Source organism: Streptomyces sp. MS06, assembly GCF_047200655.1.
GTDB lineage: Bacteria > Actinomycetota > Actinomycetes > Streptomycetales > Streptomycetaceae > Streptomyces.
Genome location: NZ_JBJZOJ010000018.1, coordinates 1 through 113,143 on the forward strand (window position 1 = coordinate 1; position 113,143 = coordinate 113,143).

The 113,143-nt window shown below is 72.7% G+C and carries 105 protein-coding genes, 3 pseudogenes and 1 riboswitch (1 of these 109 cut by a window edge); of the genes and pseudogenes, 46 read left to right on the top strand and 62 right to left on the bottom strand.

All coding sequences use genetic code 11. The features are described 5' to 3' along the window. From fxsA to ACL02U_RS12170, 4 genes are all read right to left on the bottom strand, one after another. Positions 1-561, bottom strand: a 561-nt coding sequence (gene fxsA / locus ACL02U_RS12155; protein WP_412790757.1) for an FxsA family membrane protein, incomplete at its 3' end; no start/stop codon positions are given. A gap of 160 nt (positions 562-721) precedes the next feature. Then, a complete protein-coding gene (locus ACL02U_RS12160) occupies positions 722-1,600 on the bottom strand; it encodes a polyprenol monophosphomannose synthase (RefSeq protein WP_412790758.1) in 879 nt (292 codons plus the stop codon). A gap of 595 nt (positions 1,601-2,195) precedes the next feature. Continuing rightward, complete coding sequence (locus tag ACL02U_RS12165; RefSeq protein WP_412790759.1) at positions 2,196-3,812, bottom strand: amidohydrolase; 1,617 nt, start codon at positions 3,810-3,812, stop codon at positions 2,196-2,198. 47 nt (positions 3,813-3,859) lie between these two features. Beyond that, complete coding sequence (locus tag ACL02U_RS12170) at positions 3,860-4,300, bottom strand: Lrp/AsnC family transcriptional regulator (protein ID WP_412790760.1); 441 nt, start codon at positions 4,298-4,300, stop codon at positions 3,860-3,862. 264 nt (positions 4,301-4,564) lie between these two features. Here ACL02U_RS12170 and ACL02U_RS12175 point away from each other — a divergent pair, with 264 nt between their 5' ends. After that, the gene (locus ACL02U_RS12175; protein ID WP_412790761.1) at positions 4,565-4,999 is read left to right on the top strand and encodes a hypothetical protein; all 435 of its coding nucleotides are present in this window, start codon (positions 4,565-4,567) and stop codon (positions 4,997-4,999) included. Between the two features lie 487 nt (positions 5,000-5,486). On the opposite strand, the gene ACL02U_RS12180 is transcribed toward ACL02U_RS12175, so the two are convergent. Both ACL02U_RS12180 and ACL02U_RS12185 read right to left on the bottom strand, forming a co-directional pair. Beyond that, complete coding sequence (locus tag ACL02U_RS12180; protein ID WP_412790762.1) at positions 5,487-6,146, bottom strand: TetR/AcrR family transcriptional regulator; 660 nt, start codon at positions 6,144-6,146, stop codon at positions 5,487-5,489. 405 nt (positions 6,147-6,551) lie between these two features. Beyond that, positions 6,552-7,916: a peptidase C39 family protein gene (locus ACL02U_RS12185; protein ID WP_412790763.1), complete on the bottom strand. Its 1,365-nt coding sequence runs from the start codon at positions 7,914-7,916 to the stop codon at positions 6,552-6,554. 285 nt (positions 7,917-8,201) lie between these two features. Between ACL02U_RS12185 and ACL02U_RS12190 the strand changes: the two genes are divergently transcribed. Together ACL02U_RS12190 and ACL02U_RS12195 are read left to right on the top strand one after the other, a co-directional pair. Beyond that, positions 8,202-8,840, top strand: coding sequence for a uridine kinase (locus tag ACL02U_RS12190; protein WP_412790855.1), 639 nt, complete (start codon positions 8,202-8,204; stop codon positions 8,838-8,840). 428 nt (positions 8,841-9,268) lie between these two features. After that, positions 9,269-11,143 (top strand): AAA family ATPase, encoded by a 1,875-nt coding sequence (locus ACL02U_RS12195; protein ID WP_412790856.1) that lies wholly within the window; start codon positions 9,269-9,271, stop codon positions 11,141-11,143. Positions 11,144-11,169: 26 nt separating this feature from the next. Here ACL02U_RS12195 and ACL02U_RS12200 read toward each other — a convergent pair whose 3' ends face one another. The 9 genes from ACL02U_RS12200 to ACL02U_RS12240 form a co-directional block, all read right to left on the bottom strand. Next, positions 11,170-12,255 carry a hemolysin family protein gene (locus ACL02U_RS12200; protein ID WP_412790764.1) on the bottom strand — a complete coding sequence of 362 codons (1,086 nt, stop codon included), beginning with the start codon at positions 12,253-12,255 and terminating at the stop codon, positions 11,170-11,172. Further along, on the bottom strand, positions 12,252-13,592 hold the full coding sequence (locus ACL02U_RS12205; RefSeq protein ID WP_412790765.1) for a hemolysin family protein: 1,341 nt from the start codon (positions 13,590-13,592) through the stop codon (positions 12,252-12,254). The genes ACL02U_RS12200 and ACL02U_RS12205 overlap by 4 nt, the downstream gene beginning before the upstream one ends. Before the next feature lie 245 nt (positions 13,593-13,837). After that, positions 13,838-14,326: a PH domain-containing protein gene (locus ACL02U_RS12210; protein WP_412790766.1), complete on the bottom strand. Its 489-nt coding sequence runs from the start codon at positions 14,324-14,326 to the stop codon at positions 13,838-13,840. 13 nt (positions 14,327-14,339) lie between these two features. Further along, positions 14,340-15,188, bottom strand: a complete 849-nt coding sequence (gene hisG, locus ACL02U_RS12215) for an ATP phosphoribosyltransferase (RefSeq protein WP_412790767.1) — start codon at positions 15,186-15,188, stop codon at positions 14,340-14,342. Between the two features lie 68 nt (positions 15,189-15,256). Next, positions 15,257-15,529, bottom strand: coding sequence for a phosphoribosyl-ATP diphosphatase (locus tag ACL02U_RS12220; protein WP_412790768.1), 273 nt, complete (start codon positions 15,527-15,529; stop codon positions 15,257-15,259). Between the two features lie 33 nt (positions 15,530-15,562). After that, the gene (ribH, locus tag ACL02U_RS12225) at positions 15,563-16,048 is read right to left on the bottom strand and encodes a 6,7-dimethyl-8-ribityllumazine synthase (protein ID WP_412790769.1); all 486 of its coding nucleotides are present in this window, start codon (positions 16,046-16,048) and stop codon (positions 15,563-15,565) included. A gap of 132 nt (positions 16,049-16,180) precedes the next feature. Further along, complete coding sequence (locus ACL02U_RS12230) at positions 16,181-17,527, bottom strand: bifunctional 3,4-dihydroxy-2-butanone-4-phosphate synthase/GTP cyclohydrolase II (RefSeq protein ID WP_412790770.1); 1,347 nt, start codon at positions 17,525-17,527, stop codon at positions 16,181-16,183. Further along, positions 17,524-18,168, bottom strand: coding sequence for a nicotinamide mononucleotide transporter family protein (locus tag ACL02U_RS12235; RefSeq protein WP_412790771.1), 645 nt, complete (start codon positions 18,166-18,168; stop codon positions 17,524-17,526). The genes ACL02U_RS12230 and ACL02U_RS12235 overlap by 4 nt, the downstream gene beginning before the upstream one ends. Next, entirely contained in the window at positions 18,165-18,770 is a 606-nt protein-coding gene (locus ACL02U_RS12240; RefSeq protein WP_412790772.1) for a riboflavin synthase, read from the bottom strand. Before ACL02U_RS12240 ends, ACL02U_RS12235 begins: the two co-directional genes overlap by 4 nt. A gap of 146 nt (positions 18,771-18,916) precedes the next feature. After that, positions 18,917-19,047, bottom strand: a riboswitch (FMN riboswitch). A 218-nt stretch (positions 19,048-19,265) separates the two neighbouring features. On the opposite strand from ACL02U_RS12240, the gene ACL02U_RS12245 reads away from it, so the two are divergent. Next, a complete protein-coding gene (locus ACL02U_RS12245) occupies positions 19,266-21,695 on the top strand; it encodes a chitinase C-terminal domain-containing protein (protein WP_412790857.1) in 2,430 nt (809 codons plus the stop codon). Positions 21,696-21,928: 233 nt separating this feature from the next. On the opposite strand, the gene ACL02U_RS12250 is transcribed toward ACL02U_RS12245, so the two are convergent. Further along, on the bottom strand, positions 21,929-23,113 hold the full coding sequence (locus tag ACL02U_RS12250) for an ROK family transcriptional regulator (protein ID WP_412790773.1): 1,185 nt from the start codon (positions 23,111-23,113) through the stop codon (positions 21,929-21,931). A 92-nt stretch (positions 23,114-23,205) separates the two neighbouring features. On the opposite strand from ACL02U_RS12250, the gene ACL02U_RS12255 reads away from it, so the two are divergent. Beyond that, positions 23,206-24,417 (top strand): MFS transporter, encoded by a 1,212-nt coding sequence (locus ACL02U_RS12255; protein ID WP_412790774.1) that lies wholly within the window; start codon positions 23,206-23,208, stop codon positions 24,415-24,417. Here the strand turns inward: ACL02U_RS12255 and ACL02U_RS12260 are convergent. After that, positions 24,377-24,835, bottom strand: coding sequence for an acyl-CoA thioesterase (locus tag ACL02U_RS12260; RefSeq protein ID WP_412790775.1), 459 nt, complete (start codon positions 24,833-24,835; stop codon positions 24,377-24,379). The genes ACL02U_RS12255 and ACL02U_RS12260 overlap by 41 nt on opposite strands. A gap of 157 nt (positions 24,836-24,992) precedes the next feature. Then, positions 24,993-26,101 (bottom strand): annotated as a pseudogene (locus ACL02U_RS12265) (glycoside hydrolase family 6 protein). Positions 26,102-26,353: 252 nt separating this feature from the next. Here ACL02U_RS12265 and ACL02U_RS12270 point away from each other — a divergent pair. Together ACL02U_RS12270 and ACL02U_RS12275 are read left to right on the top strand one after the other, a co-directional pair. After that, positions 26,354-27,040, top strand: coding sequence for a DUF5995 family protein (locus tag ACL02U_RS12270; protein ID WP_412790776.1), 687 nt, complete (start codon positions 26,354-26,356; stop codon positions 27,038-27,040). A 90-nt stretch (positions 27,041-27,130) separates the two neighbouring features. Then, entirely contained in the window at positions 27,131-28,057 is a 927-nt protein-coding gene (locus ACL02U_RS12275) for an LLM class F420-dependent oxidoreductase (RefSeq protein WP_412790777.1), read from the top strand. 103 nt (positions 28,058-28,160) lie between these two features. Here ACL02U_RS12275 and ACL02U_RS12280 read toward each other — a convergent pair whose 3' ends face one another. From ACL02U_RS12280 to rpe, 6 genes are all read right to left on the bottom strand, one after another. Beyond that, complete coding sequence (locus ACL02U_RS12280; RefSeq protein WP_412790778.1) at positions 28,161-29,876, bottom strand: flavin monoamine oxidase family protein; 1,716 nt, start codon at positions 29,874-29,876, stop codon at positions 28,161-28,163. Between the two features lie 52 nt (positions 29,877-29,928). Next, positions 29,929-30,723 (bottom strand): carbon-nitrogen hydrolase family protein, encoded by a 795-nt coding sequence (locus tag ACL02U_RS12285; RefSeq protein ID WP_412790779.1) that lies wholly within the window; start codon positions 30,721-30,723, stop codon positions 29,929-29,931. A 244-nt stretch (positions 30,724-30,967) separates the two neighbouring features. Beyond that, the gene (locus ACL02U_RS12290) at positions 30,968-31,420 is read right to left on the bottom strand and encodes an Lrp/AsnC family transcriptional regulator (protein ID WP_412790780.1); all 453 of its coding nucleotides are present in this window, start codon (positions 31,418-31,420) and stop codon (positions 30,968-30,970) included. A 202-nt stretch (positions 31,421-31,622) separates the two neighbouring features. After that, the gene (locus tag ACL02U_RS12295; protein WP_412790781.1) at positions 31,623-33,074 is read right to left on the bottom strand and encodes a GuaB1 family IMP dehydrogenase-related protein; all 1,452 of its coding nucleotides are present in this window, start codon (positions 33,072-33,074) and stop codon (positions 31,623-31,625) included. Positions 33,075-33,402: 328 nt separating this feature from the next. After that, positions 33,403-34,446, bottom strand: coding sequence for a sugar-binding transcriptional regulator (locus ACL02U_RS12300; RefSeq protein WP_412790782.1), 1,044 nt, complete (start codon positions 34,444-34,446; stop codon positions 33,403-33,405). Between the two features lie 78 nt (positions 34,447-34,524). After that, positions 34,525-35,211 carry a ribulose-phosphate 3-epimerase gene (gene rpe, locus ACL02U_RS12305; RefSeq protein WP_412790783.1) on the bottom strand — a complete coding sequence of 229 codons (687 nt, stop codon included), beginning with the start codon at positions 35,209-35,211 and terminating at the stop codon, positions 34,525-34,527. A gap of 200 nt (positions 35,212-35,411) precedes the next feature. Here rpe and ACL02U_RS12310 point away from each other — a divergent pair, with 200 nt between their 5' ends. Further along, on the top strand, positions 35,412-37,550 hold the full coding sequence (locus ACL02U_RS12310) for an MMPL family transporter (RefSeq protein ID WP_412790784.1): 2,139 nt from the start codon (positions 35,412-35,414) through the stop codon (positions 37,548-37,550). Here the strand turns inward: ACL02U_RS12310 and ACL02U_RS12315 are convergent. Further along, positions 37,531-38,958 carry an RsmB/NOP family class I SAM-dependent RNA methyltransferase gene (locus tag ACL02U_RS12315; protein ID WP_412790785.1) on the bottom strand — a complete coding sequence of 476 codons (1,428 nt, stop codon included), beginning with the start codon at positions 38,956-38,958 and terminating at the stop codon, positions 37,531-37,533. The genes ACL02U_RS12310 and ACL02U_RS12315 overlap by 20 nt on opposite strands. Positions 38,959-39,021: 63 nt before the next feature. After that, positions 39,022-39,954: a methionyl-tRNA formyltransferase gene (fmt, locus tag ACL02U_RS12320; RefSeq protein WP_412790786.1), complete on the bottom strand. Its 933-nt coding sequence runs from the start codon at positions 39,952-39,954 to the stop codon at positions 39,022-39,024. A 445-nt stretch (positions 39,955-40,399) separates the two neighbouring features. On the opposite strand from fmt, the gene ACL02U_RS12325 reads away from it, so the two are divergent. After that, entirely contained in the window at positions 40,400-40,945 is a 546-nt protein-coding gene (locus ACL02U_RS12325; protein WP_412790787.1) for a hypothetical protein, read from the top strand. A 93-nt stretch (positions 40,946-41,038) separates the two neighbouring features. Here ACL02U_RS12325 and ACL02U_RS12330 read toward each other — a convergent pair whose 3' ends face one another. The 14 genes from ACL02U_RS12330 to pyrR all read right to left on the bottom strand — a co-directional run bounded on the left by ACL02U_RS12330 (position 41,039) and on the right by pyrR (position 57,826). Then, complete coding sequence (locus ACL02U_RS12330; protein WP_412790788.1) at positions 41,039-43,192, bottom strand: primosomal protein N'; 2,154 nt, start codon at positions 43,190-43,192, stop codon at positions 41,039-41,041. Positions 43,193-43,367: 175 nt separating this feature from the next. Then, the gene (gene metK, locus ACL02U_RS12335; RefSeq protein ID WP_412790789.1) at positions 43,368-44,576 is read right to left on the bottom strand and encodes a methionine adenosyltransferase; all 1,209 of its coding nucleotides are present in this window, start codon (positions 44,574-44,576) and stop codon (positions 43,368-43,370) included. 238 nt (positions 44,577-44,814) lie between these two features. Next, complete coding sequence (gene coaBC, locus ACL02U_RS12340; protein ID WP_412790790.1) at positions 44,815-46,017, bottom strand: bifunctional phosphopantothenoylcysteine decarboxylase/phosphopantothenate--cysteine ligase CoaBC; 1,203 nt, start codon at positions 46,015-46,017, stop codon at positions 44,815-44,817. A 166-nt stretch (positions 46,018-46,183) separates the two neighbouring features. Further along, positions 46,184-46,456 carry a DNA-directed RNA polymerase subunit omega gene (rpoZ, locus tag ACL02U_RS12345; RefSeq protein ID WP_003977348.1) on the bottom strand — a complete coding sequence of 91 codons (273 nt, stop codon included), beginning with the start codon at positions 46,454-46,456 and terminating at the stop codon, positions 46,184-46,186. Between the two features lie 83 nt (positions 46,457-46,539). After that, positions 46,540-47,133, bottom strand: a complete 594-nt coding sequence (gene gmk / locus ACL02U_RS12350) for a guanylate kinase (RefSeq protein WP_412790791.1) — start codon at positions 47,131-47,133, stop codon at positions 46,540-46,542. A 59-nt stretch (positions 47,134-47,192) separates the two neighbouring features. Continuing rightward, the gene (locus ACL02U_RS12355) at positions 47,193-47,516 is read right to left on the bottom strand and encodes an integration host factor (RefSeq protein WP_003977346.1); all 324 of its coding nucleotides are present in this window, start codon (positions 47,514-47,516) and stop codon (positions 47,193-47,195) included. Between the two features lie 283 nt (positions 47,517-47,799). Continuing rightward, a complete protein-coding gene (gene pyrF / locus ACL02U_RS12360; protein ID WP_412790792.1) occupies positions 47,800-48,654 on the bottom strand; it encodes an orotidine-5'-phosphate decarboxylase in 855 nt (284 codons plus the stop codon). Next, on the bottom strand, positions 48,651-49,757 hold the full coding sequence (locus ACL02U_RS12365) for a quinone-dependent dihydroorotate dehydrogenase (RefSeq protein WP_412790793.1): 1,107 nt from the start codon (positions 49,755-49,757) through the stop codon (positions 48,651-48,653). Before ACL02U_RS12365 ends, pyrF begins: the two co-directional genes overlap by 4 nt. A gap of 55 nt (positions 49,758-49,812) precedes the next feature. Beyond that, positions 49,813-53,121, bottom strand: coding sequence for a carbamoyl-phosphate synthase large subunit (carB, locus tag ACL02U_RS12370; protein ID WP_412790794.1), 3,309 nt, complete (start codon positions 53,119-53,121; stop codon positions 49,813-49,815). After that, on the bottom strand, positions 53,114-54,256 hold the full coding sequence (gene carA / locus ACL02U_RS12375; RefSeq protein WP_412790795.1) for a glutamine-hydrolyzing carbamoyl-phosphate synthase small subunit: 1,143 nt from the start codon (positions 54,254-54,256) through the stop codon (positions 53,114-53,116). Before carA ends, carB begins: the two co-directional genes overlap by 8 nt. Beyond that, complete coding sequence (locus ACL02U_RS12380; protein ID WP_412790796.1) at positions 54,253-54,813, bottom strand: hypothetical protein; 561 nt, start codon at positions 54,811-54,813, stop codon at positions 54,253-54,255. The genes carA and ACL02U_RS12380 overlap by 4 nt, the downstream gene beginning before the upstream one ends. Then, on the bottom strand, positions 54,810-56,096 hold the full coding sequence (locus ACL02U_RS12385) for a dihydroorotase (RefSeq protein ID WP_412790797.1): 1,287 nt from the start codon (positions 56,094-56,096) through the stop codon (positions 54,810-54,812). The genes ACL02U_RS12380 and ACL02U_RS12385 overlap by 4 nt, the downstream gene beginning before the upstream one ends. Positions 56,097-56,101: 5 nt before the next feature. Next, positions 56,102-57,142, bottom strand: a complete 1,041-nt coding sequence (locus tag ACL02U_RS12390) for an aspartate carbamoyltransferase catalytic subunit (protein WP_412790798.1) — start codon at positions 57,140-57,142, stop codon at positions 56,102-56,104. A gap of 123 nt (positions 57,143-57,265) precedes the next feature. Continuing rightward, a complete protein-coding gene (gene pyrR, locus ACL02U_RS12395) occupies positions 57,266-57,826 on the bottom strand; it encodes a bifunctional pyr operon transcriptional regulator/uracil phosphoribosyltransferase PyrR (protein ID WP_412790799.1) in 561 nt (186 codons plus the stop codon). Positions 57,827-58,111: 285 nt separating this feature from the next. Between pyrR and bldD the strand changes: the two genes are divergently transcribed. Next, positions 58,112-58,612 carry a transcriptional regulator BldD gene (bldD, locus tag ACL02U_RS12400; RefSeq protein ID WP_412790800.1) on the top strand — a complete coding sequence of 167 codons (501 nt, stop codon included), beginning with the start codon at positions 58,112-58,114 and terminating at the stop codon, positions 58,610-58,612. 225 nt (positions 58,613-58,837) lie between these two features. Here bldD and ACL02U_RS12405 read toward each other — a convergent pair whose 3' ends face one another. Together ACL02U_RS12405 and ACL02U_RS12410 are read right to left on the bottom strand one after the other, a co-directional pair. Next, on the bottom strand, positions 58,838-59,755 hold the full coding sequence (locus ACL02U_RS12405; RefSeq protein ID WP_412790801.1) for a DUF3558 family protein: 918 nt from the start codon (positions 59,753-59,755) through the stop codon (positions 58,838-58,840). 117 nt (positions 59,756-59,872) lie between these two features. Next, the gene (locus ACL02U_RS12410) at positions 59,873-60,775 is read right to left on the bottom strand and encodes a DUF3558 domain-containing protein (RefSeq protein WP_412790802.1); all 903 of its coding nucleotides are present in this window, start codon (positions 60,773-60,775) and stop codon (positions 59,873-59,875) included. A gap of 202 nt (positions 60,776-60,977) precedes the next feature. On the opposite strand from ACL02U_RS12410, the gene ACL02U_RS12415 reads away from it, so the two are divergent. Further along, complete coding sequence (locus ACL02U_RS12415) at positions 60,978-62,171, top strand: RtcB family protein (RefSeq protein ID WP_412790803.1); 1,194 nt, start codon at positions 60,978-60,980, stop codon at positions 62,169-62,171. Between the two features lie 132 nt (positions 62,172-62,303). Here the strand turns inward: ACL02U_RS12415 and ACL02U_RS12420 are convergent, their stop codons facing one another. The 3 genes from ACL02U_RS12420 to ACL02U_RS12430 form a co-directional block, all read right to left on the bottom strand. After that, positions 62,304-63,578 carry a GNAT family N-acetyltransferase gene (locus ACL02U_RS12420; protein ID WP_412790804.1) on the bottom strand — a complete coding sequence of 425 codons (1,275 nt, stop codon included), beginning with the start codon at positions 63,576-63,578 and terminating at the stop codon, positions 62,304-62,306. Positions 63,579-63,776: 198 nt separating this feature from the next. Then, the gene (locus tag ACL02U_RS12425) at positions 63,777-64,553 is read right to left on the bottom strand and encodes an SDR family NAD(P)-dependent oxidoreductase (protein ID WP_412790805.1); all 777 of its coding nucleotides are present in this window, start codon (positions 64,551-64,553) and stop codon (positions 63,777-63,779) included. Between the two features lie 201 nt (positions 64,554-64,754). Next, positions 64,755-65,093 carry a YnfA family protein gene (locus tag ACL02U_RS12430; protein WP_412790806.1) on the bottom strand — a complete coding sequence of 113 codons (339 nt, stop codon included), beginning with the start codon at positions 65,091-65,093 and terminating at the stop codon, positions 64,755-64,757. Positions 65,094-65,383: 290 nt separating this feature from the next. Here ACL02U_RS12430 and ACL02U_RS12435 point away from each other — a divergent pair, with 290 nt between their 5' ends. Next, positions 65,384-65,866 (top strand): hypothetical protein, encoded by a 483-nt coding sequence (locus ACL02U_RS12435; protein ID WP_412790807.1) that lies wholly within the window; start codon positions 65,384-65,386, stop codon positions 65,864-65,866. Positions 65,867-66,020: 154 nt separating this feature from the next. On the opposite strand, the gene ACL02U_RS12440 is transcribed toward ACL02U_RS12435, so the two are convergent. Further along, positions 66,021-66,464: a winged helix-turn-helix transcriptional regulator gene (locus ACL02U_RS12440; protein WP_412790808.1), complete on the bottom strand. Its 444-nt coding sequence runs from the start codon at positions 66,462-66,464 to the stop codon at positions 66,021-66,023. Positions 66,465-66,624: 160 nt separating this feature from the next. On the opposite strand from ACL02U_RS12440, the gene ACL02U_RS12445 reads away from it, so the two are divergent. The 3 genes from ACL02U_RS12445 to ACL02U_RS12455 all read left to right on the top strand — a co-directional run bounded on the left by ACL02U_RS12445 (position 66,625) and on the right by ACL02U_RS12455 (position 70,064). Beyond that, positions 66,625-67,536: an NADP-dependent oxidoreductase gene (locus ACL02U_RS12445; RefSeq protein WP_412790809.1), complete on the top strand. Its 912-nt coding sequence runs from the start codon at positions 66,625-66,627 to the stop codon at positions 67,534-67,536. A gap of 275 nt (positions 67,537-67,811) precedes the next feature. Next, positions 67,812-68,624: a response regulator transcription factor gene (locus ACL02U_RS12450; protein ID WP_412790810.1), complete on the top strand. Its 813-nt coding sequence runs from the start codon at positions 67,812-67,814 to the stop codon at positions 68,622-68,624. Further along, on the top strand, positions 68,625-70,064 hold the full coding sequence (locus ACL02U_RS12455; RefSeq protein WP_412790811.1) for an ATP-binding protein: 1,440 nt from the start codon (positions 68,625-68,627) through the stop codon (positions 70,062-70,064). Positions 70,065-70,288: 224 nt separating this feature from the next. Here ACL02U_RS12455 and argG read toward each other — a convergent pair whose 3' ends face one another. Beyond that, complete coding sequence (gene argG / locus ACL02U_RS12460) at positions 70,289-71,740, bottom strand: argininosuccinate synthase (protein ID WP_412790812.1); 1,452 nt, start codon at positions 71,738-71,740, stop codon at positions 70,289-70,291. A gap of 325 nt (positions 71,741-72,065) precedes the next feature. Between argG and ACL02U_RS12465 the strand changes: the two genes are divergently transcribed. The 3 genes from ACL02U_RS12465 (at position 72,066) to ACL02U_RS12475 (ending at position 76,649) form a co-directional block, all read left to right on the top strand. Next, the gene (locus ACL02U_RS12465; RefSeq protein ID WP_412790813.1) at positions 72,066-73,433 is read left to right on the top strand and encodes a nicotinate phosphoribosyltransferase; all 1,368 of its coding nucleotides are present in this window, start codon (positions 72,066-72,068) and stop codon (positions 73,431-73,433) included. Between the two features lie 102 nt (positions 73,434-73,535). Next, on the top strand, positions 73,536-73,823 hold the full coding sequence (locus tag ACL02U_RS12470; RefSeq protein ID WP_412790814.1) for a DUF1876 domain-containing protein: 288 nt from the start codon (positions 73,536-73,538) through the stop codon (positions 73,821-73,823). Between the two features lie 432 nt (positions 73,824-74,255). Further along, a complete protein-coding gene (locus tag ACL02U_RS12475) occupies positions 74,256-76,649 on the top strand; it encodes a lamin tail domain-containing protein (protein WP_412790815.1) in 2,394 nt (797 codons plus the stop codon). Positions 76,650-76,750: 101 nt separating this feature from the next. Here ACL02U_RS12475 and ACL02U_RS12480 read toward each other — a convergent pair whose 3' ends face one another. From ACL02U_RS12480 to ACL02U_RS12490, 3 genes are read right to left on the bottom strand one after another with little or no spacing between them, the layout of a single operon-like run. Then, positions 76,751-77,467 carry a hypothetical protein gene (locus tag ACL02U_RS12480; RefSeq protein WP_412790816.1) on the bottom strand — a complete coding sequence of 239 codons (717 nt, stop codon included), beginning with the start codon at positions 77,465-77,467 and terminating at the stop codon, positions 76,751-76,753. Then, positions 77,467-78,366 carry an ABC transporter ATP-binding protein gene (locus ACL02U_RS12485; protein ID WP_412790817.1) on the bottom strand — a complete coding sequence of 300 codons (900 nt, stop codon included), beginning with the start codon at positions 78,364-78,366 and terminating at the stop codon, positions 77,467-77,469. The genes ACL02U_RS12480 and ACL02U_RS12485 overlap by 1 nt, the downstream gene beginning before the upstream one ends. Further along, entirely contained in the window at positions 78,363-78,821 is a 459-nt protein-coding gene (locus ACL02U_RS12490) for a GntR family transcriptional regulator (protein ID WP_412790818.1), read from the bottom strand. Before ACL02U_RS12490 ends, ACL02U_RS12485 begins: the two co-directional genes overlap by 4 nt. A gap of 180 nt (positions 78,822-79,001) precedes the next feature. Between ACL02U_RS12490 and ACL02U_RS12495 the strand changes: the two genes are divergently transcribed. Next, positions 79,002-79,958 (top strand): DUF1648 domain-containing protein, encoded by a 957-nt coding sequence (locus ACL02U_RS12495; RefSeq protein ID WP_412790819.1) that lies wholly within the window; start codon positions 79,002-79,004, stop codon positions 79,956-79,958. A 2-nt stretch (positions 79,959-79,960) separates the two neighbouring features. Beyond that, positions 79,961-80,317 (top strand): GntR family transcriptional regulator, encoded by a 357-nt coding sequence (locus ACL02U_RS12500; protein WP_412790820.1) that lies wholly within the window; start codon positions 79,961-79,963, stop codon positions 80,315-80,317. 132 nt (positions 80,318-80,449) lie between these two features. On the opposite strand, the gene ACL02U_RS12505 is transcribed toward ACL02U_RS12500, so the two are convergent. Beyond that, on the bottom strand, positions 80,450-81,415 hold the full coding sequence (locus ACL02U_RS12505; RefSeq protein ID WP_412790821.1) for a helix-turn-helix transcriptional regulator: 966 nt from the start codon (positions 81,413-81,415) through the stop codon (positions 80,450-80,452). Positions 81,416-81,478: 63 nt separating this feature from the next. Here ACL02U_RS12505 and ACL02U_RS12510 point away from each other — a divergent pair, with 63 nt between their 5' ends. Both ACL02U_RS12510 and ACL02U_RS12515 read left to right on the top strand, forming a co-directional pair. Beyond that, positions 81,479-81,865 (top strand): VOC family protein, encoded by a 387-nt coding sequence (locus ACL02U_RS12510; RefSeq protein WP_412790822.1) that lies wholly within the window; start codon positions 81,479-81,481, stop codon positions 81,863-81,865. Between the two features lie 2 nt (positions 81,866-81,867). After that, on the top strand, positions 81,868-82,194 hold the full coding sequence (locus ACL02U_RS12515) for a putative quinol monooxygenase (protein WP_412790823.1): 327 nt from the start codon (positions 81,868-81,870) through the stop codon (positions 82,192-82,194). Between the two features lie 848 nt (positions 82,195-83,042). Here ACL02U_RS12515 and ACL02U_RS12520 read toward each other — a convergent pair. From ACL02U_RS12520 to ACL02U_RS12545, 6 genes are all read right to left on the bottom strand, one after another. Continuing rightward, on the bottom strand, positions 83,043-83,846 hold the full coding sequence (locus ACL02U_RS12520; protein WP_412790858.1) for an aminoglycoside phosphotransferase: 804 nt from the start codon (positions 83,844-83,846) through the stop codon (positions 83,043-83,045). A gap of 123 nt (positions 83,847-83,969) precedes the next feature. Beyond that, a complete protein-coding gene (locus tag ACL02U_RS12525; protein ID WP_412790824.1) occupies positions 83,970-84,182 on the bottom strand; it encodes a hypothetical protein in 213 nt (70 codons plus the stop codon). Continuing rightward, on the bottom strand, positions 84,179-85,339 hold the full coding sequence (locus ACL02U_RS12530; protein WP_412790825.1) for a radical SAM protein: 1,161 nt from the start codon (positions 85,337-85,339) through the stop codon (positions 84,179-84,181). Before ACL02U_RS12530 ends, ACL02U_RS12525 begins: the two co-directional genes overlap by 4 nt. A 227-nt stretch (positions 85,340-85,566) precedes the next feature. Then, positions 85,567-85,803, bottom strand: a complete 237-nt coding sequence (locus ACL02U_RS12535; RefSeq protein ID WP_412790826.1) for a hypothetical protein — start codon at positions 85,801-85,803, stop codon at positions 85,567-85,569. Further along, a complete protein-coding gene (locus ACL02U_RS12540) occupies positions 85,800-86,213 on the bottom strand; it encodes a hypothetical protein (RefSeq protein WP_412790827.1) in 414 nt (137 codons plus the stop codon). The genes ACL02U_RS12535 and ACL02U_RS12540 overlap by 4 nt, the downstream gene beginning before the upstream one ends. Next, a complete protein-coding gene (locus ACL02U_RS12545) occupies positions 86,213-86,629 on the bottom strand; it encodes a hypothetical protein (protein WP_412790828.1) in 417 nt (138 codons plus the stop codon). The genes ACL02U_RS12540 and ACL02U_RS12545 overlap by 1 nt, the downstream gene beginning before the upstream one ends. 120 nt (positions 86,630-86,749) lie before the next feature. Here ACL02U_RS12545 and ACL02U_RS12550 point away from each other — a divergent pair, with 120 nt between their 5' ends. The 6 genes and pseudogenes from ACL02U_RS12550 to ACL02U_RS12575 form a co-directional block, all read left to right on the top strand. Further along, positions 86,750-87,793, top strand: coding sequence for a helix-turn-helix domain-containing protein (locus tag ACL02U_RS12550; protein WP_412790829.1), 1,044 nt, complete (start codon positions 86,750-86,752; stop codon positions 87,791-87,793). Then, complete coding sequence (locus ACL02U_RS12555) at positions 87,790-88,479, top strand: YdcF family protein (RefSeq protein ID WP_412790830.1); 690 nt, start codon at positions 87,790-87,792, stop codon at positions 88,477-88,479. The genes ACL02U_RS12550 and ACL02U_RS12555 overlap by 4 nt, the downstream gene beginning before the upstream one ends. Further along, on the top strand, positions 88,421-89,215 hold the full coding sequence (locus ACL02U_RS12560) for a WbqC family protein (RefSeq protein ID WP_412790831.1): 795 nt from the start codon (positions 88,421-88,423) through the stop codon (positions 89,213-89,215). The genes ACL02U_RS12555 and ACL02U_RS12560 overlap by 59 nt, the downstream gene beginning before the upstream one ends. After that, positions 89,212-89,773, top strand: a pseudogene (locus ACL02U_RS12565) (flavoprotein). The gene ACL02U_RS12560 and the pseudogene ACL02U_RS12565 overlap by 4 nt, the downstream one beginning before the upstream one ends. Positions 89,774-89,868: 95 nt before the next feature. After that, positions 89,869-90,066 carry a hypothetical protein gene (locus ACL02U_RS12570; RefSeq protein WP_412790832.1) on the top strand — a complete coding sequence of 66 codons (198 nt, stop codon included), beginning with the start codon at positions 89,869-89,871 and terminating at the stop codon, positions 90,064-90,066. A 30-nt stretch (positions 90,067-90,096) separates the two neighbouring features. After that, positions 90,097-90,765 (top strand): annotated as a pseudogene (locus ACL02U_RS12575) (tyrosine-type recombinase/integrase); the annotation flags it as partial. 67 nt (positions 90,766-90,832) lie between these two features. On the opposite strand, the gene ACL02U_RS12580 reads toward ACL02U_RS12575, so the two are convergent. Further along, positions 90,833-91,375 (bottom strand): hypothetical protein, encoded by a 543-nt coding sequence (locus ACL02U_RS12580; protein ID WP_412790859.1) that lies wholly within the window; start codon positions 91,373-91,375, stop codon positions 90,833-90,835. A gap of 688 nt (positions 91,376-92,063) precedes the next feature. Here ACL02U_RS12580 and hemL point away from each other — a divergent pair. The 9 genes from hemL (at position 92,064) to ACL02U_RS12625 (ending at position 101,546) form a co-directional block, all read left to right on the top strand. Continuing rightward, on the top strand, positions 92,064-93,395 hold the full coding sequence (gene hemL / locus ACL02U_RS12585) for a glutamate-1-semialdehyde 2,1-aminomutase (protein WP_412790833.1): 1,332 nt from the start codon (positions 92,064-92,066) through the stop codon (positions 93,393-93,395). Positions 93,396-93,433: 38 nt separating this feature from the next. Next, positions 93,434-94,081 (top strand): histidine phosphatase family protein, encoded by a 648-nt coding sequence (locus ACL02U_RS12590; RefSeq protein ID WP_412790860.1) that lies wholly within the window; start codon positions 93,434-93,436, stop codon positions 94,079-94,081. Positions 94,082-94,202: 121 nt separating this feature from the next. Then, complete coding sequence (locus ACL02U_RS12595) at positions 94,203-95,492, top strand: hypothetical protein (RefSeq protein WP_412790861.1); 1,290 nt, start codon at positions 94,203-94,205, stop codon at positions 95,490-95,492. Between the two features lie 226 nt (positions 95,493-95,718). Next, positions 95,719-96,351: a TlpA family protein disulfide reductase gene (locus tag ACL02U_RS12600; protein ID WP_412790834.1), complete on the top strand. Its 633-nt coding sequence runs from the start codon at positions 95,719-95,721 to the stop codon at positions 96,349-96,351. Between the two features lies 1 nt (position 96,352). Further along, positions 96,353-97,123 carry a cytochrome c biogenesis CcdA family protein gene (locus ACL02U_RS12605; protein ID WP_412790835.1) on the top strand — a complete coding sequence of 257 codons (771 nt, stop codon included), beginning with the start codon at positions 96,353-96,355 and terminating at the stop codon, positions 97,121-97,123. Between the two features lie 3 nt (positions 97,124-97,126). Then, positions 97,127-99,037: a cytochrome c biogenesis protein ResB gene (locus ACL02U_RS12610; protein WP_412790836.1), complete on the top strand. Its 1,911-nt coding sequence runs from the start codon at positions 97,127-97,129 to the stop codon at positions 99,035-99,037. After that, a complete protein-coding gene (ccsB, locus tag ACL02U_RS12615) occupies positions 99,034-100,143 on the top strand; it encodes a c-type cytochrome biogenesis protein CcsB (protein WP_412790837.1) in 1,110 nt (369 codons plus the stop codon). Before ACL02U_RS12610 ends, ccsB begins: the two co-directional genes overlap by 4 nt. Positions 100,144-100,280: 137 nt before the next feature. Further along, entirely contained in the window at positions 100,281-100,706 is a 426-nt protein-coding gene (locus ACL02U_RS12620; protein WP_412790838.1) for an SRPBCC domain-containing protein, read from the top strand. Between the two features lie 138 nt (positions 100,707-100,844). Continuing rightward, positions 100,845-101,546 carry an alpha/beta hydrolase gene (locus ACL02U_RS12625; RefSeq protein WP_412790839.1) on the top strand — a complete coding sequence of 234 codons (702 nt, stop codon included), beginning with the start codon at positions 100,845-100,847 and terminating at the stop codon, positions 101,544-101,546. Between the two features lie 62 nt (positions 101,547-101,608). Here ACL02U_RS12625 and ACL02U_RS12630 read toward each other — a convergent pair whose 3' ends face one another. Both ACL02U_RS12630 and ACL02U_RS12635 read right to left on the bottom strand, forming a co-directional pair. After that, the gene (locus ACL02U_RS12630; protein WP_412790840.1) at positions 101,609-101,971 is read right to left on the bottom strand and encodes a hypothetical protein; all 363 of its coding nucleotides are present in this window, start codon (positions 101,969-101,971) and stop codon (positions 101,609-101,611) included. Further along, a complete protein-coding gene (locus ACL02U_RS12635; RefSeq protein ID WP_412790841.1) occupies positions 101,968-102,576 on the bottom strand; it encodes a DUF6232 family protein in 609 nt (202 codons plus the stop codon). The genes ACL02U_RS12630 and ACL02U_RS12635 overlap by 4 nt, the downstream gene beginning before the upstream one ends. A gap of 240 nt (positions 102,577-102,816) precedes the next feature. Between ACL02U_RS12635 and argS the strand changes: the two genes are divergently transcribed. Further along, positions 102,817-104,478 carry an arginine--tRNA ligase gene (argS, locus tag ACL02U_RS12640; RefSeq protein WP_412790842.1) on the top strand — a complete coding sequence of 554 codons (1,662 nt, stop codon included), beginning with the start codon at positions 102,817-102,819 and terminating at the stop codon, positions 104,476-104,478. Between the two features lie 177 nt (positions 104,479-104,655). Here argS and ACL02U_RS12645 read toward each other — a convergent pair whose 3' ends face one another. After that, a complete protein-coding gene (locus ACL02U_RS12645) occupies positions 104,656-105,306 on the bottom strand; it encodes a hypothetical protein (protein ID WP_412790843.1) in 651 nt (216 codons plus the stop codon). A gap of 130 nt (positions 105,307-105,436) precedes the next feature. Between ACL02U_RS12645 and ACL02U_RS12650 the strand changes: the two genes are divergently transcribed. Together ACL02U_RS12650 and ACL02U_RS12655 are read left to right on the top strand one after the other, a co-directional pair. Further along, a complete protein-coding gene (locus ACL02U_RS12650) occupies positions 105,437-106,336 on the top strand; it encodes a helix-turn-helix domain-containing protein (protein ID WP_412790862.1) in 900 nt (299 codons plus the stop codon). Further along, positions 106,293-106,421, top strand: coding sequence for a DUF397 domain-containing protein (locus ACL02U_RS12655; protein WP_412790844.1), 129 nt, complete (start codon positions 106,293-106,295; stop codon positions 106,419-106,421). Before ACL02U_RS12650 ends, ACL02U_RS12655 begins: the two co-directional genes overlap by 44 nt. A gap of 55 nt (positions 106,422-106,476) precedes the next feature. Here the strand turns inward: ACL02U_RS12655 and ACL02U_RS12660 are convergent, their stop codons facing one another. Beyond that, the gene (locus tag ACL02U_RS12660; protein ID WP_412790845.1) at positions 106,477-107,292 is read right to left on the bottom strand and encodes a helix-turn-helix transcriptional regulator; all 816 of its coding nucleotides are present in this window, start codon (positions 107,290-107,292) and stop codon (positions 106,477-106,479) included. Between the two features lie 70 nt (positions 107,293-107,362). On the opposite strand from ACL02U_RS12660, the gene ACL02U_RS12665 reads away from it, so the two are divergent. The 6 genes from ACL02U_RS12665 to mqnE form a co-directional block, all read left to right on the top strand. Then, complete coding sequence (locus ACL02U_RS12665; RefSeq protein WP_412790846.1) at positions 107,363-108,079, top strand: SDR family oxidoreductase; 717 nt, start codon at positions 107,363-107,365, stop codon at positions 108,077-108,079. A 91-nt stretch (positions 108,080-108,170) separates the two neighbouring features. Further along, the gene (locus ACL02U_RS12670; protein WP_412790847.1) at positions 108,171-109,622 is read left to right on the top strand and encodes a menaquinone biosynthesis decarboxylase; all 1,452 of its coding nucleotides are present in this window, start codon (positions 108,171-108,173) and stop codon (positions 109,620-109,622) included. Continuing rightward, entirely contained in the window at positions 109,619-110,521 is a 903-nt protein-coding gene (mqnP, locus tag ACL02U_RS12675) for a menaquinone biosynthesis prenyltransferase MqnP (RefSeq protein ID WP_412790848.1), read from the top strand. Before ACL02U_RS12670 ends, mqnP begins: the two co-directional genes overlap by 4 nt. A gap of 137 nt (positions 110,522-110,658) precedes the next feature. Beyond that, on the top strand, positions 110,659-111,318 hold the full coding sequence (locus tag ACL02U_RS12680) for a UbiX family flavin prenyltransferase (protein ID WP_412790863.1): 660 nt from the start codon (positions 110,659-110,661) through the stop codon (positions 111,316-111,318). 139 nt (positions 111,319-111,457) lie between these two features. Further along, a complete protein-coding gene (locus ACL02U_RS12685) occupies positions 111,458-111,913 on the top strand; it encodes an Lrp/AsnC family transcriptional regulator (RefSeq protein WP_412790849.1) in 456 nt (151 codons plus the stop codon). A 90-nt stretch (positions 111,914-112,003) separates the two neighbouring features. Further along, on the top strand, positions 112,004-113,143 hold the 5' portion of the coding sequence (gene mqnE / locus ACL02U_RS12690; RefSeq protein ID WP_412790850.1) for an aminofutalosine synthase MqnE. 24 nt of this gene lie beyond the right edge of the window; the window shows 1,140 of its 1,164 coding nt (coding positions 1-1,140); it begins with the start codon at positions 112,004-112,006; its stop codon lies beyond the right edge, outside the window.

Sequence of the window (113,143 nt, forward strand, 5' to 3'; positions counted from 1 at the left end):
GCGCGGCTCCTGCGAGGTGCCGTCGGGCTCGTCCTCCCGGTTGCCGGACTCGTCCTCCCGGACGACCTCTCCCGGCACGACCTTGCCGTCGGGGCGGTGCATCCGCGCCTGCTGGAAGGCGTCGCCCAGGCCGCCCGGGGCCGCCGCGCGCAACCGGCGTTCGAAGCTGCGCTCGGCGAAACGGCTCAGGGCCCGCTGCACCGGCGGCACGAGCAGCAGCAGGCCGACCGCGTCCGAGAGCAGGCCGGGGAGCACCAGCAGCAGCCCGCCGAGCATCATCAGGCCGTTGCCGCCGCCTCCGGACGGGGAGCCGCCGGTCTGGAGCGCGGCGTTCAGGTTCCGGAAGGCGCGCCGCCCGGCCCGCTTGACGACCATCGAGCCGACCAGGAAACCGGCGAGCAGCAGCAGGAAGACCGTCAGGCCGCCCGCCGCACCGGCGACCACGGTCAGCAGCCAGATCTCCAGCACCAGCCAGGCGGCCACCCCCAGCGGCAGCAGCGTGCGCAGCCGGGAGCGCGGGGGCCGGTGGGTGCGGGGCGGGGTCGGAGCGCCTGTCGTCATGCCTCCAGTGTGCCCCGCTCCGACGCGGAGCGGGAAAGGGGGCGCGACGGCGTCGGCGCGGCCCCGGACGGCCCGGCGCCGCCGCCGGTGAGCCGCTGCGGCGGGTGCTCCGGTGCCGGTCGCCGCCGAAGGGCCGCGGCCGGCGCGGGGAGCCGCCGCCTCAGGTGCGGTCCTCCGCGGTACGGTCCCGGTCCTCCGCGGTAGGGTCCCGGTCCTCCGCGGTACGGTCCTCCGGCCGCGCGGCCGCGGTCGGCCGGCCCCGTCCCGTGATCTTCTGGACGCGCTCGCCCACACCCCAGGCGGTGACCCGCCACAGCGCCTCCACCAGGATGTCGCGGCTCATCTTGGAGTCGCCGTGCTCCCGCTCGACGAAGGTGATGGGCACCTCGACCACGTGGTACCCGGCCCTGACCGCGCGGCGGGCCAGGTCGACCTGGAAGCAGTAGCCCTGCGAGGCGACCTCCTGCAGACCCAGGCCCTCCAGGGTCTCGCGGCGGAAGGCCCGGTAGCCGCCGGTGATGTCGCGCAGCGGCAGGTCCAGCGCGAGGCGGGAGTAGAGGCTGCCGCCGCGGGAGATGAACTCGCGGGAGCGCGGCCAGTTCACCACCCGGCCGCCGGGCACCCAGCGGGAGCCCAGGACCAGGTCGGCGCCCTTGAGGGCGGTCAGCAGGCGCGGCAGTTCCTCCGGCTGGTGGGAACCGTCGGCGTCCATCTCGACCAGTACGCCGTACCCGTGCTCCAGGCCCCAGCGGAAGCCCGCCAGGTACGCGGCGCCGAGGCCCTCCTTGCCCTTGCGGTGCAGTACGTGCACCTGCTCGTCGTCGGCGGCCAGTTCGTCCGCGAACTTGCCGGTGCCGTCCGGGCTGTTGTCGTCGGCCACCAGCACGTGCACCTCGGGCACCGCCGTGCGCACCCGGCCGACGACGGCCTTGATGTTCTCCGCCTCGTTGTAGGTCGGGATGATCACCAGGGCCGTGCCCAGCGGACCGAACTGCCTCCCCTGGGCCTTGGCCGCGAGGGTCCCGTCGCCGTCGTTCACTACTGCCCCTTCATCTCCATGCGCAGAGGACCACCATAGTGGCCGCGGCCTGCGATGACGTGACAGGACGTTCGTATGGTGGTGTCGATTCCACAAGAGCAGGGTAGGAGACCGCGTTTCGGGCCGCGTGCACGGCATGGTGGGAGGGGCGCGGTCGGTGCGTGCGAGGAGCCTCCCGCGGAGGAGGGAGGGCTTGCCGCCCCCGGTGGATGGGGGCCCGGCGCCCTTCGGGCCGGTCCGGGACCCGCTGGCTGCGGATCGGCCGGAAACCGTTGTCTACTGAGCGCTCGGGCCCCACCCCGGTCACACCTTGCCGACCGGACGGGATCGCCCCCCGCCGGCGCGGACGCTGAGCCTGGTTCCCGGTGCCGGTGCCCGGCGTGCGTGGGACACCGCCCTGACCCAGCGGCGCCGCGGCGGGTACCCGGACGCTCCCCGGTCGGCCGTCCGGTGGTGGACTCCGCAGAACCTACCGGCCCCGGACCGTTTCCTGTCAACAGCCGGCCGGCCTGCGCTTTCGTGGTGAATACCCTGGTCAGCGGGGAGGATGCGCAGGTCGCGCGGCAGCCCGGCGCGGCGCCCGGGACGGCGCAGATCACTCGCCCGGCCGTACGAACACCTCCCGCCCGCCCACCACGGTGCGCAGGCACACGGGCAGCTCGCGGCCGGGGGTGAGATCGGGCAGGCCCGGGGTGCCGGAACGCGGGTCGGTGGACCAGCGGGCGACCCGGTCGTCGGGGGCCTGCACCACGAGGTCCCCGGTGCGCCATACCGCGTAGTCCGCGGGAGCGCCCGGCACCAGGGCACCCGCGTCGTCCCGTCCGATCGCCCGCCATCCGCCGCGGGTGTGGGCGGTGAACGCGGCGCGCACCGAGACGCGGTGCTCCGGGGTGCGGTGGAAGGCCGCGGCGCGCACGGTGCCCCACGGGTCCAGCGGTGTGACCGGGCTGTCCGAGCCCAGGGCGAGCGGCACGCCGGCACGCAGCAGGGCCGCGAAGGGGTTGAGCGTCCGGGCGCGCCCGGGTCCGAGCCGCTGGGCGTACATGCCGTCCTCGCCGCCCCAGAGGGCGTCGAAGGCGGGCTGCACGGAGGCGGTGAGACCGAGGTCGGCGAAGGCCGCCACGGCCTGAGGGGTGAGCATCTCGGCGTGTTCGACGCGGTGCCGGGCGGCCCGGACGCGCGCCGGACCGGCCTTCTCCGCGGCGGCCCGCACCCCTTCGACGACGGCTCCGACGGCGGCGTCGCCGATGGCGTGGAAGCCCGCCTGGAGGCCGGCCTCCGTACAGGCGAGGACATGGGCGGCGATCGCGTCCGCGTCCAGGTAGGCGGTACCGGTGTGGTCGGCGTCCGCGTACGGCCGGTGCAGGCAGGCGGTGTGCGAGCCGAGGGCGCCGTCCACGAACAGGTCCCCGGCGGCACCGGCGGCGCCCAGCCGGCGGGCCTTGTCGACGTCCCGTTCGGCCCAGTAGCCGACGACGCGCGGCGCGGGTTCCTCGGCGGCGAGCCGGAGCAGGCCGGTGAAGTCGTCCTCGGAGGAGATCTCCGGGCCGCCGCACTCGTGGACGGAGCCGATACCGAGGGACGCCGCGTGCGCCAGGGCGGCGCGCTGGGCCTCGGCGCGCTGCTCCGGAGTCACGGCGGCGAAGGCGGCGGCACGCACCGCGTGGTGCGCACCCGCGGTGAGCGGCCCGTCCACGGTGAAGCCGTCGGCCGCGCCCGCCCGCTTCGCCTCCTCCAGCAGGGCGCTGGTCACCACCGCCGAGTGGACGTCGATCCGGGACAGGTACAGCGGGCGCCCGCCGGTGGCCTCGTCCAGTTCGGCGCGGGTCGGCGGCCGGCCGCCCGGCCAGCGGGAGGCGTCCCAGCCGTGGCCGAGCAGCACCCGGTCGCGCGGGCGGGCGGCGGCGAAGTCCCGGACGAGCGCGAGGGCCGCCTCCCGGGTGGGGGCGGCGGACAGGTCGAGGCCGGTGAGGGCGAGACCGGTGGCCGTGGTGTGCACGTGCGCGTCGGTGAACGCCGGGGTGACGAGCGCACCCTCCAGGTCGACCACCTCGTCGACGCCGTCCGCGAAGGCGTCGGCCGCGCCCTCGGAGCCGACCCAGGCGACCTGGCCGCGTTCCACGACCATGGCGGTGGCGAAGGGATCGGCGGGGCTGTGCACCTCCCCGCGGCGGAGCAGGGTGGTCTTCGGCGGGGCGGTGCGCTCACTCATGCAGGACAGTGTCCCGCCCCGCGGTCGGCCTCCGGCACGCAGGTCGGTCAGATCCTGGGCGGCCGGGCCTCGTACGGTGTCGACAGCACCACCGTCGTCCGCGTCGACACACCGGCCAGTGACCGCACCCGGGCCAGCAGTTCCTCGAGCTCGTGCGGGGTCGCGACACGCACCTTCAGGATGTAGTTCTCGTCGCCCGCGACGCTGTGGCAGGCCTCCAGCTCGGGGACGTCCGCCAGCCGCTCGGCGATGTCGTCGGGGGCGCTGGGGTCGAACGGCTTCACCGAGATGAAGGCGGTCATCGGCAGTCCGACGGCCTCGGGGTCGACGACCGCGGCGTAGCCGCGGATCACGCCGCGCTGCTCCAGCCGGCGCACCCGCTGGTGCACTGCCGACGTGGACAGGCCGGTGGCCCTGCCCAGGTCGGTGTAGCTCATCCGCCCGTCCCTGACGAGCAGCTGCACGATCTGACGGTCGAGCTCCTCCATGGCGGTAGAACCTACAGGGCGGCCGATCCGCTCGTATACCTATGCAGCGCAGGTCATAGCCGGTTCGTGATGTGGTCGGCCACCACCCGGGGCCGCGGCGGCCCGATCACCGGGCCCGGCATCCGCGTTCGGCATGTGACGAACGCCACACGACCCCGGCCACCTCCGTGATGGTCTCGTGATTACCGCGCGGACGCGACGGGAAGTGCTTGCTGTGGTCGAGGCCGCAGCGCCTTCACGGCCCAGCCCGAGGGGGAGAGTCCCATGCAGAGTGTCAGGCACCCTGGTCGCACCGCGTCCAAGCGAAAGCAGACGGCCGTCGAGCCCGAGCCGGAGGGCGTCGAACCCGACTCCTTCGACGAGGAAACCGACACGTACGAGACCTTCGAGATGTACCGGGTGACGTGCCCGGACTGCGCGCAGCCCATCGCCCTGCTCGCCGAGGAGGAGATCCTCCCGGAGCACGCGCTGTGCGCCTCGCCGTGGAATCCGTTCGGACTCACGGTGTGCGCCGGGACGGGCCGCGCGGCGACCGAGGCCCGCCCCGCCGACGAGAACTTCCGGCCCCAGGAGCAGGACGCCGCCCTGCTGTTGACGCTCCCCCAGGGGCTGGACTGGCGGATGCAGCCCTTCTCGCACGCGGGCGGGCCGGGTTCGCGCCCGATGCGGGTGCCGGAGATGCGCGGCCAGGCCGCCTGACGGTTCGCCGGCCGACGCACCCGGGGCGGCACCGGAGCCGGACGTCCCGAACTCACGCCCGACGCGACGAGGCGGTGACCTGCCCTGCCCGCCGGCCGTTTGCCCGGTATGAACCCGACGCATCCGACGGCCGGACGGCGGCGCCTGTTCGTCCCGGCTGCCGCTGAATCGGTTCCGCCGGCCCCTCCGCAGCTCCAGGACCCGCCCATCTACCGGGAGTTGCTGCTCACCTGGGCCGACGGCGGTCGCACCCTGCCCGGCCGTGACGACCCGGAGTGGACCCGGCTGACGGCTCCCACCGTGCATCCGGGGCAGTTCGGCGGGGCGCGGGGGCAACGGAGGCCGAGGTGGTGAGTCCGGCCGCCCGTCTCCCCGCGCCTCCCGGGGTCGCCGGGCGGCCGCACACCGCTTCCCCGTCCTCGCCGGTCGACGAAGGGGCCGCCGCCGCTGCGGACGGGACCGCGCGTTCCCGGCAGGGGGCGAGCCGTCAGTCGCGGCGGGCGGGCGCGGGGGCCGGGTAGGCGGGATCCAGCTCCTCGATGGCGCGCATCGCTCCGCCCAGCGTCCTCACCAGCAACTCGCGCATGGTGTCGCGGGACAGGCCGGGCCGGTCGATCCAGTCGAGAGCGGCCCCCTCGACGCTGCACACCCAGGCGAGCAACCCCATCCGGACCAGCGGCGCGACGTCGGGACGGCCGTACGCGCCCTCGGCAACGGTCGCGACGATCGCCTCCCGCACCGAGTCCCGGATGGCGTGCACCTCGGCGTCGAAACCGACGCCCCCGCTGACGATCGTGCGGTAGGCCGCCTGGTTGTGCTCGGCGTAGCGCAGGTAGCTGTCGACCGTGCGGTGCACCCGGTCCACCGCGGGCAGTTCGAGACCGCTCGCGGCGAGCGTGACGAGGTCGGCGACGGAGTCCTGGACGATGGCCAGGTAGTAGCCGCGCTTGGACCGGAAGTAGTAGTAGATCAGCCCCTTGGCCACCCGGGCCTGCCGCGCGATGTCGTCCATGGAGAGGGCGTCGTAGGAGGTGTCGGCGAACAGTCTCCGCCCGATCGCGAGGAGTTCGGCGCGGCGGGCCAGCGAACGTTCGGTGCTGCGGGCCCGGGGGCGTGCGGCGGCACCGTGCTGAGGGCTGAGGTTCAAGGTCGACCCTGGGTTCCGGCGGGCGGCGGGACAACCGCAGTATGGCAGGTGGCGCCGGACCGTTGCCCGGCCCGGTATCGCAGGGGCTTGGACCGGTCGGCGCGCGGTGCGGCGGTGCGGCGCACCGGAACCCGCCCGTGCGGGGTGCGCCGGACGGGTCCGTGCCGGCCGGCGGCGGCGCGCCGGGAGCCGCGGCGGCACGGAAACGGCCTGCCGCGACTCCCCGTCGGATCAGCCCGAGCCGTGTCGCCGGCATCGCGATCACCGCGGCGGGGGTCCGAGCCGCGACGTGCTCCAGGCTCCTGGGGCCGTCGTGCCGGGAGCGCTCGGTACGGGTGCGTCACGCGGTGGGCGGCCCACCGCGGTACGGGCGCTTCCCGCGGTGGGCGGCGGACGGCGGGCGGTTCAGCGGACGCCCACCCGGGCGAGCGCCTTGCGCTGGCGGGGTGTCGGGCGCGCCGGAAAGTACAGGTAGCACACGCCGCCGGTGCCGGAGGCGACCCTGCCGGTGGCGGTGTGGCGCTTGGTCCGCAACCAGATGGTCTCGAACTCGCGCCGCCGGTACACCCGTCGCACCGCCTCGTCGCTCGGCGAGGCCGGGTCGTTGGCGATCACGTCGCCCTCGGCGCTGAATCCGGTCACCGTCATCAGGTGGCCCGAGGTGCCGTAGCCGGCGCCGGTCAGTTCCTCCTTCAGGAAGGACTGCGAGGTGATGGCGGGGATCCCGGCCGCGATCAGCGTCTCCAGGTCGGTGAGCGAGGCGAGCCGGGTGACCACGCCCTGCAGGTCCTGGTAGGTGGCGGCGTAGGCGGCGTTGAACGGCCAGTTGCCGCAGCCGCCGTACTGGTAGTCGTAGGTCGCCCGGGCCGCCTGGCACACCTGCGGGTCGGTGTAGCCGGGATCCACCCAGGAGAGCTGCTCGTCGGTGGGGCGCCCGCCCCAGTACTCGACGATCATCTGCGAGGAGGTGGGACTGCACCAGGCCTCGCCGCCGTTGTCGTACTGCGGGTACTGACCGGCGTGGATCTCCTGCGAGTAGCGCGGGACGATCAGCTCCTGCGCCAGGCCGGGGACGGAGGCCGGGACGGTGAAGCGGTCGGGGACGTCGGAGGCCATCGCACCGATCCGCCACACCGTCGGGGTGATCCTCTCCCCCGGACGGCGGTACAGGGTCAGCCGCAGCCGGTAGCAGGCCAGCCGCAGCCCGGAGGCCGCGTCGTCGATGGAGAAGGTGTCCGTCCAGATGCTGCTCCGGCCGTCGGTCTGACCGTCGACGGAGGTGCGTCTGATGTCGGCGTCGCCCGCCGCCCATCGCCCCATGACGTACCAGGGCGTCTCCGTGCCGTCCGGGTAGGTGCCGCGCAGTTCGACCTGGAGCCAGGTTCCGGCCGGGGTGTCCGCGTTCCAGGAGGCGATCACCTCGGTGGCGGGCACGGGCAGCCGGTGCACGGGAGACGTCCAGGTGGCGTACTCCCAGGTGGCGCGGGCGCCGGTGTGCGGGTCCAGGTAGTCGGTGGTGCCGGCCGGCGCGCCGATGACCAGGCCGGGGCGGGCACCCGCCACCGCGCGGGTGCCCGCGGCCGCACCGCTGCGCCAGTCGGCGTAGGTCGTCCAGGACCGGTAGTCGACCGGGCGGTCCGGGACCGGTCCGGGTCGCGGACGGGCGGCCGGGCCGTCGGCCGCGGCCTGGCTCGCACCGCCCACCACCGCGGCGGCGGCGACCGCAGCGGTCAGAACGGTTCTGCGGGTCGGCTGTTCGGCTCTGCTCATGGGCGGAAAACCCCCAGGTGTCCGAGTCGGGGCGGGTCAGATGCGGGTTTGTGGGCCAACTATGGCCGCCCAGGCCCCGCCGTACCAGCACCAGGCCGCATACCGGGCCGACCAATATTGGTCTCGACCACTGTCGTGAACGGCGCGACCCGACCCCGCACGCCCGCCGGCCGGCGTCGTGACCGGCGCGACTCGACCCCGCACGCCCTCCGCCGGTCGGTCCGGCCGGGCGGCCGCGGGCCGTACACTCGGCGGAAACCACCCCCGTCGCACCCGGGAACGACCATCCAGCAGCTCGCCGCCTTCCTGCGCCGGCTCCCCCCGTCCTGCGGGCCGGTCCGGCTGGTCGGCGTCGACGGGCACGCGGGCTCCGGCAAGTCGACGTTCGCCGACCGGCTCGCACGCGCGCTCGGCGACGCCCCGGTGCTGCACCTCGACGACGTCGCCAGCCACGACGCGATGTTCGACTGGACCGACCGGCTCCTGGGACAGGTGATCGGGCCGCTCTCCCGCGGCGCCACCGCCCGGTACACCCCCTACGACTGGCACGCCCGCCGCTTCGGGGCGCCGCGCCCGCTGCACCCGGCCCCGGTGGTCCTCGTCGAGGGGGTCGGCGCCGGCCGCCGCGCGCTGCGCCCGTACCTCGCGTGCCTGCTGTGGATGGATCTGCCGGAGGAGGAGTCCTGGGCACGCGGACGGGAGCGGGACGGAGCGGAGCTGGGGGAGTTCTGGGCCGGGTGGGTGCGCGCGGAACGACGCCACTTCGCCGACGACCCCTCCCTGCCCCACGCCGATCTGCTGGTCCGGCGGTCACCCGGCGGGGCGGAGGGATACCGGCTTCTTCCCGGGCCCGGGCGGACCCGGGGAGGAGCCGAACCGAACCGGAACATCACGCAGAGTGAGGACCCTGCGGCGCTGTGGTGAAATGGTGAAGGCGCTTGCGCGGGAACTTCCCGCGGTGCCCCAACTACGCTTGACCGTGGGCCCGTACAGGTCTTACGTTCTCAATGAGCGGCCGTCGAGGCCGCCCGTCGACGCGAAGCCCCCGGTTGTTCCCCCGTGATCGGGGGCTTCGTTCTGCCCAGGACCGGCCTCCCCGGGCGCTCAGCGCCCCCGGAAGATCACCCTCGGTCACCTCTCCGCCCCGGCGGGGCGGCTCCCACCTCCCCGAACGAACCGTGAAGCACCCTTCGGCGGGCGGTACCCCCGCGGGTACGATGCCCTGGTGCGACCTGCCCGCGGCAGCCGTTCGCATCTGGCAACTCCGTTCCGCCGCACAGCGGTTCGGCGAAGGCAGCCGGCGGGTCAAGGCCGGCCGGACCACCGACGGGGCACGGTTTGTGGGGGACGTGATGGACTTCGGCACCCAGGGCCCCGAGGCCCCGGCGGACCTCGCCTGGCTGCGGGGGGTGGACGCCTACACCATGGGCGCCTACCCGCAGGCGGAGGAGGAGTTCCGGGACGCCGTCCGGATCGATCCCGGGATGGCCGACGGCTGGCTCGGGCTCCACGCGCTGCGGGTCGACACGACGACCGCCCTGCTGCGGATGCACCGGCACCGGGACCGCTTCGGCGAACAGCGCGCCCGCCACCGGCGCACCCTCAACTCCTGGTACTGGCTCGGCTGGTGGGTGCAGCCGGTCCTGGAGAGCCCCCGCGACCTGCTGCTCGCGCACGCCTCGCACTGGCTCGACGGCCGGCACGTCCCGGAACTGGACCGGGCGCTCGCCGGACTGCCGCCCGTCGACACCGACCCGCAGGTCCGCTTCCTGCACGGCTGCCGCGCCTACCTCACCAAGGACTGGGAGCAGCTCGTCCGGCACACCGACTCCCTGGTCGACGACCCCATGCTCGGCATCGAGGCCGGACTCTTCGGCGGCATGGCACGGGTCCGGCTGGAGATGTACGGGCAGGCCGAGCCGCTGCTCGCGGCGGCGCTCATGCGCTGCCGCAGCGAGCAGCCGCAGCGCAAGGAGCTGCGCTACTGGCTGGCACGCGCCCACGAGGGCACCGGGCGCAGCGCGGCCGCGCTCCCCCTGTACCGGGCCGTGCACCGCGTGGACCCCGCCTTCATGGACACCGCGGCCCGACTCGCGGCCATCGCCGAGAGCGACGGCTACGACGACCACGCCGACCTCGCCGACCTCGCGGCGATCAGCCTGACCGGCTCGGGGCAGGACGTCGCGGACGGCCCCGACGTCCTCGACCCGCTGTTCGGCACCGAGGGGCGGGACCTGAGGCTGCCCGAGGCCGAGCCGAGCGCCGGTCCGCCGCGGGCGGCGGACGTCCCGGGGGCGCGGGAGAAGTGGGCGGCGCCGCCGTCGCCCGTGCCGCCCACCGGGCCGACCGACCCGGCGTTACTCGAGGAGGCGCTCGCCCAGCTCGAGCGCATGGTGGGCCTGGAACCGGTCAAACGGCAGGTCAAGGCGTTGTCGGCGCAGCTGAACATGGCCCGGATGCGCGCCGGTCAGGGGCTGCCGGTCCAACCGCCCAAACGGCACTTCGTCTTCTCCGGCCCCTCCGGCACCGGCAAGACGACGGTGGCCCGCATCCTCGGCCGGGTCTTCTACGCCCTCGGCCTGCTGGGCGGCGACCACCTGGTGGAGGCGCAGCGGGCCGACCTGGTCGGCGAGTACCTGGGGCAGACCGCCGTGAAGGCCAACGAGCTGATCGACTCGGCGCTGGGCGGGGTCCTATTCGTCGACGAGGCGTACGCGCTGTCCAACTCGGGCTACGGCAAGGGCGACGCGTACGGCGACGAGGCGCTCCAGGTGCTGCTGAAGCGGGCCGAGGACAACCGCGACCACCTGGTGGTGATCCTCGCCGGCTACCCGGAGGGCATGGACCGCCTGCTGGCCGCGAACCCGGGTCTGTCCTCCCGCTTCACCAGCCGTGTCGACTTCCCCTCGTACCGGCCCCTGGAACTCACCGAGATCGGCAAGGTGCTGGCCGCGGAGAACGGCGACCGGTGGGACGAGGAGGCGCTGGACGAGTTGCGTTCCGTCGCCGGGCACGTGGTCGACCAGGACTGGATCGACGAGCTGGGCAACGGCCGGTTCCTGCGGACGCTGTACGAGAAGAGCTGCGCGTACCGGGACCTGCGCCTGTCGGGGTATCCCGGGGCGCTGTCGCGGGACGATCTGGCGACGCTGCGGCTGCCGGACCTGATGCAGGCGTACGGGGAGGTGCTGTCGGGCAGGGGGCCGCAGGATCCGCCGGCGCTGTGACGGCTCGCCGCGGCCCCCCGCCGGGGTCAGCCGGCGAGCACGCCCTCCGGTTCCCCGCTCAACGGGGACTCCGTGACCGGCACCGCGGGCGTCTCGCGATGGGCCGGGTCCCGGACCTCGCCCACCAGGAGTTCCAGCACGTCCTCCAGCGCGACCAGGCCCAGTGTCCGGCCGGAGGCGTCCGCCACCTGGGCCAGATGGGTGGCGGCCCGGCGCATGACGCTCAGTGCGTCGTCGAGGGGCAGTTCGGCGTGCAGGGTGGTCATCGGGCGCCAGATCCGCTGCGGCACGGCTCGGTCGGACTCCTCCAGGTCGAGGACGTCCTTCACGTGCAGGTAGCCCATGAAGGCGCCGCTCTCCGCGGCGACCGGGAAACGCGAGTAGCCGGTGCGGGCGGTGAGGTCGACGATCTGTCCCGGGGTCACCGACGGAGGCACGGTCACCAGCGCCTCGTGGCGCAGCAGGACGTCCGTCACCGGGTGGGAGCCCAGTTCCAGCGCGTCCTCCAGGCGCTCCTGCTCCTCCGGATCGAGCAGGCCGGCCTGGCCGGAGTCCTCCACCAGCCGGTTGAGCTGCTCGCTGGTGAACACGGCCTCCACCTCGTCCTTGGGCTCCACCCGGAACAGCCGCAGGATGCCCTGGGCGGTCGCGCCGAGCGCCACGGTGATCGGCCGGCAGAGCCGGGCGAAGGCGACCAGTCCGGGGCTGAGCCACAGGGCGGCCTTCTCCGGGGCGGCCATGGCCATGTTCTTCGGGACCATCTCCCCGATGACCAGGTGGAAGAAGACCACGGCCGCGAGGGCGATGACATAGCCCAGCGGATGAACCACCCCGGGCGGCAGCCGCAGCAACGCGAAGACCGGTTCCAGCAGGTGGGCCACCGTCGGTTCGGCGACCGCGCCCAGGGTCAGCGAGCAGACGGTGATGCCGAACTGGGCCGCCGCCATCATCTGCGGCAGCCGCTCCAGGCCATGGAGCACCTGGCGTGCGCGGGCCGTGCCGAGGGGTTCGATCTGGCTGCGGCGGACGGAGACGAGCGCGAACTCGGCGCCGACGAAGAAGCCGTTGGCGAGGACGAGCAGCACGGCGAACAGGAGTTGCAGCACGCTCATCGGGCGGCCTCCAGGACGTTCGCCGCGGGCGCGGTCCGCACCAGCCGCACCTGCTCGGCACGGTTGTGGCCGACCCGGCGCACGGACAGCCGCCAGCCGGGCAGCTCCGCCCGGTCGCCGGGGACCGGGATGCGGCCGAGCAGGTCGGCGACGAGCCCGGCGACGGTCTCGTACGGGCCGTCGGGCACGTCGAGGCCTATCCGCCGCAGGACGTGCACCCGGCAGCTCCCGTCCACGTCCCAGGCGGGCCTGCCGTCCTCCGGCGGGGCGGCGGCCAGCTCGGGCAGGGCGTCCACGACGTCGTCGTGCTCGTCGCGGACCTCGCCGACGATCTCCTCGACGATGTCCTCCAGGGTGACCACGCCCGCCGTGCCGCCGTACTCGTCGACGACGACGGCAATGGGCTGCTCGCTGCGCAGGCGCGCCAGCAGGGGCCGCACCGGCAGCGTCTCGGGGACGAGCAGCGCGGGGCGGGCGAGGCGGCCGACGGGGGTGCGCAGGCGTTCGTGCACCGGGATCGCCAGCGCGTCCTTGAGGTGGACCATGCCGACGATCTCGTCGATCTTCTCGCGGTAGACGGGGAAGCGGGACAGGCCCGTGGCCCGGGTCAGGTTGACCACGTCCTCCGCGGTCGCCGACGACTGGAGTGCGCTGACCTTCACCCGGGGGGTCATGACGTGCTGCGCGGTGAGGTCGCCCAGGGACAGGGTGCGGACGAACAGGTCGGCGGTGTCCTGCTCCAGCGCGCCGGCCCGGGCGGAGTGCCGGGCCAGGGAGACCAGCTCGCCGGGGGTGCGGGCGGAGGCCAGTTCCTCGGCGGGTTCCACGCCGAGCGCGCGCACCAGCCGGTTGGCGACGGTGTTGAGCGCCGCGATCACCGGGCGGAACAGGCGGGAGAAGAGGCGCTGCGGGCCGGCCACGAAGCGGGCGACCTGCAGCGGGCGGGAGACCGCCCAGTTCTTGGGCACGAGTTCGCCGATCACCATCTGCGCGGCGCTGGCCAGCAGCATGCCGACGACCACGGCGAGTCCGCGGACGGCGCCGTCCGGGACGCCGATCGCGGTGAAGGGGCCGTGCAGCAGCTCGGCGAGCGCCGGTTCGGCGAGCATGCCGACGACCAGGGAGGTGATGGTGATGCCGAGCTGGGTGCCGGAGAGCTGGAAGGAGAGTTCCTTCACCGACTCGACGACCGTGCCGGCCCGTCGGTCGCCCTCGGCGGCGGCCCGCTCGGCGTCGGCGCGCTCGACGGTCACCAGGCCGAACTCGGCGGCCACGAAGAAGCCGTTGGCCAGGATCAGCAGGAACGCGGCTGCCAGGAGCAGCAGGGGGATGCTCATGATGCCGCCGCCCGGGCCTCGGCGCGGTCCGCGAAGCGGCGGTCCGCGCTATGTCGGCAGGGGGCGGCGCAGGTACTGCAGGACGATCCGTCCATCGCCGGAGGGAGTCACTCCTCGGGTAGCAGGAGCCCCCGGGCGCCGGGCGGCACGCAGGGGCGGAGGCGCGGTGGGCGCGCCTCCGCTCTCCAGATTAATCAAGACATGGGCTGTCGCGTCAGGGCCGGCGGCCCCGAGTCCGTACCCGATCAGCTCTCGGGGTGTTTCCGGGGGGTGCGGTCGCCGCCGTCGGGGCGGGCGGTGGAGCGGGCCTCCACCAGCGCCGTCAGGGCCCGTGCGTCGGCGACGGCGCGCCGCCTGTCGATACCCGGCTGGATTCCGACCGCCGGCAGGCTCGTCCCGTCGCTGAGGTTGAGGTAGACCCATGGGTCGCCGGCGCGCAGGTTGACCTGGACGATCTCCGCCCACTCCAGCTGCCGGACGCCGGCGAAGTTGACTACGGTCACCCCTGACTCCTCGGCGACGACCTTGGGCCGGGAGAGCCGTACCAGGATGCCGCAGAGCAGCACCCCGGTCAGGGCGAAGCTGAGCTTCTCCCCCGGCCCGAGCTGGTCCAGCAGCACCGCGACGGCGCACAGCGCCAGGAGCACCGCGACGCCCGCGGCGAGCAGGACGACGCGGGTGCGGGCGGGCCGGAAGGTCACCGGCAGAGGGGGCGGGGAGGTCGGGTCCGACATGGCGTGTTCCGGATCAGAGGCGGCAGGCGTGGATGGCCGTGGTGAGGATCGCCCGCGCGCCGATGGCGTACAGGTCGTCCATGATGCGCTGGGCCTCCTTGGCCGGGACCATGGCGCGCACGGCCACCCAGCCCTCGTTGTGCAGCGGGGAGACGGTCGGGGACTCCAGGCCGGGGGTGAGGGCGACGGCCTTCTCGAGCTGCTCGACGCGGCAGTCGTAGTCCATCATCACGTACGTCCGGGCGACCAGCACGCCCTGGAGGCGGCGCAGGAACTGCTGCACCTTGGGTTCCTCGGCGTCGGCGCCGACCCGGCGGACGACCACTGCCTCCGAGGTCATGATCGGCTCGCCGATGATCTCCAGGCCGGCGTTGCGCAGCGAGGTGCCGGTCTCGACGACGTCCGCGATGACCTCGGCCACGCCCAGTTCGACGGCCGTCTCGACGGCGCCGTCGAGGTGGACGACGGAGGCGTCGACGCCCTGGTCGGCGAGGTGCTTGGCGACGATGCCCTCGTAGGAGGTGGCGACCGTCATGCCGGCCAGGTCCGCGACGCCGTGGGCGGTGCCCGGCTTGGTGGCGTAGCGGAAGGTGGAGCGGGCGAAGCCGAGGGGGAGGATCTCCTCGGCGCTGGCGCCGGAGTCGATCAGCAGGTCGCGGCCGGTGATGCCGATGTCGAGGCGGCCGGAGGAGACGTAGATGGCGATGTCGCGGGGGCGGAGGTAGAAGAACTCGACCTCGTTCTCCGGGTCGACGATCCGCAGTTCCTTCGACTCGCGGCGCTGCTGGTAGCCGGCCTCATGCAGCATCTCCGCCGCAGGGCCGGACAGGGAACCCTTGTTGGGGACGGCGATGCGCAGCATGAGGTCGGCTTCCTTCGCGTGGCGGGGCGGGTGTCTGGCGGGGGGCGGGTGTCACAGGCGGACGGGTGTCACAGGTGGGCGTAGACGTCGTCGAGCGAGATTCCGCGGGCGACCATCATCACCTGGAGGTGGTAGAGCAGTTGGGAGATCTCCTCGGCGGCCGCTTCCGTGCCCTCGTACTCGGCGGCCATCCAGACCTCGGCGGCCTCCTCGACGACCTTCTTGCCGATGGCATGGACGCCCTTGCCGACCAGTTCGGCGGTGCGGGAGGTGGCGGGGTCGCCGTGGGCGGCCTTGTGCTGGAGCTCGGTGAAGAGCTCCTCGAACGTCTTCTTGGACATGGTGGCGCCCACTCTACGCGGTCGGCCGTCCGCCTAGCGCCACGGTTCGGATACTGAACGGAGCGCGGCCGCGGTGGCGACGGCGGCGGTCACCGCCTCGTGCCCCTTGTCCTCGCCGGAGCCGGGCAGCCCGGCCCGGTCCACGGCCTGCTCCTCGGTGTCGCAGGTGAGCACGCCGAAGCCGACGGGGACCCCGGTGTCGACGGACACCCGGGTGAGGCCCTGGGTGACGCCCTGGCACACGTAGTCGAAATGCGGGGTGCCGCCGCGGATGACGACACCGAGGGCGACGACGGCGTCGTAGCCGCGGTCGGCGAGCGCCTTGGCGGCGACCGGGAGTTCCCAGCTCCCGGGCACCCGGATCAGGGTGGGTTCGTCGATGCCCAGTTCGTGCAGGGCGCGCAGCGCGCCGTCGACCAGGCCGTCCATCACCTTCTCGTGCCACTGCGCCGCGATGACGGCGACCCGCAGGTCACCCACATTGCGTACGGACAACTCCGGTGCGCCCTTGCCGCTCACGTGTCTCCTCGTTGCTGTGTCGTGCTCGGTCGTACAGGTCGTGCAGGTCTGCTGGTCGTGCAGGTCTGCTGGTCGTGCGGGTCGTGCAGGTCTGCCGGTCGTGCTCGGTGGTGCCGGTCGCCGGGCCGCGGGTCAGCGGGTGCCGCAGGCGGACACGGGTGCCGCGTCGTCCAGCCAGGGCAGGTCGTGGCCCATCCGGTCCCGCTTGGTGCGCAGGTAGCGCAGGTTGTGCTCGCCGGCGGTGACCGGCATCGGCTCCCGGGCGGTGACCCGCAGGCCGTGCCGCAGCAGCGCGTCGGTCTTCTCGGGGTTGTTCGTCATCAGGCGGACGCTGCGCACCCCGAGGTCGGCGAGGATCCGGGCGCCGGCGCCGTAGTCGCGGGCGTCGGCGGGCAGGCCGAGTTCCAGGTTGGCGTCCAGGGTGTCGCGGCCGCGCTCCTGGAGTTCGTAGGCGCGCAGTTTGGACAGCAGGCCGATGCCGCGGCCCTCGTGTCCGCGCAGGTAGACGACGACGCCGCGGCCGGCCTCGTGGATGCGTTCCAGGGCGGTGTCGAGCTGGGGGCCGCAGTCGCAGCGCCGGGAGCCGAAGACGTCCCCGGTGAGGCATTCGGAGTGCACGCGGACCAGCACGTCCTCGCCGTCGCCGAGCTCGCCGTGGACGAGGGCGACGTGCTCCACGCCGTCGGCGGCGGAGCGGTAGCCGTAGGCGGTGAAGGTGCCGTGCGCGGTCGGCAGGCGGACCTCCGCCTCGCGGTGGACGGTGGGCTCGGAGCTGCTGCGGTAGGCGATCAGGTCCTTGATGGAGATGATCGTCAGGCCGTGCTTGCGGGCGAAGGGGACCAGCTCGGGCAGGCGCAGCATGCGGCCGTCCTCGCCGGCGATCTCCACGATGGCTCCGGCCGGGCGCAGGCCGGCGAGGCGGGCGAGGTCGACGGCCGCCTCGGTGTGGCCGTCGCGTGCCAGGACTCCGCCGGGCCGGGCGCGCAGCGGGAAGACGTGGCCGGGGCGGACCAGGTCGGTGGGTGCGGCGATGCCGCTCGCCAGCAGCCGGAGGGTGGCGGCGCGGTCGGCGGCGGAGATGCCGGTGGTGACGCCGTGCGCGGCGGAGGCGTCGACGGAGACGGTGAACGCGGTCTTCATCGACTCGGTGTTGTCCTGGACCATCTGCGGGAGGGCGAGCCGGTCGAGTTCGCCGCCCTCCATGGGCGCGCAGATCAGGCCGCGGCACTCGCTCATCATGAAGGCGACGATCTCCTCGGTCACCTTCTCGGCGGCTACGACGAGGTCGCCCTCGTTCTCGCGGTCCTCGTCGTCGACGACCACGACCGGGCGTCCGGCGGCGATGTCGGCGACGGCCTGCTCGACCGGGTCGAGGGTGAGGGCTTCGTCGGCTTCGGTGCCGTAGCGGGCCGGCACCGTCGCGGAGGCGGGGGACGGCGCCCCGTCGGGGGCGGTGGTGAGTGAGGGGTGGGCGTTCATGCCGGCGCTCCTTCCAGGGCGGGCCGCGCGGTCCGGCGGGAGCGCAGCCACCAGTCGCGCATGCCCCACAGGACGAGCGCGCCGTAGACGACGTAGACGAAACCGGAGAAGGCGAAGCCGTTGGCGAAGTTCAGCGGCACGCCGACCAGGTCGACCAGCAGCCAGGCGAACCAGAACTCGACCATGCCACGCGCCTGGGCGTACATGGCGACGACGGTGCCGACGAAGATGTAGGCGTCCGGCCAGGGGTCCCAGGACAGGGACGGGTAGAGGGTGAACAGCCCGGCGACGGCGAGGGTGCCGGCGGCGGCCGCGCCCAGCAGCAGGAGCCGTTCGGTGCGGGTGGCGAAGCGTACGGCGACGTGGCCGTCGGCGGCCCGGTCGGCGCCGCTGCGCCACTGCCGCCAGCCGTAGACCGCGACGGCCATCACCACGACCTGCTTGCCGGCGCTGCCGGAGAGGTGCGCGGTGGCGAACGCGGCGAACAGGATCAGCCCGGAGAGGAACTGGACGGGCCAGCTCCACAGGGAGCGCCGCCAGCCGAGTGCCAGGGCGATCAGGCCGATCACGTTGCCGATCATGTCGGACCACTTGATGTGCTGCCCGAACAGGGTGAAGGCCTCGGAGTTGAGCCAGTTCACCTGTCGGCCCCCCGGTCCGCGGCGAGCAGGCGCTCGACGTACTTGGCGACGACGTCGACCTCGAGGTTGACCGGGTCGCCGGGCTGCTTCCGGCCCAGGGTGGTCAGCGCCAGGGTGGTGGGGATGAGGCTGACGGTGAAGTGGTCGGGGCCGGCGTCGACCACGGTGAGGCTGATGCCGTCGACGGTGATCGAGCCCTTCTCGACGACGTAGCGGGCGAGGCCGGCGGGGAGGGAGATCCTGACGATCTCCCAGTTCTCGGAGGGTTCGCGGTCCAGAACGGTGCCGGTGCCGTCGACGTGGCCCTGCACGATGTGCCCGCCGAGGCGGGCGCCGACGGCGGTGGGGCGTTCCAGGTTGACGCGGGAGCCGACGGCGAGCGCGCCGAGGCTGGAGCGGTCGAGGGTCTCGGCCATGACGTCGGCGGTGAACTCGTCGCCCTCGTGTTCCACGACGGTGAGGCAGACGCCGTTGACGGCGATGGAGTCGCCGTGCTTCGCCCCGTCGGTGACGAGGGGGCCGCGCAGCCTGAAACGGGAGGCGTCGCCGAGGTTCTCGACGCCGGTGACCTCGCCCAGCTCTTCGACGATTCCGGTGAACACTTCCCGGGTCCTCCTGCCTCTGTCGGGCACGGACTCCGGGGCCTGTCACATGACAGGAAGTACGAGCAGGGACACCGGGAGCGACGCCGGACCGGGCCGTCCCGCAGGGACGAGCCTCATCGGCGGCGCGCACGCATGCCCGCCCGCCGCGCACTGCCTCCCATCCGGACTTTCACCGTCGGTCCAGGAATTCCACCTGGTCAACCGGCCGCTGGAAGCGACCGGGTCGCGGACTGTAACCGCCGGTTCGGACTTTCACCGACCCCGGAGTGCGCTGCTTTAGCTACGGAACCAGTCTGCCACGACCGCTCCGACTCCATACGGGGGAACCGTGTGGGGTGGCTCACAGACGCCCGGTCCGCCGGCCGCGCCGGGGCGGCGCACATCCCAACTCGGGACCGGCCGCCGCCTCTTGAGATTGGTCCATACCTATTGACTCACTGGTCTAGTCCTCTCTAGGGTCTGCGCAACTTCCGTGGAGAGGATCCGACTGTGCTGTCCCCCTCGTCACCCCCAGGCCGCCCGCGCCGCCGGCCGAGACCCGCCCTGCTCGCCGCCGGTGCGGCCGTCGCGGGACTGCTGCTCGCCGGCCTGCCGGCGGCGGTGTCGCACGCCGCCGACCAGGAGTCCTGCCGCCCCGACGGGCTGTACGAGACCCCGGGCGTCGACGTCCCGTACTGCTCCGTCTACGACTCGGCGGGCCGGGAGAAGATGGGCCCCGACCACCAGCGCCGGGTGATCGGCTACTTCACCGGCTGGCGCACCGGCAAGGACGGCAAGCCCGCCTATCTGGCCTCCGACATCCCGTGGGACAAGGTCACCCACATCAACTACGCCTTCGCGCACGTCGACAGCGCCGACAGGATCTCCGTGGGCGCCGACGGCCCCACGAACGCCGCGACGGGCATGACCTGGCCCGGGGTGGCCGGGGCCGAGATGGACCCGGACCTCCCCTACAAGGGCCACTTCAACCTGCTCAACAAGTTCAAGAAGCAGCACCCGAACGTCAAGACGCTGATCTCGGTGGGCGGCTGGGCGGAGACCGGCGGCTACTTCGGCGACGACGGCACGCGGGTGGACTCGGGCGGCTTCTACTCCATGGCCACGAACGCCGACGGCTCGGTCAACCAGACCGGCATCGACACCTTCGCCGACTCCGCCGTCGACTTCATCCGCACCTACGGGTTCAACGGCGTCGACATCGACTACGAGTACCCGACCTCGATGAAGGACGCGGGCAACCCGCTCGACTGGTCGCTCGCCAACTCCCGCCGGGCCGGGCTGGTCAAGGGCTACGCCGCGCTGATGAGGACGCTGCGCCAGAGGCTGGACCGCGCGGGTGCCGCGGACGGCCGGCACTACCTGCTGTCGGTGGCGGCCCCCTCCTCCGGCTACCTGCTGCGCGGCATGGAGACCTTCCAGGTCCAGAAGTACCTGGACTACGTCAACATCATGTCCTACGACCTGCACGGCGCCTGGAACGAGTACGTGGGCCCGAACGCCTCGCTGTTCGACGACGGCAAGGACGCCGAACTCGCCGCCGCCGGCGTGTACTCGACCTCGCAGTACGGCGGCATCGGCTATCTCAACACGGACTGGGCCTACCACTACTTCCGCGGCTCGATGCCGGCCGGCCGGATCAACATCGGCCTGCCGTACTACACCCGCGGCTTCAAGAACGTCACCGGCGGCACGAACGGCCTGTGGGGCAAGGCGCCCTCCACCTCCTGCCCGGCCGGCTCCGGTCTGACCAAGTGCGGTGACGGCGCCGTCGGCATCGACAACCTCTGGCACGACCTGGACACCGACGGCAAGGAGGCGCCCGCGGGCTCGAACCCGATGTGGCACGCCAAGAACCTGGAGAAGGGCATCGTCGGGGACTACGTCACCCGGTACGGCTTCCCCGCGGACACCGAGCTCACCGGGACCTACGTCCGCGAGTACGACTCCACCCTGGTCGCCCCCTGGCTGTGGAACGCGCAGAAGAAGGTCTTCCTGTCCACCGAGGACGAGCAGTCGGTGGACGCGAAGGCCGACTACGTCGTGGACCACGGCATCGGCGGCACGATGGTCTGGGAACTGGCCGGCGACTACGCCTGGAACGCGGCCAAGGGCCAGTACGAGCCCGGCTCCACACTGACCACCGCGATGTACGAGAAGTTCAAGTCGGCCTCCCCCTACGGCGCGAAGCGGTCGACCGTCGACCTGCCGAGCCAGGCCCTGGACATCGACGTGGACTTCGGGCAGTTCCCGCTCGGCGACTCCAACTACCCGATCAGCCCCAAGCTGACCATCACCAACAACACGTCGGTGACACTGCCCGGCGGCACCGAGTTCCGGTTCGACTACGGAACCTCCGCTCCCGGCAACGCGAAGGACCAGTCCGGCTGGGGCACGACCGTGATCCGCAGCGACCACACCGGCGACAACGTGGGCGGGCTGAAGGGCGACTACCACCGCGTCTCGCTGAAACTGCCGAGCTGGCAGATGCTGGCCCCGGGGGCGTCGACGCAGGTGGACTTCGTGTACTACCTGCCGGTGTCCACGCCGTCGAACTGGACGGTGACGTTCGGCGGGCGGACGTACGCGCTGGCCGGCGACCTGACGCGGGGCACGACCGTGGTCGACCCGGGGCAGGCCACCCCCACCCCCACCCCGACGGCCACGTCCTCCGCCTCCCCCACCCCGACCTCCACGCCTTCGGGTTCCGCCACGCCGACCCCGACCGGCTCCGCCACTCCCACCGCCTCGCCCGGCCCGACCGGCAGCTGCACGGCCGCCGCCTGGGACTCGGCGGCGGTCTACACCGGCGGTGACACGGTCTCCCACCAGGGGCACACCTGGAAGGCCAAGTGGTGGACGACGGGCGAGGAGCCCGGCACCACCGGCGAGTGGGGCGTGTGGCAGGACCTCGGCGCCTGCTGAACCCCGGACCGGCCCGGCGGCGGTGACGACGGCCCTTGCCCGCCGCCGGGTCTCTCAACACCGCCCCCGGTGCGCCTGTCACCGGGGGCGGACGCATGCCGGGGGCCGCCGCCCGCCGGGGCGTGACGTGCGTCCGCCGGGGCGCGGGTCACGGGTGTGCGCCTCACGGGCGGGCACGTCGTCGGAGTGCCGGAACTGCTGCCCGCCGGGCCGGGAGGTCGTCCGGCGGACGCTCACCGGACGGTCGTGAACAGCTCCTCCTGGGCGCGGTCCCGGGCGGTCAGCAGGGCGCCGCGCAGCACGGCGGTGCCGCCCAGCGGACTCGGCCGGACCTCGGTGGGCAGCGGTGACATGCGGCGCAGACGGTCGCGCACCAGCTCGGCCAGCCGCTCCCCGCCGGCCTGTCCCACCTCGCCTCCCAGCACCACGCAGCCGGGGTCCAGGACGGCGACGACCGAGGCGGCGCCGACGGCCAGGCGGTCGGCGAGGGCGCCGAGGAAGCGGGCGGCTTCCGGGGAGTCGTCCGCGGCGGCCCGCCGGACCGGACCGGCGGCGGCCGGCTCGTGCGCGGCCGCCTCCCCCGCCACCCCGTACCCGGCGGCCAGTTCGGCGATCGCCGAGGATCCCGCCAGCGAGTGGAACCCGCCGTCGCAGCCGGTCGCCGACGGCAGCCCACCGGTGCCCGGCACCGGCAGGAAGCCGATCTCCCCGGTACCGCCCGAGGCGCCGCGGCGCAGCACCCCGTCCAGCACCACGGCCGCCCCGGTGCCGTGGCCCAGCCACAGCAGGACGAAGGTGTCGCGGTCCCGGGCGGCGCCGTCGCGCTGCTCGGCCAGGGCGGCGAGGTTGGTCTCGTTCTCGACGCTGAACCGGGCCTCGGGCATCCGCTGCTGCAGGGCGGCGACCAGGTTCCGGTGCCACTCGGGCAGCCCGGTGGTGTCCCGGAGCTCGCCGGTGGCCGGGTCGATCAGGCCGGGGGCGCCGATGCCGACGGTGTGCAGCGGGCCCGCGCCCGCCTCGCCGGCGACCCGTTCGACCAGGGAGACCGCCCGCTGCACGGCGTCCTCGGTTCCGGTGTCGCCGCCGACCGGTGCGACGGCACGGCCGAGCACCCGGCCCAGCAGGTCGGAGACGACGAGCGAGACGCTGTCGGTGCGGACGTCGAGGGCGGCCAGGTGGGCGCGGTCGGCGACGAGACCGTAAAGCCGGGCGTTGGGCCCGCGCCGCTGCTCGCCGGACTCGCCCACCATCGTGACCAGCCCCGAGGCCGTGAGGCGTTCCACGAGGTCCGCGACGGTGGGCCGGGAGAGTCCGGTGAGCTCTTTGAGCTGCCCGGCCGTCAAGGGGCCCTCCTGCTGGAGCAGTCGCAGGGCGAGCCGGTCGTTGAGGGCCCGGGCGGTGCGCGGGGAAGCGGGCATGCCCCGCATCTTAGCCGCTATCTATCAGGCAGGGTTCCTGATAGTTTGCTCGGCGCCCCCAGAGTCGACAGCGAAGCCGGAGGAACCGGAGCATGACTGACGTGGTCCTCGCACCGTCGGCCCTGCGACGCTCGCGCTACGCCGTGGCGGCGGTGTTCGCCGTGCACGGCGCCGTCGCCGGCTCGTTCGCGACCCGGGTGCCGTGGATCCAGGACCACGCCTCGCTCAGCGCCGGGCAGCTGGGGGTCGCACTGGCCTTCACCGCCCTCGGCGCGTCCTTCGCGATGCCGCTGGCCGGCCGGATCACACACCGTTTCGGCAGCCGTACGGCTCTGCGCGGGCTGATCGCCCTGTGGACCCTCTCCCTGGTCCTGCCCTCGCTCGCCGCGAACCTGCCCGCGCTGTGCCTGGCGCTGTTCGCCTACGGCGCCACCTCGGGCATGTCGGACGTGGCCATGAACGCCCTCGGCGTCGAGGTGGAACACCGCCTGGGCAGGTCGGTGATGTCGGGCCTGCACGGCATGTGGAGCACGGGCGCGCTGACCGGCTCGGCCGCCGGCACCCTCGCCGCACACCTGGGCGCGGACGCCCGCCTGCACTTCGCGCTGGCCGCGGGATGCCTGACCCTGCTGGGCATCACGGCCTGCCGCTGGGTCCTGGACCTGAAGCCCGCCGAGGACGAGGATCCGCCGCCGCGGTTCGCGCTGCCGCCGAGGTCGGCGGTGCTGATCGGCGCGGTCGGCTTCTGCGGGGTGTTCGCGGAGGGCGCCAGCCTGGACTGGTCCGCGGTCTACCTGCGGGACCGGCTCCAGTCGTCGGCGGGGCTCGCCGCGGCGTGCACGACCGGCTTCATGCTGACCATGGCGGTCGCCCGGATCGCCGGCGACGCGATGGTGAACCGCTACGGGGCGGTGCGCACCGTGCGCCTGGGCGGCCTGCTGGCCGCCGCGGGCGGGCTGCTCGTCGTCCTGGCCGGGCACCCCGCGGTGGCGATGGCGGGCTTCGCGGCGATGGGACTGGGCATCGCGGTCGTCGTACCGCTGTGCTTCGCCGCCGCGGGCCGCAGCGGGCCCCGGCCGAGCCAGGCCATCGCGGGCGTCGCGACCATCACGTACACCTCCGGGCTGATCGCGCCGAGCCTGATCGGCGGGGTGGCCCAGGCGACCAGCCTCACGGTGTCCTTCTGCCTGGTCACGGTCCTGGCGGCCGGGCTCGCCGGACTCGCCGGAGTACTCCGTGCGGGTGACCGCGACCGGTCGGCGGTCAGCTCGCCGAGCGCAGCAGTTCCCGACCCGCGGCCCTGAAGACCTCGCTCCACGGCGCCGGGCGCAGGGTCGCGGCGTCGAGGCGGACCAGGACCCGGGTGCCGTGCGCGTAGGTCACCGCTCCGTCGGCCGAGCAGAAGCGGAAGCCGTAGGTCAGGCCGGTCGTGCCGAGGCGCTCCAGCCAGAGGTGCACCGCGTACCGGCCCGGGCTGGTCACCGGCGCCTCGTAGCTGATCCGGAGTTCCTTGACGGCGTTGCAGGCGTCGCCGGCGGCGGCCCAGTCCCCCTCGAAGCGGAAGCCGTGGTCCTGCCACAGTTCGGCCCAGGCGCGCTCGGCCATCAGCGGGTAGCGGGCGTTGTGCAGCAGGCCGAGTGCGTCCAGGTCGTCGAAGTGGACGGTGACGGGGATCAGCCGGCCGTACGCCAGGGCGGGTGCGGTCGGGGCTTGGGCGGTCACGGGTGGTGCTCCTGTGGTTCGGGGTGCGGAACTCCCATACTAAGCGGACGCTCACCCCTTGCTCGCCGCGGGGACCGCGACCCGCACCCCGGATGCCGGCGCCCCGGTCCGCTCCGGCGCGCAGGGCGGACCGCGCCTCCCCGGGCGCACCGGCTCGCTAGGAGGTGCCCCCCGCCAGCTCGTACGCGTACGCCGCCGTGAACTCCCCCGGCTCCCCCCGGCAGCCGTCCGACTCCCCCGGCGGCTTCACCCACAGGTACGCGTCGATCCTCGACCGGCCGGTCGTCAACGTCGGTGCGTGGCCCAGGGCCCGGCCGGCGGGGTCGCACCACGCGCCGTCCGGCGGGGCGCCGTTGCCGTTGCGGCTGGTGTCGACCACGGCGCCCAGCCCGGCGGGACCGCCGAGGGCGTCGAGGACGGCCCGGTCGTAGGCGACCTCGTCCGCGGTGCGGTGGAAGTTGGCGACATTGCTGAAGATGCCGTCCGAGGACGCGGACGAGGCGGCGCCCGCCTGCCGGAGCAGCGCGGCCTGCCGGGTGGGGGCGTTCCAAGCGGAGTGCCCGGCGTCGTAGTAGACGCGGGCGTGCGGGTCGGCGGCCTTCAGCACCCGGCCGGCGCGGGCCAGCGAGGCGAAGCGGGCGGCGCGACCGCCGGCGGACAGGCAGTCGGACTGGGCTACGGCGTCCGGCTCCAGCACCACCAGGACCTCTCCGGAGCCCAGTCCCGAGGCGAACGCGTCGATCCAGCGGTCGTAGGCGCCGAGGTCCGGCGCTCCGCCCTCGGAGGCCCCGCCGCAGTCGCGGTCCGGGATGGCGTAGGGCACGAGGACCGGCACCCGCCCCTGCCCGGCGGCGCGCGAGGTGACGGCCCGCACCTGCGCGGCGACGCGGTCCGGCGCGAAGTCGGCGAACCACACCGCCTCGGGCTCCGCGGCGATGCGGGACTCGATGACCGGCGTGCGCGGGTCGCCCGGATGGGCCCGGACCCAGTCCAGGACCTGGGAGTCCGGGTGCCGGTAGAGCGGCGACGGCGCGGGCGGCCGCCGGGCGGACCGGTCGGCGGACGGCGAGGGCCCGGCGCTGGTCGGCGTCCCGGTCGGCGACGGGGACGGGGAGGGCGGGACGGAGGGCCGGAGCGGCGGAGCGGCGGAGCGGCAGGCCGGGACGCCGGCGACGGCGGCCCGGCCGCCCGCGGTGCGGCCCGGCCGCCGCCCGGCGCACCGCCGGCTGCGCCGAGCAGCACGGCCGCGGTGCCGGCGGCGGCCACGACCGCCGCGGCGAGCAGCGCGCGCCGCCCGGCCGCGCGGCGGCTCCTCGCCCTGCGCGCGGCCAGCCGCCGCGCACGCGAGCCTGGCACGGTGGTGTTCCCCTCTCTCCCCGGCCGCTGGGTCCCGGGCCGGTGGGCCCGGGCCGGGCGGGGCGCGTCTCACTCGTCCGCACCACGGCGTCGTTCCCCCGATCCGGGGAAGCGCCGGGCCCGCCGGCCCTGCGGCAAGCCTACGGCTGCGACTCTTCCCCCATGGCGCAGTTGGAACAGTTCACCACCCCCGTCGACGCGGTGATCTCCCGGATGCGCGCCCTGGACGCGGCGCTGCCGGAGCGGGACGGGGTCGCGGTCTTCAACCGCGTCTACCTCACCGTGACCGAGGAGGTGGACCGGCACATCGACGCGGGTGCCTTCCCCGACCCGCGGGCCGCCGCCACGCTGGACGTCCGCTTCGCGGAGCGGTACCTGGCGGCGGTCGACTCGGCCGACCGGGTGCGCCGGGCACCCGCCTGCTGGCGGCCGCTGTTCCAGTTCCGCCGGCACCCCGGAGTGCGACCGCTGCAGTTCGCGCTGGCCGGCATCAACGCGCACATCGGCCACGACCTGGCACTCGCCGTGGTGGACGCCTGCCGCAGCCTCGACTGCGCTCCCACCGATCTGGAGGACGAGTTCGAGCGGGTGGGCGGGGTGCTCGACTCGCTGGAGGAGCGCATCCGCGACGCGCTGCTGCCCGGCCCCGACCTGCTGCGGATCGCCGACCCCCTGACCCATCTGCTCGGCTCCTGGAGCCTGGAGCGGGCCCGGGACGCGGCCTGGTCGACGGCGCGCGCCCTGTGGGCGCTGCGCCCGCTGCCCGAGGTCGCGGCGGAGCTGACCGAGCGGCTGGACGCGGCGGTCGGCCTCGCGGGGCGCATGCTGCTCACCCCGCTGCCGGACTGATCCGGCGCGGCCCGCGGGTCCTCGCGGCACAACGCGGCGATCACTGTACGTTGACCGGCGGGCACACCGATCACGAAGGAGCTGTCAGCCATGGCCATCCGGCTCGGACTCGGTCTTCCGCAGCACCGCCAGTACGACCTCGGCAAGGACGTGCCCGACGTGGCACGCGCCGCCGAACACATCGGGTACGACAGCCTGTGGGTGTACGAGCGGGCGCTGTTCCCGGAACCCGCGACCCAGGGCCTGTACGGCATCCCGGGCCTGCCCTGGCCCGACGCCTACCGGGGGGTGGCCCAGCCGCTGGTCACCCTCACCCTGGCCGCGGCGGTCACCGAGCGGGCCCGCCTCGGCACCGGCATCCTGGTCGCTCCGCTGCACCTGCCCTTCCAGCTCGCCAAGGCGCTGGCCACGCTGGACGCGGCGAGCGGCGGCCGGGTCGTCGCCGGGTTCGGCACCGGCTGGTCCCTCGACGAGTACGCGGCCACGGGTGTACGGCCGTTCGAGGAGCGCGGCCGGGTGCTGGACGAGCTGCTCGGCGTCTGCCGGGCGGTGTGGGGACCGGACCCGGTGGCGTACGACGGCGAGATCACCCGGGTCGCCTCCGCGGTGGTCGGGCCGAAGCCGGCCCGGCCGATCCCCGTCCTGCTGGCCGCGAGCAACCGGAAGGCGCTGACCCGGGTGGTGGACCACGCCGACGGCTGGATCCCGGTCGGCATGGGCACCGAGCAGCTCGCCGCCGGCCTGCGCCGGCTGCAGGACCTGGCCGCAGAGCGGGGCCGCGAGAAGCCGCTGGAGACCGTCGTCCGGGTGAACGCGGAGTACTCGGCCGAGGCCCGCGGCGGCGACCGGCGCCCCTTCCAGGGCAGCGCCGACCAGATCGTCGAGGACCTGGCCGCGCACGCCGCGGTCGGCGTCCAGGAGATCCTGGTCGACCTGCAGTCCACCCCGCGCGACGGACAGGAGCTGAAGGAGATCGCCGCGGAGGTCTACGAGAAGGCGCGCGCGGCCGGGATCTGACCCCGCCCGCGGACGGGTACGCCCCCGGGGTGGGCGGCGGTTCCGTTCCCGTCGGCGGGCCTTCGGCCCGGCCCGCTCCGGCCGGTCCCGAAGGCCCGCCCGATCAGTCCTCGGGCAGTTCGACCGGGGCGATCTCGTCGAAGACGTCGCCGGGCCCCGGGTTGGCGGGGTCGGTCGCCCCGCCCAGGTGGTGCATGACGCCCCAGACCGCGTTCAGCGCGGTCTGCACGGCGCCCTCGGCCCAGCCGGCGGTCCAGGAGATGTCGTCCCCGGCCAGGAAGACGCCCCGCTTGTCGGCGGGCAGCCGGTCCTGCACGAAGTGCGTGAACAGGCGCCGCTGGTAGCGGTAGTGGCCGGGCAGGTTGGCCTTGAACGCGCCCATGAAGTAGGGCTCGTTCTCCCAGGAGACGGTGACCGGGTTGCCGATGACGTGCTTCCTGATGTCGACCTTCGGATAGATCTCCGACAGCGACTTCAGCATCACCTCCATCCGCTCGTTCGCGGACAGCGGCAGCCACTTCAGGCTGTCGTCGCACCACGTGTAGGAGAGGCAGATGACGGCGGGCCGGTCCGGGCCGTCGTCCAGCAGGTAGGTGCCCCGGGTCATGCGGTCGGTCAGCGTCATCGACATGACGTCCCGGCCCGTCGGCCTCCCCTCGTCGTCGACGGCCTCGTCCCGCCAGAACGGCCGGTCGACGGGGACGAAGAGCTTGCTGGACTCCATGTAGTGGGTGCGCTCGATGGCGGTCCAGTGGTCGATGGGGAACAGCGCGTCGTCGCACTCGATCTTGGACAGCAGCATCCAGGACTGCGCGGTGAAGATCGCCGCCCGGTAGGTGCGGATGTCGCCGGCGGCGTCCGTCACGGTGATCCGGTTGCCGGCGGTGCGGTGCAGCCGGGTCACCGCCGGGCGCGGCTCGCCGCCGGTGTGCAGCGACTCCAGCGAGGTGCCGAGCGGCCAGTGGACGATCTTCTGCGGTTCGCGCTCCCACAGCCGCAGCGGCAGTTGCTGGGAGCCGCCGACGATACCGCGGTGGTGGTCGTCGGCCTCGGTGTAGACCACCCGGAGGATCTCCAGGATGGAGTTGGGGAAGTCGGTGTCCCAGCCGCCGGTGCCGAAGCCGACCTGGCCGAAGATCTCGCGGTGCCGGAACGACCGGAAGGCCTCGGAGTCGCAGAGGAAGCCGTAGAAGGTCTGGTTGTCGAGCTTCTCCACGAGCCGCGCCCAGATCTCCCGGATGCGCGGGACGTCCCGTTCCCGCAGCGCCCGGTTCATGTCGGAGAAGTCGGCGCCCTCCTCCAGGCACCTGTTCCACGCCTCGGCGACGTCCCGGTAGACCTGCGGCAGATCGTCGACCGTCTCCGCGTAGTGGGACTCGCCCTTGAGGTCGACGACGGTGGACGGGGTCGCCTCGGCCAGCGGGTTGGGGAACGGCCTGGTCTCCAGGCCGGCCAGGTCGATGTAGTGCTGGAGGGCGGTGGAGGACGGCGGGAAGCGCATGGCTCCCATCTCCGCGGTCAGGCCCTCGGTACCGGTGCCCTCGAAGCCGACCGTGCGCAGCCGGCCGCCGATCCGGTCGGCCTCGTAGACGACGGGCCGCAGCCCCATCTTCATCAGTTCGTAGGCGGCCACGATGCCGGACAGCCCGCCGCCGATGACGGCGACCTCGGTGCCGTGCTCGGTCGCCGGCACCTGGCCGAGGCCGGCCGGGTGGGCGAGGAAGTCGTCGTAGGCGTAGGGGAAGTCCGGGCCGAACATGGTGATCGGCGGCTGCTGCGCGTCGTTGTGCTCGACGGCGTTGGGCACCGTGGACGTCATGGGGTGGGGACTCCTTGCGCGGTACGGAACAGAGGGTGGGCGGTGCCCGGGTTCAGGGTCGGACGAGGTCGCCGTAGAGGCCGGGGCGGCGGTCCCGCAGATAGGGGTTCGCCTCGCGGGACGCGGCGAGCAGGGCCGGGTCGGCGTCGGCGAGGAGCAGTTCCTCGGCCCGGCCGGCTCGGGCGCGGGCGACTCCGTCGGGGCCGGCCAGCACGGACAGCCCGACGAACTCGAACTCGCCCTCCGCACCGACCCGGTTGACGTACGCGACGTACATCTGGTTCTCGAAGGCACGCACCGGGACCAGCGACTCGGCGACGAACTGGAAGGGGTGCATCTGCGCCGTCGGCACCAGGAGGAGGTCGGTGCCGGCCAGCGCGTGGGCGCGGACGTTCTCCGGGAACTCGACGTCGTAGCAGATCATCAGGCCGACGGTCAGGCCGTTCAGCTCGGCCTGCACCACCGGCTGCCGGCCCGGGGTGAACTGCTCCCGCTCGAAGGCGCCGAACAGGTGCGTCTTGCGGTAGCCGGCCAGGCGGGTGCCGTCGGCGGAGACCAGCTGCACGGAGTTGTGGACCGTGTCGCCGTCCCGCTCGGGGTAGCCGTAGGCGACCGCGATTCCGTACCGTCCGGCGGTCTCGGCGACGGCGTCCGCCGAGTCGCCGTCGGCGGGCTCGGCGAGTGCGGCGACGCCGTCGCCGATCGCGTAACCGGTCAGGAACATCTCCGGGGTGACGAGCAGCGCGGCGCCCGCGGCCGCGGCACGGCCCGCGGCCTCGTCGAGGACCTTGAGGTTCTCGGCGACCGAGCCGGGGCGGCCGGAGCTCTGGAGCAGGGCGGTGCGCATGCGTGGTCCTCACCGTGGCGGAGGGGTTCGGGGATTCCCCTAGACGGTACGGTCGGCCGCCGCGGGCGGACAAGGAGGAGCCGTTGCGCGCCGGCGAGCGGTTCGTTGCGTGCTCAGCGGGCAGGGCGGAGATTCGTTGCACGGCGGCACGGCGGCACGGCGGCACGGCGGCGGCACGGCGGGGACAGCCGGACGGCGGGGACAGCCGGACGGCGGGACGGCCCGCCCGCCGGGCGGGGCGGGGTCAGGTCGGCGAGCCGGAGGAGAAGCGGCGCAGCAGCGGCGAGAGCACCAGGACCGATCTGGTGCGCTCCACGAAGGGCTCTCCGGCGATGCGTTCCAGGACCCTCTCGAAGTGGCGCATGTCGGAGGCGAAGACCTGCGCGACGGCATCCGCGTCACCGGTCACCGTCGAGGCGGCCACGACCTCCTGGTAGCGCTCCAGACCCCGCTGGATGGTCTCCGGCGAGGTGTTGCTGCGGCAGTAGATCTCGACGAAGCCCTCGGTCTCCCAGCCGAGGGCGGCCGGGTCGACGCGCACGGTGAAACCGGTGATGGCGCCGGTGGCGCGCAGCCGGTCCACGCGCCGTTTCACCGCCGGCGCGGAGAGGCCGACGAGGTGCCCGATGTCCGCGTAGGAGCGGCGGGCGTCCTCGGCGAGGGCGTGCACGATGCGTTCGTCGAGATCGTTCAGCACTGCGGGTCGTTCACTTCACTTCTGGTCGGGCCCGGCGGGTCGGGTGCGGCAGGGGCCGCACCCGAAGTAGAACACGAGGCCGACGGCAGTCCGGGCACCCGCGACGCCGGCGGTGCCGGGGCGGCCGGACACCGCGGAACGGAACGCGCGGGGTCCGCCGCATCGGGGAGGGCGGCGGGCCCTGCGGCGGGGCGCCGGCGGCTCAGCTCCAGCTGGCGTGCAGCGGCTTGCCCTCGGCGTAGCCCGCGGCGCTCTGGATGCCGACGACGGCCTTGTCGGCGAACTCCTCCAGGTTCGCCGCTCCGGCGTAGGTGCAGGAGGAGCGGACGCCCGCGATGATCGAGTCGACGAGGTCCTCGACGCCGGGCCGGGCGGGGTCGAGGAACATCCGGGAGGTGGAGATGCCCTCCTCGAACAGTGCCTTGCGGGCCCGGTCGTACGACGACTCCTCCGCCGTGCGGTTGCGCACGGCGCGCGCCGAGGCCATCCCGAAGGACTCCTTGTACAGGCGGCCGCTCGCGTCCTGCTGGAGGTCGCCGGGGGACTCGTAGGTGCCCGCGAACCAGGAACCGATCATCACGTTGGACGCACCGGCGGCGAGCGCCATGGCCACGTCGCGCGGGTGGCGGACGCCGCCGTCGGCCCACACGTGCTTGCCGTACCTGCGCGCCTCGGCCGCGCACTCCAGCACCGCGGAGAACTGCGGCCGGCCGACGCCGGTCATCATGCGGGTGGTGCACATGGCGCCCGGCCCGACACCGACCTTGACGATGTCGGCGCCCGCCTCGACCAGGTCCCTGACTCCCTCGGCGGAGACGATGTTGCCCGCCACGACCGGCACCCGCGGGTCGAGCGCCCGCACCAGCCGCACCGCGTTGATCATCGACTCCTGGTGGCCGTGCGCGGTGTCGATGACCAGGGTGTCGACGCCCGCGTCGAGGAGCTGCTTGGCCTTGCCCGCCACGTCGCCGTTGATGCCGACGGCGGCGGCGATGCGCAGCCTGCCCTGCGCGTCGGTGGCCGGCGTGTACAGGGTGGCCCGCAGGGCGCCCTTGCGGGTGAGGATGCCGGCCAGCTTGCCGTCCCTGCCGACCGCCGGGGCGTAGCGCCGGTTGGCGGCGTCGAGGGTGTTGAATGCCTCCCGCGGGTCGATGTCTGCGTCGAGCAGCAGCAGGTCGCGGGACATCACCACCTCGAGCTGGGTGAAGCGGTCGACGCCGGTCAGGTCGGCGTCTGTGACGACACCGACCGGCCGGAGGTCGTCGTCCACGACGACGCCCGCGTTGTGCGCGCGCTTGGGCAGCAGGGCGAGCGCGTCCGCGACGGTCTGGTGCGGAGCGAGCACGATGGGGGTGTCGAGCACGTGGTGGCGGCTCTTCACCCAGCTCACGACCTCGGTGACGACGTCGATCGGGATGTCCTGCGGGAGCACCACGAGTCCGCCGCGGCGGGCCATCGTCTCGGCCATGCGACGGCCTGCGATGGCCGTCATGTTGGCGACGACCAGCGGGATCGTGGTGCCCGTGCCGTCCGGGGCCCCGAGGTCCACGCCCTGACGGGAACCGACGGCGGAGCGGCTCGGCACCATGAACACGTCGTCGTACGTCAGGTCGTAGGCGGGCCGGATGTCGTTGAGGAAACGCACGTGCTGCACATCCCAGTCGATCAGAGGCGGCCCCCGGACAGGTCAGCCAGGGGGAAAGAGCACGTACCTCATTCTCCCACGTCGGAGGGGATGCGATGCCTGGTCGCATCGTCCAGCGTCCGTCCCGGGCCGTTCGGAGGATCCGCCGAGGCGGCGGGCGCGCCGGTCCCCGTCCGGCAACCGGGCCACCGGGCACGCCGGTCCCCGCCCGGCGCCGCGCGGCCGGTGGGTCGGGCCCCGGCCCGCGCGCCCCGGTCGGCACGGCGGGCGGTCCCGTCCGGCACCGCGGCCGATGTCGCGGGCCGGCCCCCGCCGGCACCGCGGCCCGGTGCGGCGGTCAGATACCGTCCGGGTCGGCGCGGTTCAGCGCCGGGCGCGGTGCGGGACCCGCGGTCATCAGGTAGTCCGCGGCGGACGTGTCCGTCACCAGGCTGGTCACCAGTCCGGAGCGCAGCACCGCGTCGATCGCCGGAGCCTTGCGCTGCCCGCCCGCGATGGCCACCACCTCGGGGATGCGGCGGAGCTGGTCGGCCTTGACGGTGATGCACCGCTCCCCCAGGTCGCGCCCGATCCGGCGCCCCTCGGAGTCGAAGAGGTGCGCGGACATCTCGGCGGCCACGCCCAGCGAGGCGTAGTGCGCGCGCTCCTCGTCGCTGAGCATGTCGTGCACGGTGGAGATGCCCGGTTCCCAGGAGCCGATGGAGACGCAGGCGACGGTGACCTTGTCGAAGTACTCGAAGGCCCTGGCGATCCCGGTCTGGTGGCGCAGCGCCCCCGCCGTGGCCGCGTCGGGCAGCAGCATCGGCGCGTAGATGGGGTGGGCGTCACCGCCGGACACCTGTGCGGCCCGGCGGACCGCCTCCACGGACCCGCGCTCCGCGGTCCCGGCGTCGTACACGCCGGTCAGCTGCACGACGGTGCAGGGCGGCAGCCGGTCCAGCGCCGCGGCCATGTGGATGGTGGACCGGCCCCAGGCCAGGCCGAGCACATCGCCCTCGGCGACGAGCTCGCCGAGGAGGTCGGCGGCCACCTCGCCGAGGTTCTCCGGATCGGGGGTCTCCTCGGCGTCCGCCGGGGACTCGACCACGACGGCGTGCCGCAGTCCGTAGCGGGCGCGGAGCGCGTCGGAGCGCTCGGCGTCCAGTTCCGCCGGAACACGGATCTCGATGCGTACGAGATCGCGTTCGAGGGCCGTCTCCAGGACCCGGGCCACCTTGAAGCGGCTGACGCCGAACTCCTCCGCGATCTGGATCTTCGATTTTCCCTCGAGGTAGAAGCGGCGGGCCATGGCCGCCGCCTGCACCAGTTCAGCGGGTCCCATCCGCGTGGCTGACCGGCCCGCCGACATACCCGACACGGCGCTCTCCTCACTGCTGTTCACACTCTGGACTCGCCGTTCATCCTTGCAGATGCGGCGCGCTCGATCAGCCCTGGCGGGCGGCGTTCATGTTCCTGTGGCTCAGTGGTCGCATGCCCAGGACGCCCCGGCGGCGGCCGTCTCCGCCTGGGTGCGCAGGGCACTCACCGCCTCGGCCGGGTCGGATGCCCCGTAGACCGCCGAGCCGGCGACGAAGACGTCGGCCCCCGCCTCCGCGCACCGCTCGATCGTCGACGCCGAGACGCCTCCGTCGACCTGCAGCCACAGCTGGAGGCCGTGCTTGCTGATCAACTCGCGGGTGCGGCGGATCTTCGGGAGCATGATGTCGAGGAACGCCTGCCCACCGAAGCCGGGTTCAACCGTCATGATCAGCAGCATGTCGAGTTCCGGGAGGAGGTCCTCGTACGGCTCGACGGGCGTCGCGGGCCGGAGCGCCATCGAGGCCCGGGCCCCCTTGGCCCGGATCTCGCGGGCCAGCCGGACCGGAGCGGTGGCCGACTCGACGTGGAAGGTGACGGAACCGGCACCCGCCTCGACGTACTGGGGCGCCCACCGATCGGGGGCCTCGATCATCAGATGGCAGTCCAGCGGCGTGTCCGTCGCACGCGCCAGTGACTCCACCACCGGCACACCGAGCGTGAGGTTCGGGACGAAATGGTTGTCCATCACGTCGACATGGAGCCAGTCGGCTCCCTGCACCGCCTTGGCCTCGTCCGCGAGACGGGCGAAGTCGGCGGAGAGGATGCTGGGGTTGATCTGCACGGCCATGCCCCAAGACTGCCATGCGCGGGGCCGTGCCGTGACAGCGGTCTCGGAAGGCGGACGCCGATCCGGCGCGCGCGCCCGGACGGGCCCGCCCCGCGCCACGTGCCCTGCCCCACCTGCGGGGCGCACCGGCCCCGCCCGCCTCACCGCCCCGGCCCCGGGACGCGGCGGATGCCGAGGCGCGCCGGGCTCCGGGGTCACCCGTGACGCGGGAACGAGGGGTCGCCCACCTGGTCTGCGGACGGCGGGCCAAGTGGGTGGTCCTCGCCGTGTGGCTGGTCGCGCTCCTCCTGACGGCGCCCCTGGCGCAGCGGCTCACCGACGCCCAGGACAACGACGCCCAGTCGTGGCTGCCGGGGTCGGCCGAGTCCACGCAGGTGCTCCAGCTCTCCGAGCACTTCCGTCCCGAGCAGATCCCCGCGGTCGTCGTCTACGCGCGCGCGGACGGTCTGACCGCGCGGGACCGGGCGCAGATCGCGCAGGACGTCGGGCAGCTGAGGCAGCTCCACGACCACGGCATCCGGGGCGCGGAGACGCGCGGCCCGGTCTACGACCGGCAGACCGCGCCCCGCGCGGCCCAGGTCTACGTGCCGATCACCATGGACGAGAAGGGCTGGCAGCGGATCTCCCCGGCCGTGGACTCCATCCGATCGGTGGTCGGTACCGGCGGCGCCGGAATGGCCGTGCACATCACGGGTCCGGGCGGCACCTCCGCCGACTTCGCCAAGGCGTTCGAGGGCATCGACTCCACCCTGCTGCTGGCGGCGGCGGGCGTCGTGGTGGTCATGCTGCTCCTCACCTACCGCAGCCCGACGCTGCTGCTGGTGCCGCTGGTCTCGGTCGTCGCCGCGCTGTTCACCGCGCAGGCGCTGGTCTACCTGCTGGCCTCGCGCGGCGGCCTGACGGTCAACGGGCAGAGCGCGGGCATCCTCACGGTCCTCGTCTTCGGCGCCGGCACCGACTACGCGCTGCTGCTGGTGGCCCGCTACCGGGAGGAGCTGCGCCGGCACCGGGACCGGCACGAGGCGATGGCGCTCGCCCTGCACCGGGCGGGCCCCGCGGTGCTCGCCTCCGGCGCGACGGTGGTGCTGAGCATGCTGGTGCTGCTGGTCGCCGAGATGAACTCCACCAGCAGCCTGGGCCCGGTAGCGGCGGTCGGGGTGACCGTCGCCCTGCTGGCCATGCTGACCCTCTTCCCGGCACTGCTGGTGATCTGCGGGCGGTGGATCTTCTGGCCGGTGGTCCCGCACTTCGGTGACGCCGACCCGACGGAGCGGGGGGTGTGGGCCCGCACCGGCCGCCGCATCGCCCGCCGCCCGCGGATGGTGTGGGGCCTGACGGCCGCCGTGCTGGCGGTCTGCTCGCTCGGCCTGCTCCAGTTGCGCGCCGACGGCATCTCCAACGCGGACGCGTTCACCCACAAGCAGGACTCGATCGTCGGCCAGCAGGTCTCGGCGCGGTACTTCCCCGCGGGCAGCGGCGACCCACTGGTCATCGTCACCGACCGGGCGCAGGCCCGACAGGTGGGCCGCGCCGTCGCCGGGACGCCCGGCGTGGTCCCCACGTCGCTGCGCCTGCCACCGGGCACGAGACCCTTCTACGACGGGAAGACGCTGTTCGAGGCGACGCTGTCCGACCCGGCCGACAGCGACGCCGCCAAGCAGACCGTCCAGCGGGTGCGGGAGGCGGTGCACGCGGTCCCGGACGCGGACGCCAAGGTCGGCGGCGGTACGGCCGCCCTGCTAGACATGGAGGACGCCACCACCCGCGACAACGTGGTGATCATCCCGCTGGTGCTGGCGGTCGTCCTGCTGATCCTGACCGTCCTGCTGCGCGCCCTGGTCGCACCACTGCTGCTGATCGGCACGGTGATCCTGTCCTTCACGGCGGCGCTCGGGCTCAGCGCGCTGGCGTTCCGGCACATCTTCGACTACGCGGGCGAGGGAACGGACTTCCCGCTGTTCGTCTTCGTCTTCCTGGTCGCCCTGGGCATCGACTACAACATCTTCCTCACCACCCGCATCCGCGAGGAGGCGGCCCGCCAGGGCACCCGTGCCGGGGTGGTGACCGGCCTGGCGGCGACCGGCGCGGTGATCACCTCGGCGGGGCTGGTGCTGGCGGGCACCTTCGCCGCCCTCGGCACGCTGCCGATGGTCGCCTTCGCCGAGATCGGGTTCGCGGTCGCGCTGGGCGTCCTGCTGGACACCTTCGTGGTCCGGTCGGTGCTGGTGACGTCGCTGTTCCTGGACGTGGGCGAGGGAGTGTGGTGGCCGCACCGGCCGAAACCGCGGGGCGGCGCGGGCCCGGCGCCCGCGCCGGAGGTCAACCGGTCCGGCGGATGAGGGCCAGGTACATCGCGTCGGTGCCGTGCAGATGCGGCCACAACTGCACGTCGGGGCCCTCGCCGAGGTCCGGCACGCCGGGCAGCAGCGGCCGGGCGTCGACCAGCTCGGCCTGCGGGAACCGCTTGAGCACGTCCGCCACCACGGCCCGGGTCTCGGCGAGATGGGGCGAGCAGGTCGCGTAGCCGACGACGCCGCCGACCCGCACCGACTCCAGCGCGGAGCGCAGCAGGCCGCGCTGGAGCGGGGCGAACGCCTCCAGGTCCTCGGGGCGGCGCCGCCACCGGGCCTCGGGCCGCCTCCGCAGCGCACCGAGCCCGGTGCACGGCACGTCGACCAGGACCCGGTCGAAGCTGCCCGGCCGCCACGGCGGACGGGTTCCGTCCGCGGCGACGACCTGGTACGGCCCCGGGTTGCCGGCCAGCGCGCGGCCCACCAGCCCCGCCCGGTGCGGCTGCTTCTCGGCGGCGAGCAGCGCCGCGCCCCGCTCGGCGGCGAGCGCCCCGAGCAGGGCCGCCTTGCCGCCCGGTCCGGCGCAGGCGTCGAGCCACCGGGCGTCGCGGCCCTCGACGGGTGCGCCGGCCAGGGCCAGGGCGACGAGCTGGCTGCCCTCGTCCTGCACACCCGCGCGCGACTCGCGCACCGCCTCCACGGCACCGGGCTCACCGCCCTCGGCCAGCCGCACCGCGTACGGCGACCAGCGCCCCGGCACGGCGGCGTCCTCGCGCAGCAGTTCGTCGGTGGTGGCGCGTCCCGGCCGGGCCACCAAGGTGACCTCGGGCCGCTCGTTGTCGGCGGCCAGCAGCCGCTCGATGCCGTCCCGGCCGCCGCCGAGGGAGTCCCACAGCGCCGACACCACCCAGCGCGGGTGCGAGTGCACGATCGCGAGATGGTCCTCGGGATCGGCCTCGTAGGGCGGGGCGACGCGCTCCAGCCATCCGTCGAGGTCGTCGCGTGCGACCTTGCGGAGGACGGCGTTGACGAACTTGGCGCGTCCGTCGCCGAGCACCACCCGGGCCAGCTCCACGGTGGCGGAGACCGCGGCGTGCGACGGGATCCGCGTCCCGAGCAGTTGGTGCGCGCCGAGGCTGAGGACGTCCAGCACCGGCGGGTCCACCTCGCGCAGCGGCCGGTCGACGCAGGCGGCCAGGACGGCGTCGTAGGTGCCCTGCCGGCGCAGCGTCCCGTACACCAGCTCGGTCGCCAGCGCCGCGTCCCGCCCGTCGAACCGCTCGGGCCCCTCCTTCTCCCGCGCCCTGCGCAGCAGCGGCGGCAGCACGAGGTTGGCGTAGGCGTCCCGCTCGTCGACGGCGCGCAGCGCCTCGAAGGCGAGGATGCGGACGGGGTCCTTCTGGGGCCTGCGGTAGGGCTTGGCGGGCCTGCGGGACCCACGGGAGGTGTCGCTCACGAAAAAGGTGCTCCGGATGTCAGTGCGGGGTACCCGACCAGCCTACGTCCCGCCGGCACCCGGCTAGCCGCCGAGGGCCTCCCCCGCCGTGATGCGCGCCCCGCGCGCCCAGGCCGCGGCCTGCATCGGCTTCTTGCCCTGGGGCTGCACCCACAGCAGTTCCACGGCGTGCGAGCCGGTGCCGGCGTGCACGCTGTTCTTGCCGACGTCGAGGGCACCGGGCTCCAGTCCGGTGCGCTCGGGACGCGGCGCCACCTGCATCAGCTTGAGCCGCTCGCCGCGGAAGGTGGTCCAGGCCCCGGGTGCGGGGGTGCACCCGCGCACCACCCGGTCGACGCGCAGGGCGGGCGCCTTGAAGTCGACCCGGGCGTCCTCGACGGTGATCTTCGGGGCGTGGGTGACGCCGTCACCGGGCTGCGGGACGGCCTTCAGCGTGCCGTCCTCGATGCCGTCCATGGTCGCGGCGAGCAGTCCGGCGCCGGCGAAGGCGAGCCGGGTGAGCAGGTCGCCGCTGGTGTCGGTGGGGCGGATCACCTCGGTGACCGTGCCGTACACCGGGCCGGAGTCGAGGCCTTCCTCGATGAGGAAGGTCGAGGCGCCGGTGATCTCGTCGCCCGCCATCAGGGCGTGCTGCACGGGTGCGGCGCCGCGCCATGCGGGCAGCAGGGAGAAGTGCAGGTTGACCCAGCCGCGGGCAGGGACGTCGAGGGCCACCCGCGGCAGCAGCGCCCCGTAGGCGACGACGGGGCAGCAGTCCGGGCCGATCTCCTTCAGCCGCTCCAGGAACTCCGGTTCGCGCGGCCGGACCGGCTTCAGCACCTCGATCCCGGCCTCCTGCGCCCGCGCGGCCACGGGCGAGGCGATCAGCCTGCGCCCGCGTCCGGCGGGCGCGTCGGGCCGCGTCACGACGGCGGCCACCTCATGCCGCCCGGAGGCGAGCAGGGCGTCCAAGGCGGGAACGGCGACCTCGGGGGTACCGGCGAAGACGAGCTTCATGGGCGGGCACGGACCTCTCGGCGGGCGGACAAGCACGGGTGACGGCCCAGTCTATGACCAGGCGGGGAGGGTCGCAGACGGCGAGAGGCGGCCGGCTCCGGGCGCTGCCGCGCGCCCCCGCCGGGAGGGTGCGCGGCAGTGGTCCGGGGGCGAGCGCGACCGCGGTCCGGAGGCGGGTGCGGCAGCGGCCCGGGGGCGAGCGCGACAGCGGTCCGGAGGCGGGCGCGACAGCGGTCCGGAGGCGGGCGCGACAGCGGTCCGGAGGCGGGCGCGACAGCGGTCCGGAGGCGGGCGCGACAGCGGTCCGGAGGCGGGCGGGCGGAGCCCTCGGCGGGGGCGTACGCATATGCCGGCACGCCCCCGGTGCGTGACCGGCGAAGCGATCCCGCGTTGGTCAAGAAAGAGTTGACCCCTTCTCCTCAACGCCGGTTCGAGAGGCTTGTTCATGGCCGACCACGCAACCCACGACGCCCAGGCCCGGGCCAGCCTGCACCTGCTGGTGCGGGACATCGAGCGGGTCCGCCGGCAGGTGGACGCCCTGCGCACGCTCACCGCCCAGTTGGGCAACGTCTACCGCCCCCGGCGCTCCGGCCCCTCCGCGGGCTTCGTCGTCTACGGACGCGCCCCCGCCCCGACGGTCCGTCTCGCCCAGGAACTCCGCGACAGCGTCGAGACGCTGGTGACGGCCGCGGTCGACTTCGACCGCTCGCTGGGCTTCTCCTGGGACGCGGTGGGCTCCGCACTCGGCGTCACCAAGCAGGCCGTGCACCGCCGTTACGGCTCCCGCCGCTCCGGAGCCCAGGCCACCGCCGAGACCGAGCGGGCCTCGGACGCTTCGGGCACCCACCCGGGCGACGTGAACACCGGTATCCCCGCGGCGCCGACGGTTCCCGCCGCGCGTTCCATGCCGACCCAGCCGACGGCGGGCAGCCCGGCTCTGTGCGAGGAGACCCGCCCGAGGACCGCCTTCCCGGGCCCGCGCAACGGCTGACAGCGGGCCGGCGGCGCGTTCGAGGCGCCGTCGATCAGCCCTCCCGGCGAGCGTCGGGAGGGCGTTCTTGCGCCCGGGCCCAACCCAGCCGCCTCACCCGATGTCGGGCGGATCGATCCGTACCCACACCGGTGGTTCGCCGGCTCCGCTCCCGCGCGCGGTCCGCGCCGCCTGAGCCGCCTTCAGCGCCCCCGCGAGCGCGGCACCGCTCCCGGGCGGGACCCGGATCAGGGCCCGCTCCCAGTGCTGCCCCGGCGGCGGCGCCCCGGGCCGCCTGGTCCGGCCGGGCGCGGTGGCCGGCACCGGCACCGGGCCCAGCACCTCGGCCCGCTCGGGCAGTTCGGCCGCGCCGAGGAACGCGGCGAGCGCCTCCGGCGGGCCGGCCACGGCCGCCATCCGCGACACCGGAGGGAACCCGAGCTCGGCCCGCTCCTCCAGTTCGCGCACCGCGTGGCCGACGGGGTCCCAGCGCACCAGCGCCTGCACCGGTCGGGCCGTCGCCTCGGCGACGACGGCCACCGTCCCGCCCGCGGAGTGCGGCCGCACCAGTGCGGCCGCGGCGATCCAGCGGCGCAGCGCGTCCTCCCCCGCACGCAGGTCGGGCCGCCCGAGCAGGGCCCACCCGTCGAGCAGGAGGGCCGCCGCGTAGCCGCCCTCGGCGACCGGTTCGGCCCCGGGGGTGCTGACCACCAGGGCCGGGGCGTCCGGCACCGTGTCGAGCACATGCTCACGGCCCGAGGTGCGCACCGGCACCGCGGGGAACGCCCGGCCGAGTTCCTCGGCGGTGCGCCGGGCCCCCACCACCTGGGCGCGCAGCCGGAAGGAGCCGCACTGAGGGCAATGCCAGGACTCCTCCGGGCGCCCGCACCAGACGCATCCCACCGCGCCGGCGTCCTGCGCCTGGAGCGGTCCCGCGCAGTGCCGGCACCGCGCGGGCTCACGGCACCGCGCGCAGGCCAGCCGGGGGGCGTATCCGCGCCGGGGCACCTGCACGAGGACCGGCCCGTGCCGCAGCCCTTCCCGGGCGACCTGCCAGGCGAGGGTGGGCAGCCGGGCGGCTCGGGCGGCCTCGTCCCGGGCGAGGTCGCCGTCGCCCACGGTGCGCACCAGCGGTGCGGCGGCCCGCACCTGCTCGCGTGGTGGGGCGACCGGCCGGGCCCAGCCGCTCCGCACCAGTTGTGCGGCCTCGACGGTGCAGCCGAAGCCGCCGAGCAGGAAGCCGCAGCCGTCCTGCGCGGACCGCAGCAGCAGCACCTCGCGGGCGTGCGGTTGCGGGGCGTGCTGCTCGCTGTGGCTGTCGTCGCCGTCGTCCCACAGCGCGACGAGGCCGAGGTCGCGCACCGGGGCGAACATCGCGGCACGGGTGCCGACGACCGCCCGGACCGCCCCGCGCCGCACCGCCAGCCACTGGCGGTAGCGCTTCTCCGGCCCGGCGTCGGCGGTGAGCACGGCGTGCCGGCCCTCACCCAGCAGCTCGGTCAGGGCGGCGTCCACCCGGGACACGGCGCGCCCGTCGGGCAGCACGGCGAGCGCACCGCGCCCGGAGGCCAGCGCGGCCGCGACCGCCCGTGCCAGTTCCCCGGCCCACAGCGGCCCGGGCAGCGCCTGCCACACGGCGCGCGGCGATCCGCCGGCGGCGAGCGCCTCGACGAACGCGGCGCCCCGTTCGTACCGCGTCCAGGGGCCCGGCGCGGGCGGCGGGGGCGGCGGCAGCGGCTCGGGGGAGGGCTGCTTCTCGGCGCGGGCGCTGCGCGGCGGTACGGCGAGCTGGAGCACGTCGGCGAGGCTGCCGGCGTAGCGGTCGGCCACGGACCGGGCCAGCCGCAGCAGTTCGGGACCGAGTACCGGCTCGGGGGAGACCACCTGGGCGAGTGCGGCCAGGGGCCCGGAGTAGTCGGACTCGGGCAGCCGCTCGATCAGGAAGCCGTCGATGAGTCCGCCGCCCTCGCGGCGGCCCTCGCGCACCCGGTGCCGTCCGGCGCCGAAGCGCACCCGGACGCGCACCCCGGGCTGGGCGTCCGCGTCCAGTTCCCGGGGCACGGCGTAGTCGAAGTACCGGTCGAGGTGCAGCACGCCCTTGTCGACGAGCACCCGCGCCACGGGCCGGTCCGGGGCGAGCTCGGCTCCCCGCCAGGTCCGCGGCTTGGCGCGGGGCGCCTTCGCCTTGCGCACGCTCTCCCGGATGAGGGCGAGCTGCTCCGGCGGGGCGCCCTCGCCGCCGCTGCCGTTGCCGTTCTCGCCGCTCACGTGTGCATTCTCGCAAAGGGCGCTGACATCGGCGCCGAGGGCCGCGAGCGGGCGAGGCGCCTCCCGGAGGCCGGCCGGTGCGCCGTCGGGCGGCTCCGGGCCCACCGACGCGCCGGGGCCCGGCCGCCCCGCGTCATGCGGGAGGGCCGGGCCCGTGGACCGGACGGCGGGCCGTCTAACGGCCGGCGGCCTTGCGCAGCGCCTCCTGGCGGTCGGTGCGCTCCCAGGTGAAGTCCTGCAGTTCGCGGCCGAAGTGGCCGTAGGCGGCGGTCTGCGCGTAGATCGGGCGCAGCAGGTCCAGATCGCGGATGATGGCGGCCGGCCGCAGGTCGAAGACCTCGTCGATGGCCCGCTCGATCTTCTCCGGCTCCACCTTGTGGGTGCCGAAGGTCTCCACGAACAGGCCGACGGGCTCGGCCTTGCCGATGGCGTAGGCGACCTGGACCTCGCAGCGCGCGGCGAGGCCGGCGGCGACGACGTTCTTGGCGACCCAGCGCATCGCGTAGGCGGCGGAGCGGTCGACCTTGGACGGGTCCTTTCCGGAGAAGGCGCCGCCGCCGTGCCGGGCCATGCCGCCGTAGGTGTCGATGATGATCTTCCGGCCGGTCAGCCCCGCGTCGCCCATCGGGCCGCCGATCTCGAACCGGCCGGTCGGGTTCACGAGCAGGCGGTAGCCCTCGGTGTCCAGCTTGATGCCCTCGTCGAGCAGTGCCTGCAGTTCCGGCTCCACGACGAACTCGCGGATGTCCGGCGCCAGCAGCGAGTCGAGGTCGATGTCGGAGGCGTGCTGGCTGGAGACCACCACGGTGTCCAGCCGGACCGCCTTGTCGCCGTCGTACTCGATGGTGACCTGGGTCTTGCCGTCGGGGCGGAGGTAGGGGATGGTCCCGTTCTTGCGGACCTCGGACAGGCGCTTGGACAGGCGGTGCGCCAGGAAGATCGGCAGCGGCATGAGCGTCGGGGTCTCGTCGCTGGCGTAGCCGAACATCAGGCCCTGGTCGCCGGCGCCCTGCCGGTCCAGTTCGTCGTCGTCGCCCTCGACACGGTTCTCGTAGGCGGCGTCCACGCCCTGCGCGATGTCCGGGGACTGCGCGCCGATGGAGACGGAAACGCCGCAGGAGGCTCCGTCGAAGCCCTTCTTGGAGGAGTCGTAGCCGATCTCCAGGACCTTGTTGCGCACCAGGGTCGCGATGTCCGCGTACGCCTTGGTGGTGACCTCGCCGGCCACGTGCACCAGACCGGTGGTGATCAGGGTCTCCACGGCGACCCGTGAGTTCGGGTCCTCGCGCAGAAGCGCATCGAGAATGGTGTCGCTGATCTGGTCAGCGATCTTGTCGGGGTGACCCTCGGTCACGGACTCCGAAGTGAACAGACGACGGGACACAACGCTCCCTGGGGTTGCAGCGGCTGCTGGCTGATCATGGGCGGACGGGACGGGGGCTGCGCCCGGCATCGTCCGAGAACAGTTTATCGGTCGCGCTCGGCCGCCGGCCCACCCGTCTCGCCTCTCGGGAACGCTGTGACCTGCGGCACGGGCATTCTGCCCAATGGCGTGCGCAATTGAACAGAGGCGCCACGCCCCGAAGTGCGAAACGTGTACGCCGCCCGGCCGAAGGAAACCGTCACCCGAGTCGGCGCGCCACCAGGTCCCACACGATTTCGGCCAGGGCCTCCTTGGGGCCGTGCGGCACGGTCGTCTCGCCGCCGTCGGCCGCGAGTACGACGGCCTCGTTGGTCTCGGAGCCGAAGGTCCGGTGCTCCCCCACCTCGTTGACGACGAGCAGGTCGCAGCCCTTGCGCCGCAGCTTGGCGCGGCCGTTGGCCAGGGCATCGTCGGTCTCGGCGGCGAAGCCCACGATCACCTGACCGGGGCGGGGCCGTTCGGCTGAGATCTCCGCCAGGATGTCCGGATTTCGCAGCAGGGCGATCGGCGCCGGCTCCTCGCCGTCCTTCTTCTTGATCTTTCCTTCGGCGTAGGCGGCCGGGCGGAAGTCCGCCACCGCGGCCGCCATGACCACGGCGTCGGCGTCGGCGCCGGCCTTCAGCACGGCCTCGCGCAGTTGCGCCGCCGTACCGACCGGGACCACGTCCACCCCGGCCGGGTCGGGGAGCCGGGTGTTCGCGGCGACGAGGGTGACGCGGGCGCCGCGGGCGGCGGCGGTGCGGGCGAGCGCGTAGCCCTGCTTGCCGGAGGAGCGGTTGCCGAGGAAGCGCACCGGGTCGAGGGGTTCGCGGGTGCCTCCGGCGCTCACCACGACATGCCGTCCGGCGAGGTCCGGCCGGTCCGCGCCGCGGGCCAGCACGCGGCGGCAGACCTCGAAGATCTCGGCGGGGTCGGGGAGGCGGCCCTTGCCGGTGTCGACGCCGGTGAGCCGGCCGACGGCGGGTTCGATGACGACGGCGCCGCGTCGGCGCAGGGTGGCCACGTTCTCCCGGGTGGCCGGGTGCTCCCACATCTCGGTGTGCATCGCGGGGGCGAAGACGACCGGGCAGCGGGCGGTGAGCAGGGTGTTGGTCAGCAGGTCGTCGGCGAGGCCGTGGGCGGCCCGGGCGAGCGTGTCGGCGGTGGCGGGGGCGACGACCACCAGGTCGGCCTGCTGGCCGATGCGGACGTGCGGGACCTCGTGGACGCCGTCCCAGACCTCGGTGGAGACGGGATTGCCGGAGAGCGCGGACCAGGTGGCGGCGCCGACGAAGTTCAGGGCGGACGCGGTGGGGACGACCCGCACCTCGTGGCCCGACTCGGTCAGTCTGCGCAGCAGCTCGCAGGCCTTGTAGGCGGCGATCCCGCCGCTGACCCCCAGAACCACCTTCGGTTTGTCCACCGTCTCTCCCCGGACTCGGATACCCGTACTCCCCCATGCTGCCTCACCGCCGCAGGACGGCCGCGTCCCGGGCTCCGTCGGGGGTACGGCCCCGCACCGGGAGCAGACCACGGGCCCGGCAGTGGGACTGCCGGGCCCGTGGACAAGCCGACGGTGAGTCGGGGGCTTACTGGGCCGGGCCCTCGATGGCCTCGGACGTCAGCAGGCCCGCGTTGATCTCACGCAGAGCGATCGAGAGCGGCTTCTCGTGGACGTGGGTGTCGACGAGCGGACCGACGTACTCGAGGAGGCCCTCGCCGAGCTGCGAGTAGTACGCGTTGATCTGGCGGGCCCGCTTGGCCGCGTAGATCACGAGGCTGTACTTCGAGTCGGTGGCCTCGAGGAGCTCGTCGATCGGCGGGTTGATGATGCCCTCGGGCGCGGAGATGGAAGAGGACACGCTCTACCTTCCGATGGGTGGGAAAGATGCAGTCGGGACGACCGTCGTCCGAGCGGTCCGGGATTCCGGACGGCCGGCGGCGATCACGCGACATCCATCAAGGCTAGCAGCTCGCGCGCCACGTCCTCGACGGAGGTGTTGACCAGCGTCTCGTCGAACTCCGACTCGGCCGCCAGTTCGGTTCTGGCCGCGCCGAGCCGGCGCTCGACGACCGCGGGCGGCTCGGTGCCCCGGCCGGTCAGCCTGCGCACCAGCTCCTCCCAGGAGGGCGGGGCCAGGAAGACCAGCTGGGCCTCCGGCATGGACTCGCGGACCTGCCGGGCCCCCTGGAGGTCGATCTCCAGCAGCACGGACTCCCCCGCCTCCAGCCGTTCGATCACGGCCGCGCGGGGGGTGCCGTAGCGGTTGCCGGCGAACTCCGCCCACTCGAGCAGTTCGCCGTTGGCGATCAGCTTGTCCATCTCGTCGTCGGTCACGAAGAAGTAGTGGACTCCGTGCTTCTCGCCGGGGCGCGGCTTTCGGGTCGTCGCCGAAACCGAGAGCCAGACCGCGGGGTGTTCCTTGCGCATGTGGGCGACGACCGTGCTCTTGCCGACCCCGGAGGGGCCGGAGAGCACGGTCAGCCGCGGACGTGCGTCCGGGGGCTCGGGGGTCGTCCCCCGGGGTGTTACAGCCATGCGGCGATTATTCCAGCAATCGCCCGGTGCCCGGGACTCCCGTCCGGCGGGCGCCGGGATCAGGAGCCGGTGCTGCCGAACTCACGCTCCAGGGAGGCGATCTGGTTGGATCCGAGGCCGCGCACGCGGCGGCTCTCGGAGATGCCGAGTCGTTCCATGATCTGCTTGGCGCGGACCTTGCCCACGCCGGGCAGGGACTCGAGCAGGGCGGAGACCTTCATCTTGCCGATGACGTCGTTCTCCTGGCCCTGCTTGATGACCTCGTGCAGGGAGGCGCCGGAGTGCTTGAGTCGATTCTTGACCTCGGCCCGCTCCCGGCGAGCCGCGGCGGCCTTTTCGAGCGCGGCTGCGCGCTGTTCGGGGGTAAGGGGCGGAAGAGCCACGCCTACGTCACCTCGGATGTCGAACTGTCGGATACGGACCGGTGAGGAACCTAGTCGCCCCACACCAGGGGAGCCACGAGCAACACGCTTGCCCGCTCACTCACGTCGGAGACTAGCGGTCAAGTCCGCCGGAGTCAGCGAGAACAGCGGAAAAGTCCTGGTCAGCCTCCGTCAGGACGGATATTTAAGACATATTGCCCTGGTTTTGAGCAGGTATCCAGCGGCAGGCGGCCCGAAGCCGCCCGTCAGCGGCCCACCACCCGCCCGCACCGGACGTGCCTGCTCAGGCAGCCGCGACGGCGGCCCGGACCTCGTCGGCGAGCCGGCCCGCGGCGTCACGCAGCGCCCCGAGGTCGGGACCGTGCCGCAGCACGCCCCGGCTCACGTTCGGCACCACGTTGCCCACCGCGGCCCCGAAGACCCGGGGAAGGTCCGCCGGGGTGGCGCCCTGGGCTCCGATTCCGGGAGCCAGCAGCGGCCCACCGATCTCCAGGTCGTAGGCGGACAGGTCGCCCAGGGTGGCGCCCACGACCGCGCCGAAGGAGCCCAGCGGCTCCTCGCCCGCGTTCTCGGCGGCGAGGTGCGCCAGCACGGTCGCGCCCACGTTCAGCGGAGCGCCGCCCCCGGCGCGCACCGCGTGCTGCACCTCGGCGCCCTCCGGGTTGGAGGTCAGCGCCAGCACGAACAGGCCCGCACCGCTCTCCCGGGCCAGCGCGACGGCGGGGCTCAGCGAGCCGTAGCCGAGGTACGGCGAGACGGTGAGCGCGTCCGAGAACAGCGGGGAGCCCTTGTGCAGGAAGGCCTCGGCGTAGGCGGCCATGGTGGAGCCGATGTCGCCGCGCTTGGCGTCCATGACGACCAGCGCCCCGGCCGACCGCGCCTCCTCCACGGTCCGCTCCAGGACGGCCACGCCGCGCGAACCGAAGCGCTCGAAGAAGGCGCTCTGCGGCTTCAGCACGGCGACCCGGTCGGCGACCGCCTCGACGACGGTGCGGCTGAACCGCTCCAGACCGGACACGTCGTCGCCGAGGCCCCACTCGCCGAGCAGGGAGGCGTGCGGGTCGATGCCGACGCACAGCGGGCCGCGCTCGTCCATGGCCCGGCGCAGCCGGGCGCCGAAGGGTTCCGTCGCCGTCATCCGTTCTTCCTCACGTCGGCGCCGACCGCGTCGGCGAGGCTGGCGTACGGGCTGGTGCGCAGGCGCGCGGCGAGCCCCTTGTGGATCCGGCGGGCCCAGAAGGGGCCCTGGTAGACGAAGGCGCTGTAGCCCTGGACGAGGGTGGCGCCGGCGAGGATGCGCTGCCAGGCGTCCTCGGCGTCCTCGACGCCGCCCACTCCCACCAGGGTGACGCGGTCCCCCACCCGCGAGTAGAGGCGGCGCAGCACCTGGAGGGAGCGCGCCTTCAGCGGGGCGCCGGACAGGCCGCCGGTCTCCTCGACCAGCCGGGGGTCGGAGGCCAGCCCCAGGCCGTCGCGGGCGATGGTGGTGTTGGTGGCGATGATGCCGTCCAGCCCGAGGTCGACGGCCAGGTCGGCGACCGTGTCGACGTCCTCGTCGGCCAGATCCGGCGCGATCTTCACCAGCAGCGGGACCCGGCGGGCGGGGACCGCGCGGTCGGCGGCCTCCCGGACCGCGGTCAGCAGCGGCCGCAACCGGTCGACGGCCTGCAGGTCGCGCAGTCCGGGTGTGTTCGGGGAGGAGACGTTGACGACCAGGTAGTCGGCGGACGGGGCGAGCCGCTCGGCCGACTTCACGTAGTCGCCGATCGCCTCGGTCTCCGGCACCGCCTTGGTCTTGCCGATGTTGACGCCGACCACGGTCCGGAACACGGGCGTGCGGGAGGCGAGACGGGCCGCGACGGCCAGGGAACCGTCGTTGTTGAAGCCCATCCGGTTGATCAGCGCACGGTCCGGCACCAGGCGGAACAGCCGCTTCTTGGGGTTGCCGGGCTGCGGCTCGCCGGTGACCGTGCCGATCTCGACGTGGTCGAAGCCGAGCATCGCCATGCCGTCGACGGCGACGGCGTTCTTGTCGAAGCCGGCGGCGAGTCCGAAGGGGCCGTGCATCCGCAGTCCGAGGGCCTCGGTGCGCAGTTCCCCGTAGCGCGGTGCGAGGACGGCGGCGGCGAAGGTGCGCAGCACCGGGATGCGGGCGGCGAGGCGGATCCAGCGGAAGGCCAGGTGGTGGGCCCGCTCGGGATCCATCCGGCAAAAGACCACCCGAAAGAGGAGTTCGTACATGTCCCAGGTCTTCTCATGAGGAGGGGGACACCGTTTCCGGTGTCCCCCTCGGGGCTCAGTCGCGGGCCGCGGTCAGGTGTTCGGCGTGTTCCTGGAGCGAGCGCACTCCCACGTCTCCGTGGTTGAGCGCGTCGATGCCCTGGACGGCCGCGGCGAGCGCCTGGACCGTCGTCAGGCAGGGCACCGCGCGGGCCACGGCCGCGGTGCGGATGTCGTAGCCGTCGAGGCGGCCGCCGGTGCCGTACGGCGTGTTGACGATGAGGTCGACCTCGCCGTCGTGGATGAGCTGGACGACGGTCCGCTCGCCGTTCGGGCCGGGGCCCTCGGACTGCTTGCGCACGACGGTGGCGTTGATGCCGTTGCGCTTGAGGACCTCGGCGGTGCCGGAGGTGGCCAGCAGTTCGAAACCGTGGGCGACCAGCTCACGCGCCGGGAAGATCATCGAGCGCTTGTCCCGGTTGGCGACCGAGATGAAGGCGCGGCCCTTGGTCGGCAGCGCGCCGTAGGCGCCGGCCTGCGACTTGGCGTACGCGGTGCCGAAGACCGAGTCGATGCCCATCACCTCGCCGGTGGAGCGCATCTCCGGTCCGAGCACGGTGTCGACGCCGCGGCCGGAGGTGTCGCGGAAGCGGCTCCACGGCATCACGGCCTCCTTGACCGAGATCGGCGCGTCCAGCGGCAGTTCCCCGCCGTCGCCGGTCGCCGGCAGCAGGCCCTCGGCGCGCAGTCCGGCGATGGTCGCACCCAGCGAGATGCGGGCGGCGGCCTTGGCGAGCGGTACCGCGGTCGCCTTGGAGGTGAAGGGGACCGTGCGCGAGGCGCGCGGGTTGGCCTCCAGGACGTAGAGGATGTCGCCGGCCATCGCGAACTGGATGTTGATCAGGCCGCGCACCCCGACCCCGCGGGCGATGGCCTCGGTGGAGGCGCGCAGCCGCTTGATGTCGAAGCCGCCCAGCGTGATCGGCGGCAGCGCGCAGGCGGAGTCGCCGGAGTGGATGCCGGCCTCCTCGATGTGCTCCATCACGCCGCCGAGGTAGAGCTCCTCGCCGTCGTAGAGCGCGTCGACGTCGATCTCGATGGCGTCGTCGAGGAACCGGTCGACCAGGACCGGGCGGTTCGGGCTGATCTCGGTGGACTCGGCGATGTACTCCGAGAGGCGGGCCTCGTCGTAGACGATCTCCATGCCTCGGCCGCCGAGCACGTAGGAGGGGCGGACCAGGACCGGGTAGCCGATCTCGTCGGCGATCGCCTTGGCCTCGCCGAAGGTGGTGGCGGTGCCGTGCTTCGGGGCGGGCAGTCCGGCCTCGCCGAGCACCCGTCCGAAGGCGCCCCGGTCCTCGGCCGCGTGGATGGCCTCGGGCGGGGTGCCGACGATGGGCACGCCGTTGTCCTTCAGCGCCTGCGACAGGCCCAGCGGGGTCTGTCCGCCGAGCTGGACGACGACGCCGGCGACCGGGCCGGCCTGGGTCTCCGCGTGGACGATCTCCAGCACGTCCTCCAGGGTGAGCGGCTCGAAGTACAGCCGGTCGGAGGTGTCGTAGTCGGTGGAGACGGTCTCCGGGTTGCAGTTGACCATCACCGTCTCGTACCCGGCGTCGGACAGCGCGAAGGAGGCGTGCACACAGGAGTAGTCGAACTCGATGCCCTGGCCGATGCGGTTCGGGCCGGAGCCGAGGATGATCACCGCGGGCTTCTCGCGGGTCGCCACCTCGCTCTCCTCGTCGTAGGAGGAGTAGAAGTACGGCGTCCGCGCGGCGAACTCGGCGGCGCAGGTGTCGACCGTCTTGTAGACCGGGCGGACGCCGAGGGCGTGGCGGACCTCGCGGACCACGTCCTCGCGCAGGTCGCGGATGTCCGCGATCTGCGCGTCGGAGAAGCCGTGCCGCTTGGCCTCGGCGAGCAGGTCGGCGGTCAGTTCCGCGGCCCCGGCCAGCTCGTCGGCGATCTCCTTGATCAGGAAGAGCTGGTCGACGAACCAGGGGTCGATCCCGGTGGCCTCGAAGACCTCCTCCGCCGTGGCGCCCGCGCGGATCGCCTGCATCACGGTGTTGATGCGGCCGTCGGTGGGGCGCCGGGCCTCCTCGAGCAGCGTGGCCCTGTCGCCGGGTTCGCCGGTGAAGGCGAACTGGCTGCCCGTCCTCTCCAGCGAGCGCAGCGCCTTCTGGAACGCCTCGGGGAAGTTGCGGCCGATGGCCATGGCCTCGCCGACCGACTTCATCGTGGTGGTCAGCGTGGAGTCGGCCTGCGGGAACTTCTCGAAGGCGAACCGCGGTGCCTTGACGACGACGTAGTCGAGGGTGGGCTCGAAGGAGGCCGGGGTCTCCCGGGTGATGTCGTTCGGGATCTCGTCGAGGGTGTAGCCGACGGCCAGCTTGGCGGCGATCTTGGCGATCGGGAAGCCGGTCGCCTTGGAGGCCAGGGCCGAGGAGCGCGACACGCGCGGGTTCATCTCGATGACGATGACCCGGCCGTCGGCGGGGTTGACCGCGAACTGGATGTTGCAGCCGCCGGTGTCGACGCCGACCTCGCGGATCACGGCGATGCCGATGTCGCGCAGGATCTGGTACTCGCGGTCGGTGAGCGTCATCGAGGGGGCGACGGTGATCGAGTCGCCGGTGTGCACGCCCATCGGGTCGAAGTTCTCGATGGAGCAGACGACCACGACGTTGTCGTGCTTGTCGCGCATCAGCTCCAGCTCGTACTCCTTCCAGCCGAGGATGGACTCCTCCAGGAGCACCTCGGTGGTGGGAGACAGCGTGAGGCCCTGGCCGGCGATGCGGCGCAGCTCCTCCTCGTCGTGCGCGAAGCCGGAGCCCGCGCCGCCCATGGTGAAGGAGGGGCGGACCACGACCGGGTAGCCGCCCAGCTCGTCGACGCCCGCGAGCACGTCGTCCATGGAGTGGCAGATCACCGAGCGGGCGGACTCGCCGTGCCCGATCTTGCGGCGGACCTCCTCCACGACCTCCTTGAACTGGTCGCGGTCCTCGCCCTTGTGGATCGCCTCCGGGCGGGCGCCGATCAGTTCGACGCCGTGCTTGGCGAGTACCCCGCTCTCGTGCAGGGAGATCGCCGTGTTGAGGGCCGTCTGGCCGCCCAGGGTGGGCAGCAGGGCGTCTGGGCGCTCCTTGGCGATGATCTTCTCGACGAACTCGGGGGTGATCGGCTCGACGTAGGTGGCGTCGGCGATCTCCGGGTCGGTCATGATCGTCGCCGGGTTGGAGTTGACGAGGATCACGCGAAGGCCCTCGGCCTTCAGCACGCGGCACGCCTGGGTGCCGGAGTAGTCGAACTCGGCGGCCTGGCCGATGACGATCGGGCCGGAGCCGATGACCAGGACGGACTGGATATCGGTGCGCTTAGGCACGCTGGCCCTCCATCAGGGTGACGAAGCGGTCGAACAGGTAGGCGGCGTCGTGCGGGCCGGCCGCCGCTTCCGGGTGGTACTGGACGGAGAAGGCAGGCTGGTCGAGCAGCCGCAGCCCCTCCACGACGTCGTCGTTGAGGCAGACGTGGGACACCTCGGCGCGGCCGAACGGCGTCTCGCTGACCGTGTCGAGCGGCGCGTCCACGGCGAAGCCGTGGTTGTGCGCGGTGACCTCGACCTTGCCGGTGGTGCGGTCCTGGACCGGCTGGTTGATGCCGCGGTGGCCGTACTTCAGCTTGTAGGTGCCGAAGCCGAGGGCGCGGCCGAGGATCTGGTTGCCGAAGCAGATGCCGAACAGGGGCGTGCGGCGTCGCAGCACGGCGGTCATCAGCGCGACCGGGCCGTCGGCGGTGGCCGGGTCACCCGGTCCGTTGGAGAAGAAGACGCCGTCCGGTGCGACGGCGTAGACCTCGTCCTCGGTGGCGGTCGCCGGGAGCACGTGCACCTCGATGCCGCGCTCGGCCATCCGGTACGGGGTCATGCCCTTGATGCCGAGGTCGATCGCGGCCACGGTGAACCGCTTCCCGCCGACCGCCGGAACGACGTAGGCCTCCCGGGTGGCGACCTCCTCGTACAGGCTGGTGCCCTTCATGTGCGGCTGGGCCTGCACGCGGGCGAGGAGGTCGGGCTCGGCGGTGAGCTGCTCGCCGGAGAAGATCCCGGCCCGCATGGAGCCCCGCTCGCGCAGGTGGCGGGTGAGGGCGCGGGTGTCGACGCCGCTGATGCCGACGACGCCCTGGGCGACCAGTTCGTCGTCGAGGGAGCGGCGGGCGCGCCAGTTGGACGGGACGCGGGAGGGGTCGCGGACGACGTAGCCGGACACCCAGATGCGGCGGGACTCGTCGTCCTCGTCGTTCCAGCCGGTGTTGCCGATCTGCGGGGCGGTCGCGACGACGATCTGACGGTCGTACGAAGGGTCGGTCAGGGTCTCCTGGTAGCCGGTCATGCCGGTGGAGAACACCGCTTCGCCGAAGGTCTCCCCCACGGCCCCGTAGGCGCGGCCGCGGAACGTCCGGCCGTCCTCCAGGACGAGTACGGCGGGAACCCTTCCGGCTCCCCTGGTGGAGGTCGTCATCGTGCGCCTTCCGTCTTGTTGATCATTTCGTTCAGGGTGTCGACCCATCGGTTGTGCTCGGCCGCGCGGTCGGAGCGGAACCCGGAGTCGATCAGCCTCTCGCCGTGCGCCCAGGTCACCACCAGCAGGCCGCCCTCGGTGAGGACCTTGCCGGCGATGCCCTTGTCCAGCCGGGCGTCCCGCAGTTGCGCGGCGGGCACGAAGAAGTCGGTCGCGCCGGGGCGCTCGACGGCCAGTCCCGCGTCCGTGAGGGTGAGCTCGACCCGGCTGCGGGCGCCGAGGCCGTGGGCCACGATGCGGTCCAGCCACTGCCCCGCCGTGGTGGAGCCGTGGTAGCGGCCGCTCATGCTCAGTGTCACCGGGCCGGTCCGGTCCGGCACTCCGGGCAGCGGCGGCAGGTCGCCCTGCAGGGTGCCCCGCCACTTCCAGCCCTCGCGCATCAGCCAGTAGATCAGCGCGACGAACAGGGCGAGGCCGACCACCCAGCCGATCCGGGCCGCCCAGTCGGTCACTTCGGCCGATTTCCGCTCGGCGGCCAGCAGGAGTACAGGTGTCACGTGAGCTTCCCGTCGACGAGTGTGGCCCGGCCCCGGAGCCACGTGTGCGTCACACGGCCCGGCAGCTCGCGCCCCCGGTACGGGGTGTTGCGGCTGCGCGAGGCGAAGCCCGCGGGGTCCACCGGCCCACGGTATGCCGTGTCGACGAGGGTGAGGTTGGCGGGCTCACCAGCCGAGACGGGACGGCCCTGGCCCTGGGCGCCGCCGATCCGCGCGGGCCGGGCGGACAGCCGGTCGGCGACGCCGGCCCAGTCCAGCAGCCCGGTCTCCACCATGGTCTCCTGCACCACCGACAGCGCGGTCTCCAGGCCGACCATGCCCATGGCGGCCGCGGCCCACTCGCAGTCCTTGTCCTCGTGCGGGTGCGGGGCGTGGTCGGTGGCGACGATGTCGATCGTGCCGTCGGCCAGAGCCTCACGCAGCGTCATGACGTCCCGCTCGGTGCGCAGCGGCGGGTTCACCTTGTAGACCGGGTCGTAGCTGCGCACCAGCTCGTCGGTGAGGAGCAGGTGGTGCGGGGTGACCTCGGCGGTGACCTGGATGCCGCGGGACTTGGCCCAGCGGACGATCTCGACGCTGCCGGCCGTGGACAGATGGCAGATGTGCACCCGGGAGCCGACGTGCTCGGCGAGCAGCACGTCCCGGGCGATGATCGACTCCTCGGCGACCGCGGGCCAGCCGCCCAGGCCCAGTTCGGCGGAGACCACGCCCTCGTTCATCTGGGCGCCCTCGGTCAGCCGCGGCTCCTGGGCGTGCTGCGCGACGACGCCGCCGAAGGCCTTCACGTACTCCAGCGCGCGGCGCATGATCACGGCGTCGTGCACGCACTTGCCGTCGTCGGAGAAGACGGTGACGCCGGCCGCCGACTCGTGCATGGCGCCCAGTTCGGCGAGTTTCCGGCCGTCCAGGCCGACGGTGACGGCGCCGATGGGCTGCACGTCGCAGTAGCCGTGCTCGCGGCCCAGCCGCCAGACCTGCTCGACGACGCCGGCGGTGTCGGCGACCGGGAAGGTGTTGGCCATGGCGAACACGGCCGTGAAGCCCCCGGCGGCGGCGGCCCGGGTGCCGGTGAGCACGGTCTCGGAGTCCTCGCGGCCGGGCTCGCGCAGGTGGGTGTGGAGGTCGACCAGGCCCGGCAGCAGGACCTTGCCGTCCGCCTCGACGACCTCGGCCCCCTCGGCGGGCAGTGAGCTGCCGACGGCCTCGACGGCCGCGCCGTCGATCAGCACGTCCTTCGGCGCGCCGCCGAGTACCTTCGCTCCGCGGATCAGGGTCTTGCTCACGGGTCTCACTTCTCCTCGGGCGTGGACGGGGTGTGCGCGGGGCGCTCTTCGGAAGGGCTGGCGGGCTGGGCGGCGGGCGGACGGGCGGGGTGGGTGACGGCCGGCTCGTTGCCGCCGAGCAGCAGGTAGAGGACGGCCATGCGGATGGAGACGCCGTTGGCGACCTGCTCGACGGCGGTGCAGCGCGGCGAGTCGGCGACCTCGGCGGTGATCTCCATGCCGCGGACCATCGGTCCGGGGTGCATCACGACGGCGTGGTCCGGCAGCCTGGCCATGCGCTCGCCGTCGAGGCCGTAGCGGCGGGAGTACTCCCGCTCGGTGGGGAAGAAGGCGGCGTTCATGCGCTCGCTCTGCACGCGCAGCATCATCAGCGCGTCGCACTTGGGCAGCGTGGAGTCGAGGTCGTAGGAGACCGCGCAGGGCCAGGACCCGACACCGACCGGCAGCAGGGTGGGCGGGGCGACCAGGGTGACCTCGGCGCCGAGGGTGTGCAGCAGGTCGACGTTGGAGCGGGCGACCCGGCTGTGCAGCACGTCGCCCACGATCGTGATCCGCCGGCCGGCCAGGTCCCTGCCGAGGCCGGCGTCCCGGCCCACCAGGCGGCGCCGCACGGTGAAGGCGTCGAGGAGCGCCTGCGTCGGGTGCTGGTGGGTGCCGTCGCCGGCGTTGACCACGGCGGCGTCGATCCAGCCGGAGTTGGCAAGGCGGTACGGGGCCCCGGAGGCGCCGTGCCGGATGACGACGGCGTCGACGCCCATCGCCTCCAGGGTCTGGGCGGTGTCCTTGAGGGATTCGCCCTTGGAGACGCTCGACCCCTTGGCGGAGAAGTTGATGACGTCCGCGGACAGCCGCTTCTCGGCCGCCTCGAAGGAGATCCGGGTGCGGGTGGAGTCCTCGAAGAAGAGGTTGACGACGGTGCGGCCGCGCAGGGTCGGGAGTTTCTTGATCGGCCGGTCCGCGACCCGGGCCATCTCCTCGGCGGTGTCGAGGATCAGCACGGCGTCGTCGCGGGTCAGGTCGGCGGCCGAGATGAGATGACGCTGCATCTGTCAGGCTCCGTATGGCAGTTCGAGAGGTGTCCGGGGAGCCGGGAGGGTCCCCGGCGGGCACGGCGGGGCTCGGGGCGCACACGTCGGCGCGCCGTGGCGGCCGCGCACCCGCCCGGCGTGCTACTGGGGGGCGGGCTTCACACCGAGCAGCACGGTGTCGCGGCCGTCCTCCTCGGCGAGCTGGACCTTGACCGTCTCCCGCAGCGACGTGGGGAGGTTCTTGCCGACGTAGTCGGCGCGGATCGGCAGTTCGCGGTGGCCGCGGTCGACGAGGACCGCCAGCTGGACCGCGCGCGGGCGCCCGATGTCGTTCAGGGCGTCGAGGGCGGCTCGGATGGTGCGGCCGGAGAAGAGCACGTCGTCGACGAGGACGACGAGGCGGCCGTCGAGGCCGTCACCGGGGATCTCGGTGCGGGCGAGCGCGCGCGGCGGATGCATGCGCAGGTCGTCGCGGTACATGGTGATGTCGAGCGAACCGACCGGGACCTTGCGCTCGGTGATCTGCTCCAGCTTGACGGCGAGCCGCTGGGCGAGGAAGACACCCCGGGTGGGGATGCCGAGGAGCACCACGTCGTCGGCGCCCTTGGCGCGCTCGACGATCTCGTGGGCGATGCGGGTCAGCACCCGCGCGATGTCAGGACCCTCCAGTACGGGCCTGGCATCGGACGCTTGCGAGTCCATGAAGAAAGGACCTCCTTCTCCGCCTCACGGGACGGACCTTAAAGGACGTCTGGTGTACGCGACCTACGGTAGCAGGCCCGCGCGGCACGCCGGATCGCCCCCTTGTCACCCCGCCGGGGGCATCGGATCACTCCACCGGCGCAACGGGCGGCGGCCGGCACGGAAGGGTCGGTGTGGACCATTCGGCTTGACGCAGGAGAATCACGCTGCGTAACCTCACAGTGAGTTACCAGCCGCGCGGCGGGAACCCAGTCCGGTCGCGTCGACACAGTGCCGGGGAGCTATATGTCCAGCGAATACGCCAAACAGCTCGGGGCCAAGCTCCGGGCGATCCGCACCCAGCAGGGCCTTTCCCTCCACGGTGTCGAGGAGAAGTCCCAGGGACGCTGGAAGGCGGTCGTTGTCGGCTCGTACGAGCGCGGCGACCGGGCCGTGACCGTGCAGCGCCTCGCCGAGCTGGCGGACTTCTACGGCGTCCCGGTGCAGGAGCTGCTCCCGGGCACGACGCCGGGCGGTGCCGCCGAGCCGCCGCCGAAGCTGGTGCTGGACCTGGAGCGGCTGGCCCACGTACCGGTGGAGAAGGCCGGCCCGCTGCAGCGGTACGCGGCGACCATCCAGTCGCAGCGCGGCGACTACAACGGCAAGGTGCTCTCCATCCGCCAGGACGACCTGCGCACCCTCGCCGTCATCTACGACCAGTCGCCCTCGGTCCTCACCGAGCAGCTGATCAACTGGGGCGTGCTCGACGCGGACGCCCGGCGCGCGGTCTCCCACGAGGACGCCTGACCCGCTCGGCGAGCGCGCCGGAAGCCAGCAGAAACGTGCCGCCGGGGGGGGGGGGGGGGCCCCCCCCCCCCCCCCCCCCCCCCCCCTCCCCCCCCTCCTCCCCCCCCCCCCCCCCCCCCCCCCCCCCGCCCGGCTGCTCCGGGCGGTTCCGGTCCCGTCTCCGGGCGGCTCCGAACCGGCCCGGAGACGCTCCACGCCGGCCCCGAGCGGGCGGGTGGAGCCGGGTCAGCTCTTGCCGGCCGACCCGGAGGCGGTGGCGGAGGCGGTGGCCCGTGCGGACGGGGCCGCGGAGGAGCCCTTGGCCGGGGAGGCCGTGCCGGAGCGGGAGGCGGACGGGGCCGCCGGGCCGCCGGAGTTGGCGGTGGACACCGCGGCCACCGCCTCCCTGGCCGCCTTCGCGGCGACCTTCGCCAGGTCGTCGGCGTTCGGCGTCTTGTCGCCGGCCAGACCGGCGCCGTTGTAGTCGAGGGTGACGACGACGTTCTCCACCCGGGCCACGATCGTCTGCTGCCTGAAGGCGCCTTCCTTCTTCTTCAGGTCGTAGCGCACCGCGGTGGCCTCGTCGCCGGTGCCGGCGGCCGTCTCCTCCCGGGTGTTCTTCGCGCCCTGCGCCGCCTTCGCGTCCCGCACCTGCTTCGCGTAGTAGTCGTGGGCCAGTTTCTCGCCCTCGCCGCGGACGGCGTCGGAGTCGAAGCGGAGCATGGAGATGTTGAGCCAGCGGAACTGCGAGCCCTTGACCCCGTTGTTGTCCAGGCTGCTCCACGAACAGCTCGCCCGGGTGGAGATGTCGTCGGAGGAGCCCTCCTTGCCCTTCTTGGCGCCCTCCGGCACCAGTTCGCCCAGCGTCTTCGGGGTCAGCACCGCGCACGCCTTGGGCAGCGTGCGGTACGCCGCCGCCTGCACGGTCGGGGAGGGGCTCGCGGACGCCGAAGCGCTGTCGGACGGCTTCGGGTCGGCGTCGGCGCCGCCGGAGGAGCAGCCCGCGGCCAGCAGCATCGCGGGGACGGCGGCCGCGCCCGCGGCCACCCGGATCAGGCGCCCGGGGCTCCGCTCACCACCCTGCCGACCGGCGGGCGCACCGGGTGCCCCCAGATCGTCTCGCTGCTCTCGCTGGGCTCGTCGCTGCATGGTTCCTTCACTCATGACGCTCGTGGTTCCTGCGATCGGAACGGGTCCGAGGGGCCACGGTACGCGTTGGAGCAGTCGCCCGGTCCGTCTTCCCGGGTACCGCTCCCGGGCCGGCCGGGCGGCCCGGCGGGGTCAGCCGGAGAGCGAGTCGGCCAGTGCCGCCGCCAGTTTCCGCGCCCTGTCCTGCATTTCCTTGCTGTCCGGGACGGCTCCGAGCATCGTCGGCTGCTCCTCGTACCGGACGGTCACGATGACGTTCGACGTGCGGAACGCCACAGTCACCGTGCGCTGCTGCGCCGTCGAACCGGGGTCGCTCAAACGGTCGTCGAGGAAGGCCTCGTCGCCGAGGTCGTCGAGGACGCGCGGCTGGAGGCCGTCGGTCGCGCCCGGTGACGGAGCGCCCGATGAGGGGCCCCCGGAGGAGGGCGCCCCGGACCCGGAGGCGGCCCCGGCCGCGGCGGCCGATCCGGGCGACGACGAGGACGAGGGCGAGGGTGCCGGGGCCGTGGTGTCGGTGGGCGTGGTGCCGGTGGCCGTGGAGGTCGGGCCGGCCGTGCCGGGTGCTCCGCCGGAGGCGGAATCGGTCGGTGCCGGCAGGCCGGCCGCCTGCCGCTGCGCGGCGAACAGCTGCTCCGCCTCGGTGTCGGCGCTGACGGTGGCGTCGTAGCTGACGACCCGTTCGAAGTCCACGTACAGGCGGTCGGAAGCGGTCGCGGAGTCCACCTTCCAGCGGCAGCCGACCTTGCGGTCGGTGTCGTAGGTCAGGATCGGGGTGCCCCGGGCGGCCTTCTGCCGCCGCTCCTCGTCCGTGATTTTGCCCAGGCCGGGCAGCAGCGAGGCGAGCGTGTCCGCGGAGGCCGCGGTGCAGGGCTCCGGGAGCGTGCGGTACCTGCCGGGTTCGGCGGAGGCGGCGGTCTCGCTGGGGCCGGGGTGCGAGTCGTCGGTGCTGCCGCCGTCCCCCGAGCCGCCGCTGCAGCCGGCCAGCAGCAGCGCGAGGAGCGCGGCGGTGCCGGGGACGTACGCCTTCCGCTGCACGGTGAGGCTCCTCTCGACGGTGCGGATGCGCGGAGAGCCGGTGTCCTCGCTGGTTATTCGTTTGCCGGACGGGGGCGCTCCCGGAACACAATGTCTATCGCACGCACTGCCGTGAACGCCGGTCCCCTGTCCTGTTTGTCGACCTTGGCGCCGGTTTTGCTGTACAAGGCTTTTTGTCGTTTCACGGGGGAATGGGGAAGTTATGTCGTACGTGGAGATGCCCGGTGCCGAGGTGGCGATCCGCCTGTGGACCGACCCGGCGTCCGTCGACGAGGCGGCCCTGCAGCAGCTCCGCAACGTCGCCACCCTGCCGTGGATCAAGGGCCTGGCCGTGATGCCGGACGTGCACTACGGCAAGGGCGCGACGGTCGGCTCGGTCATCGCGATGCAGGGCGCGGTGTGCCCGGCGGCGGTGGGCGTGGACATCGGCTGCGGCATGTCGGCGGTCCGGACCTCCCTCACCGCGAACGACCTGCCCGGGGACCTCTCCCGGCTGCGGTCGAAGATCGAGCAGGCCATCCCGGTGGGCCGGGGGATGCACGACAGCCCCGTCGACCCCCGGCGGCTGCACGGGACGGCCACCTCCGGATGGGACGACTTCTGGGGGCGCTTCGACGGGATCGCCGAGGCGGTCAGGTTCCGTCAGGAACGGGCCACCAAGCAGATGGGCACGCTCGGCGGCGGCAACCACTTCTGCGAGGTCTGCGTCGACACCGACGGTGCCGTGTGGCTGATGCTCCACTCCGGTTCCCGCAACATCGGCAAGGAACTCGCCGAACACCACATCGGCGTGGCGCAGAAGCTCCCGCACAACCAGGGCCTCGTCGACCGGGACCTGGCGGTGTTCGTGGCGGACACCCCGCAGATGGCGGCCTACCGCAACGACCTGTTCTGGGCGCAGGAGTACGCCAGGCACAACCGCCGAATCATGATGGCGCTGCTGAAGGACGCGGTCCGCAGGGAGTTCGGCAAGGCGAAGCCCGTCTTCGAGCCGGAGATCTCCTGCCACCACAACTACGTGGCCGAGGAACGCTACGAGGGCGTGGACCTGCTCGTCACCCGCAAGGGCGCGATCCGCGCGGGCAGCGGCGAGTACGGCATCATCCCCGGTTCCATGGGCACCGGTTCGTACATCGTGAAGGGCCTCGGCAACGACAGCTCCTTCAACTCCGCCTCGCACGGCGCCGGACGCCGGATGAGCCGCAACGCGGCCAAGCGGCGCTTCACGACGAAGGACCTCCAGGAGCAGACCAGGGGCGTGGAGTGCCGCAAGGACTCCGGCGTCGTGGACGAGATCCCGGGCGCCTACAAGCCCATCGAGCAGGTCATCGACCAGCAGCGGGACCTCGTGCAGGTGGTGGCGAAGCTGAAGCAGGTCGTCTGCGTCAAGGGCTGAGCGGTACGGCGGCCGTCCGGTCAGCCGGTACGGCCGTCAACCGGTCAGCCGGTACGACCGTCAACCGCTGAGCCGGTACGGCCGTCAACCGGTCAGCCGGTACGACCGTCAACCGCTGAGCCGGTACGGCCGTCAACCGGTCAGCCGCTTCTCCAGCAGCGTGACCGCGTACGGGCTCCCTCCGGCGCCGTCCTGCTTGCCGGGCTGCTCGCCGACCACCCGGTAGCCCGCCGCCTCGTAGTACCCGCGCAGGCGCGGGTTGTCGGCCAGGCAGTCCAGGCGGGCGAAGGTGCGGCCCACCGCGGCGATCCGGGCCTCCGCCTCGGCGAGCATGCGCCGGCCGGTGCCGGGCGGGGCCGTGTGCGGGACCGTCATCAGGCGGTGGATGTAGCCCGCGTCGGGCGGGCGGGGGCCCCAGGCGGCCGGATCGTCCCACCACAGCTCCCAGGCACCGGCCGGCCGGCCCCCGCTGAGGGCGAACCAGACCTCGCCCTCCCGCATCCGGTGGCGGAAGTGCTCCGCGTCCTTCTCCCCGGGCAGCCACTGGCGGATGCCCCGGGCGAGCTGCCACAGGGCGGCCGTGTCGCGGAGCCGGACCAGCGAGGCCGCGTCGTCCGGGACCGCACGGCGGTACGCCAGCGGCGGCCGGTCCGTCGGCACCGGTTCCAGGAGGTGGTCGCGCAGGGTCGCCGCGAGGTCCTCGGCGTCCATGCCGAGGGCCTGGCGCACGTAGCCCCCGACCGATCCGTGGCGTTCCGCGAGAGCGCCGAGGAACAGGCGCATCACCGACTCGGGCGCGCGGCCGTACGCCGGCCAGGCCGGGGAGCGGCCCTCGTTGCGGGCCCGCCACTCGGCGAGCAGCGCCGGGGCGGCCAGCTCGGTGAGGCTGAAGTCCTCGGTGATCGTGGCCGCGTCCGCGCCGAGCAGACCGAGCACGAGGGCGGCGAGCTGGCCCGTGCGGTCCTTGCCGGAGGCGCAGTGGAAGACCAGCGGGGTGCGCGTTTCGGCGGCCCCGGCCACCAGCTCCAGCGCCCGCCGGATCTCCTTCACCCCGTCCTCGGCGACCTCCATGAAGCGTTCGGCGAGGAACGGGCCCGGGTCGACCTCGGCACCCAGGGACGGCTGGTCGTACGGGCGGTGCTCGATGCTCAGGTTGTGGTACGCGAAGGAGGGGTGCTCCGGGACGCGCCCCCGCCCGGCGATCTCCCAGGGGTACCGCAGGTCGATCACCGTGCCGACGCCCAGTGCCAGGAAGCGGTCCCAGTCCGCGGTGCCCGCGGCGAGCTTGCCCAGCGAGTCCGAGCGGTACAGCGCGCCCGCGCGGATGCGGCGGCCGCCGTCGCCGACCCGGTAGCCGCCCAGGTCGCGGAAGTTGTGCAGGGCCTCGAAGGGTACGTGTCTGTCCACGCCGCTCATCCTGGCAAGCCGGCCCCGCCCGGCGGGCCCGGGGGCCGCCGTCGAGGCCCGGGACGCGGCGGGAGGCCGGGCACCGGTACGGCTGCCGCCCGGTGCCGGGGCCCCGCCACCGGGCGGCGCGGGGCCTGCGCGCGGGACCGGCCGGGTCCCGGCACCGCCCTCGGGCGGCTCCGGCCGGCGGCCGGAACGTCAGCGCTCCCGGTGCACCTTGGTGTTGGAGGCCTGGGCCCGCGGCCGGACCACGAGGAGGTCCACGTTGACGTGGCTCGGCCGGGTGACCGCCCAGGTGATGGTGTCGGCGACGTCGTCGGCGGTCAGCGGGTCGGCGACGCCCTCGTAGACCTTCGCCGCCCGGTCCTGGTCGCCGCCGAAGCGGGTCAGCGCGAACTCGTCGGTCTTCACCATGCCGGGCGCGATCTCGATGACGCGGACCGGCCGCCCCACGATCTCCAGGCGGAGCGTCTCAGCGAGGACGTGCGCACCGTGCTTGGCGGCGACGTAGCCCGCGCCGCCCTCGTACACGCCGTGGCCCGCGGTCGAGGAGACGACCACGACGGTGCCGTCGCCGCTCGCCTCCAGTCTGGGCAGCAGCGCCTGGGTGAGGTGCAGGGTGCCGAGGACGTTCGTCTCGTACATGGTGCGCCAGTCGTCGGGGTCGCCGGTCGCCACCGGGTCGGCGCCCAGCGCCCCGCCCGCGTTGTTGACCAGGACGCCGACGGTGCGGAACGCGGTGGCGAACTCGTCGACGGCGGCCCGGTCGGTGACGTCCAGCGGGTACGCCGTCGCCGAGTGCCCGGCCGCGGTCAACTCCTCCGCCAGCGCCTCGATGCGGTCCTTGCGGCGGGCGGTCAGCACCACCCGGTACCCGGCCGCGGCGAGCTGTCGGGCCGTGGCGGCGCCGATGCCGCTGCTCGCGCCGGTGACGACGGCGATGCGGGAGGCGGCGGACGGTGCGGCGGTGGCCATGGGGCTGCTCCTCGGTTCGGGCACTGGTCCCGGCTGGGGTCGTGCGGGTGCCGGTCCGAGGCGCTGGTCCGTGCGCCGGTCCGGCCGCGTCAAGGGTAGGCGACGGCCGCGGACCCGACCGCGGCCGGTCCAGTCCCGGCGGCCGGACCGGGAGCGGCGCGTTTCCGGGATCGCGGGGTGCCGCGGGGTGCCGCGGGCTGGTCAGCCGTTGCTCCGGGGCGCCCACATGATCAGGGCCATGCCGGCCAGGCAGACCAGTGCCCCGGCCACGTCCCAGCGGTCCGGGCGGTAGCCGTCCGCGACCACTCCCCACAGGAGCGAACCGGCGACGAACACGCCGCCGTAGGCGGCGAGGACGCGGCCGAAGTGCGCGTCGGGCTGGAAGGTGGCGACGAAGCCGTAGGCGCCGAGGGCGAGTACGCCGCCGGCCGCCCACAGCCAGCCGCGGTGCTCCCGCACGCCCTGCCAGACCAGCCAGGCGCCGCCGATCTCGAACAGTGCGGCGAGGAGGAACAGCGCGGCGGACCGGAGGACCATCATGCGGGCAGCCTCCCATGCCGGCCTCCACCCCCCGTCCGTCGGCCGCCGGCCGTCCGCCGACGGCCTTCACCCGGTTCCGCCTTCACCCGCCGGCTGCTGCCGGTTGCCGTCCTCGGCCGTCCACCGCCGTCCTCTGCTGTTCTCCGCCTCACTCTGAGGTTCACGCCGTCGGCCCTCCGACCGTGCCCGCGTCACCTGTTGGACGGCGCCTGTGGCCGCCGTGGCGGGGGATACATGCTTGCGGCCGCCTCGACGGCGGTGCCGACGGCACGGGTGAGGAGTGGTTTGTCGTGCGGAGTGCTGTGAGGGGCGGTGGCGCCCTGCTCGCCGCGGTGTCCCTGCTGTTCGCGGGAGGTTCTGCCCGGGCGGCGGCGCCCGGCGCTGATCTGGCCTACCACGGGTCGGCGACCCTGCGCGGCGGCCTGGTGGACGTGCGGTTCACCCCGCGCAACCACGGGTCGGCGGCGGTGCCGGACGCGGCGGTGCGACTGCGCTGGTCGGCGCCGCTCGCCGCGCGGCAGCCCGCGCTGCCGCCGGGGTGCGCGCGGATCGGGGCACTCGAGGTGGTCTGCCGTACGGGGCCGATCGCCGCGGACGGGGTCGGCGAGCGGATCGCACTCGCGGTGCGGCTGCGCGAGCGGCCGGGTGAGACGGTCCTGGAGGTCGGCACGCTGTGGAACGGCGGCGCTGCCGACCGCGACCGTCCGGACAGCCGGCCCGACGGCCGCCAGCGTGTCCTGGTCCTCGACACCGGGGACTCGTACTACTTCTGACGCGGCCCGCTCGGCCTCCTCGCCCTCGCCTGCCCCGAGGTCGCGTGCCCCGAAGGCTCCTGCGCGAGTGGTGCCTGTCCCGAAGGCTCCTGCGCGAGTGGTGCCTGTCCCGAGGGCTCCTGCGGGCGTGGCGTCTGCTCGCGTGCGCCGGGGCCTACGAGTTCGGGGAGCCCTTCGCCGCCTCCGCGCCGTCGGCCGTGGCGATCTGCGCGTCGTAGCGGTCGCGGGCCGCGTGGACCTCGTCGAAGTGGGTCTCCGCCCAGTCCTTCACGGCCGTCAGCAGCCGCGCGAGGCTGAGGCCGAGCGGGGTGAGGGCGTAGTCGACGCGGACCGGGACGGAGGGTGTGACGGTCCGGGTGATCAGGCCGTCGCGTTCCAGGCCGCGCAGCGTCTGGGTGAGCATCTTGGGGCTCACGCCCGCGATGCGGCGGCCGAGGTCGCTGTAGCGCAGGGAGCCGGAGGACAGCGCGGCGACGACCAGGCTGACCCACTTGTCGCTGAGCCGGCCGAGGAGCTGGTTGGTCGGGCAGTCGCGGAGGAAGGCGTCGTACGCGAGACGGGCCTGCTCGCGGCGCTGGGCGGCCGTCGTGGTCGGCATGGCTCTCCTTCTGGATACGTACGCACTCTCAGGTAACTACTTACCAAGAGATAGTAGCTCTTTCTAGGGTCGCGGAGACAGCGCACGGGGCTTCCCGCCCCGGCGCCCCCCTCGCGGTGCGATCGAGCACCGCGACCCCTGGACGAGGAGCTCTGCAGTCATGCGCGCAGTGGTCGTGAACGCCTTCGGCGGACCCGAGGTCGTGGAGGTGGTGGAGACGGCGCGGCCGGAGCCCGCCGCCGGGGAGGTGCGGATCAAGGTGGCGGCGGCCACGCTGAACCCGGTGGACGCGGGGGTGCGGTCCGGCCTCTTCGGGGGCGGCGACGGGCCGGTCGGGCTCGGCTGGGACGTGGCCGGGACCGTCGAGTCGGCCGACGCGGCCGGCGTCTGGAATGTCGGCGACGAGGTGGTCGCGCTCGCCCCCGGCTTGATGAGGCCGCTGGGAGCGCATGCCGAGTACGTCGTCGTCGACACGGGCGCAGTGGCCCCGGCGCCCGCCGGAGTGGACGCGGTGCGTGCGGCGACGCTGCCGCTGAACGCGCTCACCGCCGCCCAGGCACTGGATCTGCTCGACCTGGAGGAGGGCCGGACCCTGCTGGTGACGGGGGCGGCGGGAGCGGTCGGCGGATTCGCCGTGCAGTTGGCCGCGCACCGCGGCATCGCGGTGACCGGGCTGGCCCGGGAGGACGACGAGGAACTCGTACGGTCCCTCGGAGCGGCCTCCTTCACCACCGTCGAGGCCCTGGAGGGCGAGGGCGGCGGAGCGCTGCCGCGGGCGGACGCCGTGCTCGACGCCGCGGTGCTCGGGGAGCGGGCCCTGGCGTGGGTGCGGGACGGCGGCGCCTACGCCGGCGTCATCCCGCAGGCCCACCCCGCTCCGGTGCGCGGGGTGCGCACCGCGGCGGTGGCGGTCACCGCGGACGGGTCGCGGCTCGCCGAGCTGGTCCGGCTGGTGGAGGAGGGAGTGCTGACCCTCCGGGTCGCCGAGACGTTCGCCTTGGCCGACGCCGCCAAGGCGCACGCCCGGCTGGCGGAGGGCGGGGTGCGGGGACGGCTGGTCCTGGTGCCCTGAGACCGGCCCGCGCCCCCGTCCGCGTTCACGGCGCCCGCGCTCGTGCCCGCGACCGCGGTGGGCGGGCGGGGGCCGGGGACGGCGGGCCCGGGCTGGGAGGGCCGGCGTGCACTCTCCGGGGACGGGGACGGGGACGGGGACGGGGACGGGGGCAGGGGCGCGGGTAGGGGCAGGGGTGGCGCGGGTCGGGCCCGGACGGTGAGATCCGGGTAAGAACGCGACCGCCCCTTCACTCCGCCCCGCCGCGCCGCTTCAGGCCTTGGCACACTGGTCACGTGCCCCAGACAGTGCTCCTCGCCGAAGACGACCGCGCCATCCGCCACGCCCTGGAACGCGCCCTGAGTCTGGAGGGCTACCACGTCACCGCGGTCGCCGACGGTGTCGAGGCACTGGCGCAGGCCCACAAGAGCCCGCCGGACGTGCTGGTGCTGGACGTGATGATGCCCGGTATAGACGGTCTGCAGGTCTGCCGGGTGCTGCGCGCCGAGGGGGACCGCACCCCGATCCTGATGCTGACGGCGCTCGTGGAGACCGCCGACCGCATCGCCGGGCTGGACGCGGGCGCCGACGACTACGTCGTCAAGCCGTTCGACGTCGAGGAGGTCTTCGCCCGGCTGCGCGCCCTCCTGCGCCGCACCGCCCCGACCGGCAGCCCGACCGGCAGCCCGACCGGCAGTGCGGCGGGCGGTACGGCCGCGTCCGGGGGCGGGGCCGCGGCGGGTTCCGCGGAGGACGGCTCCCCGGCCGAGGGGGCGGGCGGTGCCGCCGCCCAGCCGCAGGGCGGGGAGCGGCTGCTCGAGACGGCCGGGCTGCGCATGGACCCGCAGGCGCGCAGGGTCTGGCGGAACGGTCGGGAACTGGAGCTGACCCGCACCGAGTTCGAGCTGCTGGAACTGCTGGTGCGCAACGCCGGGATCGTGCTCGACCATGCCACCATCTACGACCGGATCTGGGGCTACGACTTCGGTCCGGGCTCCAAGAACCTGGCGGTCTACGTCGGCTACCTGCGCCGCAAACTCGACGCCCCGGGCGCGCCCCAGCTGATCCACACGGTCCGCGGCGTGGGTTACGTACTGCGGGAGGACTGAGTGGGGAGGGTCCGCCGCCTGCTGGTGCGGCGGAGGCCGGGGCTCGTGTCGCTGCGCACCACGTTCGCGGTGTCCTTCGCGGCCGTCACGGCCGCCGTGACCGTCCTCGTCGGCATCCTCTCCTACGGCTCCGCCGCCCGGCTGGTGCGGGTGGACCAGCAGTCGGTGTTCGACGAGGTCGTCCAGGACGTGCGGGCGGAGGTGCGCGGGCACCGGATGACGGCGCAGGACTTCTCCTCCTCGGCGCCGGGCCACGACGTCGTCCGCCCGGCCCGGACGAACGTGCAGGTGCTGGGGCCGGACGGCGGGGTGGCCGACGCAGGGCGTCCGGCGCTGCCGGTGTCCGCCGCGGACCTGTCCGTGGCCCGTGCCGGGACCGCCGGGAGGCTGGCCGTCCACAAGGACGTCGGCGTCGGCAGCGACGTCTACCGCGTCGCCACCGTCTCGCTGGGCGGCGGCCGCGGTGCGGTCCAGGTCGCGCAGGAGTTCAGCGACACCGAGGACCTGCTGCGGGCGCTGCAGCGGCGCACGCTGCTGCTGATGGCGGCGGTCGTGGTGCTGGCCGGACTGTTCGGCTGGTGGCTGGCCCGGCGGATCACCCGGCGCCTGGTCGTCCTCACCTCCGCCGCGGAGGATGTCGCCCGCACCCGCCGACTGGGTGTCCAGGTGCCCGTCACCGGCTATGACGAGGTGGGTCGCCTGGGCCGCGCCTTCGACCGCATGCTGGGCCGGCTCGCCCAGTCGGAGGAGGACCAGCGGCGGCTGGTCCAGGACGCCGGGCACGAACTGCGGACGCCGCTGACGTCGCTGCGTACCAACATCTCGCTGCTGCGGCGCATCGACGAGCTGCCGCCCGGCACCCGCGAGGAACTGGTCGCCGACCTCTCCCAGGAGGCCCGGGAGCTGACCGACCTGGTCAACGAGCTGGTCGACCTGGCGGCCGGGCAGTCCGACAGCGAGCCGCCGCAGACGGTGGACCTCGCGGAGATCGCCGAGGACGTCGCCGGCCTGACCGGCCGCCGCACCGGGCGCACCGTGGAGCTGCGCGCGAGCGGCGACACCACGACGTACGGCCGCGCCGGTTCGCTCCAGCGGGCGCTGTCGAACCTGGTGGAGAACGCGGCGAAGTTCGACCGCGACGGCAGCGCGCCGATCGAGATCAGCGTGTCCGGGCCGGGCAGGGCCGGCACGGTGCGCGTCGAGGTGCTCGACCGCGGGCCCGGCATCACCGACGGCGACCTGCTGCACGTGTTCGACCGCTTCTACCGGGCCGCCGACGCCCGCTCCCTGCCGGGTTCCGGTCTGGGCCTTTCCATCGTGCGCGAGGTGGCCCTGGCACACGGCGGAGCGCCGTTCGCGCAGCACCGGGAGGGCGGCGGATCGGTGATCGGTTTCACGGTGGCGGGGGTGGCGCCGGACGGCTGGCACGACGCCGGCTGAGCCGGTGCGGAGCCCGCGGCTCGCGGCCGCCAGCCGGTCACGGGCCCCGAGGCCCGCGGCCCGCGGCCGGTCACGGGCCCCGACGCCGGTCCCGACGCCGGGACTGGCCTGTGGTCCGGCTTGTGATCCGGCTTGTGATCGGCTTGTGATCCGGCCTGTGGTCCGTGGACCGACCCGCGGTGGGGGCCTCCGACCCGCGGCCGGGGCCGCGGGTCGCGAGTCGGTCAGTCCGTGCCGGACTCCATCGCGGCGCGGTCCAGCAGCGTCTCCTGCTCCTCGGCGGCCTCGCCGCGGGAGGCGATCGCCTCGGCACCGCCCTGGTCCATGGCGCCGATGAGCCCGGTCGACGCGGCCTGCGCGGCCCCGATCGGGGTCGGGTGGCCGGTGCCGACGAGGCCCAGGCCCGCGTACTGCTCCAGCCGCGCGCGGGAGTCGGCGATGTCCAGGTTCCGCATGGTGAGCTGGCCGATCCGGTCCACCGGGCCGAACGCCGAGTCCTCGGTGCGCTCCATGGAGAGCTTGTCCGGGTGGTAGCTGAGCGCCGGGCCCCGGGTGTCGAGCACCGAGTAGTCCTCGCCGCGCCGCAGCCGCAGGGTGACCTCTCCGGTGATCGCCGCGCCGACCCAGCGCTGCAGCGACTCCCGCACCATCAGCGCCTGCGGGTCCAGCCAGCGGCCCTCGTAGAGCAGCCGGCCGAGCCGGCGGCCCTCGTTGTGGTACGCGGCCAGGGTGTCCTCGTTGTGGATCGCGTTGACCAGCCGCTCGTAGGCGATGTGCAGCAGGGCCATGCCGGGAGCCTCGTAGATGCCGCGGCTCTTGGCCTCGATGATCCGGTTCTCGATCTGGTCGGACATGCCGAGTCCGTGCCGGCCGCCGATCGCGTTGACCTCCATGACGAGGTCGACGGGGGAGGCGAACTCCTTGCCGTTGACGGTGACCGGACGCCCCTGGTCGAAGCCGATCGTCACGTCCTCCGCGGCGATCTCGACCTCCGGGTCCCAGAACCGCACACCCATGATGGGCTGGACGGTCTCCAGGCCGGTGTCGAGGTGCTCCAGGGTCTTCGCCTCGTGGGTGGCGCCCCAGATGTTGGCGTCCGTGGAGTACGCCTTCTCGGTCGGGTCCCGGTAGGGCAGCCCGTGCGTGAGCAGCCACTCCGACATCTCCTTGCGGCCGCCGAGTTCGGTGACGAAGTCCGCGTCCAGCCAGGGCTTGTAGATCCGCAGGTGCGGGTTGGCGAGCAGCCCGTACCGGTAGAACCGCTCGATGTCGTTGCCCTTGAACGTGGAGCCGTCGCCCCAGATCTGCACCCCGTCCTCCAGCATCGCCCGCACCAGCAGCGTGCCGGTCACGGCGCGGCCCAGCGGCGTGGTGTTGAAGTACGGGCGGCCGCCGGAGCGGATGTGGAACGCGCCGCAGGCGAGCGCGGCCAGCCCCTCCTCGACCAGCGCGGCTCGGCAGTCGACGAGCCGGGCGATCTCGGCGCCGTACGCGGTGGCACGGTCGGGCACGGATGCGATGTCGGGCTCGTCGTACTGGCCGATGTGGGCGGTGTAGGTGCAGGGGATCGCACCCTTGTCGCGCATCCAGGCGACGGCGACCGAGGTGTCGAGTCCGCCGGAGAAAGCGATGCCGACCCGCTCGCCGGCGGGAAGAGAGGTGAGGACTTTGGACATGGCAAGACTATGCAACACAACGTATGAACATGCAACGTCGGCAGGTCGGGGAGGTGGCGAGACCACCTCCGCGCCCCCTCCGGACCGTCCCCGGGCCGCCTCCCCACCACCCCGGAACGTCCCCGGAACGTCCCCGGAGCGCCTCCGGGCAGCCGGATCTCCGGCGGTTCGCCCCCTCCCTGCCGCTTCGCCGCCCTCCCCGGCCGGTTCGGCCCCGATCGCGGGACGTTCGGCCCGTCCCCCGATGCCCCACCGCCGTCGGACCATGGGATGAGGTGCAGGGCAGGAGGCGGGGCGGGCGGCACCACGGGTGGAGGTGATCCGGATGTCCGAGGCGACGACCACCGATCTGTACGAGGTCACCATGGCGATGTCTTACCTGCGCGAGGGCATGACGGAGCCGGCCACCTTCAGCCTGTTCGTCCGCGACCTCCCGCCCGAGCGGGGCTTCCTCGTCGCGGCCGGCGCCGAGGCGGCCCTGGACTTCCTCTCCGGCCTGCACGTCACCGAGGAGGACGTCGCCGCCTACGCCGCGGCGCTGCACCGCCCCGAACGCGACCTGGCCCCGCTGCTCGGACTCGAGTTCACCGGCCAGGTGAGGGCGGTTCCGGAGGGCCGGATCGTGCTCGCGGGCGAACCCCTGCTGGAGGTGACCGCGCCGCTGCCGGAGGCCCAGCTCGTCGAGACGTACCTGCTCAACCAGGTCAACCACCGCACCGTGATCGCCTCCAAGGCCGCCCGGTGCGTGCTCGCCGCGGCCGGACATCCCCTCGTGGACTTCTCGCTCCGCCGCACCCACGGCCCGCAGGCCGGTTTCCAGGCCGCACGCCTCGGCGCGCTGGTGGGCTTCGCCGGAACGAGCAACGTCGAGGCCGCCACCGCCGAGGCCATCCCCGCCGTCGGCACCATGGCGCACTCCTACGTGGAGGCGTTCGGCAGCGAGGAGGAGGCGTTCCGCGCCTTCGCCCGCGCCCACCCGGGCCCGGTCACCTTCCTGGTGGACACCTACGACACGGTGGCGGGCGCGCGGATCGCCGCGCGGGTGCTGCGCGACCTCGACGGCGCCGCCCGCGGAACCGGCTCCGGTGTCCGGCTCGACAGCGGCGACCTCGGGGCCCTGGCGGTCCGGGTGCGCGCCGTGCTCGACGCCGCCGGACTGCCGGAGGTGGGCGTCATCGCCAGCGGCGGCCTCGACGAGTACTCCGTCGACGACCTGGTGCGCTCCGGCGCGCCGATCGACGTGTACGCCGTCGGTACCCGCGTCGGCGTCTCGGCGGACGCGCCCTTCCTGGACTCCGCGTACAAGATGGTCGAGTACGCGGGCCGTCCGGTGATGAAACTCTCCTCGGCCAAGGTCACCGCCCCGGGACGCAAGCAGGTGTTCCGCCGCCCCGGGTGCGCCGACGTGATCGGACTCGCCGGCGAGCCGCCGCCCGACACCGCCGAGCCGCTGCTGGAGACGGTCATGCGGGACGGAAGGCGCCTCGCGGCGCCCGCCCCGCTCGCCGTGAGCCGGGACCGGTTCGAGGCGGACCTCGCCGAACTGCCTCCGGCCGCACGCCGGATCCGCGCTCCCGCCGCACCGCGGCCGGTGGACTCCCAGCGGCTGAGCGCACTCGCCGACCGGATCCGGCACCGCATCGAGACGCACCTGCCGGCCCCGGACCTCCCGGACCGGGCCGTCGGCGGATGACGGAGGTGCGCGCAGGCACACGCAGCCATGAGCAGGCACACGCGGACACGAGCGGCCATGAGCAGGCACGTGCAGGCACGTGCAGGGCACCAGGAGGAAACGATGTCGCACACCACGGAATGGAACCTCCGCCTCTTCCTCTTCGAGGAGGAGGGGACCACGAAGGCGCGCGTGGCGCTGGACACCGGCGCCAACTCCCTCACCGGACGCGGGGACGCCCACCGCAACCCCGCAGACGCGGACGTGCCGGAGATCGGTGACGAACTGGCGGCGGGTCGCGCCATGCACGACCTGGGCCGGCAGCTCGTGGCCATCGCCGAACACGACATCCAGGAGGCGGGCCCCGTCGCGGAGCAGGAGAGCCGACGGGCCCCGGGCTGGCTCACCTGAGTTCGACCCCGCCGGGGTCCCGCATTCCCCCGGTGTGCCCGCGCGATCAGCGGGCACACCGGGGGGCTTTTCCGTCCGCCGTCCGAGATCCCCGATGGACGTCCGCCGTCCGAGACCCCCGGTGGAACCGGGCCCGGCGGCGGGGAGCAGCGTACCCCGGGCCCCACGCCCCTGCCGCGCGCCGCGGCCGCTCCCGTTCCCCGGCCGCGCGCGGAAAACTCCCCCGGAAGCCGCCGTACGGCCCGGCCGCACACCTCCGCGTCCGGTACCTCCTCGATCCCTGCTTCCGGGTGACGCGCACCCGGCGAACCGGCCTGCGGTGACTTCCGCTTTCGTATTTGTTCACGGAAAGTTGACCGGTTGACGCGCGTAGCCGGGGCTTCCGCTGCCAAGGCTCCCGGCGTCGGTTTCGCCTGCGTCGGGAGGAATGCAGTGCAGTCAGGCAGCAGAAGCTCAGGAGGCAGAACAGCGCGCCGGTGTGCGGCGGGGGCCGCCACCGCGGCCGCCGTCGTCGGCGGGCTGCTGGCACCGTCCCAGGGCACCGCGTACGCGGTCTCCTCCGACATCGTCATCAGCCAGGTCTACGGCGGCGGGGGCAACTCCGGAGCGCCGTACCACAACGACTTCGTCGAGCTGTACAACCGCGGCACCGGCACGGTGTCCGTGTCCGGTTGGACCGTGCAGTACGCCTCCGCCTCCGGCTCCACCTGGCGGACGACACCGCTGTCGGGCAGCATCGCGCCGGGCAGCCACTACCTGGTCCAGGAGGCCGCCGGCGCCGGCGGCGGAGCGTCGCTGCCCACTCCGGACGCCACCGGCAGCACCTCGATGAGTGCGACCTCCGCGAAGGTCGCCCTGGTCACCGGCACCACCGCACTGACCTGTGCCACCGGCTGCGCGACCCAGGCCGGGGTACGGGACTTCGTCGGCTACGGCAGCCGCGCCGGCTCGTACGAGACCGCGCCGACCGGAAACCTCTCCAACACCACCGCCGCACTACGCCTCGGCGGCGGTGCGACGGACACCGACGACAACTCCGCCGACTTCACCGTCACCTCGCCCGACCCCCGCAACTCCAGCTCCGGCAGCGGCGGTGGCGGTGGCGGTGGGAGCGTACGCATCCACGACGTCCAGGGCGCCGCCCACCTCTCCCCGATGAACGGCCAGAGCGTCAGCGACCTGGCCGGCGTGGTGACCGCCGAGTCGACCACCGGCTTCTGGATGCAGGACCCGCAGCCCGACAACGACCCCGCGACCAGTGAGGGCATCTTCGTCTACACCGGCAGCGCGCCGACGGTGCAGGTCGCCGACTCGGTGACCGTCGGCGGCACCGTCAGCGAGTACCGCCCCGGCGGCAGCAGCGGCACCGACAACCTGACCACCACCGAGATCACCGCCCCGACGGTCTCGGTCGTGGCGAGCGGTGTGACGCTGCCCGCGCCCACCCTGGTCGGTGCCGGCGGCCGTGTCCCGCCGGCCACCGTGATCGAGGACGACGCCACCGGAGACGTGGAGAACAGCGGCGTCTTCGACCCGGCGGACGACGGCATCGACTTCTGGGAGTCGATGGAGGGCATGCGCGTCGAGATCGACGACGCCGCCGTGGTCGGCCCGCGCAACAAGTACGGCGAGATACCCGTCGTCCCGCAGGGCAGCACCACCCGCACCGACCGCGGCGGCATCGTGCAGCAGCCCGACGACCCCAACCCGGAGCGGGTGATCGTGGACGACGCGCTCGCGCCCACGCCCACCGTGAACGTCGGTGACACCCTTTCCGGCGCCACCACCGGCGTGCTCGACTACGCCTTCGGCGACTTCACGCTGCACGCCACCAGCACCCCGTCGGTGACCGGTGGCGGCATCACGCCGGAGACCACGCAGACGCCCGCGGCCGACGAGATGTCCACCGCCACGTTCAACGTGGAGAACCTCGCCCCGTCCGATCCGCAGTCCAAGTTCGACGGCCTCGCCGGGCAGATCGTGGACAACCTGAAGTCGCCCGACCTGGTCGCCCTGGAGGAGGTCCAGGACAACAGCGGTGCCACGGACAACGGCGTCGTCGCCTGCGACCAGACGATGAGCAAGCTGATCGACGCGATCAGCGCCGCGGGCGGCCCGAGCTACGGCTACCGCCAGATCGACCCGCAGAACGACCAGGACGGCGGGCAGCCCGGCGGCAACATCCGCAGCGTGTTCATGTTCCGGACCGACCGCGGACTGTCCTTCGTCGACCGTGCCGGCGGACGGGCGACCAAGGCGGACTCGGTCGTCGACAACGGCGGCGTGCCGTCGCTGAGGTACTCGCCCGGCCGGATCGACCCGACCGACTCGGCGTGGACCTCCAGCCGCAAGCCGCTGGCCGGGGAGTTCACCTGGAAGGGGAAGACGGTCTTCGTCATCGCCAACCACTTCGACGCCAAACTCGGCGACCAGCCGCTGTTCGGGCACTCCCAGCCGCCCGCCCACTCCTCCGAGACACAGCGGCACGAGCAGGCCGGCCTGGTGAAGGACTTCGTCGACCAGATCCTGGCCGTCGACGCGAACGCCCCCGTCATCGTCCTGGGCGACCTCAACGACTACGAGTACTCCCAGACCGCCGACATCCTCACCGCGGACAACGCCCTGGTGGACCTGCCCCGCACGCTTCCCACCGCGGAGCGCTACACCTACGTCTACGAGGGCAACTCCCAGGTCCTCGACCACATCCTGCTGTCGCCGGCCGCCGCGGCCACGGCGTACGGCTACGACGTCGTCCACATCAACTCCGAGTTCGCCGACCAGCTCAGCGACCACGACCCGCAGGTGGTACGCATCCCGCTCACCTGACCGTCTGTCCGGCGGACCGGGCCCAAAGCCCGATCCGCCGGCGGACCGGGTCCCAAGCCCGATCCGCCGGACGGGCCCCGCCAGACCCGTACTTCGCGGGGCTAGACGCTCAGACGGCGGATGGTGGCGAAGCCGCCGGCGAGCAGGAGCGCGACGACCGCGCCGAGGACGCCGGTGACCCCGGCGGCGGTGACGGTGACGAAGAAGTGGCCGACGTCCGCCCAACCGTGCACCCAGGTGGCGACCACCGCGGCGAGGGCCAGCACGCTGAGCTGTGCCGCGCCGAAGACCACGGTGCCGACCGCCCCGGCGCGGCGGTGGACCAGGCCGTACCACATCCCGTAGACGAACATCAGCACGAAGGCGAGCGTCGCGGTGAGCCACGACAGGTACCAGGGCCCGTCGAGGAGGTACGGGATGCGGAAGTAGCCCATGTCCATCCCCCACCCGCCGGTCTTGCGCTCGACGGCCTGGCCGACCGCGACGACGAGACCGAAGGCGACGGCCAGGGCGAGAGCCAGCGAGGTGGCCCCGAGGAAGTAGCCGCGCCGGCTGATCCCGAGGGAGAGCGCGAACGGCAGCGCCCGTGCGACGGACTGCAGGCCCACCACGAACACGACCACGAAGACCGCGGCCAGTCCGCCGACCCAGCGGTGGTCGGTGCCGCCGGCCGGCGTGAGTCGCAGGACCACGACGTCGATGACGAAGGCGAAGGCGGCCCACGTCCAGGGCATGACGAGGTAGGTGACGCGGTCCAGGAGCAGGTAGCGGGCCACCGCGACGATCGGGGTGGGGCGGGTGGGGCGGGTGGGGCGCATCAGGATGCCCTCGCTGTGGTGAGGCCGGAAGGGTCGTGGTGTTCGGCCGCGTGGACGGCGAGTTGCTGAAGGGTGACGCCTTCCAGCCGCAGGCGCAGGTGGTCGGCGAGTTCCCGGTCGCGTGCGTCGAGCCGGCCGATCATCATCGCCGTGGCCTGCGCACCCATGGTGCGCCGGTGCAGTGTCGTACGGCCGGCGGCGAACCGTTCCACCTCGGTGGCCGGACCGGTGACGATCGTGGCGCTGCCGCGCAGGTCGTCGGTGGCCGCGTCGAGGACGAGTCGGCCGCGGTCGAGGACCAGAACGCGGTCGAGCAGTTCGGCGGCCTCGTCGATCAGGTGGGTCGAGAGCACGATGCACCGCGGATGGGCGGTGAAGTCGGCCAGGAGCTGGTCGTAGAAGAGGGCGCGGGCGACGGCGTCCAGTCCCGCGTACGGCTCGTCGAACAGGGTGAGTTCGGCGCGGGAGGCCAGCCCGAGGGTGATGCCCAGCGCGGTCCGCATGCCGCGCGACAGCTTCTTGATCGGCCGGTTCGGCGGCAGCTCGTAGGCCTCCAGCAGGGTCCCCGCCAGGTCGGCGTCCCAGTTCGGGTACAGCAGCGCGGCCGCGGCGACCGCATGGCGAATCCGCAGATCGGGGTAGGTCTGGTCCTCCCGTACGAGGATCATCCGGCGCAGTACCGCGTCGTTCTCCAGCGGCCCCGCCCCGAACACCCGCACGCTTCCGGCGGTGGCGAACTCCTGGCCGGCCAGGATGCGCAGCAGTGTGGTCTTCCCCGCGCCGTTGCGGCCCAGCAGTCCGGCGATGCACGGTGTGCCGATGTCGAAGGTGACGTCGGACAGTGCCTGGTGGCCGCGGAAGCCGCGCCCGAGCCCGGCCACCGAGACCGCCGCCGTCATGCCGTGCCGCCCGTGGTCACCTCGGTCGAGCGAGCCGTGCCGCCCGTCGTCACCTCGGTCGAGCGAGCCGTGCCGCCCGTGGTCACTTCGGCCGAGGCCAGCTCCTCGCGGATCAGGCCGAGGAGTTCGTCGCTCCCGATCCCGAGCCGTGCGGCCTCGACCACCAGCGGCCGCGCGTAGCGGTCGGCGAAGCGGCGGCGCCGGGCCCGCACCAGCCGTTCCCGGGCACCCTGCGCGACGAACATGCCGACGCCCCGCCGCTTCTCCACCAGGCCCTCGTCCGAGAGCGCGGTCAGACTCCGTGCCGCCGTGGCGGGGTTGACCCGGTAGAACGCCGCGAGTTCGTTGCTGGACGCGACCCGCTCTCCCTCGCCCACCGTGCCGTCGGCGATCTGGTCCGCCAGCTCGGCGGCGATCTGGGCGAACAGCGGCCCACCGTCATCGAGGAGTGACATCATGCCTCCATTGCTTAACTGGTTACCCACTCTACTAATGAACCACTTTTCCGAGCAAGGGGTCATCGCCTTCCGGGAGTCCTGGGGCGTGTGACGGCGCCCTTGCAAACTTGACTTGTTTGCATTCAATGCAAACAATTGGCTGTGGGGAAGCGCCCTGCCCGGGGGAGAGGATCACGTATGCGGCGGCAACGGCGGATGATCGGACTGGTCCTGACGGCACACGGACTCGGCGCGGCGGCCGCGCTGGGGACCTTCGCCTACTGGCACGACCGGCTGCCCGATCCGATGGCGACGCACTTCTCCGGCGGGGGCCGGCCCGACGGGTACACGGGCCTGGCCGAGTGGCCCTGGGTGGCGGCGGCCGTGCTGCTGGCGGTGGGCGGGCTCACCGCGGGCGTGCTGTGGGCCGGATCGCGCCGGGACGGGCTGCCGCGTGCGATGACGGCGACCGTCGCGGGCATACCCGGGTTCATCGGCTGGGCGCTGGCGGCCGTGCCGCTCACCAACCTGGACGTCACCGACGCCTCCGCCGCGAAGTTCGACCCGATACTGCTTCCGGTCATGATCCTCACGGCCGCGGCCCTGGGCGGGTTGGTCTGGTGGCTGGCCGGCCCGGACCCCGACGGGAGGCCCGCGGTCCCGGAACCGGTGGCCCCGCTGGCGCTCGGCGCGGGGGAGCGGGCGATGTGGAGCCGCAGGGCCGGGTCGCGCTCCCTGGTCTGGCTCTCCGCCGCCCTGCTCGTGGCCGCTGCCGCGCTGGCCGCGCTGTGGCAGTGGCTGCCCGCAGCGGTCCTGCTCTCGGTTGCCGTGATCGCCGGTGCGTCCGCGCTGGTCCGCGTGGTCGTCGACGACGGCGGGCTCAGTCTCGTCTGGTTCGGCTTGCCCCGGTTCCGCAAGCGGATCCCCCTGGAGCGGATCGAGGCCGCCGGCAGCCGTCGGGTCGCGGCGTTCGCCGAGTTCGGCGGCTGGGGGTACCGCGTCCGGCCCGGCTCCCGCGGGCTGGTGCTGCACTCGGGGGAGGCGTTGTCGCTGCGGTTGCGCACCGGCAAGGAGTTCGTCGTCACGGTGGAGGACTCCGCCGGAGCCGCCTCGCTGCTCAACGCCCTGATCGCGCGCCGGCGAACGGAGGGCTGACCGTGCTGATCCGTGTCGACACGGCATCGCCGGTCCCGCTCGGCGACCAGATCGCGGCCGCCGTACGGGGCGCGATCGCCGACGGCCGCGCCGAACCCGGGCAGCGGCTGCCCGGGGCCCGCCAGTTGGCCGAGTCGCTCGGCGTCAACGTGCACACCGTGCTGCGCGGCTACCAGAAACTCCGCGACGAGGGCCTGATCGATCTGCGGCGCGGCCGCGGCGCCCAGGTCACCGCCGGTCCGGCCCCGGCGCGCGCCGAACTCGTCGAACAGGCCCGCCGCCTGGTGGCCCACGCACGGGCACTCGGCGTGGGCGACGAGGACCTGCTGGCCCTGCTCCGCACCTGCCAGTCGGACTGAGCCGGGGACCGGACCGGTACCGGACCGGACCCGAACGCCCTCGACCGCGCTGTTCTCCGCCGGCGGGGCGCGCCGGTCCCTCCGTAACCGCTTCGGCGACCGGACGGTGTTCGTTCCCGGTGCGATGTCCCTCTACCGGGGCTGACCGCTCACGTTGTCCTCGAACAGTTCCCGGGTGCGGCGCAGCAGCGCCTGCCGTACGTCGTCCGGTGACAGGACCCGCAGTGGTGTGGCAAGGCTCAGGAGGTACCTGGCGAGCCCGTCCGCGTCGGGGCCGCCGATATCGACGATCGTGGCGTCGGGGCCTTCCGGGCGGTGGGTACCGACCGTCTGCGGGATCAGCCGTAGTGCCTGGTCCATGGGCAGCGGGAGGCGGATCGTCACGTAGAGCGGATAGGCGCCGGTCGCGATGGAGCGGGAGACGAGCAGCGCCGGGTCGGGTGGGTCGATGAGCTCCACCGGGCGTCCGGTCGGCTGTATCCGGTCCACCCTGTCCGCGCGGAAGGTACGCCACTCGTCCCGCGTCACGTCCCGGGCGACGAAGTACCAACGGCGTCCCGTGTGCACCAGGCGGTACGGGTCGACGTCCCGGACCGTGGCCTTCCCCTCCCGGTCGCGGTACGACAGGCGGCAACGCTCCGCCCGGCGACACGCGCCGGCCAATTCCAGCAGTGTGCCGGGCGTGATCTGGGGTGCGCCGGGCCTTGCGGTGTGGACAAAGGCGGCATCCATCTCGCCCAGCCGGTCCGCGATCCGGCGCGGCAGAACCTGGCGCAGTTTCAGCAGAGCGGACAGCGCGGCCTGGTCACCGCCGAGAACGCCGCTGAGCGCGGCCTCGCGCAGCCCGACCGCCACGGCGAGTGCCTCTTCGTCGTCGAGGATCAGCGGCGGCACCCGGGATCCGGCCCGGAGGCGGTAACCGCCCCACGGCCCGGGGTCGGACTCGACTCCGTAGCCCAGCTCCCGAAGCCTGGCGACGTCCCGTCGCACCGTGCGCTCGGTGACCGCCATGTGGTCGGCCAGCTCGCCGCAGGTCCAGGACGGCCGTGCGGACAGCAGTGAGACCAGTCGCAGCAGGCGGGCGGATGTACTGATCACACCGTGAAGTGTCCCGCACGACCAGGACCGAAACTGTCCTGGTCCCGTCATAGCGTCTTCCTCATGAGCACTGGAAACGCGACCGCACCCGCAATCCGCTACGCGGCCGTCACATTCGACTGCCCGGACCCCGCCGAACTGGCCCGCTTCTACAGCGAGGCCCTCGGCCTGCCCGTCGCCTACTCCAGCGACGACTTCATTCTGCTCGGCACGGAGGGCTCGGCCGGACTGGGGTTCAACCGGCTGGCCGACTACCGACGGCCCACCTGGCCGGACCCTTCCCAGGAGAAGCAGGCCCACATCGAACTCGGCGTCGACGACCTGGAGGCCGCTCGTGCCCACCTGCTGGCCCTGGGTGCCGCCGAGCCCCCGACACAGCCGCAGCCCGACCGGTGGAGGGTCCTGCTGGACCCCGCCGGTCACCCGTTCTGCATCACCACCTTGGTCTGAACATGATCGGCAGACTGATGACCATGACCGCGCACCCGGGCAGGGGTGGCGAACTCGCCGCCGTCCTGCTGAGGGTCGCGGACAGGCTGCACGGCTTCCCCGGCTGCGAGATCTACCTGATCAGCCAGGACACAGCAGACCCGGACACGGTGCACGTCACCGAGGTCTGGCAGGACGAGGCCAGTGCGCAGGCCGCCCTCGCCGCCACGTCGCGCGCCGACGGCCCCGACCCCGCAGACGTCCTCGCGCTGCTGTCGTCCCCACCGCACCGCATGGACCTCACCGTCCTGGGCGGGGTGGGCCTCCCCGCTGACGACGGGCGGCCCTGACACACGTCCCCGGCCGCAGGAACAGCCTGCTCGGAGGCCAATCCGGCGGCCGGGCCGCGCGCCACCGGGCCCCGACATGCCCGTTGCGCCGCCGGCCTCCGCAGCGGGCGGGGGCAGGCGCTGCGCGGCGTGTCGGGCGCTGGCTGCCCTGGCCCGGGGCCGGGTGCGTGGCGCTCGCCTCCTCCCGGGCACGCAAAAGGGCGAGGCCCGTAGACCCCGCCCGACCTCTACGAAACCCCAGCTCAGGGCCACACCAGGCAGTACGCTTGATGCCCTGCGTCGTGCAGCCGGTGCGAGAAGTCCTGCCACTCGTGCAGCGATTGGTGGCGGGAGGGCGCTGACCTGCGGTTTCGCATGGAGATGTGCGTTGACCTGGGAAAACTCCTCTCGGTAGTTCTCACAGGTCAACGCCGTTTCCCGGGCTCATGTGCCCTGGATGTGCCCTCGCGGCGTCTCACCAGAGGGCGCCTTGCTCGGCTGACGGACGGGTAGTGGGCGGCGTCGCCGCCAGGCTCACTCGCGTCTTGGCGTTGATGGCACGAGGTTCCGTCGTCACGGCGCCCGCTTCACGCAGCTGCCGGATGGCCTCGATCACTTGGGCGGGCGAAGGCGGCTCAAGGGACTCGATGAGTTGCAAGGTCTCCCCCTCAGGGTGCTGTTGGGCGCCGCAGAAGAGGACGTTCCACTGTCTGCGTCCACGATGCTCCTCGTCTGGGCGCTCTACTGAAACCTTCGCTGCGGCAGTGAAGAACCTACTGAAGTCTTTCGTGCGCTACTGAAGCTTTCGGTGCGGTCCGACAGCCGGGCAGTCCGTCCGAATGCGTCCCCCCGATACCAGTACCTAGCGTCTATAGAGCCCAGTCCCGGACGCGCGCGAGCTCCGCCGCCCGCATCGCCATCCCCAATTTCCATGGTGTCCGCTCCACTTCAGCAATCTCCCGCCACAGTGCCGCCGTGGCCAAGCTGAACGCCGCGAGTGCCTCGGCCTTTGCGTCCCGCCAGGACGGAAACCGACAAGCGAAGGCGAGTGCCTCGTCCACGGAGTGCCCGGCGTCCATAAGCTGGAGAAGAAGGGCGCATGGGTCGATCCAGGCCGCCCCTTGGGTCGGCCAGGCCCAGTCGATGATTCGCGCACGGTCATCGGTGATCAGGACGTTGTCCGGGGCGAAATCGGTGTGCAGGAGGGCGTTGCCCTCGAAGTAGTGCAGGGAGCCCGGTGGTGCGTAGTCCGCCCACCGGTCGACGGCGTCCTTGAGACCGATGCCTGGGGGCGCTGTGACGTCCTGCAGCTCGACAAGCGCGGCTTCCACGAGCGGCAGGTCGGGTGAGCCTGGTGTGTAGTCGGCGTGGCGGCCGTCGATCACCTCGTAGCCGAGCAAGTACCAGCCGCCGAACTCCAGGTGCCAGTACAGGCGCGGACAGGATGCCGGCAAGTACGGGGCGACGGCTGCCTCGCGGCGTTGGGCAGCGACCTGGGGATGGTCGGACGGGATGCCCTTCACGAAGACCCTGCCCCCGTTCGTCTCCAGGACGGAGGCGATGCCGGAGTTCATGCCGCCCTGCGCGGTGGCCGCCCTGTGGACGGCGCCGGTCTTGTCAGCGATGGCCTGGCGGATGCCAGCGGGGAGCTGCTCGAAGGGGATGCGGGACATGGACACGCGCGGTTCCTCAGGGGGTGCTCGGGTACGGGGGAGTGCCGCCCTGGCCAGCGTACGGCCGGGACGGCACTCAAGGGGTGGAACAGGAGGGCGGTACGGGCGCCACCCGTGGTGGATCTAGTAGGGCTGGTCGTCACCGGCCGAGCAGCTGCCCTCGGCGCCCTCGGCGGCCTCGTCCAGGTCGGCGACGATCTGGAACTCATCGTCCTTGATCAACGTGGTGGTCAGCGGAACCGGCAGAACACCGGTCGGGCCGTCCGCCGGGCGGCGGCCGATGGTGAGCAGCACCGGCTCGCTGGGCGGGGTCAGGGTTGCGGTGGGCGGAGTCATGATCCGTAACCTCCATGCTGGCAGTAGAGCTCTCGTCGGTCCCCCGCCTCCTGGTAGAGCCTGGCCAGCGGTCGGCACGTGCGGCACGTGCCGACCTTCGTGCAGCCGGAGCATCCACCGGTGCGGAGCTGTAGGGACTCGGCGACCGCGCCGAGTCGGGGGAGGGCTTCGACGCCCTCGGTGATGAGGTTCACGCTTGGGTCGCGGCCGACCTTGCAGATCGACGCGATGCCGTGCGGGTTGACGTGGAAGAACGTGTGGCCGGCGTTGCAGCCGGTGAAGACGCTCCGGGCCTTGAGATGCCCCAGTGCCTGCGTCGCCAGGGGGTTGGCCTCACCGTCGATGGTGGGCGACATGTTCGTGAAGACCTGGTGCGGGAAGCCATACGACTTCGCGAGGTGCACCATCGCTTCTGTCTCGTGCGCGTTGCCGTCCGAGACGATCACGTTCAGGCGGACCGGCAGCCTGTCCTCGCGGGCGGCGTCCAGGCCCATCAGGAACCGGCCGAACGCCCCGCGGTTCCGCGTCACCTTGTCGTACGTCTCGGCGGTGGCACCGTAGACGCTCAGGGTCAGTCGGTATGGCCGGTGGCGGGCGAACAGGTCCCGGATCGGCTGCTTCCGCAGCGAGGAGCCATTGGATGAGACCTGGACCATCATCCCGAGCCGGTGGGCGTACTCGTACGCCGCGCCGAACTCGCGGTCGATCAGCGCCTCACCGCCGGTGATCTGCAACCACAAGACCCCGGCGTCCCTCAGCGTCTGCAGTAGCGCCTGCTTACCGGCCCAGTCCAGGCCCTCGAACCGCTTCTCCCCGAGGTAGCAGAACTCGCAGTCGTAATCACAGCCGAGGTTGATCTCCCATGACGCCTTGCCGTACCCGTACCGGGACCGCTCGCGGACGAGCACGACGTTCCCGACCGGCGACGCGGGCAGCTCGGTCCCCCACGCTTCCCGCGCCGCGTCGGCCAGCCAGTCCGGGACGGATCGGCCTTCCGCGCCGGCGGCCCGCAGCTCCTCGTAGCGGACCTCCGGGATACGCACGCCGGCTGCCCGGCCGGGCTGGACGAGGAGGTACTGAGCGAGAAACGGGCTGGCCACGAGCCGCGGAGCTGTTTTGGTCCCCCGCCTCTCGGCGCTGGTGTTCGTCACGGTCATGGAATCTCCACTGGTTGGGTATGAGCGGTCGGGCTTGGTAGTGGGCGGCGATCAGGTTGGCCGCCAGCTCACCGGTGGAACCCGCGCCAAGCGCGGGTCAGGGGTGTGATCCGTGCGTGTCGAGGCGGTCACGTCGATCGCGAAGCCCTACGAGGCGGACACAAGCACGATCAGCAGTGGTCCGGCGTAGCGGGCACCCTGCGTGACCTGGGCGGTGAGACGGTCGTTTACGGCTTCCACCAGGCCCTCCACGGGCGGGTGATGATCTCCCTGTACGTATGGTGCGAGGGATTGCGGCCACCGTGCGTGAACACCCAGCTCTGCGGGGCGGCGAAGTCGGTGCCGGGAGGCGAGGTCTCGCCACAGACCGCGCACTGCATTGCGTACGTGGTGGGCTCTGCGTCGGGTTCCCGGTCGGGCTGGAGGGTCCACTCCTGGTGGCGGATGATCGTGCGGCTGGTCATCGAACCGTCTCCAGAGCTGTGGCGACGTACGGGTGCTGGAGAGCAGCGCGGAGGGCCTCCGTGTCGGTGAGGGTGTCGTCGTCAGGCAGCTCGCACCACCCGCCGAACCAGTCGTCGAGCAGCTCCAGGCCGGGTGCGACGAGCCAGGAGTTGGTGGAGAGGTGCCGCACCGGCAGATCGTCCCAACTGGTTGCGGTGCCGGTCGGGACGGCGAAGTAGAGACGCCCGTTGGGCCTGTCGTAGAGCACGGGGCCGACGGAAGTACCGATGCAGCGCAGATAGGCCAGGGCTAGGAGGCCGATCTCGGCGGAGGTGCGCACGACGTCCCAGCCGTCGCCGACCTTCAGCAGCCTCAGCCCCGGCACGTCGTTCACCATGGGAGCCCTTCGCAACGCATCGCGCACGGACATCACGCATCCCTCTGCGGCCGGAAGCTGTGGCTCGCGCCAAGCGAAGAGGCGGATTCCGTGGTCGGCGTGAGGCGGCGGACCACGATCAGACGAGCGCCTGCTGCTGTTATCTGCCGCCTGCGCTCGGTACCGAGGCCCTTCGGGCCGAGGTGGCTGAGAGCCGGAACCACGGCACCGTAGGCATCGGGGAGTTCGAGCGCGTCGAGCAGACCGACGAAGGCCGGGGACCGGTTGATCACCGTGGAGTCGCGTTCGGTGAAGACACCGCACAGGGCCAGTTCGTGCCGTTCGCAGTACTCGGTGAGGCAGTCGACGAGCGCCGCGTGGCGGGGCAGCCCGCCGGTGATGTGGCGTAGGTAGCCGAAGACCTGGGGGAAGGCGACGGGGCGGCGTTCGGTGATGAGGTCGTCGTCCATGCCCCATAGCGTCGGCCGTCGTGAACGGCCTCGAAATGACCTGCTGTTGTACTTCCGTTGCACTTCCCACCCCACGTCGTCACCGACAGTGCTTCCATACGTGACGGAGGGAGGTCATCCGTGGTCAGCGTGCAGCAATGGACAGGTCGGGAGGCGAGCGCCCTGCGCGCCGCGTTGCGTATGAGCACGCGCGCTTTCGCCGAGCACCTCGGTGTCGCGCTGCGCACGGTTGCGAAGTGGGAGAGCCTCGGCGCGGAGACACAGCCCCGACCGGACACCCAGGCCATCCTCGACACCGCACTCGCACGGGCGGATTCCGCCGCCCAAGCCCGCTTCGAGGCAATGCTGTTCCCTGGGCGGAAGAGCGCGCGGCCGGCGGACTACGAGACCTGGACCGAGGACATCGAGCGCGCTGTTGTCTGCATCAGCCGTCAGGACTTCCCGTTCGCCTCAACCCTGTTGAACCGCTGGTTGGGCAGCCGTGCACCCCAGCAGCTGGACGACAAGGGTCTCTATTTGTACGGCCGTTCCCTCGTGCTCCTGGGCGACCTCCAGCGCGATCAGGGCGCGATCCTCGGCCCACTCTCCGCCCGCCACTCCTACCTGACCGCCCGCGGCATGTTCACCGAGCTCGACGTCCCACTCCGGGTGGCTCAGATCGAGCTGTCCCTGGCCGTCGTTCAGGAGATGTCGGGCGAATTGGAGTCCTCCGCTCGCCACTACGAACACCTCGCCGGGGACCAGCGCCTGAGCCCGCGTGACCGTGCCAGGGCGCGGCTGTGGGTGGGTACGGCGCTGAGCAAGGAGGGCGACAACGAGTACGCCACCAACGCGATGACGGCCGCCACTCGTGCCTTCGAGGACCTGGGCGAGCCGGAGGACTGGTCGGTCGCCCACCAGAAGCTGGCCCTGGCCCATCGCGGTGCCGGCGACCTGAAGCAGGCACTGCACTACATCGACATCGCGCGCACCACCGGCACAGTCGACTCCCCGATGCAGCGGGTGAGGCTGGACACCGCGTACGGGCACATCCTTCTGTCGGATGCGGCGACCCGGAATGATGGGCTGTCCGTCCTCGATCAGGCGGCACAGGTGGCCCGGCAGTACGGGCTGAGCCACCAGCTGCGCAGTATTGAGGGCATCCGAAAGGGCCAGCAAGGATGAGCCAGGGAGTGCCAGTGCCGGATCACCAGCAGCGCCAGATCACCGACGAGCAGTTCCACGACGCGACGCTGATCTGGAATTACCACCAGATGGGCCACGAGCTGCGGCCCTGCTCGGCGGCGATCGGCCTGGGCAGCCACGACCTCGGGGTCGCGACTACTGCGGTCGACCTTTATCGCGCCAGCCTTTTCCCGGTCGTGATCTTCAGCGGCGGCAACAGCCCCACCACCCGGGCTCGCTTCCCGCGCGGCGAGGCCGTCCACTACCGCGAGCACGCGCTGAGCCTGGGGGTGCCGGACGAGGCGATCATCGTGGAGTCGAAGGCCGCCAACACCGGCCAGAACATCACCTTCTCTCGCGAGCTGCTGGCCGAGGCCGGGGTGGAGGTGCAGTCGCTGCTGCTGATCTCCAAGCCGTACATGGAGCGCCGCTCGTATGCGACCTGCCGCAAGCTGTGGCCCGAGGCTGAGGGCGTGTGCGCCTCGGAGCCACTGGAGTTGGACGACTACATCAAGTCCATCGGCGACGAGAAGCTCGTCGTCGACATGCTCGTCGGGGACCTGCAACGGGTGATCGAGTACCCGAAACTCGGCTTCGCTGTCGAGCAGGACGTACCGGGGGATGTGTATGACGCTTACGGGCGCCTCCTGGGCGCCGGCTTCGACAGCCGCCTCATCAGTACCTGAGCCGCCCAGCGCCGATGCGTCGGGCGGGCTGTGCGCGATCCACCAACCCAACCTGTTTCCCAGGCTGTGCACGCTGGCGAAGCTGTTCTCCGCGGACCGCTGGATCGTTCTGGACGACGTGCAGTTCGCCCGGCGCGACTACCAGCACCGCGCCCGTCTCGCCGCCCTGGACGATCCATCCCGACAGCAGTGGCTCACGCTCCCGACGCACCTTCCCCACGGGCGCCCGACGCTGATTAGCCAGGCGCGGCTCGTTGATCCGCGTCGCTCCCGCCGGACGATCCAGCTCCTCGTCCGCCAGTACTACGGCCGCAGCCCCTACTGGGGTGCGGTGTCCGAGGTACTGGACGCGCTCGACGACTCGGACCGTGTGGCCGACCTCGCGAGGGCATCGACGATCGCCCTGCTCAGCGCTCTCAGCTGGTCGGGGAAGGTGCAGGACAGCAGCGCGATCCCGACCCGGCAAGGCCGCTCCGAGCGCCTCGCCGACCTTGCAGCAGCCACCGGCAGCACCCACTATCTCTGCGGCATCGGTGGACTGCGTTACCTCGACGCCGCTCCCTTCGACACCCACGGCATTCCTGTGCTGCCCTTCCACACCCGTGTGGATGACCCGCTCTGGCGGTGGGCCCGTCGATCCAGCAGCCTGTGGGCCCTGAGCAAGATCGGGCCCGATGCGTTGGCCGACCAGATGGCCGCCCAACGAGAAGCCCACCATCCTGGAGCCCACGCGTGACCGAGCCCACCACCAAGGAACCGGACAAGAGGCCCTTCCTGTACGTCGTCGTCTGCGCGTCCGGCATCGCCGGTGACGTCGGCAAACTGATCATCGCCGCGTAGGAACGGGACTGGGACGTCGGGGTCGTCGCCACCCCGCAGGGGCTGGGCTTCCTCGGCACCGAGGCGATCGAGGCCCAGACCGGCTATCCGATTCGCTCGGCCTGGCGCACACCCGGTGAGCCACGACCGCTGCCGCCTGCGGACGCGATCGCGGTTGCGCCGGCCACCTTCAACACGGTCAACAAGTGGGCCGCCGGCATCTCCGACACCCTCGCCTTGGGCATCCTGTGCGAGGCGTACGGCATGGACATCCCGACCGCTGTCCTGCCCTACCTGAACTCGGCCCAGGCCGCCCACCCCCGCATACCGCCGGAGCCTGGAGCACCTGCGCGAGATGGGCGTTCTGATCGGCTCGTACGAATCGCATCGGCCCAAGGCCGGCGGTGGCGCGGATCGATACCGCTGGGAGGAGGCGTTGGAGCTCCTCGCCCCTGTGGTGTCCGTGGCGACGTGATCAGCGCTGTCGCCCCTTGGCCTCCGGAACGAATGGGGGCGTGGTCGGGCGTTGCGTTGTGTGGTGGGCGTTGGCTTTCTGGGCTCGGGGGCCAGGTGGGTGGCGCTCGCCGAGGCGGCGGATCCGCCAGGTCAAGGCGCGAGTGGGACGCCGCCGTCGAACGCCTCGCCACCGCCGGCCTGATCGAACTGCACGATGAGTGGATCGCCTTCCCCCGCCGTTACCTCTCCAACGAGAGCATGGACAGCCTCTATCCGGACAAGACCGCTCTGCTACCCGCCACCGACGAATGATCGCTTACACCACGCCAAGGGGCACGACCCCTGCGTCAGGGCGAGGTGTTCGGTTTCGCTGTCGAGGACATCGACTTCAAGGGCGGCTGGATCCACGTCAACCGCCAGGTGCGGCTCGTCGGCACGAAGCCCGTCTTCGCCCTCCCCAAGGGCAACAAGGTTCGGTCGGTGCCCCTACCGGCCCAGCTTGCCGTCGCCGTCAGGGCCCACATGAAGGAGTTCCCGGCGGTCGAGGTCACCCTGACCAAACCGGACGGTGAGCCGAAGACCTTCCGCCTCCTCTTCGTCGACGCGAAGGAGCGGGCGTACAACCGCAGCGTCTTCAACATGGGCGACTGGAAGCGCGCCCTTGCTGCCGCCGGAGTGATCCCACCCCGCGAGCGCGGCGCACGCTACCTCCAGGCGGCCCCCGAGGACGGCATGCACGCCCTCCGGCACGCCTACGCGTCCGTACTCCTGGACGCGGGGGAGAGCATCAAGGCACTCTCCGAGTACCTCGGCCACTCGGACCCGGGCTTCACGCTGCGGACGTACACGCACCTACTGCCGTCCAGCGAGACCCGCACGCGCAAGGCGATCGACGACGCCTTCACGGAAACGGAAGCCGAGGCGGAAGACGACGGCGACCCGCCCGCAGCCCAGGGCACATCAGTACCCCCAGCAAAACCAATGTGCCCTCAATGTGCCCTGGCCGCCTGACGGCCCCCCTCCGGCACCCAAAAGGGCGAGGCCCGAAGACCCCGCCCGATCCGCAAGAAACCCCAGGTCAGGGCCACACCAGGCAGTACGCCTGATGCCCCGCGTCGTGCAGCCGGTGCGAGAAGTCCTGCCACTCGTGCAGCAGCTGGTAGACGTTGAACGCGTCGCGGGGGCCGCCCCGGTCGGGGACCGTGGACCAGATGAAGGCGGCGGCGCCCACCGCCTCCTCGCCTATGTCGCGCAGGGGGTCGACCACCGTCATGGGGAGCTTCACGACCGCGTAGTCGGGGTGCAGGACGACCAGTTCCAGGGGCGGGACCCGGTGCAGGGGAACGCCCTCTATGCCGGTGAGGACCATGGCCGCCATGGTCTCCGGCTTGATCTTGGTGAACATGCCGCCCATGCCGAGCTCGTCGCCGCCGAGTTCCTCGGGACGCATGGAGACAGGGACGCGGGCCGCGGTCGCGCCGTCCGGAGCGCCGAAGTACTTGTACGTCACCCCCACCCGACCACCATTCCTGCTCTCCGCCCGCGGGCGTTCGACCCGGTCCTTCCGGCCCGCCCGGTCGGCCCGCTCCACACGGCGGTCCACCCGGTCCACCTGGTCCATACGGTCGAGGCGCTCGGTGTGTTCGATCCGGTCCCGGCGATCCGTCCGCTCCACCCGTTCGATGCGGTCGGCCCGCTCGGCCCAGTCGGTCCGCTCCACCCGTTCGATGCGGTCGGTCCGCTCCGCCCGTTCCAGGCGGTCGGCCCGCTCGGCCCGTTCCAGGCGGTCGGTCCGGCGTTCGGAACGCCGGTCGGTCCGCTCCGGCTCACCCGGAGAACCCTGTTCCTGACGCGCTTGTGCCGTTTCCTCCGCTTCGCGCCGGTGCCTTCCCCGCCGGGCACGTCGAGGACCCAGGTCGTCAGTCCCCTCGCCCAGTCCGCCACCGCGATGCATATCTCCACCCGACTGATTTTTTCTGGGGCGCGTGGCCGCCGCCCCGCGACCCGATCACCGTGTGCCAGTGACCTCCCCCGCGGCCGCTCGCCGAAACGTGCGGTGAAACATCTGTCCGTGCAAGGGATACGGCCCCCGGTCACCATGACCTGGATGAGCTGTGTGTCTCCGCCTGTGTGTCTCCGCCTGTGTGTCGCCCTCAGTCTCGCAGATGGCGGCGCGCGGGAGGGGATCGATCGGCCGACCGGTCGGCGGAAGGCGCCCCGCCGCCCCCGGGATCCGCTGGCCTACTCTGAGGAGGTCATCCAGCAACCGGAGCCGAGAGCGGCGGAACAGGTCGGAGAAGTCGCAGGTCATGAGCGAATCGCCCCATGCAGGATCGCCGTATCCCTATGAAGCGCCTGCCTCGCAGGCACTGTTCGACCGTGCGGCCGCCGTCACGCCGGGTGGCGTGAACTCACCGGTGCGCGCCTTCCGGGCCGTGGGCGGCACGCCCCGGTTCATGGTGTCCGGCAACGGTCCCTACCTCACCGACGCCGACGGGCGCGAGTACGTCGACCTGGTCTGCTCCTGGGGGCCGATGATCCTGGGCCACGCGCACCCGGAGGTGATCGCCGCCGTGCAGGCGGCCGTCGCGCGCGGCACCTCCTTCGGCACGCCCGGTGAGGGCGAGGTCGCACTCGCCGAGGAGATCGTCGCCCGGGTCGAGCCGGTGCAGCAGGTGCGGCTGGTGTCCAGCGGCACCGAGGCCACCATGTCGGCGATCAGGCTGGCGCGCGGCTTCACCCGGCGGGCCAAGGTGGTCAAGTTCGCCGGCTGCTACCACGGCCACGTCGACTCGCTGCTGGCCTCCGCCGGCTCCGGGGTGGCGACCTTCGCGCTGCCCGACACCCCCGGTGTCACCGGCGCCCAGGCGGGCGACACGATCGTCCTGCCGTACAACGACCTGGACGCCGTGCACGAGGCCTTCCGCGCCCACCCCGGTGAGATCGCCTGCGTGATCACCGAGGCCTCGCCCGGGAACATGGGCGTGGTGCCGCCGCTGCCCGGTTTCAACCAGGGGCTCAGGGACGCCTGCGCCGAGAACGGCGCCCTGTACGTCTCCGACGAGGTGATGACCGGCTTCCGCACCAGCAGGGCCGGCTGGTACGGCGTCGACGGCGTCGCGCCCGACCTGATGACCTTCGGGAAGGTGATGGGCGGCGGCTTCCCCGCCGCCGCGTTCGGCGGCCGCGCCGACGTGATGGCGCACCTGGCGCCCGCCGGGCCGGTCTACCAGGCCGGCACGCTGTCGGGGAACCCGGTCGCCACGGCCGCGGGCCTCGCCCAGCTGCGGCTGCTCGACCAGGCCGCGTACGACACCGTGGACGCGGTCTCCGCGCAGATCCGGTCGCTGGTCACCGAGGCGCTCACCAAGGAGGGTGTGGCGCACCGGGTGCAGACGGCCTCCAACATGTTCTCCGTGTTCTTCACGGACCGGCCGGTGCGCGGCTACGAGGACGCCAAGGCGCAGGAGTCCTTCCGCTTCACCGCCTTCTTCCATTCCCTGCTGGCCGACGGCGTCTACCTGCCGCCGTCGGCGTTCGAGTCCTGGTTCGTCTCAGCCGCGCACGACGAGCGGGCCGTCCAGAAGATCGCCGACGCCCTTCCGGCGGCGGCCCGAGCCGCTGCGGAGGCGACCGCGTGACCACCGGAAGCAACGGCGACCTGACCGTCGTCCACGTGATGCGGCACGGCGAGGTCGACAACCCGGACGGCATCCTCTACGGGCGCCTGCCCGGCTACCACCTGTCCGGGCTCGGGCGGCAGATGGCCGAGCGGGTCGCCGAGCACCTGGCCTCCCGCGACGTCACGTACGTGTGCGCCTCCCCGCTGGAGCGGGCGCAGGAGACGGCGACGCCGATCGCCAAGGCGCACGGGCTGGACCTGGCGACCGACGCGCGCCTCATCGAGGCGGAGAACGTCTTCCAGGGCAAGACCTTCGGTGTCGGGGACGGCGCGCTGCGCAAGCCCGACAACTGGAAGCACCTGGTCAACCCGTTCAAGCCGTCGTGGGGCGAGCCCTACGTGGACCAGGTGGTGCGGATGAAGGGCGCCCTGGACGCGGCCCGGGACCAGGCGCGCGGCCATGAGGCGGTGCTGGTCAGCCATCAGCTGCCGATCTGGATCGTGCGGTCGTGGGTGGAGGGGCGCCGGCTGTGGCACGACCCGCGGCGGCGGCAGTGCTCGCTCGCCTCCCTGACCACGTTCACCTACCGGGGTGACCGGATCGTGTCCGTCGGCTACACCGAGCCGGCCCGCGACCTGGTCCCGGCCCATCTCCTGCCCGGTGCCAAGCCGGTGAAGGGGAAGGGGAAGGCGTTCGGTGCCTGAGATACGCACTATGACAAACTTGTAACATTTATTGCCGGTTCGCTGCTGGAAGTCGGGAACCTCCCGGTTCATCCTGTGCTCTGACTATGTGACAGAAGAGGACGAGACGATCGGGGAAGCAATGCACGCTCTCACTCGACGGGGCATGCTCGGACTCGGCGCGGGCGCGGCCGCCGCCACGCTCGCCGGATGCGGCGGCCCTACCGGGTCGGACGGGCCGGACCGCCCGTCCGGTTCCGGTAGCGGCGGTTCGGGTCCGAGCGCGGGCGGCTCGGGCAGGGGCGGTCCGGGTTCGGCCGCTGCGTCGCCGACCGGCCGCCCCGCCCGGCCCCTGGGCGACGGCTCCACCTCCTACACCGGCAAGCAGCCCCACCAGCCCGAGCCGCCGCAGCCGCTGGAGCCGGGTCAGCGGCCCCCGCAGTTCGTGGTGTTCTCCTGGGACGGGTCCGGCGAGGTCGGCAACGGCCTCTTCCCGCGCTTCCTCGACCTGGCCAAGGAGCACGGCGCGAGCATGACCTTCTTCCTGTCCGGGCTGTACCTGCTGCCCGAGGCGAAGAAGCGGATGTACCACCCGCCCAACAACCCGCCGGGCGCCTCCGATATCGGCTACCTCACCGACGAGCACATCCGGCTGACGCTGGACGGCGTGCGGCGCGCCTGGCTCGAGGGGCACGAGGTGGGCACCCACTTCAACGGGCACTTCTGCACCGGGCGCGGCTCGGTCGCCCACTGGACGCCGCAGCAGTGGCGCAGTGAGATCGACCAGGCGAAGTCGTTCGTGAAGGAGTGGCGCACCAACACCGGCTGGACCGACGTGCCGCCGCTGCCCTTCGACTACGACAAGGAGCTCGTCGGCGGCCGCACTCCCTGCCTGCTCGGCCAGGACAACCTGCTGCCGACCGCCCGTGAGCTGGGCTGGCGCTACGACGCGTCCTCGCCGGGCGGCCTGCAGGTGTGGCCGCACAAGAAGCAGGGTGTGTGGAACGTGCCGTTGCAGCAGCTCCCCTTCCCCGGGCACACCTTCGAGGTGCTCTCGATGGACTACAACATCCTGGCCAACCAGTCCCACAACTCCACCAAGGCGCCCGCCTACCACTACCCCGCCTGGCGGAAGCAGGCCCAGGAGTGCTACCTGGCCGGCTTCAAACGGGCGTACGAGACAAATCGCGCACCTCTCTTCATCGGCAACCACTTCGAGGAGTGGAACGGCGGCATCTACATGGACGCCGTCGAGGAGACCGTCAAGCACATCGCGCGGGAACGGGACAACGGCGCGGACGTGCGCCTGGTCTCCTTCAAGCAGTTCGCGGACTGGATGGACGTCCAGAAGCCCGAGGTGCTCGACGCGCTGCGCACCCTGGACGTCGGGCGGAGTCCGGTCGGCGGCTGGTCGGCCCTCACCGCGGCCTGAGTGCAGCCGGGCGGCGTTCGCGCCGCCCGCCCGCCTCCCGTGCCGCCCGCCTCCCGTGCCTCCCGTGCCGCCCGTCGCCCGCCCGCTCGCCTGCCCGTGGCGGCCGCCCCCGGCGGCCGCTCGCGCCGGCCGCCCCTCCGGGCCGTCGCAGCCGGTCTGAAATGCGCGGTTTCCCCGACAAGGGGGGTGCCGGAGATCGCTGGAACGGGCATGCGAAACTTTTCACATGAGTGCCGCCCACCGCGCCCCCCAGCGCTCGTACCGCAGCCGCCGCACCCGCAGCCGCGCCGTCCTGCTCGCCGCCGCGACGGCGGCCGGCACCCTGATCCTTTCGGCATGCAGTTCGGGCGGCACCTCCGGCGGCGGTGGCGACACCAACTTCATCACCGGCGACAACGGCATCGCCACCGTGGCGAAGGGCAAGCGGAACGCGGCCCCCGAGCTGTCCGGCGAGACCATCGACGGCAAGCAGCTCAGCACCGCCGACTACAAGGGCAAGGTCCTCGTCGTCAACGTGTGGGGCTCCTGGTGCGGGCCGTGCCGCGCCGAGGCGAAGAACCTGGAGAAGGTCTACCAGGACACCAAGGGCCAGGGCGTCCGGTTCGTCGGCATCAACACCCGCGACACCAGCACCACGCCCGCCCGCGCCTTCGAGAAGTCGTACGGCGTCACCTACCCGAGCCTGTACGACCCGACGGGCAAGCTGATGCTCCGCTTCCGGAAGGGCACGCTCAACCCGCAGCTCATCCCCTCCACGCTCGTCATCGACCGCGAGGGGAACATCGCGGCCCGCGCGCTCCAGGCACTGAGCGAGGAGAAGCTGCGCGGCATGGTCGAGCCGGTCCTCGCGGAGAAGTGACGTGACCGCAGTGTCCACGCTGGCCGCCGACGGCTACAACGGAACGGTGCTCAACGGCGCCCTGCTGGTGGCCCTGCCGGTTGCCGTGCTCGGCGGGCTGATCTCCTTCTTCTCCCCGTGCGTGCTGCCGCTCGTCCCCGGCTACCTCTCCTACGTCACCGGCGTCAGCGGCACCGACCTGGCCGAGGCCCGGCGCGGCCGCATGGTCGCGGGAGCATCCCTGTTCGTCCTCGGCTTCACCGCCGTGTTCGTCTCCGGCGGAGCGCTGTTCGGGTTCTTCGGGCAGACCCTCCAGAGCTACAAGGACACCCTGTCCACGGTGCTCGGCGCGGTCATGATCCTCATGGGCGTGTTCTTCATGGGCCTGATGCCCTGGCTCACCCAGCGGGAGTTCCGTTTCCACCGCCGCCCGGCCGGCGGGCTGATCGGCGCGCCCGTGCTGGGCGCCCTGTTCGGCGTCGGCTGGACGCCCTGCGTCGGGCCCACCCTCGCCTCCGCGCAGTCGCTCGCCATGCAGCAGGCCAGCGCCGGACGCGGTGCCATACTGACCGTCGCCTACTGCCTCGGCCTCGGGGTGCCGTTCGTGCTCGCCGCGGTCGCCTACCGCAAGGCGCTCGGCGCCTTCGGCTGGGTCAAGCGCCACTACGTCTGGGTGATGCGCCTCGGCGGCACCATGATGATCGTGACCGGGCTGCTGCTGCTGACCGGCGCGTGGGACCGCATCGTGCAGGAGATGCAGACCTGGTCCAACGGCTTCACTGTGGGGATCTGATCGATGAGCAAGTCCACCGCCTCCGACCCGGCCCCGGCCCCGTCCCCCGACCGGGCCGCGGCCGAGGAGCACGACCTCGGTGCCGCGGGCTCCCAGCTCTCCACCGCCCCCAAGGAGGAACTGCCCGGGCTGCCCTCCCTCGGGGTCGTCGGCTGGGTGCGCTGGTTCTGGCGGCAGCTCACCTCCATGCGGGTGGCGCTGCTGCTGCTCCTGCTGCTGTCGCTGGCCGCGATCCCCGGCTCGCTGATCCCGCAGACCGGCATCGACGCAACCAAGGTCGCCGCGTTCCGCAAGGAGCACACCGCCCTCGCACCGGTCTACGACAAGCTCGGCCTGTTCCACGTCTACAGCTCGGTGTGGTTCTCCGCGATCTACATCCTGCTGTTCGTCTCCCTCATCGGCTGCATCGTCCCGCGCACCTGGCAGTTCGTCGGCCAGCTCCGCGGCCGCCCGCCGGCCGCGCCCAAGCGGCTGACCCGGCTGCCCGCGTACACCACCTGGCGCACCGCGGCCGAGCCGGAGGAGGTCCGCGCGGCCGCCCTCGCCCTGCTGCGGAAGCGCCGATTCCGCGCCCACGCCACCGGTGACGCGGTCGCCGCGGAGAAGGGCTACCTGCGCGAGGTGGGCAACCTGGCCTTCCACGTGGCGCTGATCGTGATGCTGGTCGCCTTCGCCTGGGGCCAGCTCTACAAGTCCGAAGGCGACAAGCTGATCGTCGAGGGCGACGGTTTCACCAACACCCTCACGCAGTACGACGACTTCAAGTCCGGCAGCCTCTTCTCCCAGGACGACCTGGAACCGTTCAGCTTCACCCTGAAGGACTTCCAGGGCACCTACGAGCTCACCGGCCCCAACCGCGGCACCCCGCGCACCTTCCAGGCGAAGATCGTCTACAGCGTGGGCGCCTACGGCAGGGACAAGGCGACCACCATCAAGGTCAACGAGCCGCTGGAGATCGGCGACTCCAAGGTCTACCTGGTCAGCCACGGCTACGCGCCCGTGATGACGGTCCGCGACGCCCGCGGCGAGATCGTCATGAACCACCAGGCGGTCCCCATGCTGCCGCTCGACGGCAACGTCACCTCCAGCGGCGCCATCAAGGTGATGGACGGCTACCGCAACGCCGCCGGCGGGACGGAGCAGATCGGCGTCAAGGCGTTCTTCTACCCCACCTACGGCGGCGTCGGCACCGAGGCCGGCTCCCAGTTCCCGGCCCTGCTGAACCCGCTGCTCAACCTGGAGCCCTACCACGGGGACCTGGGCGTGAACTCCGGCCTGCCGCAGAGCGTGTACCAGCTCGACAAGTCCCACCTGAAGGGCTTCAAGGACGCCGACGGCAAGCAGGCCCGCGCCAACCTCAAGCCCGGCGAGACCATGAAGCTCCCGAACGGAGAGGGCTCGATCACCTTCGAGGGCGTCCAGGAGTGGGCCGGCTTCCAGGTGACCCGCCAGCCCGCGAGCGGCTGGGCCCTGGCCGGTGCGCTCACCGCGATCCTCGGCCTCGCCGGGTCCCTGTTCATCCAGCGCCGCCGCGTCTGGGTGCGGGCGGTCCGCGGCGAGGACGGCGTCACGGTCGTCGAGATGGGCGGGCTGGGCCGAAGCGAGTCCGCCAAGGTCCCCGAGGAGCTGGGCGACCTCGCCGGCCGCCTCTGGTCGCAGGCCCCCGCCCCGGACACCCCGGACGACGCGGACGGCCCCGGCGACCCGGGCGACTCGTCCGGTCCGGACGCCCCTTCCGCCGAGCAGGCGCCGACCGCCGAGCAGGCGCCTTCCACCGAGCAGGCGCCCTCCACCGCGCAGGCGCCCTCCACCGAGCACGCGCCCTCCACCGAGGACGCGCCTTCCGACCCCGATCGCGGAGACGACCCCCACGACTCCGCAGTCGTACCTGCCGAAGGGGCTGAACAGCAGTGACACCCGCCGCCGCAACCGAACTGGCCGCCGCGACCAACGAACACCTCGCGCACATCAGCAACACGCTGGTCTACTCGTCGATGGCCGTCTACACGCTGGCCTTCCTCGCGTACATCGCCGAGTGGCTGTTCGGCAGCCGCAGCAAGGTCGGCCGTACCGCCGCCGCGCTCACCGCGACGCGCGCGGAGCAGCCGCAGGCCCGGAAGGCGCCTGCCGTCACCGTGCAGAAGGCCGGCGGTACCGCCGTGCTGGAGCGGCCCGAGGTCGTGGTGCGCTCCTCGGCCGGCTCCCGCGACGTGCCCGACGGTCCGGGTGCGCACGGCGGGGACGAGCAGGGCGACCTCTACGGCCGGATCGCGATCTCGCTGACCGTGCTGGCCTTCCTCGTCGAACTCGGCGGGGTGATCGCGCGTGCGGCGTCCGTGCAGCGTGCCCCCTGGGGCAACATGTACGAGTTCAACATCACCTTCTCCACGGTGGCCGTCGCCGTCTACCTCGCTCTGCTGGTGCTGAAGAAGAACGTCCGCTGGCTGGGCCTGTTCCTGACCACCACGGTCCTGCTCGACCTGGGCCTGGCCGTCACCGTCCTCTACACCGCCAGCGACCAGCTCGTGCCCGCGCTGCACTCGTACTGGCTGTACATCCACGTCTCCACCGCGATCATCTGCGGTGCGACCTTCTACGTCGGCGCGGTCGCGACGATCCTGTACCTGTTCAAGGACTCCTACGAGAGCAAGCTGGCCGGCGGCGGCACCCCGGGCCGGTTCGCCAACTCGGTCCTGGACCGGCTGCCCGCGGCCTCCTCCCTCGACAAGTTCGCCTACCGCGTCAACGCGGCCGTCTTCCCGCTGTGGACGTTCACGATCATCGCGGGCGCGATCTGGGCCGGCGACGCCTGGGGCCGCTACTGGGGCTGGGACCCGAAGGAGACCTGGTCGTTCATCACCTGGGTCGCCTACGCCGGCTACCTGCACGCCCGCGCCACGGCCGGCTGGAAGGGCCGCAAGGCCGCCTACCTGGCGATGATCGCCTTCGGCTGCTGGCTGTTCAACTACTACGGCGTCAACATCTTCGTCTCCGGCAAGCACTCCTACGCGGGCGTCTGAGCCGCCGGCCCCGGACTCCGGCCGGCCGGCGGGCTGACCGGCCGGGTCCCGGGGCTGCCTGTCGTGCACAGTGAGATATCCCCAGGTCAGCGCCTGTAAGGGGTGCATTTCGCCTGATGTGGAGGCACGCTGGAGCCATGACCGGATCCATCGAACAGGGCACCAGCCAGACCCGCGGGGCGACGCACATCCTGCACTTCCTGGTGCGCCTTCCCCAGCCCATGGAGAAGGTCTGGCCGGCGCTCTCCACCCAGGAGGGACTGGCAGCCTGGTGCACCACCGCCGACGTCCTGGAACCCCGGCTCGGCGGTCTCGTCGCGCTGCGGGACCTCGGGACGGGCCGGGTCACCGCGTGGGACGTGGACCGGGTCGCCGAGTACAGCGTGGAGGACGGCGGCCGGATCCGCTTCCACCTGGAACGCGACGGCGAGAACGGCTCCGTCCTCCGCTTCACCCACGAGTTCCGGGGCGAGCAGCAGACCGAGCAGGCCTGGCGGACCCGATTCGAACGATTGGTTGAGTGGTGGCAGCCGTCGTCTCGCTCCGAGAGTCCGCCCGCCTAGACGTGCTGACCGGAGAGGTGGGTGACGCGGCCGGACACGTTCGGGGCGCGGCCCCGGATCCGGCGCGCGGTGGAGAGCGGCGCTCTGCTGTCAGCCGATTCGGTCGCGCCCGGTCGGTGCGGGCGGGAGGATCGACGTATGGATCCGGTCCTCGTTCTCGTGCACAGCCCGTCCGTGGGCCCCTCGACCTGGCATCCCGTCGCCGAACACCTGACGGCGGCGGGACACCGGGTGCGGGTCCCGTCCCTGCTGCACGTCGCCGCCGGTGCTCCGCCGTTCTGGCCGCGCATCGCCGAAGCCGTCCGCGACGATCTGCGCGACGTCCCCGCCGACAGACCCGTCACGCTGGTCGTGCACAGCAACGCGGGCCTGTTCCTGCCGACGATCCGCGCGGGCCTGGACCATGCGGTGAGCGCCTCCGTCTTCGTCGACGCCGCGCTGCCGGACCGGACCGGGCCGACCCCGGTAGCCGCACCGGAACTCCTGGAGTTCCTCCGCCCGATGGCCGCCGGCGCGGGCGGCAGGCTTCCCCGCTGGACCGACTGGTGGGACGAGGAGGACATCGCCCCGATGTTCCCCGACCCGGTGGTGCGGCGGAGCGTGGTCGCCGAGCAGCCGAGCCTGCCGCTGTCCTACTACGAGCAGCTCGTCCCGGTCCCCGCGGGCTGGGACGACCACCCCTGCTCCTACCTGCTGTTCGGCCCGCCCTACGACGGCCCTGCCGCCGAGGCGCGCGCACGCGGCTGGAACGTGGCGCACTCGCCCGGCGCGCACCTGCACCAGATCGTCGACCCCGCCGGCACCGCGCGTCACCTCGTCGCACTCGCCACCGCGGCCTGAACCACCGGTGACGCGCGCCTCGGGAGGGCCGGCCCGGGCAGCGGCCCGGGCCGGCCCCCGGACTACTGCCCGCTCACCAGCGCGAGGACCCGGTTCACGGCCTCGGCCACCGGCTGCCCCACGGCCCCGACGGTGGCGGCGATCCCGGCCACCGCCATCAGCGCACGGTGCCGCTCCTGCGTCGGCGCGGTGGCGTCGGCGGTGATGTCCGGCAGCGAGTCGTCGATGGCCTGGGCGCTCGCCGCGGGTACCTGTCCGCGCAACACGCGGGCCGCGTCCAGGAGTTCCCGGACCGCGGCCTCCAGCGCGGGGTCGGCCGGCGCCGCGCCGGACGACGCGACCCGGCCCTTGACGATGCCGGTGTTGCCGCTCCCTCCGTGCATGTTCACGTTGTCGCCGAAGATGTAGGTGCTGTCGCCGCTCATCCGTGTGAGACCCCCACGTTGCCCGTACCGCCGTACATGTTCACGCTGTCGCCGAAGTGGTAGTGCCTCGGGTTGATGGCGAGCGTGTCCACCTTGACCGTGAACTCGGTCCCGGGGTTCTCGATCGCGTGCACGATCGTGCCGACCAGCTGGTCGAGTTGGCGCGGATCGCGGCTGGTCACCATCGCCACGGACGGACCGGAGGTCTCCACCGTCAGGACGTGGTGCGCCGGCGCCGACAGCACCGCCCCCCACTCGATCACGCTGTAGACGAGCGCCGCCGCGGCACCCAGCCAGACGAACGTCAGGATCCCGTTGGCGGCGCTCTTGTCGGCCAGGCTCGTCAGACCGCCCAGGATCGTCAGGGCGAACGCCACCGACAGGATGATCGCCAGGCGCTTCAGGAACAGCATGGTGGCGTCCTTGCGCCGCGGGGTGAGGGTGAAGGTGTACACCCGGGCGATGTTCTGCAGCGGATAGGCGGCTCCGCCGACCCACAGCAGCCTTTTGCTGACCCGCAGATCGATCCCGGCCAGGGCCTGCGGCGGCATGGGCGGTGGCGGCGGGATGTCCGGGTAGCCCGGCGCCGTCTCGGTTCTCTCCATGTTCAAGTCCCCTGAGGTATGGGGTGATTCCCCGTTACTGAGTGACAACCATTAGCCACCGGGGACGGCGGGAGCCGCAAGTCCGTTACGGGGCAGGTGAGTCGGACCCGAGGCGGAGGTCGTACGTCCGGACCGCATGCGCATCGGCTCGGTCCTCGTTCGGCGAGAACGACCACGTCGGCCTCGGCCGCCCGGATAATCGGTGTCAACAGCGGCGACCGCCCCGGTAGCGTCGCCGCCGTGACTCCAGCAGATCTCGCCGCCGTCATCTCCGACGGCGTACACACGGCCATCCAGTCCGGACGCATCTCGGCAGAGGTGCCCGAGGAGATCCGCGTGGAGCGCGCCCGCCACCGCAGCCACGGCCACTACTCGACCAACGTCGCCATGCAACTCGCCAGGTCCGCCGGCCTGCCCGCCCGCGCGGTCGCCGAAGTGCTGGCCCCGCTGGTGAGCGAGGCCGACGGAGTCGCGAAGGCCGAGGTCGCGGGCCCCGGATTCCTCAACATCACGCTGGAAAGCGCAGCGATCGGTGCCCTCGCGCGCGACATCGTCCTGGCTGGTGACGCCTACGGCCGTACAGACCGGCTGGGCGGCCTCCGGCTCAATCTGGAGTTCGTCTCGGCGAACCCCACCGGGCCGGTGCACATCGGAGGGGCCCGGTGGGCGGTCGTCGGCGACGTGCTCGCCCGGCTTCTCGAGGCAGCGGGCGCGGATGTGTCGCGGGAGTACTACTTCAACGATGCCGGTGTGCAGATCGACCGTTTCGCCCGTTCGCTGCTGGCCGCGGCGCAGGGCGCTCCGGTGCCCGAGGACGGCTACAGCGGCGCGTACATCGAGGACATCGCCGCCGCGGTCCTGCTTCGGCAGCCCGGGGCCTTGGAACTGCCGGAGGCGGATGCGCTCGCAGCCTTCCGAACAGAGGGCACAGCGTTGATGTTCGACGAGATCAGGACGTCCCTCGCCGCGTTCGGTACCCGCTTCGACGTCTACTTCAACGAGAAGGACCTGCACGACCGGGGCGACCTGGACGCCGCTGTCGCCCGCCTGCGGGAAGGAGGTCACGTCTTCGAGGTCGAGGGCGCGGTCTGGCTGCGGACCACGGACTTCGGTGACGACAAGGACCGGGTCCTGAGGAAGAGCGACGGTTCGTGGACGTACTTCACCGCGGACTGCGCGTACTACCTCAACAAGCGGTCCCGGGGCTTCGAGCGGGTCGTCATCATGCTCGGCGCCGACCACGCGGGCTATGTGGGCCGGATGCGGGCCATGGCGGCCTGCTTCGGCGACGATCCGGACACGCACCTGGAGATCCTGATCGGCCAGCTGGTCAACCTGGTCAAGGACGGGGAGCCGGTCCGGATGAGCAAGCGGGCGGGCACGGTCCTCGCCCTCGACGACCTGGTCGAGGCGGTCGGCGTCGACGCCGCGCGGTACGCGCTCGCACGGGCCGGCGTGGATGCGATGATCGACCTCGACATCGACCTGCTCACCCGGCAGTCGAACGACAACCCCGTCCACTACGTCCAGTACGCGCACACGCGGCCGCGCGCCGTGCAGCGCAGGGCGGATGAAGCCGGGATCGACAGGGGCGCGCCGCAGGACTTCGACCCCTCTCTGCTCACCCACGAGCGGGAGGTCGACCTCCTGGGCATGCTGGCCGAGTTCCCGCAGGTCGTGGCGACCGCCGCCACGCTGCGCGAACCGCACCGGGTCCCGCACTACCTGGAGCAGTTGGCCGGCACGTACCACCGCTTCTACGACGCTTGCCGGGTCCTGCCACGGGCTGGCGAAGCCCCGGACGACCGCAGCCGGGCCCGGTTGTGGCTGACGGAGGCCAGCAGGCTGGTGCTGCACAACGGGCTGCAGATGCTCGGTGTCTCGGCACCGGAACGAATGTGAGTGCGTCCGCCGACCACGACCACGACCACGACCACGACCACGACAACCGTCCGGCATCCAGGTGAAGCCGGACAGCCCGCTCCGCCGAAGACCGCCGGCCGAGTGCGAGCCGGCCGACCACTAGCTGCCGGGCGGCATCTGCGGTGAGCCAGGGCCAGAGGTTCCGACGAGGGCAGGTCACGCTCGCTCCAGGACGGCGTAGTCGGCGAACGTGCGGCGGTAGCGGGTGTGCCGGGTGTCCTGCGTGTGGCGGCGCTGCCACTCCTCCACCCCGGCCGGGTCCGGGTGCGGGCCGGAGACCGCGCCGCAGTCGGCCTCGTCGCCCGAGACGCAGCGGGCCTCGTACTCCGGCTCCGCCGTGGCGTCCTGGGCGATCACGTAGGGCACGTACCGGAGGCGGCGGCGGGTGCGCGCGGGCGGAGGGTCCGCGTGGTTGCGGCCGAGGTGCCGCCGCAGCAGCACGTTCGCGTCGGTCTCCGCGCTCCGGTCGCCGACCGCGCGGGCCTCGTACCGGCACACGGAGAGGTCCGCGCAGGTCCGGCAACCGGGGACGGGGGACGGCGGCGCGGGAACCGGATCCTGCCCGGGCCCGGTTCCCGCGCCCCTCTCCCCGGAACGGGCGTTCGCCGCCCGCACGCGCGCGTAGAGGCGCTCCCGCTGCGTCGCAGGGCGGACCAGTGCCGGGTCGGCCTCCCACTCCCGGCCTCCGCCGACCGGCCTCAGCATCGCGTACGGGCCGGCCTGCCCCCGGTACTCGCCGACCTTGTCCGACCTGATGTCGAAGACGAGCGTTCCGGATTCGATCTCTTGTGCGATCCGCTCAGGCATGTCCACTCCGCACCGACTTCGTCACTCTGTGTGTATCGAGGGTGGCCTATGGGAACCGTCCGTATCAATGGTGGACGCGTGCCACGGGGGCACTGTCACGGAGGGGGCGCCGGTGACCACGAATGCCGTTCTGTTCGGCGAACTGCTGCGGCACTTCCGCGAGTCGGCGCTGCTCACCCAGGAGGCGCTGGCCCGGCGGATCCCCTGCGACCGCTCCTACGTCGCCCGCGTGGAGGCGGGCGCCCGGGTGCCGTCGGACGTCTTCGCCAAGACGTGCGACGAAGCCCTCGGAACGAGCGGGGCGCTGGGGCGGTTGTGGGGCCGGGTCGACTGGTATCCGCAGGTGGAGCATCCGGACTGGTTCCGGCGCCGGGCCGAGATGGACGCGGAGGCGGCGGCGCTGAGGGAGTACCAGGAGCGGGTGGTGCCAGGGTTGTTGCAGACCGAGGAGTACGCGCGGGCGTTGTTCTCGCGTCGGCTCACGCGCGCTGACGAGGTTGAGGAACGCGTGCGGGCAAGGCTGAGCCGACAGCAACGGTTTCTCGTGGATGGAGGTCCCCTGTACGTCGTCGTACTGGACGAGAGCTGTCTGCGGACCATGGTGGGGGGTGCGGCCGCGATGCGGGCGCAGTGCGCACACCTCCTGCGCACCGGACGGCGTGCCAACATCCGTATCCAAGTAGCCCCGGCCGTGGAGCCGAACCTAGTGCGTCCCAACGCCTCCATGTCCTTGATCGAGCTGTCCGACGGGCACCGTTGGGTGTACTCCGAGTCCCTCGACCGTGGCCACTTCAGCGACGATCCGGCCCTCTATCAGAGGCATTTCCAGGCCTATGATGTGCTCCGGGCGGACGCCCCGTCAGCTCGGGAGTCCGCTGCTCTGATCGGTGAGGCGATGGAGGCGTACGAGCACCATGAACAGTCAGGAACTCGGCGCGTTGGACTGGATCAAGAGCAGCTACAGCGGAGACAACGGCGGCAACTGCGTGGAAATCGCCCCAGGTTTCCCCGGCGTGGTGCCCGTGCGTGACAGCAAGGCGGGGTCCGGTGGGCCGGTGCTGCTGGTGCGCCGTTCGGCCTGGGCGGCGTTCACCGGGGCGTTGCGGGGGCGCTGAGCCGGGAGGCGGTCGTGCCCCGGACGGGTTCCGGCTCCGAGGACCGGCCGTTCTGTCAGCCGGCCTGCCCGGCCAGAGTGCGCAGGGCCCGCACGGCCGGTGTGCCGGGGTCGGCCGTCACCAGGACGACCTCGTGGTCGTCCTCGGGTACTAGCAGGACGTCGCAGTTCAGCCGGAGCGCGCCCACCTCCGGATGGTTCAGCACCTTGGTGCGGTGCCCGGGGGCGTGCACCGGACGCGCCTCCCAGAGTTGCCGGAATTCCTCGCTGCCCGCGTGCAGTTCGGCCACCAGGGCGGCCAGCCGCGGATCGTGCGGATAGCGGTCCGCGGACCGGCGCAGCCGCGCCACGACGATGTGCCCGAACTCCTCGGCGCTGGAGCCCTCGTACCTCCGCCCCCGGCCCAGGAAGCGGCGCCGGGCCAGGTTCGTCGTCCCGCCGCCGAGATCCGGCCCGAGCAGTGCCTGGGCCAGCGGATTCCAGGCGACGACGTCGTACGCCGCGTCCGTGACCAGGGCGCCGGTCTCCGGCAGCCGCTCCAGCATCCGGGCCACGTGCGGACGCACCCGCCGCACGGCACTGACGCCGGCCGGCGGGCTGGTGCCCGCCAGGCGGAACAGGTGGCTGCGCTCGGCCGGCGCGAGCCGCAGCGCGCGGGACAGCGCGTCCAGGATCCGGGCCGACGGCCGCGGCCCGCGGGCCTGTTCCAGCCGCGTGTAGTAGTCGACCGACATGTGGGCGAGCTCCGCCACCTCTTCGCGGCGCAGGCCCGGCGTGCGGCGGAGGGTGCCCGTCGCGACCAGGCCGATCTCGTGGGGCCGCAGGGCCGCGCGGCGCTCCCGCAGGTAGCGGGCCAGTTCCTGCCGCGCCATGTCGCCTCCTCCGCTGCCTGGTACAGGCTGTCCCTGGCAGGGCGCCCACGACCGGAGGAGCGTGGTGGGCATGAACGAACGCACAGCTCTGGTCACCGGTGCCAACAAGGGCATCGGCAAGCATATCGCCCGCCTGCTCGCCGCCGAGGGCTTCACCGTGCACGTGGGCTCCCGCGACCCCGGGCGCGGCCGGCAGGCCGCCGAGGAGATCGGCGCCGGGGCCCGCCCGCTGGACCTCGACGTGACGGACCCCGACGGCATCGCAGCGGCCGCGGCCCGGATCGACCGCCTGGACGTGCTCGTCAACAACGCCGGCATCTCGCCGTCGCTCGCCCCGCCTGCCGAAACCGGCATCGACGAGTACCGGCGCACCTACGAGACCAACGTGTTCGGCGTCGTGGCGGTGACCGACGCGTTCCTGCCCGCCCTGCGCCGGTCCCCGCGCCCGCGCATCGTCAACATCTCCAGCGGCACCGCCTCGCTGACCTGGAGCACCACCCCCAACCCCCAGTTCACCCCGGGAAACGGCGGCGCCGCCGCCTACCGGTCGTCCAAGGCCGCCCTCAACGCCCTGACCCTCCTCTACGCCCAGACGCTCGCCGGGGACGGCTTCAAGGTCAACGCGCTCGCCCCGGGCCTGCGGGCCACCGAACTCAACTCCGTGGCCGCGTCCGCGGGCGGCGATCCCGCCGAGGCCGCGCAGGGTGCCCTGCGCCTGGCTTTGCTGCCGGACGACGGCCCCAACGGTGGCTTCTTCTCCTGGGACGGCACCTCCGTGCCCTGGTGATCCTGCCTCCTGGGCCCCTTCCGCGCAGCCCGTGCGCCGTGCCCCGGCCCCGTGACGGGGTCCGGGCAGCGGCTCGGGGATACTGGACCGCATGGCTTACGACGATCTTCGTTCCCTGCTCAGGGCACTGGAACGCGAGGGCGACCTCAAGCGCGTCAAGGCAGAGGTCGATCCGTACCTGGAGGTCGGGGAGATCGTCGACCGGGTGCAGAAGTCCGGCGGGCCCGCGCTGCTCTTCGAGAACGTCAAGGGCTCCGCGATGCCGCTGGCGATGAACGTCTTCGGCACCGACCGGCGGCTGCTGAAGGCGCTGGGCCTGAAGTCCTACGGCGAGATCGGCGAGAAGATCGGCGGGCTGCTGCGGCCCGAGCTGCCGCACGGGTTCGTCGGGGTGCGGGAGGCCTTCGGCAAGCTCGGCGCGATGACGCACGTCCCGCCGCGGAAGGTCAAGGACGCGCCGGTGCAGGAGGTCGTGCTGCGCGGCGACGACGTGGACCTGGACCGGCTGCCCGCGCTGTTCACCTGGCCGAAGGACGGCGGCTCCTTCTTCAACCTGGGCCTGACGCACACCAAGGACCCCGAGACGGGCGTGCGGAACCTGGGCCTGTACCGCCTGCAGCGGCACGACCGGCGCACCATCGGCATGCACTGGCAGATCCACAAGGACAGCCGGAACCACTACCAGGTGGCCGCGCGGCGCGGGGAGCGGCTGCCCGTCGCCATCGCGTTCGGCTGCCCGCCCGCCGTGACCTACGCCTCCACCGCACCGCTGCCCGGCGACATCGACGAGTACATGTTCGCCGGGTTCCTCGCGGGCAGGCGGATCGAGATGGTCGACTGCCGGACCGTGCCGCTGCAGGTGCCGGCGCAGGCCGAGGTGGTGCTGGAGGGCTGGCTGGAGCCCGGCGAGACGCTGCCGGAGGGCCCGTTCGGCGACCACACCGGCTTCTACACCCCGCAGGAGCCGTTCCCGGCGCTGCGGATCGACTGCGTGACGATGCGGAAGCGGCCCCTGCTCCAGTCGATCGTGGTGGGCAGGCCGCCGACGGAGGACGGGCCGCTGGGCCGTGCGACGGAGCGGTTCTTCCTCCCGCTGCTGAAGATCATCGTTCCGGACATCGTGGACTACCACCTGCCCGAGGCCGGCGGCTTCCACAACTGCGCCATCGTGTCGATCGACAAGAAGTACCCCAAGCACGCGCAGAAGGTGATGCACGCGGTCTGGGGCGCGCACATGATGTCGCTGACCAAGCTGATCGTGGTCGTGGACGCGGACTGCGACGTGCACGACCTCCACGAGGTCGCCTGGCGGGCGCTCGGCAACACCGACTACTCCCGCGACCTCACCGTCGCGGAAGGCCCCGTCGACCATCTCGACCACGCCTCCTACCAGCAGTTCTGGGGAGGCAAGGCGGGTATCGACGCCACCCGCAAGTGGCCGGAGGAGGGCTACACCCGGGACGGCGGCTGGCCGGATATGGTCCTGTCCGACCCGGAGACTGCCGAACGGGTGACGAAACGGTGGAAGGAGTACGGGCTGTGACCAGCGCCTCCGCGGCGATCCCCCAGCCGGGACGGACCAGGGCGTTCCTGCGCCTGGTGATGATCGAGCACTCGGTCTTCGCCCTGCCCTTCGCCTACATCGCCGCGCTCACCGCGATGTACGAGCTGGACGGCAACATCCACTGGGGCCGGCTGCTGCTGGTCACGGTGTGCATGGTGGGGCTGCGCACCTTCGCGATGGCGGTCAACCGGATCATCGACCGGGAGATCGACGCGCGGAACCCGCGCACCGCCCACCGGGAACTGGTCACCGGCGCGATGTCGGTGCGGCACGCCTGGACCGGCGCACTGATCGCCCTGGTCGTCTTCCTCGGCGCCGCGGCGCTGCTGAACCCGCTGTGCCTGGCGCTGGCGCCGATCGCGGTGGTGCCGATGGTGGTCTACCCGTACGGCAAGCGGTTCACGAACTTCCCGCAGGCCATCCTGGGCCTCGCCCAGGCCATGGGCCCGATCGGCGGCTGGCTCGCGATCACCGGGGAGTGGTCGTGGCACGCGGTGATCCTCGGACTGGCGGTCGGCATCTGGATCGGCGGCTTCGACCTGATCTACGCCTGCCAGGACGTGGAGACGGACCGCGAGACCGGCGTGCTGTCCGTGCCGGCCCGCTTCGGCATCCCGGCGGCCGTCCACGGCGCGCGGGTCTGCCACGCCGTCACCACGGGCCTGTTCGTCTGGTACGCCCTCGCCACCGGTGCGGGCGCCTTCTTCTGGCTGGGCCTGGTGATCGTGGCCGGCGCGTTCGTGTACGAGCACACGATCGTGCGCCCGCACGACCTGTCCCGGCTGAACAGGGCGTTCTTCAGCACCAACGGCTTCATCGGGATCAGCCTCTTCGGGTGCGCCCTCATCGACCTGCTGGTACGCGGCCTCACCCCGTAGCGCGGCGGCGCGGGGCCGGACGGGGCGGCGCAGGGGGTGCCGCCGCCGCGTACCCCCGCGGCACCCCCGCGTCCGGCACGGCCCGTCCTGAGTACGGCTCGACCCGCCGGTACCCTCAAGATGTGAACGCAGGAGAAATGCAGCGCAAGCCTTGGATCGTGGGGGTGTCCGGGGCCTCCGGGACGCCGTACGCGGCGGCCGTGCTGCGCGCGCTGCTCGCGGCGGGGGAGAACGTCGACCTGGTGGTCAGCCGGGCCTCCCGGCTGACCCTGCTGGACGAGACGGGCATCTCCTTCCGGGACGCGCACTGGCAGGACGACCTGCGCTCCTGGCTGGCACGCGGGGCCGACGGCAAACCGGGCACCTTCGAGGTGGACGTGAGCGGGGTGCGGTACTGGAGCGCCGGGGACCTGGCCGCGGGACCGTCCTCGGGGTCGTACCCCGCCAAGGGCATGCTGATCGTGCCGGCCTCCACCGCATGCGTCGCCGGTGTCGCGCTGGGCCTGTCCAAGGACCTGCTCCAGCGGGCGGCGAGCGTGACGCTGAAGGAGCGGCGCCCCCTGGTCGTGGCCGTGCGGGAGACTCCCCTGGCCGGCCAGACGCTGCGCCACCTCGTGGCGTTGGACGACGCGGGAGCGACGGTGCTCCCGGCGTCCCCGGCCTTCTACGCGGGCGCGACGCACATCCAGGACCTGGTGGACTTCGTCGCCGGACGCGCACTCGACGCGGCCGGGGTCGCGCACACCCTCTACCGGCGGTGGGAGGGCGAACTCGGCGGCGGCACCCGCACCGTCTGAGCGCCCCCGGGCACTCACCCCACCCGCACTCCCACTTCGCGTACTCCTCCTACTCCTTACTTCTACTTCTACTGCTTCTCGTACTCACCCCTCGCACTTCTCGTACATCAGGAACTCTTCAGCGGAAGGCTTCGATCGCATGGACGCGGTGGACAGGCAGCTCATCCAGGCCCTCAGGGAGAACGGCCGGGCCTCCTACGCGGAGCTGGGGCGCCTCGTCGGCCTGTCGGGACCCAGTGTCACCGACCGCATCAACAGGTTGGAGGCGGCGGGCGTCATCACCGGCTACCGCGCCACCGTGGACGCCGCCTCGCTCGGCCTCGGCGTCACCGCCCTCATCGGCATCTCCCTCTCCGACGCCGCCGACCACGAGGAGGTGGCGGCGCGGATGAAGGACCTCGGCGAGATCGAGGACTGCTGGTTCATCGCCGGTGACGACTCGTACATGCTCAAGGTGCGGGCCAGCGACGTGGACGGACTGGAACGGATCATCCGCCGGCTGAGCGGCACCAAGGGCGTCTCCCGGACCCGCACCACCATCGTGCTGTCCACCAAGTGGGAGAACCGGGTCGGGGAACTGCCCGAGGAGGTGTAAGGCGCGCAGGCCCTCCTGCAGGGGCGGGCGCCGCCGGGCACCTCGGTGGAGATACGGTTTCAGTCGGTCTGTTCAGGAAGAGGTGACGGCATGGACGCCGGGCTCAAGCGCGAGCTGGAGGAGAAGGTCAGGTCGGGCGTACGTCTGACCCGCGAGGACGGCATCGCGCTGTACGAGTCGGACGACCTCGCCTGGCTCGGCGGGCTGGCGCACGAGGTGCGCACCCGCAAGAACGGCGACGTCGTGCACTTCAACGTCAACCGCCACCTCAACATGACCAACGTGTGCACGGCCTCCTGCGCCTACTGCTCCTTCCAGCGCAAGCCGGGGGAGAAGGACGCGTACACGATGCGCATCGAGGAGGCCGTGAAGCTCGCCAAGGCGATGGAGTCGGAGAACCTCACCGAACTGCACATCGTCAACGGCCTGCACCCCAACCTGCCCTGGCGGTACTACCCGCGCTCGCTGCGGGAGTTGAAGGCCGCGCTGCCGCACGTGTCGCTGAAGGCCTTCACCGCCACCGAGATCCACCACTTCGAGACCATCTCCGGGCTGAGCGCGAGCGAGATCCTGGACGAGCTGATCGACGCCGGTCTGGAGTCCCTCACCGGCGGTGGTGCGGAGATCTTCGACTGGGAGGTCCGGCAGCACATCGTCGACCACCGCACCCACTGGGAGGACTGGTCGCGCATCCACCGGCTGGCGCACGAGAAGGGGCTGAAGACCCCGTGCACCATGCTGTACGGGCACATCGAGGAGCCCCGCCACCGGGTGGACCACGTGCTGCGGCTGCGTGAGCTGCAGGACGAGACCGGCGGCTTCCAGGTCTTCATCCCGCTGCGCTACCAGCACGACTTCGTCGACCTGAAGGACGGCAAGGTGCGCAACACCCTCCAGGAGCGCACCCGGATGGCGACCGGCGCGGAGGCGCTGAAGACCTTCGCCGTCTCGCGGCTGCTGTTCGACAACGTTCCGCACGTGAAGGTCTTCTGGGTGATGCACGGGGTCCAGACCGCGCAGCTCGCCCTGCAGCACGGGGCCGACGACATGGACGGCTCGGTCGTCGAGTACAAGATCACGCACGACGCCGACGACTTCGGCACACCGAACAAGCTGACCCGCGAGGACCTGCTGGAGCTGATCCGGGACGCCGGCTTCCGCCCCGTGGAGCGGAACACGCGGTACGAGATCATCCGGGAGTTCGACGGCCCGGACCCGGCGCGCCGCGAC

Coding starts and splice junctions, on each gene's coding strand:
- ACL02U_RS12165 (WP_412790759.1), bottom strand. CDS start 3,812: ATGAGTGAGCGCACCGCCCCGCCGAAGACCACCCTGCTCCGCCGCGGG.
- ACL02U_RS12170 (WP_412790760.1), bottom strand. CDS start 4,300: ATGGAGGAGCTCGACCGTCAGATCGTGCAGCTGCTCGTCAGGGACGGG.
- ACL02U_RS12175 (WP_412790761.1), top strand. CDS start 4,565: ATGCAGAGTGTCAGGCACCCTGGTCGCACCGCGTCCAAGCGAAAGCAG.
- ACL02U_RS12185 (WP_412790763.1), bottom strand. CDS start 7,916: ATGAGCAGAGCCGAACAGCCGACCCGCAGAACCGTTCTGACCGCTGCG.
- ACL02U_RS12195 (WP_412790856.1), top strand. CDS start 9,269: ATGGACTTCGGCACCCAGGGCCCCGAGGCCCCGGCGGACCTCGCCTGG.
- ACL02U_RS12200 (WP_412790764.1), bottom strand. CDS start 12,255: ATGAGCGTGCTGCAACTCCTGTTCGCCGTGCTGCTCGTCCTCGCCAAC.
- ACL02U_RS12205 (WP_412790765.1), bottom strand. CDS start 13,592: ATGAGCATCCCCCTGCTGCTCCTGGCAGCCGCGTTCCTGCTGATCCTG.
- ACL02U_RS12210 (WP_412790766.1), bottom strand. CDS start 14,326: ATGTCGGACCCGACCTCCCCGCCCCCTCTGCCGGTGACCTTCCGGCCC.
- hisG (WP_412790767.1), bottom strand. CDS start 15,188: ATGCTGCGCATCGCCGTCCCCAACAAGGGTTCCCTGTCCGGCCCTGCG.
- ACL02U_RS12220 (WP_412790768.1), bottom strand. CDS start 15,529: ATGTCCAAGAAGACGTTCGAGGAGCTCTTCACCGAGCTCCAGCACAAG.
- ACL02U_RS12230 (WP_412790770.1), bottom strand. CDS start 17,527: ATGAACGCCCACCCCTCACTCACCACCGCCCCCGACGGGGCGCCGTCC.
- ACL02U_RS12250 (WP_412790773.1), bottom strand. CDS start 23,113: ATGCCCGCTTCCCCGCGCACCGCCCGGGCCCTCAACGACCGGCTCGCC.
- ACL02U_RS12255 (WP_412790774.1), top strand. CDS start 23,206: ATGACTGACGTGGTCCTCGCACCGTCGGCCCTGCGACGCTCGCGCTAC.
- ACL02U_RS12270 (WP_412790776.1), top strand. CDS start 26,354: ATGGCGCAGTTGGAACAGTTCACCACCCCCGTCGACGCGGTGATCTCC.
- ACL02U_RS12275 (WP_412790777.1), top strand. CDS start 27,131: ATGGCCATCCGGCTCGGACTCGGTCTTCCGCAGCACCGCCAGTACGAC.
- ACL02U_RS12280 (WP_412790778.1), bottom strand. CDS start 29,876: ATGACGTCCACGGTGCCCAACGCCGTCGAGCACAACGACGCGCAGCAG.
- ACL02U_RS12285 (WP_412790779.1), bottom strand. CDS start 30,723: ATGCGCACCGCCCTGCTCCAGAGCTCCGGCCGCCCCGGCTCGGTCGCC.
- rpe (WP_412790783.1), bottom strand. CDS start 35,211: ATGGCCGTGCAGATCAACCCCAGCATCCTCTCCGCCGACTTCGCCCGT.
- fmt (WP_412790786.1), bottom strand. CDS start 39,954: ATGAAGCTCGTCTTCGCCGGTACCCCCGAGGTCGCCGTTCCCGCCTTG.
- ACL02U_RS12325 (WP_412790787.1), top strand. CDS start 40,400: ATGGCCGACCACGCAACCCACGACGCCCAGGCCCGGGCCAGCCTGCAC.
- gmk (WP_412790791.1), bottom strand. CDS start 47,133: ATGGCTGTAACACCCCGGGGGACGACCCCCGAGCCCCCGGACGCACGT.
- pyrF (WP_412790792.1), bottom strand. CDS start 48,654: ATGACGGCGACGGAACCCTTCGGCGCCCGGCTGCGCCGGGCCATGGAC.
- ACL02U_RS12365 (WP_412790793.1), bottom strand. CDS start 49,757: ATGTACGAACTCCTCTTTCGGGTGGTCTTTTGCCGGATGGATCCCGAG.
- carA (WP_412790795.1), bottom strand. CDS start 54,256: ATGACGACCTCCACCAGGGGAGCCGGAAGGGTTCCCGCCGTACTCGTC.
- ACL02U_RS12390 (WP_412790798.1), bottom strand. CDS start 57,142: ATGCAGCGTCATCTCATCTCGGCCGCCGACCTGACCCGCGACGACGCC.
- pyrR (WP_412790799.1), bottom strand. CDS start 57,826: ATGGACTCGCAAGCGTCCGATGCCAGGCCCGTACTGGAGGGTCCTGAC.
- bldD (WP_412790800.1), top strand. CDS start 58,112: ATGTCCAGCGAATACGCCAAACAGCTCGGGGCCAAGCTCCGGGCGATC.
- ACL02U_RS12405 (WP_412790801.1), bottom strand. CDS start 59,755: ATGAGTGAAGGAACCATGCAGCGACGAGCCCAGCGAGAGCAGCGAGAC.
- ACL02U_RS12415 (WP_412790803.1), top strand. CDS start 60,978: ATGTCGTACGTGGAGATGCCCGGTGCCGAGGTGGCGATCCGCCTGTGG.
- ACL02U_RS12425 (WP_412790805.1), bottom strand. CDS start 64,553: ATGGCCACCGCCGCACCGTCCGCCGCCTCCCGCATCGCCGTCGTCACC.
- ACL02U_RS12430 (WP_412790806.1), bottom strand. CDS start 65,093: ATGATGGTCCTCCGGTCCGCCGCGCTGTTCCTCCTCGCCGCACTGTTC.
- ACL02U_RS12440 (WP_412790808.1), bottom strand. CDS start 66,464: ATGCCGACCACGACGGCCGCCCAGCGCCGCGAGCAGGCCCGTCTCGCG.
- ACL02U_RS12445 (WP_412790809.1), top strand. CDS start 66,625: ATGCGCGCAGTGGTCGTGAACGCCTTCGGCGGACCCGAGGTCGTGGAG.
- argG (WP_412790812.1), bottom strand. CDS start 71,740: ATGTCCAAAGTCCTCACCTCTCTTCCCGCCGGCGAGCGGGTCGGCATC.
- ACL02U_RS12465 (WP_412790813.1), top strand. CDS start 72,066: ATGTCCGAGGCGACGACCACCGATCTGTACGAGGTCACCATGGCGATG.
- ACL02U_RS12470 (WP_412790814.1), top strand. CDS start 73,536: ATGTCGCACACCACGGAATGGAACCTCCGCCTCTTCCTCTTCGAGGAG.
- ACL02U_RS12480 (WP_412790816.1), bottom strand. CDS start 77,467: ATGCGCCCCACCCGCCCCACCCGCCCCACCCCGATCGTCGCGGTGGCC.
- ACL02U_RS12485 (WP_412790817.1), bottom strand. CDS start 78,366: ATGACGGCGGCGGTCTCGGTGGCCGGGCTCGGGCGCGGCTTCCGCGGC.
- ACL02U_RS12490 (WP_412790818.1), bottom strand. CDS start 78,821: ATGTCACTCCTCGATGACGGTGGGCCGCTGTTCGCCCAGATCGCCGCC.
- ACL02U_RS12495 (WP_412790819.1), top strand. CDS start 79,002: ATGCGGCGGCAACGGCGGATGATCGGACTGGTCCTGACGGCACACGGA.
- ACL02U_RS12510 (WP_412790822.1), top strand. CDS start 81,479: ATGAGCACTGGAAACGCGACCGCACCCGCAATCCGCTACGCGGCCGTC.
- ACL02U_RS12515 (WP_412790823.1), top strand. CDS start 81,868: ATGATCGGCAGACTGATGACCATGACCGCGCACCCGGGCAGGGGTGGC.
- ACL02U_RS12520 (WP_412790858.1), bottom strand. CDS start 83,846: ATGTCCCGCATCCCCTTCGAGCAGCTCCCCGCTGGCATCCGCCAGGCC.
- ACL02U_RS12525 (WP_412790824.1), bottom strand. CDS start 84,182: ATGACTCCGCCCACCGCAACCCTGACCCCGCCCAGCGAGCCGGTGCTG.
- ACL02U_RS12530 (WP_412790825.1), bottom strand. CDS start 85,339: ATGACCGTGACGAACACCAGCGCCGAGAGGCGGGGGACCAAAACAGCT.
- ACL02U_RS12535 (WP_412790826.1), bottom strand. CDS start 85,803: ATGACCAGCCGCACGATCATCCGCCACCAGGAGTGGACCCTCCAGCCC.
- ACL02U_RS12540 (WP_412790827.1), bottom strand. CDS start 86,213: ATGTCCGTGCGCGATGCGTTGCGAAGGGCTCCCATGGTGAACGACGTG.
- ACL02U_RS12545 (WP_412790828.1), bottom strand. CDS start 86,629: ATGGACGACGACCTCATCACCGAACGCCGCCCCGTCGCCTTCCCCCAG.
- ACL02U_RS12555 (WP_412790830.1), top strand. CDS start 87,790: ATGAGCCAGGGAGTGCCAGTGCCGGATCACCAGCAGCGCCAGATCACC.
- ACL02U_RS12560 (WP_412790831.1), top strand. CDS start 88,421: ATGACGCTTACGGGCGCCTCCTGGGCGCCGGCTTCGACAGCCGCCTCA.
- ACL02U_RS12580 (WP_412790859.1), bottom strand. CDS start 91,375: ATGGACCAGGTGGACCGGGTGGACCGCCGTGTGGAGCGGGCCGACCGG.
- hemL (WP_412790833.1), top strand. CDS start 92,064: ATGAGCGAATCGCCCCATGCAGGATCGCCGTATCCCTATGAAGCGCCT.
- ACL02U_RS12590 (WP_412790860.1), top strand. CDS start 93,434: ATGCGGCACGGCGAGGTCGACAACCCGGACGGCATCCTCTACGGGCGC.
- ACL02U_RS12595 (WP_412790861.1), top strand. CDS start 94,203: ATGCACGCTCTCACTCGACGGGGCATGCTCGGACTCGGCGCGGGCGCG.
- ACL02U_RS12600 (WP_412790834.1), top strand. CDS start 95,719: ATGAGTGCCGCCCACCGCGCCCCCCAGCGCTCGTACCGCAGCCGCCGC.
- ACL02U_RS12610 (WP_412790836.1), top strand. CDS start 97,127: ATGAGCAAGTCCACCGCCTCCGACCCGGCCCCGGCCCCGTCCCCCGAC.
- ACL02U_RS12620 (WP_412790838.1), top strand. CDS start 100,281: ATGACCGGATCCATCGAACAGGGCACCAGCCAGACCCGCGGGGCGACG.
- ACL02U_RS12625 (WP_412790839.1), top strand. CDS start 100,845: ATGGATCCGGTCCTCGTTCTCGTGCACAGCCCGTCCGTGGGCCCCTCG.
- ACL02U_RS12630 (WP_412790840.1), bottom strand. CDS start 101,971: ATGAGCGGCGACAGCACCTACATCTTCGGCGACAACGTGAACATGCAC.
- ACL02U_RS12635 (WP_412790841.1), bottom strand. CDS start 102,576: ATGGAGAGAACCGAGACGGCGCCGGGCTACCCGGACATCCCGCCGCCA.
- ACL02U_RS12645 (WP_412790843.1), bottom strand. CDS start 105,306: ATGCCTGAGCGGATCGCACAAGAGATCGAATCCGGAACGCTCGTCTTC.
- ACL02U_RS12660 (WP_412790845.1), bottom strand. CDS start 107,292: ATGGCGCGGCAGGAACTGGCCCGCTACCTGCGGGAGCGCCGCGCGGCC.
- ACL02U_RS12665 (WP_412790846.1), top strand. CDS start 107,363: ATGAACGAACGCACAGCTCTGGTCACCGGTGCCAACAAGGGCATCGGC.
- ACL02U_RS12670 (WP_412790847.1), top strand. CDS start 108,171: ATGGCTTACGACGATCTTCGTTCCCTGCTCAGGGCACTGGAACGCGAG.
- ACL02U_RS12680 (WP_412790863.1), top strand. CDS start 110,659: ATGCAGCGCAAGCCTTGGATCGTGGGGGTGTCCGGGGCCTCCGGGACG.
- ACL02U_RS12685 (WP_412790849.1), top strand. CDS start 111,458: ATGGACGCGGTGGACAGGCAGCTCATCCAGGCCCTCAGGGAGAACGGC.